The organism is Devosia sp. Root105 (assembly GCF_001424865.1).
GTDB lineage: Bacteria > Pseudomonadota > Alphaproteobacteria > Rhizobiales > Devosiaceae > Devosia_A.
Genome location: NZ_LMCR01000018.1, coordinates 1 through 112,442, shown reverse-complemented (window position 1 = coordinate 112,442; position 112,442 = coordinate 1). Strand labels below are relative to the sequence as shown.

The window sequence follows — 112,442 nt, the reverse complement described above, 5'->3', positions numbered from 1 at the left end:
CCCTCACCCCGGCCCTCTCCCCAGAGGGGCGAGGGGGCGATGTGGCACCACCCGACGCCTACTTTCCCACCACCAGCATCGGCCCATAGCCGCCGTGCCACGACACATCGTTCCGGCCGAGCTCCGGATCGTACAACCCCACGCCGCGTCCGCCATCGAGGAACAGCGCATTGTCGCAGCCGAGGCTGTCGCGGAACAGTCTCGCGAAATCGTGGAAGTTCACGCCGCCATCGCTGATGGCAAAGATCACCTCGCCTTCCCCACAGACGCCGACGCCGCTGCGCCGCGTGCGGTCGGTGGAGCCGGGGATCAGGGCAGGGTGGAGTTCGCCTGCTATCACCAGCATTGGCCCTGACTGCGTGGCGAGCCGCGGCTCGGGGGCGGCGGCGAGATAGTCTTCGGTGGTCGTGATCGTCGCCGTGTCGCCGGTGACGAAGAACACGCCATTGGGCTTTTTGTAGAAGTTGGGGATGGGTTTCGTCCCCGGCGCCGCCTCGTTGGTGTTCAGCTTCACCAGCTTCTCACCCGCCTCGACATAGAGGCCGATGGGGCGGAACTCGGTGTCGTACATGCCGGCATTGATGGCGAACTGCAGCGTGCGGCCGGTGGCCGCCAGCGCCGTGGCCAGCGCGTCGAAGCGGCGATAGGGCTGCTCGTCGGCATCGCGCCAGTGCAGCTCCAGCTCGGCGGGCGCGGCGTGGCACACGGTGTAGCGCGCGCCCTCGAACTCGGTGGCCGCGCAGCGCGCCTCGCCCGGGGCAGCGTGCGCGAGCGGAGCACCGAGCAAAGAGGCTAAGGCGAATGCGGCAAGGGAGAGTGAATCACGCGGGGTCATCGGCGGACTGTCGCGGCGAGCAGCGCCACACGCAAGCGCAACACGCCTATTTGGGGATGGCGTTACCGCGCCCGCTCCTTTCCTATGCCTCGAAAAACTCGAGGAGATTCGTGATGTCCCTGTTGCCCGACCACAAACTCAATGATGGCACGACGCTTCCGGCGGTCGGGCTCGGCACCTATGCGCTGCGTGGCATTCCTGGGGCCGAGGGCATGGCGGAAGCGCTGCGCGAGGGCTATCGGCTGCTCGATTCCGCGGTCAATTACGAGAACGAGGGCGCCGTCGGCAAAGCGGTGCGGATGTCCGGGGTGCCGCGCGAGGAAATCCGCGTCACCTCAAAACTCCCCGGCCGGCACCACAAGAAGCCGAATGTCACCTGGGCGATCGAGGAATCGCTGTTGCGCAGCGGCCTCGACTATCTCGATCTCTACCTGATCCACTGGCCCAACCCGAGCCAACAGCTGTTCGTCGAGGCCTGGGAGGGGATGATCGAAGCGCGCGAGCGCGGCCTCGTCCGCTCAATTGGCGTGTCGAACTTTCTCCCTGATTATCTCGACCAGATGATCGAGAAGACCGGCGTTGCCCCGAGCGTCAACCAGATCGAGCTGCACCCCTATTTCAACCAGCCCGAGCAGCGCGCCGCCGACAAGCAGCGCGGCATCCTCACCCAGGCCTGGACGCCGATCGGCAAGGGCACGGGCCTCCTTGCCGAGCCGGCGGTGGTGGCGGCTGCCACCAAGCACAGCCGCACCCCGGCGCAGGTGGTGCTGCGCTGGCACCTGCAGCTTGGCGTGCTGCCGATCCCCAAGTCCGCCACCCCGTCGCGCCGCCGCGAGAACCTCGAGCTGGGCGGCTTTGAGCTCGACAATGCCGACATGGCCGCGATCAACGCGCTGGCCCGTCCCGATGGAAGGCTGTTTGACGGCGATCCGCGCACGCATGAGGAGTTCTGAGGGGCGTAAGTCGAACTCGCCCCACACTACTTTGAGTATGATGCGATTTGTGCAGTGTTCACCCCGATCGGGAAGTGATTAGCTCAGCGCTATTGCTGCCGCACGGTCGCGGCTGGGGCTAACCCCGGGGACATCGATGAACTGGCTGGTCAAACATCTGACGGCGGTGCTGTTTGTCTTCAGTGGTTCGGCCGCGGCCCTCGCGGCGCCGGCCGGCTCGGCGGTGGGGGTCGATCCCGCGGCGGAAATCAATTCCACCGGCGGGCTCCGCACCCTGGTGGTCGGCGAGGATGTATTCCTCGGCGACCTGATCCGCACCAGTTCGGGCGGCTCGGCGCAGATCCTGTTCGCGGATGGCACCAAGCTGGTGGTCGGGCCCGGCTCGACCCTCAAGATCGAGGATTACCTGCTGCGCGCCGATGGTTCGGCCGGCAAGATGGTGATCGGGGCGCTGGCCGGCACCTTCCGCTTCGCCACTGGCGACGCCGCCAAGGACCGCTACAGCATCAAGACCCCGAGCGGCACCATCGGCATTCGAGGCACCGAGTTCGACCTGGTGGTCGACGGCCCGAAATCGACGCGCGTGCTGATGTATTCGGGCAGCACCGAACTCTGCACCAAGGCCGGGGTATGCTCGGAGATTTCCGAGACCTGCGAGTTGGGCGAGATGACGCGCGATGGCGCCAGTTCGCTTGGGCTTTCCAACGCCCTCGACCGTGCCGCGCGTAAGGAGCTGCGCGGCCTGTTCGTCTATGGCGCCACGCAGCAGCCGCTGGCCGGCGCCTTCCGCATGAAGCAGGCGGCAAGCTGCCTGCTCTCGCCGTTGCCGTTTAGCCCCGGTTTCTTCAACAGCCTCGATCGGCAGACGCCGGCCGGAAAGCCGATGCAGGTGGTTGCCGGCAGCGCCGGCGCGCCGGCCCCCGATGGTGCGGTGCAGCCGACGCCGACCACGCCGACGCCGACCACACCGACCACGCCGCCGTCCTCGGGCGGCGGGGGCGAGTGCGCCGGCAACAGCGGCCACAACCCGGGCAACTCGCAGAACTGCAGCCACTAGGGCGCGTCGCTCCAGCCGGCTCGCCAGCCTATCGCGGGGTTTCCAGCCGCTCGGCGGATTTGCGCGCCCGCGCCTCCTTCATCGCGTCCTTGTAGCGGCCTTCGTCGGGCAGCTCGTGGTAGGTGATGTGGAACAGGGCAGTGTTGGGCCCGGTGACCGGGAACATCTCGTTGGATTCGGTCGAGCTCACCACCAGCATGGCGTCCATCAGGGCGCGGTCATAGCCGAGGCTGGCGAGATACCAGGCAGCTGCCGCGACGCCTTCGTCGGGGATGGCGATGGTCACCATCGAAGTGCGGTAGAACGGCATGTGCAGCGACACTACGCCGTTGGCATAGAGCTTCTCGCCGCCCAGCCACAGGAAGGCACAGGCCGAGTAGCAGAGGCTGCCCGAGGCATAGGTCTCGAGCCGGTGCTCGCGCGCCCAGGCGCCGGCATCGATGGCGGTCATGAAGTCGCCGCCGGGGCTATGCAGATAGAGCCCATCCACCTCGCCGTCGGCCGCCGCGAACACCTCGCGGATGCGTGCGAAATCGCCCGCCTCGATGCTGCCATCGACGATGATGGTGCGCAGCTCCGGGCTCAAGGAGATATTGGCTGCCTGCGCCGGCACTGCCGACGCGATGGCCATAGCCGCTGCTGCACATGCCACCAGCTGCACGATCCCCAGCATCGCCGCCTCCCGAAACCGGCTTAACAGCCGTTGCCTCCAATATGGTCTACGGCAGTAATTCTGCGAACAGGCAGTCGTTCGGGCGTGCAGGTGGCGGAAACGACGCTAGTTCATCGGCCGATACTGTGCAATCGGGGGCGTCATCTGATCCGGTGAGGGGCGTGTTGCCACGACGTTTCCCACCCACCGGTGTCATCCCAGCGAAAGCTGGGACCCAATTCGCAGCCCGTACCAGCGGATAGCGGACGAGGGCAAAAGCCCGCGCCGCGGGGTCCCAGTTTTCGCTGGGATGACATCGAGTTGGGGGCCGAATTCAGAGGGTCAATGCCGGTCTCGGTACAGGGCTATGACGCGCCAGTCGTTAAGCCTTCGCCGGCCGCGATCTCTTCGGCGAAATGACACGCCGCCTGGCGGGTCGGGGTGACGCTGCGCAGTTGCGGCACCTGCACTTTGCAGATGTCGCGGGCGAAGCGGCAGCGCGGGTGGAAGTGGCAGCCGGTCGGCGGGTTCAAGGGGCTCGGAATCTCGCCCTCTAGGCGCTTGCGGGCGTGGCGCTTGCTCGGGTGGGAGACGGGCACCGAGCCGAGCAGCGCCTGGGAATAGGGGTGCATCGGCAGGGCGTAGAACTCGCGCTTGGGCGCCATTTCGACGATGCGGCCCAGATACATGATGGCCATGGTGTCGGCGATGTGGCGAACCACGGCGAGGTCATGGCCGATGAACAGGTAGCTCAACCCCAGCTCGTCCTGCAGATCCTGCAAGAGGTTGATGACCTGCGCCTGCACCGACACATCGAGCGCCGAGACCGCCTCGTCGCAGACGATCAGCTGCGGCTTCGAGGCGATGGCGCGGGCGATGCCGATGCGCTGGCGCTGCCCGCCGGAAAACTCGTGCGGGAAGCGGGTCAGGTGCCGGCGCGACAGGCCGACCTTGTCGAGCAGCTCGCCGGCATAGTTGGTCAGTTTGGCGCTGGGTTTTTCGCCCTGGGCGTAGAGCGGCTCGAGGATCAGCTCCTCCACCCGGTGGCGCGGGTTGAGCGAGGCCTGCGGGTCCTGGAAGATGATCTGCATGGAGCTGCGCAGCTGGCGCAGCTCTTCCCTGGGCATCGTGGCGAGGTCACGGCCGTTGAAGCGCACCGTGCCGGCTGTCGGCTCGATCAGTTGCAGGATAAGCCGGCCGGTGGTGGATTTGCCGCAGCCGCTCTCGCCCACGAGGCCGAGCGTCTGGCGGCTGCCGAGTTCGAACGACACCGATTGCACGGCCCGCAGGGTCTGTCTGGGGGCTAGCCAGTTGTCGCCGGCAACCGGAAACTCCTTGGAGAGGCCGTCGACCGAGAGCAAAGGAGTGGTCATCGCGCGCCCTCCGCAACGAGGCCCGGCGCGAGGATGCAGGCGGCGCTCTGGGCCGGGGAGATTGGGAGCAGCGGCGGTTGCATGTCGAGGCAGGCGGGGATCGCCTGGGGGCAGCGCGGCGCAAAGAGGCACCCGGGCGGCAGTTCGGCGGGGTTGGGCATGGCGCCGGCGATGGTGCGGAGCCGGTGCGCTTCGCCATCGAGCTCGGGCGTGCTGCCGAGCAGGCCGCTGGTATAGGGGTGCTGCGGCCGATCGAAGAGATCGAAGATAGTCGCCTCCTCGACGATGCGGCTCGCGTACATCACCACGACGCGGTCGGCGACCTCGGCCATGACGCCCATATTGTGGGTGATCAGCAGGATGGCGGTGCCGAAATCCTGCCGCAGCTGGTTGAGCAGGTCGAGCAACTGCGCCTGGATGGTGACGTCCAGGGCGGTGGTCGGCTCATCGGCGATGAGCAGTTTTGGCGACGACGACAGGGCGATGGCGATCATAACGCGCTGCCTGAGGCCGCCCGAGAGCTGATGCGGATAATCCTGCAGCCGGCGGCGCGGTGCTGGCACCCCAACTTTCTCGAGCAGTTCGGTGGCGCGGTCCCACGCTGCCTTCCTGCTCATCGGGTCATGCACGCGGACCGCCTCGGTGATCTGGTCGCCGATGGTGAAGACGGGATTGAGCGAGGTCATCGGCTCCTGGAAGATGATGCCGATGTCGCGGCCGCGGATTTTTCTGAGCTCACGGCGCGACAGGGTCAGGAGGTCGCGGCCCTCGAAGTGAATCGAGCCGGTGACCTTGGCGGTCGGCGGCAGAAGGCCCATCACCGCGAGCGCGCTGACGCTCTTGCCCGAGCCGCTTTCGCCCACCACGCCGACCAGCTCACCGGGATGGACGTCGAAGCTCGCCTCGCGCACCGCGGTGAAGCGGGTGTTGAACGACACCGTGAGGTCACGGACGCTGAGCAGGGGAGCGGCGGTCATTGTTCTACTTTCATCCGCGGGTCGAGCACGTCGCGCAGGCCGTCACCCAGGAGGTTAAGGCCAAGCACGGTGATGGCGATGGCGAGGCCGGGGATGACGGTCAGCCAGGCTGCCTCGCGCAGATAGGTGCGGCCTTCGGCGATCAAGACGCCCCAACTGGGGACGGTGGGTGGCGCGCTGAGGCCGAGAAAGCTCAGCACCGCTTCCGACAGCACGGCATAGGCGAAGACGAAGCTCAGCTGCACGATGAGCGGCGCCATGCAGTTGGGCATGATGTGGTGCCAGAGGATGCGCCCGTCGCGGGCGCCGGCGGCGCGCGCCGCCTGCACGTAGTCGAGTTCGCGGGCAACAAGGATGGAGGCGCGGACGACACGGGCGGTGCGCGGGATATAGACCACGGCGAGGGCAATGATGGCCGTTGCCGCCGAGGGCCCGAGCGCCGCCGCGATGCCGATGGCGAGCAGCACGGCGGGAAAGGCCATCAGCGCATCGGCGATGCGCATTAAGAGGTCATCGAGGCGGCGATAGTAGCCGGCGATGGCGCCGAGAAACACGCCGAATACAGCGTTGAGGATCACCACGGCAAAGCCGATGCCGAGGCTCAACCGGGCGCCGTTGAGCACGCGGCTGAGCATGTCCCGGCCGAGATTGTCGGTGCCGAACAGGTAGAGCTCGGAGGGCGGCTTGAAGCGGTTGCGGACCGACAGGGCATTGGGATCGACGCTGGTGATCAACGGCGCTGCGAGGGTGAAGAGGCAGATGCCGCCGAACAGGATGGCGCCGAGCAGGAACGACCGGTTGGCGCTGAGGCGCTTAACCCAGTGGCGGGCCGAATCCAGCGCAAGCGACAGCCGCGACGGCTCGTTGACGAGGTCGGTCATCTTAGCGCCCCCTGACCCGGATGCGGGGATCGAGGCTGGTGTAGAGCAGGTCGATCACGATGTTGAGCAAGAGCAGGGCCGTGGTGACGAACAGCAGCCCGCCCTGGATCATCGGGTAGTCGCGGTTTGCGATGGCGCTGCCGAGCAGCGAGCCGATCCCCGGCACGCCGAAAATGGTTTCGATGACGATCGAGCCCGAGAGCAGCACCGAAAGCACCAGGCCGATCATGGTGACGATCGGCATCATCACATTGGCCAGCGCATGCCGGCCGACGACGATCCACTCGGGCAGGCCCTTGGCGCGGGCGGTGCGGATATAGTCCTGGTTGAGCACTTCGAGCATGGTGGAGCGGGTGATGCGGGTCAGTAGCCCGGCCTGCATCAGGGCAAGCGCCACGGCGGGGAGGGTGGCCGTGCGCAGCCAGCCGATGGGATCCTTGGTGAACGGCACATAACCGCCGGTGGGCAACCAGCCCAGGTGCACCGAGAACAGCACGATCATCACCAGCGCCAGCCAGAAGTTGGGCAGCGACACGCCGAGCAGCGCGAACAAAGTCGCGGCCTGGTCGATCCAGCGATTGTGGTTGAGCGCCGCCAGCATGCCGGTGCTGAGCCCGATCAGGATGGTGAGCACCAGCGAGTAGATGGCGATGCCGATGGTGATGGGCGAGCGGGCGAGCAGCGCATCGACCACCGGGATGCCGAGGGTCAGCGAGCGGCCGAGATCGCCCTGGAACAGGTGGGCATAGAAAGTGAGGATCTGGATGTGCAGCGGCTGGTCGAGCCCGAGGTTCTGCCGGATCTGCGCGAGCTCTTCCGGCGTCGCCGACGGCCCGCCGATCACCACCGCCGCATCGCCCGGGATCAGGTAGATGATGCCGAAGGCGATCAGGCTGACGAGGATGAGGATCGGGATCGCCTGGAGCAGGCGGGAGATGATGTAGCCGAACATCGTGCAGGCCCTCTAGGTAGTCGCGTGGTGAGGCACGGGCCTCTCCGAAATCCTCCCCCGCGGGGCGGGGGAGGGGATGAGGCCAGGGCCTCACCCCGGGGGGAACCAGCGAAGCTGGTGGAGGGGGCGGCCAAACCATCAGTACGTTCTGCTCCCCCCCTCCACCACCCTTCGGGTGGTCCCCCTCCCCCGCCACGCGGGGGAGGATCAGAGCGGAGAGGCCGGCGGCTCTGCCCCGTCACATCATTTTTCGAGCCAGACGTTCGACACCCGCGTGTTGTAGAAGGGCTTAAACCCCTTCACGTTCGACCGCGTGCCCTGGACGTTCGACATCACGCCGAACGGAATGGCGAGCACGTGCTCGAACACCGTCTTCTGCGCATCGGCGAAGGCGGCGGCCCGCTCTTCGATGGTGGCGCCACCCTGCACGCGCTGGAACGCGGCGTTGTAGTCGGGATCACCGGCCGGGTCCTGCGGCTTATAGATGTTGGCGGGGGCCGCGAGGTTGCGCAGCGTCGTCGCGCCGCCCTGGGCGGCCGAGCCGGTCCAGTGGGTGAAGAAGAAGTTCCACCCGGTGGTTTCCTTCTCGCTGGTGGCGAGCGCCGTCGGCCAGTCGAACACCTTGAGTTCGGCGTTGAAGCCGGCCGCCTGCAGCTGCGCCTGCATCACCAGGGCAGTGTTGTACATGGTGGTGATCTGCTGGGTGGTCAGCAGTACGATCGGCTCGTTGTTGTAGCCGGCCTCGGCCAGCAGCGCCTTGGCCTTGTCGGCATTGGTCTGGTTGTAGAGCTCGCCGCCCGCTTCAGAGAAATAGGCCGTACCGGGGAATTGCAGGCTGGGGTTGAGCTTGTAGACGCCGTCGGTCGACGCCTCCATGATCTCATCCATGTTGAGCGCGGCCAGCATGGCCTGGCGTACCTTGATATTGTCGGTCGGCGGCGCCGACCAGTTCGGGTAGCCGATATTGAGGCCGTAGGCTTCGAGCGTCAGCAGCTCGACGCCTTCGACCGCTGCGAGGCGCTCCATCGAAATCGCCGGCACCGATTCGACGATGTGGACTTCACCGGTTTCGAGCGCTGCCATGCGGGCGGCGGTTTCGGTGAGCATGCGGAAGGTCACGGTATCGACGCAGGCCTGCTTGTAGCCGGCAAAGCCGCTGAGACCGGAGAGCGTGGTGCCCGGGGTGTAGTCGGCATAGCGGTCGAGCCGCACATGGCTGTCGGGCACGAACTCGCCGAGCTTGAACGGCCCGGTGCCGATGACATCGATCTGCCCCGCGGCCTTGGTCGCCTCTTCCGCCGGCATGATGACGACGGGAGCGGTCGAGGATGAGAGGTTCTCGAGGAAGTTCGGCTGCGGCGCCTTGAGCGTGATGACGAAGGTGGCGTCATCGGGGGCCGACCAGCCGGCCACGGCCTCGAGGATCGAGCGGCTGACGCCGACGGTCTTGTAGCGGTCGAACGAGGCGAGCACGTCGGCCGAGGTCATCGGCTTGCCGTTGTGGAACTTCACCCCCTGGCGCAGCTTGAAGGTGTAGCTCAGCCCGTCGGCGCTGGGCTCGATCGAGTCAGCGAGGTCGGGCACCGGCCGCATGTTCTCGTCGCGGATGATCAGCGCCTCGAAGATATTCATGGCGATGTTGCGCGTCGCCGACGAGGTCGCCGTTTGCTGGTCGAGCGTGCCGGCGGCGGCTTCGAGCCCCACCACCAGATCGCCGCCCTGCTGCGGGCAGCTGAACCGGTCCTGAGCCACCGCGCCGAAACTGGCGAGAAGGCCCAGCGTCACTGCCGAGCTGAAAAGAAGATGCTTCCTGTTACCCATTATCAGTCCCTCCTGAAAATAGACGTGTGTCGACGCCAAGGACCGGCCCCCCTCGAAGGGGCGGAACGCGCATCGCCCCAACGACTTGCGTTTCCGATCCTCGTCTGTATCGTGGTCGACATGTATCGTTAAAGGTATTCAGTCAGCTTCACGCCGGATCGTCAAGAGGGTGTGGGAATTTTCGTCGGGAGGGGCGGGCAGGGGCCTTGAGCCCAGCCGGTCTCACGGCGCCTGAGGGAGGAAATGCGAAATGAAGATAACCGAGGTCGAGACGCTCTATACCGAGGAGTTCTCGAACGTCATCTGGGTGCGGGTGCATACCGATGCGGGGATAACCGGGCTGGGCGAGACGTTCTTCGGGCCGGGGTCGGTGACCGCGCATGTACACGAAGTGCTGGCGCATAAGCTGCTCGGCCGCGACCCCCTGGCGATCGAGCCGATCAACCGCGAGATGGTCTATGCGGCGCTGGGGTTCTCGTCGTCGGGCGCCGAGATGCGCGCCGCGTCGGCGGTCGACATCGCGCTGTGGGATCTCTTCGGCAAGGTATGCAACCTGCCGGTGCATCAGATGCTGGGCGGGCTGAGCCACCAGCGGCTGCGCATCTACAATACCTGCGCCAACCCTCGCTACGCGCAGGCGCGCAACTTCCGGCCGGTGGATAACTGGGCCTCGGGGCAGGGCGATGCCCGCTATGCCGATCTCGACGGCTTCATGCATCGGGCCGGCGAGCTGGCGGAGGACCTCCTGGCGTCGGGGATCACGGCGATGAAGATCTGGCCGTTCGATCCACCGGCCATGGAGAATGACGGGCGCTACATCACCACCGACCAGTTGAAGCTGGCGCTCGCGCCGTTCGAGAAGATCCGGAAGGCGGTGGGCGATCGCATCGAGATCATGGTGGAGCTGCATAGCCTGTGGAACCTGCCGACCGCCAAGCAGATCGCACGGGCCCTGGAACCGTTTCAGCCGACCTGGTTCGAGGACCCGATCCGCATGAACTCGCCGCAGGCGCTGGCGGAGTTCGCCCGCTCGACCCCGATATCGGTCTGCGCCAGCGAAGTGCTGGCGACGCGCTTTCCCTACAAGGACCTGCTCGATCGCGACGCGACGCATGTGGTGATGGTCGATATCGGCTGGTGCGGCGGGCTGACTGAGGCGCGGAAGATCGCCGCGCTGGCCGACACCTATCACCGGCCGTTCGCAGCACATGACTGCGTCGGCCCGGTGGCGTTCGCTGCGGGAGTGCATGCCTCGTTCAGCCAACCCAACACGCTGATCCAGGAGAGCGTGCGGGCCTATTACAATGGCTGGTACAAGGACCTGGTGACGGCGACGCCACGCATCGAAGGCGGCTATGTGTACCCGATGGAGGGGCCGGGACTGGGGACGGAGTTGAGGCCGGAGGTGTTCGAGCGCGGGGATCTGGTGCGGCGGGTGTCGCGGGTTTAGGGGCGGGGACAGTGATCCTCCCCCGCGTGGCGGTGGAGGGGGACCAGCGAAGCTGGTGGAGGGGGGAGCAAGAGTCGACTGTGAGTTTGGCCGCCCCCTCCACCACCCTTCGGGCGGTCCCCCCGCGGTGAGGGCCTCCGGCCCTCATCCGCTAGGCCACGCGGGGGAGGATAAGGGAGAGCCGTCAGGCGTTGGCGGCAATCAGATCCGCGAGCACCTGGCGCTCGCTGGCGTCGAGCTCGGTGAGTGGGGTGCGCACCTTGCCGGCCGAGCGACCGACCAGGTCGGCGCCGGCCTTGATCATCGACACGGCATAGCCGCGCTTCCTGTCACGTAACTCAATCAGCGGCAGGTAAAAGCTCTTCATCAAGCCGTCGACCACCTGTGTGTCGCGCTGCCGCACGGCGTTGTAGAAGCGCAGCGCCAGCTCGGGCACGAAGTTGAAGACGGCCGAGGAATAGGTGGTGACGCCCATCTCGAGATAGGGCTGGGCGAAGACTTCGGCGGTCGGCAGGCCGCCGATATGGACGACGCGGTCGCCGAGCCGGTGCGCGACGCGCTGCATCAGCTGCAGGTCGCCGATGCCATCCTTGTAGCCGATGAAGTTCGGGCAGGCCTCGGCCAGTTTTTCGAGCCCGGCCGGCGACAGCCGGGTGTTGTCGCGGGCGTAGTAGATGACGCCCAGCCCGACGGCGTCGCAGATCGCCTGCATATGGGCGACGACGCCCTGTTCCTCGGCGAACATCAGGTAATGCGGCAGCACCAGGATGCCGGCGGCGCCGGCTTTTTCGGCGCGCTTCGCCAGATCGACCGCCATGCGGGTGCCATAGCCGACGCCGGCCAGCACCGGCACGTCGGCGGCGCTGTTCTCGACCGCGGTGCGGATCACCGCGTCATACTCGTCATAGCCGATGGAGAAGAACTCGCCGGTGCCGCCCGCCGCGAACAGCCCGGCCGCGCCATAGGACGAGAGCCATTGCAGGCGCCTGGCATAGGAGGCGGCGTCGAACTCGCCGTCGTCGCCGAAATCGGTCACCGGGAAGGACAGGAGCCCGGAACCGATCTTCGATTTGATCTCGTCAAAAGTCACCAGGCGTCTCCCAGGGCAGAAAATTAGTACTATTTCTTGGTGCTAGCACCGGCAAAACCCCGCTGTCAACGCAACGAAAGCCGCATCAAGCACGACTCGCAGCAAAGTAGTATGATTTATCGTTTGACAGTGCATTTGCAGTCATACCACATTGCCCCGCCGACGCTGAAGGGGAACGCTCCCGGCGTCCGGATGCACTTTCGAGGGGAGGGTGAATTGAAGCATTTCCTGATGCCTGCACTGGCCGGGGTATCGATGCTGGCCTTGGCCGGCGCCGCACTGGCCGTCGATTACAAACAGGCGCCGATGCTGGATGCTGCCGTCGCCGACGGCAGCTTACCGCCGGTGGCCGAACGCGTTGGCGCCGCGCCGCGCGTCATCACGCCGGTCAGCGAAGTCGGTCAGTATGGCGGCACGTTCCGCGGCGGCATGGTGGGCGGCAATGACCGCAACATGCTGTTCACCTATTTCGGCTACGAGCCGCTGCTCGCCTGGGACGCCGAGTGGACCGGCGAGATCCAGCCCAACATCGCCAGCGCCTACAGCGTCAGCGAAGACAGCAAGTCCTTCACCTTCACGCTGCGCGAGGGGATGAAGTGGTCGGACGGCACGCCGTTCACCGCCGATGACGTGGCGTTCTTCGTTCAGGACATATTGCCGGACGAGAAGCTGTTCCCGACCAAGCCGGGCTGGCTGACCGTCGAGGGCGAGCTGCCGACCATCGCCGTCGCCTCGCCCACCGAGTTCACCCTGTCGTGGAGCAAGCCGAATGGCCTGTTCATCCTCAACGCCGCCAGCGTCTATGGTGTGCAGCTGACGCTGCTGAGCAAGGCCTATTGCAGCCAGTTCCTGCCCAAGTACAACCCTGAGGCCGATGCCAACGCCAAGGCGGCCGGCGTCGCCGACTGGTCCGAGCAGATGGTCAACATGTGCGGCGTCGGCATCGAGAACATCCAGCGCTGGCGCAACCCGGATCGCCCGACGATCGAGGCCTGGCGCATCACCGAGCCCTATGTGGCGGGCGCCACCCGCGTGGCGCTCGAGCGCAACCCGTTCTACTGGAAGGTTGATACATCAGGGAACCAGCTGCCCTATATCGACGGGCTCTCGATGTCGGTGAATGCCGAAGCACAGACGCTGCTGCTCAGCGTCCTCGCCGGCGAGATCGACTACGAAGTCCGCCACACCGCCAACACCACCAACCTGCCGGTGCTGTCGGAAGGCCAGGAGGCCGGCAATTTCCGCATCAGCCCGCGCGAGTCCCGGGTCGGCAACTCGCTCGCCATCTCGGTCAACCTCAACTCGCATGACGCGGTGAAGGCGCCGATCTTTGCGAACAAGGATTTCCGCATCGCGCTGTCCTATGCGCTCGACCGCCAGGCGATCATCGATACGGTCTATCTGGGGCAGGGCACGCCGCGCCAGGTGGCGCCGCTCGAAGGCACGGCATTCTACAACGAGAAGCTGGCCACCCAGTATCTCGAGTACAATGCCGACGAAGCCAACCGGCTGCTCGACTCCATCGGCCTCGACAAGCGCGGCAGCAACGGCCTGCGCCTCGCGCCCGACGGCAGCCCGCTGGTGGTCAACGTCGCCGCGGTGACGGCGCTGGGCAACACCGCTGATGTCGCCGAGCTGCTGGTGCAGTACTGGCAGGCAGTGGGTGTCGATGCGCGCTTCACGGCGATGGATCGCACCCGCTTTTACGAGGAAAAGACCGCCAGCCAGCACGATATCGTGGTGTGGGGCGCCACCTCGGGCGGCATCGACGTCTATATCGATCCGCGCGACTACTTCCCGTTCTCGACGGAATCGAACTTCGCCGTCGACTGGTCCAAGTTCTACATCAAGGATGGCGGGGTCGAGCCGCCCGACTATGTCAAGCAGCAGTGGGCGCTGTACGACCAGATCAAGGGCACCTCGAACGCCGACGAACAGGCCAAGCTCCTGAGCCAGCTGCTCGATATCAGCGCCGAGCAGTTCTACCAGATCGGCATCGGCACCGCGATCCAGGGCTTCGCGGTGGTGTCGAACAAGCTGGGCAACGTGCCCGACGATACCCCGACCGGCTGGATCCATCCGGACCCGGGTACGCTGAACACCGAGCAGTTCTACTTCAAGCAGTAGTTCTCCCCAGAGCATCTCAAGGCACGATCCGGCGGGCGCTGTCCGCCGGATCGTCCAACCCCCGGGCCGGTTCATGCTCCTTTACATCCTCAAGCGAATAGCCGGCATGATCCCGGCGATGGTGGCGATCTCGATCCTGGCGTTCACCGTCATCCAGCTGCCGCCGGGCGACTATGTCTCGACCTATGCGGCACAGATCGCGCAGGCCGGGGAGACGGTCGACAGCGCCATGCTCAATAGCCTGCGCGAGCGCTATGGGCTGGGTGAGAATGTCGTGGTGCAATACTTCAAATGGATCGGCGGCATCGTCACCCGCGGCGATTTCGGCGACAGTTTCGAGTGGAACCAGCCGGTCACCGAACTGATCTGGGGCCGCATGGGAATGACGGCGCTGATCTCGGTGCTGACGCTCATCCTGATGTGGGCGTTCTCGCTGCCGATCGGCATCTACTCGGCGGTGCGGCAATATTCGATCACCGATTACGTGGCCACCGCCTTTGCCTTTCTCGCCATGGCGACGCCGAATTTCCTCCTCGCCATCGTGCTGCTCTATGCCTCGACCATGTGGTTCGGCGTCTCGGTGGGCGGGCTGTTCTCGCCGGCCTTCGAGAATGCGCCGCTGTCGCTGGCCAAGGTGTGGGATTTCATCACCCATGCCTGGATCCCGATCTTCGTGCTTGGCACCGCCGGCACGGCTTCGCTGATCCGGGTGATGCGCGCTAACCTCCTCGATGAGCTGCACAAGCCCTATGTCGAAGCGGCGCGTTCCAAGGGGATGCCCGAGGGGCGGCTGATCCTCACCTATCCGGTGCGGGTGGCGCTGAACCCGTTCATTTCCACCGTCGGCTGGGTGCTGCCGGCGCTGATCTCGGGCGAACTGGTGGTGTCCACTGTCCTGAACCTCCCCACCGCCGGGCCGCTGCTGCTGCAGGCGTTGAAGAGCCAGGACATGTATCTGGCCGGCGCCTTTATCCTGTTGAGCGGCGGGCTGGTGCTGATCGGCACGCTGGTCTCCGACATCCTGCTCGCCATCTCCGACCCCAGGATCCGGCTGTCATGAGCGCCCCCACCGAAACTACCGATATCGAGGCCGGGCTGCTCGACCAGCAGCTCACTCCCGGGCGCCTGCAGGCCGCCGGGCAGTGGACGCTGTTCTGGCACAAGTTCAAGAAGCACAAGCTCGCCGTGCTGTCGCTGGTGATCGTCGGGCTGATCTATTTCGTGGCTTTGTTCGCCGAGTTCCTGGCGCCGCAGGATCCGGCCAAGTTCGATCCGCGCTTCACCTATGTACCGCCACAGGCGATCGGCTGGTTCGTCGACGATGGCGCCGGCGGCTCGCGGTTCCAGCCGCATGTCACCGGCTTCGACATCAAGGTCGACGCCAAGAGTTTTAGGCGCATCTTCACCCCCAAGCCGAGCGAGATCATCCCGATCGGGCTGTTCGTCAAAGGCCAGAGCTACAAGATGTGGGGGCTGTTCGATGCCGATATCCACCTGATCGGGCCGCTCGAAAAGAACAAGCCGTTCTTCCTCGCCGGCGGCGACCGGCTCGGCCGGGACCTGCTCAGCCGCACCATCCACGGCACCCGCATTTCGATGTCGATCGGGCTGGTCGGGGTCAGCCTGTCGCTGATCATCGGCATGATCCTGGGCGGGATTTCCGGCTATCGCGGCGGCCTCGTCGATCGGGTGATCCAGCGGGTCATCGAGTTCATCCGCTCGGTGCCGACCATTCCGCTGTGGCTCGGGCTCGCCGCCGCGATGCCGAAGGACTGGCCACCGCTGCAGGTCTATTTCTCGATCCTCGTCATCCTGTCGCTGATCGGCTGGACCGAGATCGCCCGCGTGGTGCGCGGGCGCTTCCTCAGCCTCAGGAGTGAGGATTTCGTCATCGCAGCGCGGCTCGATGGGGTGAGCGAGTTCCGGCTGATCATGCGCCACATGATGCCGAGCCTTTATTCGCACATCATCGCCGCGGTCACCCTCGCCATCCCGCACATGATCCTCGCCGAAACCGCGCTCAGCTTCCTCGGCCTCGGGCTGCAGCCGCCGATCGTCAGCTGGGGCGTGCTGCTGCAGGACACGCAGAACCTTCGCGCCATCACCCAGGCGCCCTGGCTGTTCGTCCCCGGCATCTGCGTGGTGGTGGCAGTGCTGTCGCTCAACTTCCTCGGAGACGGCGTCCGCGACGCTGCTGATCCCTATGCCAAGTAACGCCGCGCCCAACGCCAAACCGGTTCTCACGGTCAAGAACCTCGCCGTCGAGTTCCCGGTGCACAAATCGGTGGTGCATGCGGTGCGCGGCGTCAGCTTCACCCTGTCGCGCGGCGAGACGCTCTGCCTCGTGGGCGAAAGCGGCTCGGGCAAGAGCGTCACCGCCCGCGCCATCTTGCAGCTCGTCGCCTCGCCTGGGCGGATCACGGCGGGGGAAATCCTGCTCGATACTGGCAGCGGCGAGCTCGATATCGTCAAGCTCGGGGCGCTCGGGCGCGGCATTCGCGAGGTGCGCGGCCGGCGTATCGCGATGATCTTCCAGGAGCCGATGTCGAGCCTGTCGCCGGTGCACACCATCGGCCACCAGATCGTCGAGACCATTCTGCTGCACGAAAAGATCAGCAAGGAGGAAGCGCGGAAGCGGGCCGCCGCTCTGCTCGACCGGGTGCGCATCCCCAACCCCGAGGCGGCGCTCGACCGCTATTCATTCGAGTTCTCCGGTGGCATGCGGCAGCGCGCCATGATCGCCATGGCTCTCTCGTGCAACCCGGAAATCCTGATCGCCGACGAGCCGACCACGGCGCTCGATGTCACCACCCAGGCCGAGATCCTGTCGCTGCTGCGCGAGCTGCAGCGCGATCGCGGCATGGCGGTGCTGTTCATCACCCATGACATGGGCGTGGTGGCGCAGATCGCCGACCGCGTCATGGTGATGTTCAAGGGCGAGATGGTCGAGCAGGCCGATGTGTTCGACCTGTTCGAGCGGCCGCAGCAGCCTTACACCAAGGCGCTGCTCGGCTCGGTGCTGAAGCTCGAAACGCCGGCGCCGCGGCCGCCACGCCCGGCCGAGGAATCGCCGATTGCCGAGATCAGCGACCTGTCGCTGCATTTCCCGCTCAATGTCGGCATGCTGGGGAAACCCGCCGCCTATCTCAAGGCGATCGATGGGGTCAGCCTCACCATCAACAAGGGCGAAACCGTCGGGGTGGTGGGCGAGAGCGGCTCGGGCAAGACCACGCTGGGCCGCACGCTCTTGCGCATCTACACGCCGACCGGCGGGCAGGTGAACTATTGGCGCGGCGACGGGGTGGAAGTCGACATCGCGCGGCTATCGAAGCGTGAGATGAAATCGCTCTACAGCGAAGTGCGCATGGTGTTCCAGGATCCGCATTCCTCGCTCAACCCGCGCATGACCGTCTACCAGATCATCTCGGAGCCGCTCCGCACCAACACGGCGATGAGCGAGCGCGAGATGCGCGATCGGGTGGCGGAGCTCTTGATGCGCGTCGGGCTGCCGGCCGATGGCGGCGAGCGCTATCCGCACGCCTTTTCCGGCGGGCAGCGGCAGCGCATCTCGATCGCCCGCGCCATTGCGCTCAGGCCGCGGCTGATCATCGCCGACGAACCGACTTCGGCGCTCGATGTGTCGCTGCGCCACCAGGTGCTCGACCTGATGCGCGGGCTGCAGGACGAATATGGCCTGTCCTACCTGTTCATCAGCCACGATATCTCGGTGATCCGCTACTTCTGCGACCGCGTCGCGGTGATGAAGAACGGCAAGATCGTCGAGATCGGCGACGTGCAGCAGATTTGCGAGCGGCCCGAGCATCCCTATACTCAGACCCTGATCCGCGCCGTCCCCCGTCCCGATCCGCGCCTGCGGCTTTCGGCTCCCGCCTGAGGAAGATCATGCCGCAAATCCTGTTGACGGGCGCCGCCGGCAGGCTCGGCACCCACTTCCGGTCGAGATTTGCCGAAGCGGGGAGGGCGGTGCTGGCGACCGACATCACGGCGCCGGCCGACGGTGGGCCGGTGGTGCTCGCCGACCTCGCCGACCGCGCGGCGATCGACGACCTGATGCGGCAGGACATCTCCGCCGTGGTGCACCTGGGCGGCATGGCGAACGAAAAGCCGTGGCAGGCGATCCTCGATGCCAATATCGCCGGCACCTACAATATCTTCGAAAGTGCCCGCAAAGCCGGGGTGAAGCGGGTGATCTACGCCTCGTCCTACCATGTGCTGGGCATGCACGAGGTCGCCGCTGCGCCGCTCGACCGGCATGCCGAAGTGCGCCCGGATACGCTCTATGCGGTGAGCAAGCTGTTCGGCGAGAACCTCAGCCGGCTCTACCACGACAAGTTCGGCATCGGCTGCCTCAACATCAGGATCTGCGCCGCCAACAACCCGGGCTCGCAGCGCGACATCAAGATCTGGTGCGACCGCGACGACCTGTGGCGCCTGGTGCTCGCCGGGCTCGATGCACCCGAGCTCGGCTACCGTACGGTGTTCGGCATCTCCGATAATGCGGGGGCTTGGTACGTCAACGCGCCGGACCAGACACTGGGGTGGAAGCCGGAGCATGGGTCGGGGGAACTGCCAGTGCCGGCGGGCGGCTGGCCGGCGCCGGACCCTGAGGTGGCGGTGCTGCAGGGCGGCGGTTTTGCGGTGCGGGGGCATTTTGAGGATTAGCACGGCCGGTGTGCTTGGCGCCAAGCGCGCCGTCGTCGCCTAACCCCTAACCGGCCCGCCCGCTTCCTTCACCATTTCCACCAGCCGCTTGAACACATTGCCGCTCTGGCGGATGCCGTCGTGTTCGTATTCGTTGGTGACCCAGTGCTGCAGGTTCCCGACCGCCGCGGCGGTTTCGAGCGATAGGCCTGCATCGACATAGAGATCGTCGTAATAGACCACCGCACTCACCGGCACCTGGTTGGCGGTGAGGCGCTTCAGGTCGTAGAGCTCGGAGTAGCTCTGGCGCGCCGCCAGGGTTTCGACGCCGGCCTTGAACGGGCGGAGCGAGCGGATTTCCTCGAACATCCACGGGAACATCATCTCGCCGGTGAACAGCAGCGGGCGGGCGGCGGGGTCGAACTCGGGGTGATCGGCGCGGACCCGCTCGGCAGCCCAGTTGGTGGCGCCGGCGCCGTGGCCGTAAATGCTCTCCTGCAGCGCGGCAAACAGCGGGCCGCTGTCATAGCTGGTGAGGCTCATGACGCTGAACAGGAAATGGTCGGATAGCCGATCCGGGGTGGAGAAGGCTTCGTCGATCAGCCAGTGGACGTTCTCGTGGCCGGGCGCCATGCCAAGATCGATGCCGATGGTCTGCAGCCGCTTGACGGTGAGCCGGTCGCCATCGGGCAGGCGGACGTCATTGCTGTCGATGAAATCGGCAATGGCGGCAACGCGGGCGACGTCATCGGGATAGCGCTTGTAGTAGAGCCGGCTCTTGCCTGCCGCGCGCGGATAGGTGCGGCGGTAGACCTCGTCGGCATTGGGCACGAGGCTCGCGAGGCCGCCGGCGACGTAGCAGGCGGCGAGCGCTTCGGGGTAGCGCGAGAGATAGGTGAGGGTGAGGAAGCCGCCATAGCTCTGGCCGAGCGATTCCCAGCGCTTCTTGGGAAACAGGGTTTTGCGGGCGTGCTCGAAATCGTCGACGATCGAGTCGGCGCGGAAATGGCTGAGGTAGTCGGCGGCGGCGTCCCCAGTGGCAAAGCCCGCCATGGCGGCGGCCTCGATGCGGGTGGAGCGGCCGGTGCCGCGCTGATCAGGCAGGATCACCCGATGCGTCTTCAGCGCCTCGGCCAGCCATGACGGGCTGCCCTTGGTCGGACGCGGCGACTTGCCGCCCGGGCCGCCCTGCAGGAACACCAATAGCGGCAGGTCGTCATGGCGTTTGGTGGGGTCGACCACCTCGCGCAGAAACAGCTCGATGGTTTGGCCCTCAGGTTTGCTCCAGTCGAGCGGCACCGGCAGCAGGTGGTCGCGGATCAGCATGCCGGGGATGGTGTATTCGGCGACGGGCATTCTTGTCTCCTTGGGAACTCGTGGCCGGACCAAACCACCGGCCGTCATCCCGGCGAAGGCCGGGACCCAGTGCTCGGACGGTTGGCAAACACCGCCCCATCCGGTCCGTCACAGCAAGGTCGAAGGGATCGCGCTTGGGGATGAGCCTGAGCACTGGGTCCCGACTTTCGTCGGGATGACGGCCGGTGGGTGGTTGCATGCATCGAGGAAGCGTTCCAGATCTGAAAATCCCTACCGCACGCGCGGATCGAGCAGCACATAGGCGATGTCGACGATGATGTTGGCGACGACGATGAACAGGCCGCCGAGCAGCACCACGCCGATGATGATTGGCCGGTCCTGGTTGGCGACGGCCTGCACCGCGAGGGCGCCGACGCCTTGCAGGCCATAGACCTGTTCGATGACGATGGCGCCGCCGAGCAGCAGTGCGATATCGGCGCCGAGCTGGGTGGCGAGCGGGGTGAGGGTGGCGCGCATGCCGTGCTTCCAGACGACCTTGCGCTCCGAGAGGCCCTTGGCGCGGGCGGTGCGGATGTAATCCTCGCCCATCACTTCGAGCATCTGGCCGCGGGTGAGCCGCGCATAGACCGCGGCGGTGGTGAGCGCCAGCGTGGTCCAGGGCAGGATCAGATGCCAGGCCCAGATCGCCGGGTTGGGCAGGAACGGCTTGAAGCCGCCGGCCGGGAACAGCATGAAGCCCGATTGCCGGGGCAGGAAATAGAACAGGTAAAGCGACATCATGCCGAGGACGAAAGTCGGGAAGCTGAGGCCGATGAGGATGAAGCCCTGGCCGAGCCGATCGCGCACCCCACCGGGATGACGCGCCGACATGATGCCGATGGGGATGCCGACGGCGAGCCAGACCAGGACGCCGCCGACCACCAGCGACAGGGTGGCGGGCAGCCGGTTGAAGATCAGTTTCGCGACGGGCTGCTGGTTGCGGTAGGAAAAGCCGAGATCGCCGGTCACGGCCTTGCCGAGAAAGCTCAGATATTGCTCGTGGATCGGCCTGTTAAGGCCGAGATTGGTGCGGATCTGGATCAGCTGCGTCTCGGTCGCCTTGTCGCCCGCCACCATGCGGGCCGGATCGCCCGGGGCGACGAAGAACAGGAAGAACACGAACATGCTGAGTGTCAAAAGGATCAGCGCGCCGAACAGCACCCGGCCGAAGAGATAGCGGATCATTTCGGTTTCCTCCGCACCGGCCGGCCGCGCGGATCGAGCGCATCGCGCAGCCCATCGCCGAGGATGTTGAAGGCGAGCGTGGTGAACAGCAGCGCGAGGCCTGGGATCAGTACCAGCCAGGACGCGACGAGGTAGAGCGAGTTGCCGGCGGCGTCGGCCAGCATGCCGCCCCAGCTCGGTGCCGGCGGCACGATGCCCATGCCGAGAAAGCTCAGCGTCGCCTCGAAGACGATGGAGCCCGGGATCATCATGGTGGTGTAGACGATGATCGGCACGCTGAGGTTGGGCAGGATGTCGATGAACATGATCGACAGCGGCCCGGCGCCGAGCGAGCGGCTGGCTTCGACGAATTCCTGCCGGCGCAGCGACATCACCTGGCCGCGGATGACGCGGCCCATGGTGGTCCAGCTGAAGAACACGATGACCCCGATCGAAAGCGACAGGCTGGGGCCGAACACCGAGACCAGCGCCAGGGCGCAGAGCAGGAACGGCACGCTCATCACCAGGTCCATGGCGCGGCTCAGCACGGTATCGACCCAGCCGCCGAAATAGCCGGCGACCATGCCGACGCTGATGCCGATCAACGCCGCGACGACCGCCGCGAGGACGCCGACGGTGAGCGAGACCTGCGCGCCATAGGCGAGGCGGACGAGGACATCGCGGCCCAGATGATCGGTGCCGAACAGGAACTCGGCATTGGGCGCCACCGGCAGGCCCATCTCGGAGAGGCCGGTATCGCGATATTGCTCGATGGCGGAGTGGCCGGTGAGCGCCGAAATCCATGGCGCCGAGAGGGCGAAGATCACAACCAGCACGATGAAGATCAGCGCGGCGATGATGGCTGGGTCGCGCCCGAGCCGGCGCAGCGTCAGCGCCAGCGAGCCGCGCTGTACGACGGGTATGGCAGCTCCGGCGCTCATGCGGCCTCCACGACATTGGAGGAGACCAGCGTGCGGCCGGCAGCGGGGTGGCGGGGCGGGGTGGTGACGGAGGCCGCGAGCAGCGTCTGGGTATAGGGGTGCTGCGGCACGCGGTAGAGCGTTTCGGCCTCGGCGAGTTCGACGATCTGGCCGGCCTGCATCACCGCGATGCGGTCGCAGACATGCCGGACCACGGCGAGATCGTGCGAGATGAACAGGTAAGTGAGGTCGAGGTCGCGCTGCAGCGAACGCATCAGGTTCAGCACCTGCGCCTGGATCGACACATCGAGCGCCGAGACCGGCTCGTCATAGATGATCAGCGAGGGGTTGAGAGCGAGGGCGCGGGCAATGCCGATGCGCTGGCGCTGGCCGCCGGAGAATTCCGAGGGAAAGCGGTTGTAGTGCTCGGGGTTGAGACCGACGAGCTCCATCAGCCGCTGCACTTCGCGCTTCCGCTCAGCGCCGCTGGCGAGGCCGTGGATGCGATAGGGATCGCCGATAATGGCGCCGACGCGGCGGCGGGGGTTGAGCGCGCCGAAGGGGTTCTGGAACACCAGTTGCACCTCGCGCCGCATCGCCTGCCAGGCGCGACCATCGAGGCTGCCGAGGTCGCGGCCGAGCAGCGAAACCTTGCCATGGGTCATGGGGATCAGCCCGGCCAGCACGCGGGCGAAGGTGGATTTGCCGCAGCCGCTTTCGCCGACGAGACCGAGGGTTTCGCCACGGTGCAGTTCGAGATCGATGCCCTTCAGCACCTCGAAACCGGCGCCGGGATTGAACAGGCTGCCGCCGCCATAGGTCAGGCGGACGCCCTCGGCTTTGACGACAATCTCGTCGGCGGCCGGGGCTTTGGCGACGGCCGCGACGCTGGCGGCGGCATCGGCGGGCGGGCCTTCGAGCCAGCAGAGCGACTGCAAGCCGTCGCTGAAGACGCGGAGCGGTGGCGCTTCGGTGGTGCAGCGGGGCAAGGCGCTGGCGCAGCGCGGCGCGAACACGCAACCCCTGGGGGTTTCGAGCAGGCTGGGCGGGCGGCCGGGGATCGGCACCAGCTCGGCGCCCGCCTCGTAATTGGCGGGCGAGGAGGCGAGCAGCCCCGATGTGTAGGGGTGGGCCGGGGCGGCGAAGAGCGGGGCGCTCGGCCCCAGCTCCATGCGGCGTCCGGCATACATCACCATCACGTGGTCGGCGATGCTGGAGAGGAGCCCGAGATCGTGGGTGATCATCACCACGGTGGTGCCGCGCTCGCGCCGCATCTCGTCGAGCAGCGCGACGATCTGCGCCTGCACCGTGACATCGAGGGCGGTGGTGGGTTCGTCCGCGATGACCAGCGGCGGGTTGAGGATCAGCGCCATGGCGATCATCACGCGCTGGCGCATGCCACCGGAGAACTGGTGCGGGAAACTGTCGAAACGGCGATCCGCTTCGCTGATGCCGACGCGGGCGAGGAGGTCGACGGCGCGGCGGCGCGCCACGGCTTTATCCACCTTCTCGTGGGCGTGGATCATCTCGGTGATCTGGCTGCCGACGGTGTAATAGGGGTGCAGGCTCGACATCGGATCCTGAAAGATCATGCCGATGCGCGAGCCGCGGATCGATTGCAATTCGGCGGGCTTCAGGCCCAGGAGATTGCGGCCCTCGAACAGCACTTCGCCGGTGACGGTGGCGTTGGGCAGGAGGCCGAGAATGGCCTGGGTCAATACGCTCTTGCCCGACCCGGACTCGCCGGCGATGCCGAACAGTTCGCCGGCTTCGAGCGCGAAGGAGACGTCGCGCACCGCGTGGATCACGCCGTCTTCAGTGGGAATATCGACGCTCAGATGCCGCGCTTCGAGAACTGCCACGCAACCACTCCAGACTGGGCACCGGCGCCTCGCAAGCGCTGGTGCGGTATTCGATTAGGCTGAACCGGCTGCACGGCTGACTCGGCCCTTGACCTGCCCACGGGTGTCATCCCTGCGAAAGCAGGGACCCATTTCCCCGCTCGCGCGGGCTGCGAGTTGGATCCCAGCTTTCGCTGGGATGACAGCCGGTGGTGGGGTGATCACGGTGGGTCCACTCGACCACGAGCCCCAGAAATACGCTTGTGATCGCCGAAATCGTACTTCCCCTCACCGCGAGGAGAGGGGAAGTACGGGCGTTCGAACCAGCCCCAGCCTATTGCTGCAGCCAGACGTTGGTCCAGTCGCCCTGGACGCCGATCGAGTAGGGCTGGAAGTTCTGCACCGCCGCACCGTGGTAGAGCACGATCAGGTTGGCGATCAGCGGCACCACCGGTGCATCGGCCATCACCAGCTCATCGACCTGGGCCCAGAGCGCGCCGACTTCTTCGGGCGTCGTGGCGTTGATCGCCTGCTGGCCAAGCTCGTTGGCCTTGTCGTTGTTGTAGTCGGTGTAGTTATAGGTCTGGTGCGTGCCGTCATAGCTGAACTGCGGCTGGAACACTGAGCGCGCCGAGCCGCCGGCCCAATCCGGAGTCCAGCCGACCGGCGCGATATCCCAGGTGCCTTCCTGGGTGTTCACCGGGTTGGTCATGAACTTCGAATAGTAGTCGGCCGGAGCCACCGGGGTCAGCTCGAGGGTGATGCCGGCCTTGGCCATCGAGGCCTGGATGGTCTGCGCCACCGCCGGCTCGTTGCCCTTGTTGCGGAACGGCATTTTCAAGGTGATGCCATTGGGGAAGCCGGCTTCGGCAAGCAGCGCCTTGGCCTTTTCCGGGTCACCCTTGGCCTCAGGCGAGGGGTAGAGGTCGAACTCGTGGTAGCCGAGCACGCCGAGGCCGAAAATGCCGTTGACGGGCTTGGCGATCGACGGCCCGCCCATCTGCTGGACGATGGCGGCCTTGTCGACGGCGTAGTTCAGCGCCTGGCGTACCTTCAGGTCCTTGAGCGCGCCGTTATTGTTGCCCGAAACGGTGTTGATGAAGATGAAGTTGGTGTTGCCCGACGACACCGTCATCAGCTTTTCGTCGCCCTGGGCGGTCAGCATCGAGAGGATGGCCGGCGGGATGGTGACATCATAAGTCATGTCGCCATCGCCCGATTGCAGCTGCTGCATGATGGCGTCGACGGTGAGCCCGAAGGTGATGTCGATCTGGTCGACATAGGCCTTGCGCAGCGGATCGCTGTCGGCGGTCCAGGCCGGGTTGCGCACCAGCTGCAGCGAGGAATCCGGCGTGTAGGCGCCGGGAGTGTAGGGGCCGCTGGCGATGAAGTTGCTGCGGTAATCCGGACCATCGGGCAGGTAGTCGAGCACTTCGATCGGCGCCGGGGCGGAGGTCGCGAGCGACAGCATGTAGATGAAATCGCCGGCGCGCTGCGTCAGCTTGATCACCACGGTCTCATCATCCGGCGTCTCGATGCCGGTGATGTCGTTGCCCTCGATATAGGCCTTCATCGCTTCGACGGTCGGCTCGACCTTGGAAAAGCCATCGCAGAACTCGGCCATGCCGGCGACGAGGCTCGAATAATAGGTCAGCGCCGCCGAGCCGAGCGCCGGGTTGCACATGCGCTTGAAGCCGCGCTCGAGGTCGGCCGAGGTGATCTGGCGGGCGCCCGAGGGGGCGTTCCACTGCGCGCCCTGACGGATCTTGAAGGTGTAGGTGAGCCCGTCATCGGTCGGCTGCGGGACTTCTGTCGCGAGATCGCCCTTGGGGGTGATGCGCACCGTCTCGTCGGTCGAGGCTTCGTAGGAGATCAGCTGGCGCGATACGGCGCGCAGGAAATTGTTGGTGGTGACCAGAGCCGCGGAAGTCGGGTCGAAATGGTCGAGATCCTCGGTGCCGAGGATGCGCAGGGTGCCGCCGGGCTGGGCGTCCTGCGCGAAGCTGGGCAGGGCCGACAGGGCCGTTGCGACGAGGCCGGCGAGCGCCAGCCGGGGCAGCAGTTTGAGGCGTTTCGGGGTGGTATGCGCCATGGGTTCCCTCCTGATGTGGGCGAGCGGCCGCAATGCGCAGCCTCTCCCGTGCTGGGGATAGTCGACAGCCTGTACGCAGCTTGTCAATAGCAATGTCGACAACTTGCCGACAGATACTTTTCATCCTATGAGAGCTACAAGGCCGGACGCTGTGATGCGTCCTGAACGACGAGTGCGGCCGTTGCCCGCGAGACAAGGACCAGACGATGCAGAAGAGCGATTTCCGCGGCGTATTCCCGGCGATCACCACCAAGATGACGGCTGAGCAGGAGGTCGACCTCAAGGCGGTTCGCGAAGACGTCGCCTATCAGATCGAATCCGGCGTCGACGGCGTCATCGTCTGCGGTTCGCTGGGTGAAGCCAGTAGCCTGACGCGCGAGGAAAAGCTCGCTATCGCCAAGGCGGCAATCGCGGAAGCCGCGGGCCGCAAGCCCATCCTCCTCACCATTGCCGAGGATTCGACCCGGGCCGGCGCGGCGCTCGCCGCGGAAGCCGAGGCGATCGGTATCGAGGGGCTGATGGTGCTGCCGGCGATGCGCTATCTCGCCGACGATCGCGAAGTGGTGGCGCATTACCGCGCCATCGCCGCCGCCTCCGGCCTGCCGATCATCATCTACAACAACCCGATCGCCTACGGCATCAACGTCACCGAGGCGATGCTGAAGGAAATGGCGGACGAGCCGAAATTCGTCGCCATCAAGGAATCGACTGGCGACACCCGCCGCATCAACGAGACGCTGCGGGCGCTGGGTGATCGCTATCAGCTGCTGACCGGGGTCGACGACCTGGCGCTCGAAAGCCTGATCCTCGGCTGTTCTGGCTGGATCGCCGGGCTGGTGGTGGCTTTCCCGCGCGAGACGGTGGCCATCTACAAGCTGGCGGCAGAGGGGCGGATCCCCGAGGCGATGGAGATCTATCGCTGGTTCCTGCCGCTGCTCAGCATGGATATCGGGCCGAAATTCGTCCAGAACATCAAGCTGGTCGAGGCCATTGTCCGCGGCACCTCGCCGGTGACCCGGGCGCCGCGGCTGCCGCTGGTCGGTGCTGAGGAAGCACGAGTGCGCGCCATCACCGAGGCCGGGCTGAAGAGCCGGCCGGATCTCTCCAAGTACGGCTTCTGAGATGAACCGGCTCGAAGCGCTCCGGACCCATCTCGGAGCTCTTGGTATCGACGGGGTGATCGTGCCGCGCTTCGATGCCCACCAGGGTGAATATTGCGCGCCGCATGATGAGCGGCTGCGCCATCTCACCGGCTTCACCGGCTCGGCGGGCATCGCGCTGGTCACTGCCGAGGCGGCGGTGATCTTCGTCGATGGCCGCTACCAGGTGCAGGTGCGCCAGGAAGTCGATCTCGAGGCGTTCGAGATCTCGCACTTTTATGATTTTCCGCTGGAGCGCTGGCTCGGCGAAAAGCTGCCGCGCAACCGCCGGATCGGTTTCAACCCGATGCTGATCCCGTCGGACCTGCATCAGCGGCTGGTGGCGGCGATGCAGCAGGCCGGCGGCGAACTGGTGCCGCTCGAGGCCGATCCGATCGACGCGATCTGGCCGGATCAGCCGGAGCCACCGACCGGGCGGATCAGCAGTTTTGCCAATGCCGGCGAAGCGGCTCAGTCGAAGCGCCGCCGGATCGGGGCGCGGCTGGCTGAGCTGGGGGCGGATTTCCTGGTTGAGACGCAGCCCGACAATATCGCCTGGCTGCTCAATGTGCGGGGCAGCGATGTCAAATACACGCCGCTGCCGCAGTCGTTCCTCTTGCTCGACAAGAGCGGGGATACCGAGTGGTTTGTCGATGAGCGAAAGCTCCCCAATGATCGCGAGGCCTATGAGCTCGAAGCGGTAACGACGCGTTCGCCGGCCGACCTGCTCGCCGGCATCGCGGGGCGCGCGGGCGGCAAGCGGGCGCTGGTCGATCCGCGTTTCGCCTCGGTGGCGGCGGCGCTGGCGGTGACCGGGGCAGGGGGCACGGTGCTGTCGGAAACGAGCCCGATCACCATTGCCAAGGCGATCAAGAACAGCACCGAACTCCAGGGCTTCCGCGCGTCGCATGTCAGCGATGGCGTGGCGCTCACTGAGTTCCTGAGCTGGCTCGCCGACAACGTCGCGCTCCGCGAGGCGGCCGGCAAGCCGATCACCGAACTCGAAGCCGAGGACAAGCTGCTGGAGTTCCGCTCGCGGGGCGAGGGTTTCGTCGAGCCGAGCTTCCGCTCGATCTCGGCTTCGGCGGCCAACGCGGCGATGTGCCACTACGCGTCGAGCGAAGCGACCAATGCCGCCCTGACGACCAGCGGCGTCTACCTGATCGATTCCGGCGGGCAGTACTTGACCGGCACCACCGACGTCACCCGCACCACGGCCTTCGCCCCGGTCTCCGACGAGGTGCGTCGCACCTATACCGCGGTGCTCAAGGGCTTTGTGGCGCTGATGACGGCGCAGTTCCCGGTGACGGCTAGGGGGCATCACCTCGATGCGCTGGCGCGGCGGCCGCTCTGGGATCTCGGGCTCGACTACGACCACGGCACCGGGCACGGGGTCGGGCACTTCCTCTCGGTGCACGAACACCCGCAGCGCTTCGGCAAGGTGGTGAACAATTATGAGTTCGCCCCCGGCGTGATCATGACCATCGAGCCCGGCTATTACCGCGAAGGCGAGTTCGGGCTCAGGGTCGAAAACCAGGTGGAGACGGTCGCCGCGGCACCGGGGTTCCTGCGGTTCGAGACGCTGACCCTGGCGCCGATAGACCTGTCACTGGCGGATCTCAGTGCGCTGACCCGCGAGGAGGTGACGTGGATCGACGGCTACCACGCGCGGGTGCGTGAGGCGCTGGCGGAGAAGCTGTCGCCGTCGGCACGGGCGTGGCTCGAGCGGATGACGGGGGCGATCTCGGTGGGTAATTGAAGCGCACCAGAATGGGGGTTGGGCACCATCCCCGACCTCCCACCGGCTGTCATCCCAGCGAAAGCTGGGACCCATCCATCAGCTGGCGCGGGCTGCGAGTTGGGTCCCAGCTTTCGCTGGGATGACACCGTGGTTGTGGCGCTGATCAGTGAACACCTAACTATTGAAACCAGGCATCCCAATGTCCGCCCCCTCCAATCCACGCCTCGATCGCTACACTCCCGTTGACCACGCCAAGGTCGATTTCACTGGCGGGTTCTGGGAGAGCTGGAGCGAGACGGTGCGTAAGGTCACCGTGCCGACGCAGCATCAGCGGCTTGACGAGGAGGGCTTCCTCGAGGTGCTCAACTTCCACCTGCCGCCGGCGCCGCTGGTTCGCCCGATCCAGCCGAGCGGGCTTTCCATGCAGCACTTCTTCGACAGCGATTTCGGCAAGTGGATCGAGGCGGCGAGCTACACGCTGAAGGCCCACCCCAACCCGGAGCTGGAAGAGAAAGTCGACGAGATCGTCGAGCAGCTGGCCAAGGGGCAACTGGCGGATGGCTATCTCAATTCGTGGTTCATCCGGCGCGAGCCGGAGAAGCGCTGGACCAACCTCCGCGACCTGCACGAGATGTATTCGATGGGCCACCTGCTCGAGGGGGCCGTCGCCTATTTCGAGGCGACCGGCAAGCGGCGCTTTCTGGAGGTGATGAGCCGTGCCGTCGACCACATCATCGACACCTTCGGGCCCGAGCCGGGGAAACTGCGCGGCTATGATGCGCATGAAGAGATCGAGGTTGCGCTGATCAAGCTGCATCGCATCACCGGCGACCAGCGGCACCTCGACCTCGCGACATTCTTCGTCAACGAGCGCGGCCAGCAGCCGGCCTACTACGACGAGGAGGCGCGGCGGCGCGGCAAGGACCCCAGGGATTACATCTTCAAGGATTACTCCTACAGCCAGGCCCATATGCCGGTGCGCCAGCAGACCCAGGTGGTGGGCCATGCGGTGCGCGCCATGTACCTGTTCTCGGCGATGGCCGACGTCGCCGCCGAAACCGGCGATCTCAGTCTGTACGCTGCCGCCGACCGGCTGTTCGACAACCTGACCGGGCGGCAGCTCTATGTCACCGGCGGGTTGGGGCCGGCGCATGCCAATGAGGGGTTCACCCGGGAGTATGACCTGCCCAACGTCACCGCCTATGCCGAGACCTGCGCGGCGGTGGCGCTGGCGTTCTGGGGCCATCGCATGGCGCAGATCGAGCTCGACGGGCGCTTCACCGACCATGTCGAGCTGGTGCTGTTCAACGGCGCGCTGTCGGGGATCTCGCGCGATGGCGAGCACTATTTCTACGAGAATGTGCTCGAGAGCCACGGCGATAACAGGCGCTGGAAGTGGCACTATTGCCCGTGCTGCCCGACCAATATCGCCCGGCTGATCGCCTCGCTCGGCAGCTATTTCTATACCACGAAGCCCGACGAGCTCGCGGTGCACCTCTATGGCGCCAACACCGCCGAGGCGGTGCTGGGCGATACCGTGGTCAAGCTCAGCCAGGAGACGCGCTATCCCTGGGATGGCGACATCCGGCTCGGCATTTCGCCGGCGACGCCGAAGCGCTTTGCGCTCAGGCTGCGGGTGCCGGGCTGGTGCGGCGAGGCGAAGCTCAGCGTCAACGGCGCCTTCGTGCCGCTTGAGGTGACCAAGGGCTATGCCACCATCGAACGCGAGTGGCGGGCCGGCGACGAGGTGCGGATCGGTTTCGCCATGCCGGTCGAGCGGCTCTACGCCAACCCCGAAGTCACCGAAGATGCCGGGCGGGTGGCGCTGAAGCGCGGGCCGGTGGTCTATTGCCTCGAAGAGGTCGATAACGGCTTTGCGCCGCAGCGGCTGCGGCTGGCGCCGGGGGCGGCGATCGAGACGGCGTTCGATCCCGACCTGCTCGGCGGCGCGGTGACGCTCAGCGGCGGCGCCGTGAAGGCTGGTGATGCCGGCTGGGGTGGGGCGCTCTATCGCAACGCGCCTTCGACGCTGGAGCCGACGCGCTTTACGGCGATCCCCTATCACCTCTGGGCCAATCGCCAGGCGGGCGGCATGCTGGTGTGGCTGCTCGAGGCCTAGCTCCCCTCCCCTCAAGGGGGAGGGGAGCAGAACAGGCATAGCCGGAAGCAGCCGTTGCAATCGCCGGTGGAACCGGCTTTCTAGCGCCGAGAGCAGGCTGAATGCAGGAGAATCGTCGTGGCTGCTATGCGCGGGGCGACAAAGAAGGGCAAGACGGCGCCGGATGGCAGCGAGCCGGTGCGGGTGCGCGGGCAGGGGGCGCAGACCGTCTATGAGAAGCTGCGCCAGTCGATCCTCGACCTGACGCTGGAGCCGGGCGCGCCGCTGGACGAGGTGGGGCTTTCCGAGCAGTTCGAGATGTCGCGCACCCCGATCCGCGAGGCGCTGGTACGGCTCTCGGCCGAGGGGTTGGTGACGACGCTGCCCAACCGCAGCACCATCGTCTCGTCGATCGATTTCGTGCAGCTGCCGATCTATTTCGAGGCGCTGACGCTGATGTACCGGGTGACGACGCGCGGCGCCGCAGTGCACCGGCGCGACAGCGATATGGTGACGATCCGGAAGCTCCAGGCCGCCTATGCCGACGCGGTGGCGCAGCGCGATGCGCTGAAGATGATCCAGTCCAACCGCGATTTCCACGTGGCGATCGCCGCCGCCGGCGGCAACAGCTATTTCACCGGGCTGTTCACCCGGCTGCTCGACGAAGGGCGGCGGATTTTGCGGCTCTACTACCAGAGCTTCGATGACACCCTGCCGCGCCAGTATGTCGATGAGCACGAGGCGATGGTGGCGGCGGTGGCGGCCGGGGATGCAGAGCTGGCGGACAAGCTCGCCGCCGGCCACGCGGCGCAGATCGTGCGGCAGATCCAGAGCTACATCGCGCGGGACACGACCTCGCATATCAGTTTGGCTTCGTAGGGGCACAAGACTATCAGTCGGCGCGCCCTCTCCCGTTTACGGGGGAGGGGGGACCAGCCGAAAGGCTGGTGGGAGGGGGGTGCCGCAGGCTCTGGCGCCTGCCCGGTCCGCTTACGATCAGTGCGTGGGGCACCCCCCCCCCCCCCCCGCCCTCCCCCGCAGGCGGGAGAGGGCACGCCGACTGCGCGGTCGGCGTTACCCCTCCGCCAGCGGCAGCAGCATCGAGAATCTTGCGCCGCCCGTGGGGGACTCCGTGACCGCCACCCGGCCTTTGTGGCGCTGGACGATGGAGGCGACGAGGTTGAGGCCGAGGCCGGCACCGGTGGCGAGCGGCTTGATGCGGTAGAACGGCTCGAAGATGCGTTCGCGGTCGGCTGGGGCGATGCCGGGGCCATCGTCCATCACCGAGACGGTGCCGTTGGGGCTGACCTCGACGACGATCTGGCCGTGATTGGCGGCATGGACGATGGCGTTCTGCACCACATTGGCGAGGGCGCGGGTGAGGCTGCCTTCGTCGCCGCGGATCATCACCGGGTGATCCGGGGCGTTGAGCCCCAGTTCATAGCCGGCGTTGAGGGCGAGCGGCGCGAGATCGCTGACCACGGTGCCGGCGAGTTCGACCAGGTCGAGCGGCTCCATCGTGGTTTCGCCCAGGTCCATGCGCTGCAGGTCGAGCAGCTGGTCGGCGAGGCTCGAGAGGCGGGCGACATCCATCAGCAGCCGGGCCTTTTCGGGGAAGGGCTCGGCGGTCTCAAGCCGGGTCTGCAGGATGGCGATGGGGGTGCGGAGTTCATGCGCCGAGTCGGCGAGGAAGCGCTCGCGCTGCGCATAGGCCTTGTCGAGCCGGGCAAGGCCACCATTGACGGCGTCGACCAGGGCGCGGACCTCCTGCGGCACATTCTCGGTGGGCAGCTGCGTGCCGCGGGCATCGATATCGATCAGTTCGGCCTGCTCGGCGGCCTGCTTCAAACCGCGCAGCTCGCGGCGGATCACCTTGGGGATGATGATGGTCGTGGCAATGCTGGTGATGGCGAGGAGGGCCAGGCTGAACAGGGCCCAGAAGCCGGCAACGAATGACACCACGCCGATGGTCCGCCCACCGCCCGAGACCACCATGACGTCGCCGATCTGGCTCTGGTGCTTTTCGAGCTGCAAGCCATCGGCCTGCGAGCCGGCGCGCGGGCGGACGTCGACCGAGGCGAATTGCCAGAGCTCGCCGTGCAGCTCCTCGTAGTAGATCGGCATCTTGCCATAGGAAACCTCGGTGCCTGCCTCGGTCGCGGCAACGAACCAGACCGCCGGCCTGTCGGCGATCAGTTGCTTCAGCTTGGAGGTCATCTCGATTTCGGCGCCACCGCCGGCGGCCGGGCGGATCGCCTCGGCGAAGGTCGCGGAATTGCCTGGGTCGAGCGGCGGCGCATCGATGAAGCGGAGCGCCGGGTAGATGCCGAGCGGGAACACCACCAGCGCGAAGAACAGCAGCAGGGCTACGGCCTGCACCTGGATCATGCGGCGGGTGAGGCGGCGTTCGAGCCGGACGATTTTGGGTTTGCGGGTCATGACTGCCTGAGGAGGTAACCGACGCCACGCACCGGATGGATTTCTACGGTGCTGCCGGCTTCGGCGAGCTTGCGCCTGAGGCGCGAGATGTGGGCTTCGAGCGAGTTGGACTGGATCTCGTCGTCCGAACCGTAGACGTCTTCCTCGAGCACGGCGCGGCGCACGGTGCGGCCGGACCGGCGCATCAGGCTTTCGAGCACCAGGTATTCGCGGCGCGGCAGATCGACCTTCTCGCCATTAACGAACACGTCGCCGTGGTTGAGGTCGAGCGACAGGTTGCCCATCGCCAACGGCGCGGTTTCCACCTGGCTGGGCCGTCGCAGTACGGCCCGGAGCCGCGCCACCAGCTCGTCGACGACGAAGGGTTTGGCGAGGTAATCGTCGGCGCCGAGGTTCAGGCCTTCGATACGGTGGTGGGCGCCGCCCATGGCCGAGAGCACGACGATCGGGGTGTGCGGGCGGCGCTTGCGGATATGGGCGATGAGCGAGGCGCCGTCGCCATCGCCGAGCTGCCGATCGAGGATCACCAGGTCATGCGCCACCGTCTCGATCGCCTCGATGGCGAACTCGATCGAGGGCACGTGGTCGGTGACGAAATCGTGCTTCTCCAGCGCCGCGCGCAGCAGCGCCGCCATGTCGGGCTCGTCTTCAACCAGCAATAGCCGCATCGGCACCTCCTTCGTCGTCATCGCCGATCAAGCTTGCCGAAAGCTTGCGCCGCCCGAGGCGGCCCGCGCAACCGACCCATGCGCGCTGCGCCGGGGCCACGCAAGGTTCATGCAAGCTTGGCGGCAGACAAGCCATCGCTCGCAATGCCCCGGGGTCTCCCAGGGCGGCGAGACGTTTGGACCCATTACCCTGAGGACTGCGCCATGGACGAGCCCGCAATCCAGCCCGCCGCGAAACCCGAGTGGGCGCTGAGCCGGCGCGAACTGAAAAAGCGGGCGCTGCTGGCGGCCGGCATCCAGCCGGCGCGCTTCCCGTGGATGTGGGCCGGCGCTGCCGTGGTAGTGGTCGGCCTCGCAGTGTTCGTGCTGCCGCAGTTGTTCGCCCCGCAGGCCTCGACCCCGACCGAAACCGCCGCAACCGCGCCGGATGTGGTGAAGCGGCTGCTGACCATCGACGTCGCCACGGCCCAGCCGGCGACGCTGTCGGAAACGCTCAAAGCAACGGGCTCGCTGATGCCGCAGCGTTCCATTGCCATCGCCTCGCAGGTCAATGGCACGCTTAAGAGCGTAGACGCGCGGATCGGCGACCAGGTGAAATCAGGCGATGTGCTGGCGACGGTCGATGTCGAAACCTCGCAGATCCAGCTGAGCCAGCAGCGCAGCACTGCCGCGGCGACCCGGGCCCAGCTGGCGCAGGCCGAGAACCAGCTCGAGCGCACCCTGCGCCTCGCCGATAGCGGCCTTACCCCCAGCGCCACTGTGGAATCCGAGAAAGCCTCGATCGAAGCGCTGAAGGCCAACCTCGCAGCGCTCGAGGCGCAGGTCGCCGGCGCCGAGCTGGTGATCCGCAACGCCACCATCACCGCGCCGTTCGACGGCATCGTCGCAGCGCGCTCGATCGAGCCGGGCCAGTTGATCACATCAGGGGCGGCGCTGTTCGATCTCGTCGATCTCGCGATGATGGAAATGACCGCCTATGTGCCGGTGAGCGCCAGCCCGAAGCTGTCACCGGGGCAAGGGGTATCCCTTACGGTCGAGGGACTGCCCGGCCAGAGTTTTGCCGCCACCGTCGAGGGCGTCAGCCCGGTCGCGGCCAAAGGCACCCGCACCGTGCCGGTGCTGATCTCGGTGCCCAACCCCGAAGGCAAGCTGCGTGGTGGCATGTTCGCCTCGGGCAGCATCGTCATCGAAGAAACGCAGGGGGCGTTTGCCGTGCCCGACGCGGCTTTGCGCGAGGATGACGAGGGGACGCATATCCTCAGGATTGCCGATGGGGCGCTGGTGCGCCAGCCGGTCGAGATTGCGCGCAAGTGGGCGTCGAGCCGGATGACCGAGCTCGCCTCGGGCCTCGTGGCCGGCGAGAGCTATGTCTCCGGCCAGCTCGATGATCTGAAGCCCGGCATGCGCGTCACCGTGGTGGAGAACTGAGCCATGTTCCTCACCAAGATCAGCGTCCGCCACCCGGTTTTCGCCACCATGGTCATGGTGGCGCTGCTGGTGTTCGGCCTCTACTCCTACTCGCGCCTCTCCATCGAGCAGATGCCCAATATCGACCTGCCGGTCGTCGCGGTGGTGGTCAACTATCCCGGCGCCTCGGCGCAATCGGTCGAAAACGACATCATCAAGCCGATCGAAGACGCGGTGAACTCGATCAGCGGCATCGATACGCTGCAATCGATCGCGCAGCAGAACGCTGCGATGATCATCATGATGTTCGACATGGAGGTGAGCTCGGTCGACGCGGTGCAGGAGGTGCGCGACAAGATCGCCGGCATCGAAGCGAACCTGCCCGATAATGCCGACAAGCCGCGGGTGCTGCGGTTCGACCCCAACGCCATGCCGATCATGTCGCTGGCCATCCGCTCCGACAAGCTCAGCTCGCGCGAGCTGACGCAGCTGGCCGATGACGTGGTGGTCAACCGGCTGCGCAATATCCCGGGCGTCGGCAGCGCCGATCTGGTCGGCGGGGTGCCGGCGCAGCTCGACGTGCTGGTCGATCCGGACCGGCTCGACGGCTTCGGCGTCAGCATGTCCGAGGTGATCTCGGCGATCCGGCAGAACAATCTCGACCTGCCGGCCGGCACCATCACCGAGGGCGCGGTGTCGCGCGCCATCCAGCTCGAAGGCCGGCTCGAGGATGTCGAGGATTTCCGTAACATCATCGTGTCGCGCACCGGCGGCCAGGCCGTGCGGCTCGGCGATGTGGCGACCATCACCCAGGGGCAGGGCGACGAGGAAAGTCTCGCCTTCATCAATGGCGAGCGGGCGCTGGCGATCAACATCATCAAAGTGCAGGGCGCCAACACCGTTGGCGTGGCCAAGGCCGTGCACCAGGAGCTCGAGCGGCTTCAGGAGCGCGAGCTGCCCGAGAGCGTCAGCATCGACGTGGTGGCCGACAATGCCGTGCCGGTGGAGCAGTCGTTCCACACGGTGCAGAACATGATCGTCGAGGGCGCGGGGCTCGCCGTGCTGATCGTCTTCCTGTTCCTCAACTCGTGGCGTTCGACCGTCATCACCGCGCTGACGCTGCCGATCTCGATCATCGGCACGATGACGGTGCTGTTTGCGCTCGGCTTCACGCTCAACATGATGACGCTGATGGCGCTGTCGCTGTCGGTGGGCATCCTGATCGACGACGCGATCGTGGTGCGCGAGAACATCATGCGGCACCTGCATATGGGCAAGAACCATGTGCAGGCGGCGCTCGACGGCACCAACGAGATCGGTCTCGCGGTGCTGGCGACGACGCTGTCGATCGTCGCGGTGTTCCTCCCCGTCGCCTTCATGGACGGCATCATGGGGCGGTTCTTCCTGCAGTTCGGCGTCACCGTCTCGGTGGCGGTGCTGATCTCGCTGTTCGTCGCCTTCACGCTCGACCCGATGATGTCGTCGGTGTGGCACGACCCGGATTCCGAGCCGGGCGCCAAGCGCGGTCCGCTCGGCCGGGCGGTGGCGAAGTTCGACCATTTCTTCGAGTGGTGCGCCGGCGGCTATCGGGCGCTGCTGCGCTGGTGCCTGCGGCACCGGATGACGACGCTTGGTACGGCCGTAGTGCTGTTCTTCGCCAGTTTCGCTTTGGTGCCGCTGGTCGGCTTCGAGGTGACGCCGGCCACCGATAACAGCGAGTTCCAGGTCGAAGTGGAGACGCCGCAGGGCTCCTCGCTCGACTATACCGGCCAGAAGGTCCGGCAGGTGGAAGCGCTGCTGCGCACGTTGCCCGAAGTGAAGCGCACCTATGCCACCGTCGCCGGCGGGCAGGGCGTATCGAGCAACAATGCCGGCACCGTCGTCGTCACCATGGTGCCGCCGGGCGAACGCCAGCTGATGCCGCATGAAATGACCGGGCCAGTTCGAGATCTTCTCGCTCAGGTGCCCGGGGTGAAGACCATTGTCGGCGTCTCGAGCGGTTTTGGCAGCCTGAGCAAGCCGATCCAGGTCACCGCCTATGGCGACAGTTTTGCGGTGCTCGGCGACCTCACCGACCAGTTGGCGGCAAAGCTCGCCCAGATCCCCGGCCTCACCGATATCGAAACTTCGCTCGATGCGGCGCAGCCGATCGTCGGCATCCGGGTTAACCGCGAGCTCGCCAGCGAAGCCGGCATCTCGCTGCAGCAAGTGGGTGCGGTGCTGCAGCCGATGCTCAGTGGCGAAGAGGTCAGCGAATGGACCTCGCCGGCGGAAGAAACCTACAAGCTGGTGGTGCGGCTGCCGGAAGGCGAGCGCAACAGCGTCGAGCTGCTCTCCAACCTGCCGATCAGCCGCAATGACAGCGCGGTGATCCGGCTCGGCGACATCGCCGAGATCGAGACCTCGACCGGCCCGGCCGAGATCAACCGGCAGGACCTGTCGCGGCAGGTGACGGTCGACGCCAATATCAGCGGCGCCAATATCGGCGAGCTGATGCCGCAGATCCAGGCGGCGATCGATGCGATCGAAATGCCGGCGGGTTACCGCATGTCGATGGGCGGCGATGCCGAGCAGCTGGGCGATATCGGCTCCTCTGCCGGCTCGGCGCTGCTCCTGGCAGTGGTGTTCATCTACCTGGTGCTGGCCAGCCAGTTCGGCAGTTTCGTCCAGCCCATTGCCATCATGATGGCGCTGCCGCTGTCGCTGATCGGCGTCCTGGTCGGGCTGCTGATCGGCGGCTCGACGCTCAACATGATGTCGATGATCGGCTTCATCATGCTGATGGGCCTGGTGGTGAAGAACGCCATCCTGCTCGTCGACAATGCCAACCAGCACGTGCGCGAGGGCTGGAACCTCTATGACGCGCTGGTCGAAGCCGGGGGCACCCGCTTCCGCCCGATCATCATGACGACGCTCGCCATGGTGTTCGGCATGCTGCCCTTGGCGCTGAGCCTCCACGAAGGCTCGAGCCAGAACGCGCCGATGGCCCATGCGGTGATCGGCGGGCTGATCAGCTCGACGCTGCTGACGCTGGTCGTCGTTCCCGTGATGCTGACCTACACCGACTCGTTGAGCGGACTGGTCAAGCGTGTGCTGCGTCGGCGCGAGCCGGCGCAGCATCATCCAACGCCTGCGGCGGCTGAGCTCGCCCCGCACTGATCCGATAACCCAAGGACTGATCATGATCACCGCACCGGCTTTGCAGGCGCGCGCCGCGCGCCTGCCCCGACTGCTCGTTGCCGTCGGCATCGCGGCGCTCCTGGCGGGCTGTTCCTCGCTCGCCTACCAGAAACCGCAGATGGCGGTGGCAGCCGCGTTTAGCGCCTCGTCTAACGCTAGAGTTTCCGTCGACAACAGCAACAAGGCGTGGTGGACGGCGTTCCGCGACCAGCGGCTGAGTCGGCTGATCGACCGCGGGCTCAGCCAGAACCTCTCGATCGCCCAGGCGGTGGAGCGGATCAACGAGGCCAATGCCGGCATGATCGCCGTCGGCGCCACCGTGCTGCCCTCGGCCTCGGGCAGCGTCGCCGGGCGCGAAAGCGGCGGCTCGGGGGCATCGAGTTCGTCGGTCACCTATGGCGCGACCGCCTCGTGGATGCTCGATCTGTTCGGGCAGTATGCCAATTCGAGGAAGGCCGCCGAGGCCGGTCTTGATCAGGCCTACCTCTCGGCCGACACGGCGCGGCTGACCTTCCTGTCGGAACTCACCAACGCCTATATCGACCTGCGCTACTATCAGGAATCGCTGGCGCTCACCCGCTCGAGCCTCGCCACCCGCCAGCAGACGCTGGAGCTGACGCAGTCGTTGCTCAACAACGGCGCCGGCTCGCAGCTCGACGTGCTGCAGGCGCAGAGCGCGCTCGATGCCGCCTCGCTGCAGCTGCCGAGCCAGGAGCTAGGGTTCGTGCGCAGCCTCAACCGGCTGGCGACGCTCACTGCGCAATCAACGGGCGCGATCGAGAAAGACCTGATCAAGGGCGCGCCGCAGCCCTGGCCGCGGGCCAAGGTCAATGCCGGCGTTCCGGCCGACCTGATCCGGCAGCGGCCGGACATCCAGGCGGCCGAGCGGGCGCTGCTGGCGGCGACCGCCAATGCCGGGATCGCCGAGGCGCAGCTGTATCCGTCGATCACGCTCAGCGGCAATATTCAGCTGGCGGCGCTGGCCGGCGGCAACACCACCAGCTGGGGGTTCGGGCCGACGCTCAGCCTGCCGTTCCTCGATGGCGGGCGGGCCAAGGCCAACCACCAGGCGGCGTTGTCGAAAGTGAACCAGGCTTATCTCAGCTGGCAGAGCGCGGTGCGCGGCGCCATCGAGGAGACCGAAAACGCGCTGGCCGCGGTGCGTCGCGACGGCCGCAGCATCGATGCCGCGACCAAGGTGTCGGACAGCGCGCAGCGGCAGCTCGAATTGGCGCGGAAGAGCTACCAGGAAGGGCAGGGGCAGATACTCGACGTGCTCAACGCCGAACGCAACCTGTTCGACGCCAAGGCCCAGCTGGCAACGTCGACGCGGCAATATGCGAGCAACTATGTGGCGCTGAACGTGGCGATCGGTGGGGGGATCGGGGCGTTGCCGGCCAAATAAGGTGGTCACCGGTATGGGCAGTCGGCGTACCCTTTACGGGGGAGGGGGATGAGGGCCGGAGGCCCTCACCGCGGGGGGACCACGCGAAAGCGTGGTGGGAGGGGGGTGCCCCACGCACTGATCGTAAGCGGACTGGGCAGAGGCCAGAGTTTGTGTGAGCAAGCGGGAAGATCGCTGACACTATTGTCCGGATACATCGCTGACAGTTTTCACGGTGTTGGGGGCTGGTCGAGCTGGTCCGAACCTGGCTGGTGGGGGGGGGGTGCCCCACGCACTGATCGTAAGCGGACTGGGCAGAGGCCAGAGTTTGTGTGAGCAAGCGGGAAGATCGCTGACACTATTGTCCGGATACATCGCTGACAGTTTTCACGGTGTTGGGGGCTGGTCGAGCTGGTCCGAACCTTGAGAGTTTCTGGGTGTAGCGGTCGATGAGGACGAGGGGCACGTTGGCGAAGCGGACCAACCAGTGTCCGTCGTCACGCTCGGTGATGCCGACGGCCTCACCAATGAGGGCCTCGGAGATGAAGATCATTCCGCCACGCCACCTGACCTCGCCGCTCGCTCGTACCCGGCGAACCTGCTCGTGCGGCCCATAGGAGGGATCCTCAAGTCGCTCGCAGAACGGGCGCGGGGAGTCGCTGTAGAGCTCGGCCGGCGGTCTCTGGTCGAGCGCCTCATGGGGGCGCTCGAAGTTGTACTCGTGCCGGAAGGCCTCGAACCGGCGCTGTTGCTGGGCTGCCGTATCGGCCGGTGGATCGCAGGTCTCAGCCTTCAGGGTGCCGTGCATACGTTCGTGCCGGCCGTTCTGTTGCGGCTTGCCCGGATAGATCCGTTCCAGGTCGATCCCCATCTTGACCCAGCGCGCCGATAGCCGGGTCAGTCCGCCTGCGCCGGTAGAAGCGAAGGGTGAACCGTTGTCGGAACGCATGGCCTTGGGCAGACCGTGCTCGCGGAACAATCGATCGGTGACCTTGCTGACCGCCTCGGTGACAGGCTCGATGATCTCAAGCCCCAACAGGTATCGACTACGGGCATCGCTCACCGTCAGGGGATCGCAGCGCGTGCCGTCGGATGTGCGGATCCAGCCCTTGAAGTCGATGCACCAGGCGTCGTTGGCAGCTGCCACTTGGGCAAAGGGCTGCTCGATCGTCAGCGCTCGCCGGCGTCGGCGACGCGGCTGGCTCAGTCCCTCGCGACGCAGCAGATCGGCAACCGTGCTCGGCGCCGGCCACGGCCAGTCCGGATGCTCACGGCTCAGTATCGCCAGCAGCTTCTTGGGTCCCCAATAGGGCTTGCGCAGCCGAGCCTCGATCAGTTCAACCACCACATCGGCCGGCGTCGCTCGGCCATGATGGTGCGGTGCCCGCGAGCGCTCCTCAAGCCCACCGGCGCCTTCCTCAGCAAAGCGCCGCTGCCACTTGTAACCGGTCTGTCGGCTGATGCCGTAGCGCTCGCAAAGAACGCTCATCGGCTCATCGCCAACAAGGCAGTCCGCCACGAACTGCACCTTCGCATCCATCACTGACGTCGCTTCCCACGGCATCGACAGGTCCTCCTGTCAGCCATGTATCCGGACTAAACTGTCAGCGATCTATCCGGATCGGACCGCGGATCGGACCGTGGCACCCCCCTCCCACCAGCCTTTCGGCTGGTCCCCCCTCCCCCGTAAACGGGAGAGGGTGCGCCGACTGCACGTTCCTCGGCTACTCCTCCGGCATCCCCGCCTCCACCCAGCGGACGAACAGCGCGATCTGCTCCTCTGCCAGCGGGTAGCTCAAGAACGGCATGCGCGGGGTGCTGATGCCCTTCAGCCGGCGGATCAGTTCGCTGCCTTCGGGGTCGCCCGGCAGCAGCACCGGGCCATCCTTGCTGCCGGCGATCGCCAGGGCGTAGCTGTCGAGGCGCAGGCCTTTCCCGGCGCCCTGGGCGGAATGGCACATCACGCAGTGCTTGGTGACGATGGGGTTGATATCTGCCCAGGTCGGCGGCTGGCCCACGGCTTCTGCTGCCGCTGCCGCCTGGCTGAAGCAGATCAGGAGTAGAGAGACAAAAGTCCGCTGCATGGTGGCGACCAAAGTCAGTGTTCGAACGAGGCGGTGAAATCATCCTGGCGCATAATCACTAGCACATCCTCAGTCACAGCGCGCGAAGTGCATCGCATGGTTGCGAAATGGTCTTGGTAAATACGTGTCATCGCTGATGAATCTGGCATCAGCTGTTACTGGATACGCTTGTTAGCGGCGTGATATGCTGCCTTCCTCGCAGCCGCCGGCCGCCCGCCTGCGGCGTCTCGCGTGGGAGGAAGAACATGAGAAGACTGGTTCTGCTTGCACTGGCTGCTTCGTTCTGCCCGATGGTTGCGTCGGCCGCCGATGTCAGCCTCGACGACATGCGCAAGGCCGTGGACAAGTACAAGGATGTGAACGTGGCGCTGGCGGATGGTTACATCCTGCCCGAAAATCACTGCGTGTCGGCCGCCAATTCGGGGTTGCCGCCGGAACTCGGCGCCATGGGGCTCCACTACATTCACCCGGGCCAGCTCGAGATCACTGGCACCGCCCCCAAGGTCGACGGCAAGAGCACCTATACCGACTGGATGAAGCCCTCGGTGCTGATCTATGAGCCGCAGGCCGATGGCACGCTCGAACTGGTGGCGGTGGAGAACCTGGTGTTCCAGGCGGCCTGGGATGCGTCGGGCAAGACCGAGGAACTGGTGCTCAACGGGCGCGCCTGGGACCACATGGCCGACGACCCGGCGACCGCCGGCGACGAGGCGCATGGTTTCATGCCGCATTACGACCAGCATGTCTGGCTCTACCGCACCAACCCGGCAGGCGACCTGATGCCGTTCAACCCGGCGGTGACCTGCGACCACGCTGAACACAAGATGTGATGGTGGTCTAGGCGCGGAAATCGGCAGTCGGGACTCCCTCTCCCGTTTACGGGGGAGGGGGACCACGCGAAAGCGTGGTGGGAGGGGGGGGCCCCACGCATTGATCGTAAGCGGACGGGGCACAGGCCAGAGTCTGCGGCACCCCCCTCCCACCAGCCTTTCGGCTGGTCCCCCTTCCCCCGCAGGCGGGAGAGGGTCGCCGACTGCGCCGCTGGTGCTAAATCGAAGCCGAAGTCTCAGCCCGTTCGGCAAACTGCCGGCGCGCCGTCGCAATACGGTCGCGGTTGTTCAGCGCGATCGAGCCCAGCCGTTTGACCCCGCCGACCAGTTCCTCGCCCAGCTCGGTGAGCTCGTATTCGACCCGCGGCGGGATGGTGGCGAAGGCGGTGCGCTCGACGAAGCCGTCGCGCTCCAGTTCCCTGAGCGTCGCCGCCAGCTGCTTCTGGGCCACGCCGCCGACATCGCGGGCGATTTCGCCGAAGCGCAGCCGGCCGGTTTCCAGCGCCACCAGCACCGGCACGGTCCAGCGCGCGCCGGTCAGGTCGAACACTTCGCGGACGATGGTTGCGTCTGGCTTGGTCATTTTCGGCACCTCGATTCACGACCGAAGTACCTTGCATCGGCAAGCTTGCGACAGGCTTGCAGTCAGTCCTTTGCCTCGCCGGAAGGGGGCGTTCCGTCCCTCGCTTCCTCAATCCTATCGCGGAACAGCGTCGCCCGCGCCAGGAGCATGAGCGTTACCGGCGTGGTGACGGTGACGAACAGGAAGATCACCAGTTCGTGGATCACCAGGCGTTGTTCCGTCACCGTGAAGAAGATCGTTGAAGCCAGGAGGATCAGGCCGCCGCCCATGCTGGTGCCCATGGTGGGGGCGTGGATGCGACGGTAGAAATCGGGGAAGCGGACGAGGCCCAGGCATCCGGCCATGGTGAGCCCGGCGCCGACGACGACGCAAACCGAGACGAGGATAGCAAGCCAGAGCGGCAGCGCGTCGATCATTCGATCACCTCGCCGCGCATCAGGAATTTGGCCAGCGCCACCGTGCCGACAAAGCCGAGCAGGCCGATCAGCATGGCGAGCTCGAAATAGATCGTAGAGCCGGTGCGGATACCGAGCGTCACCAGCAGCAGCAGGCCGACGACATAGAGCGCATCGAGCGCCAGGATCCGATCCTGGGCACGGGGGCCGCGCACCATGCGGTAGAGCGTTGCCAGCATGCCGACGCCCAGCATCAGCTGGGCGGCGAGGAGGCTCCAGTCGAGGATCATCTGGCTCATTGAAAAATCTCCAGCAACAGCCGCTCGTAGCGGTGCCTGACGGTGGCGATCCATTCGTCCTTGTCGGCGAGGTCGAGCACGTGGATCAGCACGGTGTTGTGCTCGCCGTCATATTCGAGCCAGGCGCTGCCCGGCGTCGCGGTGAGGAGGCAGGCCAGCACCGCCAGCCCGAACTGGTTGGTCAGCTGCAATTCCATCTTGATGAAGCCCGCCGAGGGTTCAGCCCTCGGGTTGATGAGGATCAGCAGCACCGCGATGTTGGAGCGGATGATGTCGATGCCGGCCACCGCCACCAGCTGCAGCAGGCTGGTGAGGCGCCGGAAACGCACGCGCCCGGGCAGGATGGCGCTGGCGGCGAGCGCGGCGGCAACAGCAACGGCGCCACCGAGCAGGATCTGGCCCAAGCCGATCGATTGCTGCAGCACCAGCCACATCAGCAGCAGCAGCGCGGCGAGAACCGGATAGGGGAGCAGGCGCTTCATGGCGCAGTCCCCATGGGCAGCACCACATCCATGTAGCCCTGCGGCGAGTGGATGAATGCCGCCGTCTCGGCGAAGAACGCCATCGCCGGCCCGGCGGCCAGCGCCAGCAGCACGCAGAGCGCCAGGAGCGCGACGATCGGGACGATTTCGGCAGTACGGACCCGCGGGACGTCGCTGTCGGGCAGCGAGGTCCAGAAGATGTTGATGCCGTTGCGCACCATCGCCACCAGCACCAGGAACCCCGAGCCGATCAGCGCCGCGACGAACCACCAGGTGGCGGCAGTCGGGCCGGCGCCGAGCGCTGCCGAGATCATGGCGAATTTCGAGACGAACCCGGAGAGCGGCGGCAAGCCGGCCATGATCAGCGCAGCAATGGCGAAGCACCAGCTGACCAGCGTCGCGGCGCCGGGCAGGGTGCGGCTGACCTCGTCGCTGTCATCGGGCGCCTCTTCCTCGTCGCCGTAGATTTCGAGCGACACGGCCAGCACCTGGGCTTCGGCCGGCAGGATCTGGTCGATCACATCCTTGAGCAGGAACAACGCCCCGGCCGCGAGGGTGGCGGCCACCACATAATAGAGCGCCCCGCTGGTCACCCCTGGCGCGTTGTAGCCGACGGCGAGGAGGAGCGTGCCGGCCGAAACCAGGATCAGGTAGCTCGCCAGCCGGTCGAGCGCCTTGCTGGAGAGCGCGCCGATGCTGCCATAGGCGATGGTCGCCAGCCCCAGCACCAGCAGCACGTTCTGCCCGAACGCCAGTTCCGGGCCCGAGGCGTTGGCGAAGACCAGGGTCCAGAGCCTGAGGATGGCGTAGAACCCCACCTTGGTCATCACCGCGAACAGGGCCGCGACGGGTGGCGCCGCCGAAGAATAGGTGCGCGGCAGCCAGAAATGCAGCGGCCAGGAGCCGGCCTTGATCAGGAAGGCGACCCCCAGCACCGCAGCGCCGGCATCGAACAGCCCGCGATCATCGGGGGCGATCAGCGGCACGGCGCGGCCGATATCGGCCATGTTGAGCGTGCCGGTGGTGGCGTAGATCAGCGCCACGCCGATGAGGAACAGGAACGAGGCGACGAGGTTGATGGCGATATAGTGCAGCGCCGCCTTCACCTGGTTGCGGCCACCGCCATGCAGCGTCAGCCCGTAGGAGGCGGCGAGCAGCAGTTCGAAGAAGACGAACAGGTTGAACAGGTCGCCAGTCAAGAAGGCGCCGTTGAGCCCCATGGTCAGGGCATGGAACAGCGGGAAGAAGTTGCTGCCGCGGCTGTGCCAGCGCGCCGAGGCATAGAGGAGGGCCGCGAGCGACAGGATCGAGGTGACCAGCACCATCACCGCCGCCAGCCGGTCGGCGACCAAGACGATGCCGAACGGCACCGGCCAGTTGCCGAGCGGGTAGACTGCTGCGAGGTTCCCATCCGATCGCGCCAGCACCACCAGCAAGAGGATCGAAACCAGCAGCAGCACGACGCTGAAGGCGATGTTGAGCCGCACCCGGCTGACGGGCCTGAGGTTGCCCAGCAGCAGGTTGGCGATCACCGCCGCCATCGGCACGAGGATGGCCAGGATGGCGATGTGGTTGAGCTCGGCCATCAGTCGAGCTTCCCATCGACATGGTCATTGCCGGTCAAGCCGCGGGCGGCGAGCAGCACCACGAGGAACAAAGCCGTCATGGCAAAGCCGATGACAATGGCGGTGAGCACCAGCGCCTGCGGCACCGGATCGACATAGTCGGCCGGGTTGGCGTTGGCGCCATCGAGGATCGGCGCCGCATCCATGCGCAGCCGGCCCATGGCGAGGATGAACAGGTTCACCGCGTAGGAGATCAGCGACAACCCGATGATTACCTGGAAGGTGCGGGGGCGGAGGATCAAATAGACCCCGGAGGCAGCAAGCACACCGATGGCGGCGGCAAGGATCAGTTCCATTTTGCCAGCCCCTCGCGTTCCCTGGGTTTGGCCGATCCGGCAGGCTTGGGCCGGCGGATCGACTGGTGCGCCAGCGCGATCAGCATCAGCACGGTGGCGCCGACCACCAGGGCAAAGACGCCCAGGTCGAACAGCAGGGCGGTCGCCAGCGGGATTTTGCCGATCAGCGGGATCTCGGCATAGGCGAAGGCCGAGGTGAGGAACGGCGCGCCGAGCGCCATCGCCCCGAGCCCGGTCAGCATGGCGAGCCCGAGCCCCCAGCCGATCCACAATACCGGCAGGACGCGCAGCCGCTCTTCGACCCAGCGGGTGCCGTGCGCCATGTATTGCAGGATGAAAGCCAGCGACATGATGATGCCGGCGATGAAGCCGCCGCCCGGCAGGTCGTGGCCGCGCAGCAGCATGTAGATGGCAATCAGGATCACCACCGGGAACAGCCAGCTCATGATCAACGAGGGGATGCGCAGGAAATCGTCGGCGACGCGCTGGCCGTCGGCGCTGCCATCGAGCAGGCGCTGCTGCTCGGGCCGCTCGGCGCTGTCGACGGCTGGCCGGAAGCGGCGCAACAGGCCGAACACGGTGAGCGCCACGACGCCCAGCACGGTGATCTCGCCCATGGTGTCGAAGCCGCGGAAATCCACCAGCATGACGTTCACCACGTTGGTGCCGCCGCCCTCCTTGTAGGCGTTGGCGAGGAAGAATTCCGAGATCCCCAGCGGGGCGCTGCGGGTCATCACGGCGTAGCTCAAGAGGGCGGCGCCCAGCCCGACCAGCAGCGCGAGGCCGACGTCGCGCAGGCGCCTGAGCCGCATCTTCAGCGTCAGGTCTTCCGGCACCGGCAGGCGCTTGGGCAGCCAGCGGAGGCCCAAGAGGATCAGCACCGTGGTGGCGATTTCGGCGAGCAGCTGGGTGAGGGCCAGATCGGGCGCCGACAGCCAGGCGAAGGTGATGCAGGTGGCGAGCCCGGCGCCGCCCATCAGGATCATTGCCGCGAGCCGGTGGAACTTGGCCTGCTGTGCGGCGGCGATGGCGCTGATGCCGCCCACGAGCCAGACGAGGCCGAGCACCGGATCGAAGCTTTCCGGCAGCGGCAGGTTGCCCATGCGGGCCCAGCCGGCCGCGACGCCCGCGGCGAGCGCCAGGAGCACCACGATGAAGATCTGCGGCTGCAGCCGTTGCGTGCCGAACAGCTCGATGAAGCTGCGCGCCCATTTGTTGGTGGCGTTCAGCAGCAGGCGCTCGAAGATACGCTGGCCGCGGAAGCGGGTGAAGAAGGGCAGTCCGTCGACATCGCGGAAGCGCCGGTAATAGGGCACGTAGATCACCACGCCGCCGAGCATGGCGAGGAGGCTCATCAGCAGTGGCCAGTTGAAGCCGTGCCAGACCGAGAGGCTGTAATAGGGCGTGTCGGGCCCGAGCACCGACTGCACTGCCGCGGCGAGGAACGGCCCGATGGTGATGCCGGGGATGATGCCGACGGCGAGGCAGACCACCACCAGGAGTTCCATCGGCCGCCGCATCAAGGCCGGCGGTTCGTGCGGCACCCGGTCGAGTTCGGTTGGCGGTGGCCCGAAGAACACGCCATGCACGAACTTGATCGAGTAGGCGACGCTCAGCATGCCGGCAATGGTCGCGCCGATCGGCAGCGAATAGTTGACGAAGATGTCGGGGTGGAACTCCGCCGTCTCGGTGAAGAACATTTCCTTGGAGAGAAAGCCGTTGAGCAGCGGCACCCCGGCCATGGCGCCGCTGGCGATGATGGCGAAGGTGGCGGTGAACGGCATGAACCGCCACAGGCCGCTGAGCTTTCGCACGTCGCGGGTGCCGGTTTCGTGGTCGATGATGCCCACCACCATGAACAGCGAGGCCTTGAAGGTGGCGTGGTTGGCGATGTGGAAGATCGCCGCGACGGCAGCGAGCGGCGTCCCCATGCCGAGCAGCGTGGTGATGAGGCCGAGGTGACTGATGGTCGAATAGGCGAGGAGGCCCTTGAGGTCGCGCTGGAACAAGGCCGCGGCAGCCCCGAAGATCAGCGTCGCGAGCCCGGTATAGGTGACGATGGCGAACCAGAGCTCGGAATCCGACATCACCGGCCAGAAGCGGGTGAGGAGGAACACGCCGGCCTTCACCATAGTGGCCGAGTGGAGATAGGCCGAGACCGGGGTCGGCGCCGTCATGGCGTTGGGCAGCCAGAACTGGAACGGGAACTGCGCGCTCTTGGTGAAGGCGGCGAGCAGGAACAGGATCAGCGTCACCGGGTAGAGCGGGCTATCGACCAGCGTGCTGCCCGAAGCCAGCACATCGTCGAGCTCGTAGCTACCGACGATATGGCCGATGAGCAGCATGGCGACGAACAGCGCCAGCCCACCCATGCCGGTAACGATCAGCGCCATGCGGGCGCCATCGCGCGCATCGCCGCGGTGGTACCAGTAGCCGATGAGCAGGAACGAGACGAAGCTGGTCAGCTCCCAGAACACCGCGAGCTGGATGATGTTGCCGGAGAGCACGAGCCCCAGCATCGCCCCCATGAAGGCGAGCAGCAGCGCATAAAAGCGCGCCACCGGATCCTTGGGCGACATGTAGTAGCGCGCATAGAGCACGACGAGCAGGCCGATCAGCGTGATCAGCACGCAGAACAGCCAGGCGAGGCCATCCATGCGCAGCGTCAGGTTGAGCCCGAGCTGCGGGATCCACTCGATGCGGTAGATCAGCGCGTCGCCCGCGGAAACCTGCGGGAACAGCAGCAGGGTGACGAGGAAGAGCAGGGCCGCGACGCCGCCGGTGACGTACACCGCTCCCGAGGCTAATCGACCCTGCAGCGCATAGGCGAGGACGCATGCCAGAAATGGCAAGGCACACAATGTTCCCAATGCGACGTCAGGCGAAAATCCCGGCAGCGTCCCGTCCCCAGCTCAGTGTGTGCATCGGGTATAGGTGGCGTCGAGGCGGTTGGAAAGTGCCCCATTTGTCGGTGCGGCAGCTTGTCCGATTTAATGACTGGTGACGCTCTCGCAGCAGGGCACAAGCCATCCCACCCACCGGTGTCATCCCGGCGAAAGCTGGGACCCATCTACCCACTTGCGCTGCGGCGAGTTGGGTCCCAGCTTTCGCTGGGATGACACCGAGTTTGGGGTAGCTTTCGGTGAACAACACATACTTTGTGTACCTGCTCGCTTCACGGCGCAACGGGACGCTCTACACCGGTGTGACCAGCGACCTGATGGGCCGCGTCGCGCAACATCGCGAACATGTCGTTCCTGGATTCACCAGCAAGTATGGCGTCACCCGGCTCGTGTGGTTCGAGGCACACGAATCGATCGAGGCGGCGATTACGCGAGAAAAGCAGATCAAGACGTGGCAGCGCGCCTGGAAGATCGAGCTGTTCCGCGACCTGAACCCGAACTGGGATGATCTATTTCCGGCATTGGGCAAAGGCATCTGGTAGGCACTGAGCTACCCCCACCCACCGGCTGTCATCCCAGCGAAAGCTGGGACCCATCTACCCACTTGCGCTGCGGCGAGCTGGGTCCCAGCTTTCGCTGGGATGACACCGAGTTTGATGAGGCTGCAGTGGTTCGCTGACGAGTTGCCGCGACGTCTGCAGCATTGCGCCTCGCTCCCTAAAACGCCCCGAACAGCGCCTTCTGCGCGATGCGGAGCGCAGAGATCGCGTCGTGGTCTTCCTGGGCCTTGCGCAGCGCCTTCAGATCCAGCGCTTCCAGCCCGCGGTCTACCGCCTTGAGGAAGTCGATGGCGTGGTCGGCGGTCTGGACGCTGTCTTCGCGGAAGGGGAACTGGTCGAGTTGCCAGACGCCGTCCCACTTGTTCTTGCGCAGGACATGGAAGAACTCGAACAGCTCGATCGGGTGGAGGCTGCCGGCCACCAGGTCGTCGTCCCAGGAGCGGTAGTTGTCGTTGACGTCCATGCCGAACAGCCGGCCGTAATCGATGGCCATCTGGGCCGAATCCGCCGCGGATTCGCCGCCGAAAATGGCGTGGCCGAAATCGAGCAGGATGCCGACATTGGGCAGGCCAATCTTCTCGATGCCGAGCAGCGTCCGCGCCAGCGAGTCAAAGCTCATATGCACGCGCGGTTCGCGCGGCTTGTATTCGATGACGAATTTGAGGTCCGGGTTCTCGCTGGCGAGGCGGCCGACGCCATCGAGCGAGTTCTTCCACAGCGTGCCGTGGTCGACCTGGAACGGGTAATCCCAGCCGTCCTGGCCGGGCCAGAGCTTGACGTATTCGGCGCCGAAGGCTCGCACCACGCCGGCGGCTTCGGTGATCAGTTCGTGGGCGCGCTGGCGGATGCCGGGGTCGGGGTTGGTGAAGGCCCCCTTCCTGAACTCGCGGGTGTAGATCTCGGGGGTGATGCCGATGACGCCAAGCTTGTTGCGGTCGAGCGCCGTCTTGATCTCAGCGTTGCTGAATTCGCCGCCGAAGAACGGGTAGTTGATGTCGACGACGCTCAGGTCGCGCACCTTGCCGGCGAGGTCGATGGCCTCGATGACGTTGCGCGGCTCGCCATAGCCGTCGGTCGCATAGCGGTCGACATAGGTGGCAAAGTGCCAGATGCCGGCTCCGAAGCGCAGCTTGCTCATCTTGTTGTTCTCCCTCGTTTGTTGCTCCGCCCGGGGCGGTTGGTTCAGGTGATGGGGTCGCGCTGCAGCACGCGGCCGACGCCGCTCAGCCAGCCCGAGAGCGCGGCATTGCGCTGCGCTGCGGACATTTGCGGGGTGAATTGGCGTTGCGCCTTGGTGGCCCGTGTGGTGTTGCGGCCGAGGCCCGTCGCGGCGAGCAGCGCGGCGCCGGCGGCGCTGACTTCGGGCAGCTCGCCGCGCAGCACCGGGCGGCCGAGCAGGTCGGCCTGGAACTGCATCAGCATGTCGTTGCGCGCCGCGCCGCCATCGGCGGAGAGCCGGGCCAGCGGCTGGCCGAGGTCGGTTTCCATGGCGGTGAAGACGTCGCTGACCTGGAAGGCGATGGCCTCGACGGCGGCGCGCGCCAGGTGCGCCGGGGTGGTGCCGAGCGCCAGGCCCGAGATGCTGCCGCGGGCCTCCGGATCCCAGTAGGGGGCGCCGAGCCCGACCAGAGCCGGAACGAAGATCACGCCATTGCTGTCGGGCACCGTGGCGGCCAGTGCGGCGACGGCGGCGGGGTCGGTGATGCCGAGCAGGCTTCCTATGAAGGCGACGGCCTGGCCGGAGACCGAGATATTGCCCTCGAGCGCATAGGCGACGCCGGCACTGGTGCTCCAGGCGATGGTCGAGGAGAGGCCGCTGCGGCTCACGATGCGCCCTGTGGTCAGGGTCATCAGCGACGAGCCGGTGCCGTAGGTCGCCTTCACCGTGCCCGGCTCGCGCACGCCGTGGCCGAACAAAGCCGCATGCGAGTCGCCGATCATGGCGTGGATGGGAGTACCGGCGGCGAGGGCGGAGACGCCGTTGGCCACGGTGCCGAAGGCGCTGTCCGAGGGGCGGACTTTTGGCAGGAGCTCAAGCGGCACGTTGAAGATGCGGCCGAGCTCGGCGTCCCAGGCCAGCGCCTCGGTGTTGAACAGCTGGGTGCGCGAGGCGTTGGAATGGTCGGTGGCGTGCTCGCCTCCGGTCAGGTTCCAGAGCAGCCAGGCGTCGATGGTGCCGGCGCGCAAACTCCCGGCTGTGGCAGCCTCGCGAGCGCCGGAGACATGGTCGAGGATCCAGGCAAGCTTGGCTGCCGGGAACAACGGATCGATGCCGAGCCCGGTGCGGGCTTCGATCAGCTCGCCATGCCCGGCGGCGCGGATGGCGGCGCAGGCGGGGGCTGAGCGGCGGCACTGCCAGAGGATGGCCGGAGCGATGGGCGCGCCGGTGCGGCTGTCCCACACCACGATGGTTTCGCGCTGGTTGGAAATCGCCAGCGCGTCCAGATCCGGCCCGACCTTGGCCACTACCTCGGCGATCACGTGCGCGACGCTCTGCCAGATGTCGGTCGCCGATTGCTCGGCCCAGCCGGGCTGTGGATAGCTGACCGCCATCGGCACCGAGGCACTGGCAACCACCCGCCCCTCGGCGTCGAACGCCAGAGCTTTGGTGTTGGTGGTGCCCTGGTCGATGGCGAGGATCAGCCCGTTGCTCATTTGCGGGCGAGGAGCTGGCGCGCCGCGTCGGCGATGCCGGCGGCGTTCAGATGGAAATGCTCGAGCAGCCAGTCGGCCGAACCGGTAGGCAGGAACCCGGGGAAGCCGAGGATGCGCATCGGCACCGGATCGTGCGTCGCCAAGACTTCGGCCACCGCACCGCCGAGGCCGCCGCGCACCGAGTGCTCTTCGACGGTGACGACGGCGCCGGTCTTTGCCGCTTCGAGAATGGTTGCCTCGTCGAGCGGATTGACCGTCGACATGTTGATGACCCGCGCGGCGATGCCGTCGGCGGCGAGGGCTTCGGCCGCGGCCAGCGCCCGGTGCACCATCACGCCATTGGCGATGATGGCGAGATCGTTGCCGTCGCGCAGGGTTTCGGCCTTGCCGATCTCGAAGCGCGCGTTACTGCGCGGCAGGTCGGGCACCGGCATGCGGCTCACCCGGATGAACACCGGGCCATCGAGCGCCGCCGCGGCGCGGATCGCCTGCTCGGTTTCCCAGGGGTCGGAGGGGACGATCAGCGTCAGGTTGTTGAGCAGCCGCAGCCAGGCCATATCCTCGATGGAATGGTGGGTCGGGCCGAGCTCGCCATAGGCGACACCGCTCGATTGGCCGATCAGCTTCACGTTGACATTGGTGTAGGCGATATCGGCCTTGATCTGCTCCATCGCCCGGGCGGTGAGAAAGCACGCGGCGGCGGAAACGAAGGGGATCTTGCCGCCATTGGCGAGGCCGGCGCCCACTGCCACGACGGTCTGTTCGGCGATGCCGACATTGACCATGCGCTCGGGCCAGCGCTTCCGGAAATTGACCAGCTTGGACGAGCCGACGCTGTCGCTCACCACGGTGACGATACGCGGATCGGCTTCGGCCAGTGCCTCGACGGTTTTCGAGAAGGTGTCGCGGCAATCGTGCCAGCCGGCAGGGGCAGGGGCGGCGGCGCTCATCAGGCGAGTTCCCGCATGGCTTGCTCGTACTGGTCCTTGTTGGGCACGCCGTGGTGCCAGGCGACGTTGTCGTGCATGAAGCTGACGCCCTTGCCCTTGAATGTGTTGGCGATGACGCAGAGCGGCTTGCCGCGGCCTTTAGGCGACTTACTCAGCACCTCGTAGAGGGCGCGGTGATCGTGCCCGTCTACCACCTCGACATGCCAGCCAAAGGCGCGCCACTTGTCGTCGAGCGGGTCGAGGCTGGCGGTTTCCTCGGTGCGCGCCCCCTGTTGCAGCCGGTTGCGGTCGATGATCAGCGTCAGGTTCTCGAGCTTGCGGTGACCGGCGGTGAGCGCTGCTTCCCAGTTGCTGCCTTCCTGCAACTCACCGTCGCCGGTGAGCACGAAAGTGCGGAAATCGGCATTGTCGATCTGGCCGGCAATGGCGATGCCGACGCTGACCGGCAGGCCATGACCGAGCGGGCCGGTATTGGTCTCCACGCCTGGCAGGTAGTTGCGGTTGGGGTGGCCGTTGAGCAGCGACAGCGGCTGCATATAGGTGCTGAGCTCCGCCTCGGGAAAGAACCCGGCGGCAGCCAGCACGGCGTAGAAGGCGCCGGTGCAGTGGCCCTTGCTCATCACGAAACGATCTCGCGCCGGGTTGCGTGGATCGGCGGGGTCGTGGCGCAGCACGCCGAAATACAGCGTCGCCAGCACGTCGGCGGCGCTGAAATCGCCACCGGGGTGACCCAGTTGCGCCTCGTAGACCATCTGGAAACTGCGCCGGCGGATCCACAGCGCCTTGTCGCGGATGAGCGCGACCGGATCGTTGCGAAGTTCGGCGGAAGCCGGGAACGTCAAAACTGCCTCCTCCAGCATTCGGGGTAGGCCGGCTTGCTGCCGCTGCCTCCCATGCATCTTGCTGCGACAACTAACCGATTGTTTGCCGCTCGTCACTATCGAAAATTTGCGAATGATTTCGTTTGGCATATAGTCGCTAGATATCCGAAGTGTGCGGGTTGCGGAAAACCCAGCCGCCACGGTAATTTGCCAGAGGTCAGCAGAGGCGCGCCTGAGAGATGAACGAGCAGAAGAGCATGCGCCGGCAGGACCGCAAGGCCGGCGGCGGCGTCGATGCCGGCACGCTGAGCGGGCTGTTGGCCGAGCCGCGGCGGCGCAAGATTCTCGAGTGGCTGCAGGAAGAGGGCAGCGCCCGGGTGCGCGACCTCTCAGCTGCGTTCGAAGTCAGCGAAGCGACGATCCGGCAGGATCTCGAGCGGCTGGAGGCCGACGGCTATATCACCAGGGAGCATGGCGGCGCGTTCCTCAAGACACTGCCCCGGCAGGTCGAGACGCTGAGCCTGCAACACCTTGAGAACATGGACAAAAAGCGCAGGATCGGGGTGCGGGCCGCATCGCTGGTCGGTGATGGCGAGACGATCATCCTCGATGCCGGCTCGACCACCACCGAGGTCGCGCATGGCCTCTTGCAGCGGCGCGAGCTGACGGTGATCACCAATGCGCTCAACATCGCGCTGATCCTCGGCGCGGTGCCGGGCTTTGCCGTGCATATGCCGGGCGGCCAGTTCAAGGCGCCGACCCTGTCGCTGAGCGGCGACAAGTCGGTGGAGTATTTCCGCGATATCCTCGCCGGCAAACTGTTCCTCGCCACCGCCGGCGTGTCGCTCGAGGCGGGACTCACCTATCCGAGCTTTGCCGACCTGCAGCTCAAGCAGGCGATGATCAAGGCGGCGCAGCACGTCTACCTGGTGGCGGATTCGACCAAGATCAACCGCACTTCGTTCACGCGGCTTGGCACTTTGGACGTGATTCACTCGTTTATCACCGATGACGGGATCCGCGATGAGGATGCCCGCGAGTTCGAGCGACGCGGCATCGAGCTGATCGTCGCTCGCTGAAATAACTTAAACCTGCCAGTCCCTTAGTCTCGCTGCTCCAGCGCCAGCCGTTAGGGCAGGGCGCTGTCACGTGCTGTTGAACCGGCCCGGATCAGCGCCGCTTGCTGGCGATCTCGACGAAAAACGGCATTGACTTGCCTCTGATACCTCCGTAATCCTCATTAATCGCAAACAAAGCGAAACAGACAGAACTCGTCTGTTTGCGATGTGCCTGGGGTGCGGTGCACCTGAGGCGCAGGTATGCGCCAGATGGCGGCAGGTATGCGCCAGATGGCGCAGGGGAGCAGGTGAGGAGCCCTTCGATTACGGCGACTGATGTCCAGGCGGCTTGCAGCCGGCTGACGGGCACGGCTGTGCGATGGCCGACCACCGCGAGGTTCAAAATCCCGGATGCGACTGCCGAGACCCGGCGGCGATCGGGGCACAAGAGGAGGACACGGACAATGGTACGGCTTGGCCGATACGTGCTGGCCCCGCTGGCGGGGCTGTTGCTGGCAGGCGCCAGCTACGCGCAGGAAATGACCGATGTGGGCACGCCCCGCAACGAGACGCTGATCGTGCAGACCTTCGACGGCAAATCGGCCAACCCCGATGTGCAGAACCCGCTCAACCAGTATGCGATCTGGCGCGGCTTCCGCGAGCTGGGCTGGAGCTTTCTGTGGGAGATGGATACGGCGACCGGCCAGTCCTACCCCGAGCTCGCTGCCGGCCCGGTGGAAGTGCTCAACCCCGAGCACACCAAGTTCCGCATCAAGATCCGCCCCGGCGTGTTCTGGAGCGACGGGGTGGAGTTCACCGTCGACGACCTGATCTACACGCTCGATACGTCCTTCAAGTACAAGGACAAGCTGACCTTCGTCGCCCGCACCACCAATTACGTGAAAGAGGGCAGCTGGTCCAAGGTCGACAACTACACCATGGATATCGAGACTGCGAACCCGGCCTATGATTTCCAGACCGTGCTCGGCGTCTATACCTGGGGCTCGCTGTTCGTGCCGGTGCCCAAGCACATCTTCGAAGGGCAGGGCGACAATGTCGTCACCTTCAAGAACACCAATGCGGTGACGCTCGGGCCCTACAAGATCAAGGAGTTCGACCCCAACGGCTTCTGGCAGCTGTGGGAGTTGCGTGACGATTGGCAGCGCTCGGGCTGGGGGAACCTCGGCACGCCGAAGCCGAAATACGTGCTCTACAAGGATTTCGGCGCCGAAGAGACGCGCACCCTGGCGTTCGTCCAGAACCAGTATGACGTCGACACTTTCATGAGCCCGGATTCGATTGCCGCCGCCAAGGCGCGCAACCCGGCGATCGAGACGTTCTCGCCGACGCTGCCGTACCACGACATGAATGACGCCTGTGCCTACGGCGTCTATTTCAACCAGCAGAAGTCACCCTATGACCTGCCCGAAGTGCGCTGGGCGCTGGCCCTGACGACCAACCTGCAGCAGGTCGGCATCAGCGCCGTCAGCGGGCAGTTCAAGGCCGCGGCCCTGCCGTTCGCCGACACGCCGATCACCGACCCGGTCTACTACCAGCCGATGCTGGAGTTCCTCAACGGGCTGACCATCTCGGATGGCTACAAGCCGTTCGATGCCGGCTTCGGCGACGGGATGGTGGCGGCGCTCAAGGCGCAGGGCACCCCCGAGGCGGACCTGCCGACCGGCGATGCGGTCAAGCAGGGCTTTGGCCAGGGCTGGTGGAAGTACGACCCGGCGGAAGCTGAAAAGCTGCTCGGCTCGGTCGGCATCAAGAAGGGCGCGGACGGCTTTTACACCAAGCCCGACGGCTCGCCGTGGACGCTCGATTTCGTCATCCCGGCCGACTGGAACAAGGTGATGCAGCGCACCGGCTTCTCGATCGCCGACAGCTGGAAGAAGGCGGGGTTCAACGTCACCGCCCGCCAAGCCGACAATGGCGAGTTCACCACGGTGCAGAACACCAACGCCAAGCTCGACCTGATGGTCAACTGGAACATGACCTGCACCTACAACTCCAACTGGTTCAACAGCTGGAACTCGTTCAGCGACACGTTCGTCAAGCCGGTCGACTCCAACGAGCCGCTGCAGGGCAACTTCATCCGTGTCACCGACCCGGAGATCTTCAAGCTGGTGCAGGATAGCAAGGTGCTCGAGATCGGCTCGGAGCCGTTCGTCGCCAACGGCATCGAGATCGCCAAGAAGCTGACCAGCGGCATGCAGTTCATCAACCTGATGAACATCCCGACGACGATCCCGACCAACAACACCTACTGGAAGAACTATCCCAAGCAATCGAACTTCTACGCGGCGCCCTACACCTGGTGGTCGTCGTTCAAGAAGACGATCGTCAACATCGAACCGACCGGCAAGTAGCCGCTGGTCGATGGTGGGGCGGCTTTCCTCCCGGCCGCCCCATTCCCTTTTCTCGTTCTCGGAGCAGGTGGGCCAATGGGTGTCCTGCAATACGTGGCCAAGCGTGTTGGCCTCTATTTCGCGGTCCTGTTCATCGGGCTGACGATCACCTTCCTGTTGCCGCGACTGATGCCGGCCAACCCGATCGACGGCTATATCGGCCAGATCCAGGCACGGGCCAGCGGCGCGCTCACCGCCGATGACATCATCCAGCTGCGCGCCAATCTCGAGCAGCTCTACGGGCTGAAGGGCGACCTGTTCAGCCAGTACCTGAGCTATCTCGAGCGGGTGGTGCTGCACTTCGATTTCGGGCCGAGCTTCACCTATTACCCGCAGCCGGTCAGCCAGATGATCTTCAACGCGCTGCCCTGGACGCTGGGGCTGCTGCTGATCTCGACCTTCATCGCCTGGCTGCTCGGCAACATGGTCGGGCTGGTGGCGGGGTACTTCCACACCAAGAAGGCGGCGACCATCCTCGAAGTGGTCGGGATCCTGCTCTACCCGATCCCCTATTACATCCTCGCGGTCAGCGTGATCCTGCTGCTCGCCTACATCTTCCCGATCTTCCCGCTGTCGCCGACCTTCCCGGTCGGGCAGATGACGCCGCAGAAATTCGGCATGGTGATCTACAACTCGCTGCTGCCGGCGCTGACGCTGGTGCTGGCCGGGTTCGGCTGGAACATCCTCAGTATGAAGGCCTTAGCGGTGGCGACCACCGAGGAGCCTTACGTCACCTATGCGCGGCTGAAGGGCGCCTCGAACTGGACCCGCATGGTGCGCTACGTGTTCCGCAACGCCATGCTGCCGCAGGTGACGGCGCTGGCGCTGTCGCTGGGCACGGTGTTCAACGGCGCGCTGCTCACCGAGATGCTGTTCTCCTATCCGGGCGTCGGGCTGATCATGCGCACCGCGGCGAGCGGCGGCGATTACAACGTGCTGTACGGCGCCATCGCCATCTCGATCATCGCCGTCGCCACGGCCGGCCTCGTCATCGACCTCATCTACCCCCTCCTCGACCCGCGGATCCGCCACAAATGACGACCGAGAGCCCCTCGGCGGCGGGTGCCGCCGCCATTCCCGCCGCCCCGACAGCTAAGCGCCGCGACAGCTTGCTGTGGCTGCTCAACGCGCGGCTCGCCATTGGGCTGAGCCTCGTCAGCATCTTCATCGTCGGCAGTATCGTGTTGCCGTTCTTTGCGCCCGCCGATCCGTCGCTGCAGGCGACGTATTTGAAGAACATGCCGATGTCCTGGGAGCACCTGCTCGGCACCAATGCCATCGGGCAGGACATTTTCTGGTTCCTGGTGTTCGCCATCCGCAACTCGCTGATCCTCGGCGTCTTGGTCGGCGTCGGCGTCACCATCATCTCGACCGCGGTCGGGCTCAGCGCCGGCTATATCGGCGGCAATTACGAGCGCGTGGTGATGCTGGTGGTCGACAGCTTCATCACCATCCCGCTGCTGCCGATCCTGATCATCCTCGGCGCAGTGATCCGCGGCAACAGCTCGTTCCTCACGGTCGGCGCGATCATCGTAGTGTTCGGCTGGGCCTGGGGCGCCCGCACCATCCGCTCGATGGCGCTGTCGCTGCGCGAACGCGAGTTCATCAACATGGCGCGGTTTTCGGGCGCCAACACCTTCAACATCCTCACGAGGGAAATCTTCCCGTACGTGTCGGCCTACATGGTGGTGGGGTTCATCAACACCATCCTCTTTGCCGTGAACACCGAGGCGACGCTGGCGGTGATCGGGCTCAGTAAGGTCGAGGTGCCGACGCTCGGCTCGATCATCTTCTGGGCGCTCAACTACAACGCGCTGTTCACCGGCAATTACCCCTGGCTGGTGGCGCCGATCGTCGCCTCGATCCTGCTCTTTCTCGGGTTGTTCCTGACCTCGACCGGCTTCAACGCCGCATTCGCCAACAAGCGGGGTGTTGCATGATCAAGCTCAACGATCTCAAGATCAGCTACCGCATCGGCAACCGGGTGATCGAAGCGGTCAACGGCGTGACGCTGACCATTCCTGACGGCTCGATCGTCGGCATTGCCGGGGAATCCGGCTGCGGCAAGTCCACGCTGATGAAGGCGATCTATGGCGATATCCAATCGCCGATGTCGCTCAGTGGCGGCAGCATCGAATATGGCATGAAGGGCGCTGACGGGCTGCCGGTGACCACTGAGACGATCCGCCGGGAGTGGTTCAAGTCGATCTCCTACATTCCGCAGAGCTCGATGAACTCGCTGAACCCGGTGATCCGCATCCGCGACCAATTCACCGATTTCCCCGGCACCGACAGCAACAAGAAGCGGGTGCTGGAGCGGGCCCGGGCCTATATCGGCAAGCTCGGCTTGCCGGCCGAAGCGATGGAGTCCTACCCGCATCAGCTGTCGGGCGGCATGCGGCAGCGGGTGATGATCGCGCTCGCCACCTTCTTCCAGCCCGAGCTGATCATCGCGGACGAACCGACCACGGCGCTCGACGTGGTGGTGCAGAAGGAAATCCTGCTGCTCCTGATGGAAGTGCAGGAGCTGATGGGCAACACCATCCTCGTCGTCTCGCACGACATGGGCGTCCACTACCAGGTCACCCACAAGATGCTGATCATGTATGCCGGCCGGGTGGTCGAGTATGGCGACACCGAAAGCGTCTTCGCCGACCCGCAGCACCCCTACACCAAGATGCTGATCGACTCGCTGCCCACTATTGGCGACGACAGCATGCGCGGCGTGCTGGCCAGCATGGCCGGGGCAGGGGGTGACCGGGCCTATCGGGTGGAACCGGAGCTGATCGAGGTGAAGCCCGGGCATTTCATGGCGCGACCCAGCCAGATTGTGGGGGCAGCGGCATGACCGTGATCCTGAAGACCGAAGCCCTGAACAAGGTCTACCGGCAGGGCGGCCTGGTGCGCTCGCGGCAGGTCAGGGCGCTGAACGACGTCAACATCAACGTCGAGAGCGACAAGCCGGTGGTGATCGCGGTGGTCGGGGAATCCGGCAGCGGCAAGACCACGCTGGCCAAAACCCTGCTGCGGCTCGAAACCCCGAGCTCGGGCCGGGCCATCGTCTATGACACGGTGGTGACCGGCAAAGGCACCACGCTTTCGAAGCAGCAGTTTCTCGGGCTGGTGCAGCCGATCTTCCAGAACCCGTTCGAGGCGTTCAGCCGCTATCGGCCGGTCGATGCGTACCTGCATGAGACGGCGCGGCGCGTCGGCGGCATGGACGGCGCCCAGGCGGAGGCGGCGGTGGCCGCGGCTCTCTCGAGCGTCGGGCTCAAATACGGCGAGGTGCGCGGCAAGTACACCAACCAGTTCTCGGGCGGCGAGCTGCAGCGCATCTCGGTGGCGCGAGCGCTGATCCCGCAGCCCAAGCTGATCGTCGCGGACGAGCCGGTGTCGATGATCGACGCGTCGCGGCGGATGATCATCATCAACCTGTTCAAGCAGCTGCGCGACGAGGCTGGCCGGAGCTTTCTCTACATCACCCACGACCTCGCCACCGCCTACTACATCTCGGACTACGTGGCGGTGATGAACAAGGGCGTGGTGGTGGAGTTCGGCCCGGCGCGCCAGGTGATGGGCGACCCGCAGCACGACTACACCAAGCTGCTGCTGAGCTCGATCCCGACAACGAAAAGCCGCTGGCGGCCGCGGCAGGTGGCGGCGTGAGTTTTTGTCCACCGGCCTCTCCTTAATCCTCCCCCGCGTGGCGGGGGAGGGGAACCAGCGAAGCTGGTGGAGGGGGGAGCCAAACTAACCGGCGACTCTTACTGCCCCCTCCACCGCCTTCGGCGGTCCCCCTCCTCCCCGCCCCGCGGGGGAGGATCAAGGAGAGGCCGGCGCCCACCACATTGAGTTTCAAGGGAATTTTTAGAGATGACCACGACCCCCGCCTCGCTATGGGCCACCTATGAGCTGAGCTTCACCGGCCCCTCCACTGGCAACCCCTTCCTCGAGATCCAGCTCACCGCCATCTTCCGGCAGGGCGAGCGCGAGGTGCGGGTCAACGGGTTCTATGACGGCGACGGCGTCTACAAGCTGCGCTTCCTGCCCGACACCACGGGGACGTGGACGTACGAAACCCGCAGCAATGCGCCGGCGCTCGACAACATCAGCGGCAGCTTCGAAGTGGGGCCGGCGCTGCCCAACCACCATGGCCCGGTGCGCGTCGCCAACCGGCACCATTTCCGCTACGCCGATGGCACGCGCTACACCAATATCGGCACCACCGCCTATGTGTGGAACCTGCAGGGCGACGTGCTGGAGGAGGAGACGCTCGCGAGCCTCGCCAAGGCGCCCTTCACCAAGATCCGCATGTGCGTGTTCCCCAAGCACTATCGCTACAATGAGAACGAGCCGGAGCGGTATCCGTTCAAGCTGGTGACTGCGGGCAAAAGCAAGTGGGACGGCAGCTTTGCCGGGGCCGACAAGTATGGCTGGAAGTTCGATTTCACGCAGTTCGAGCCGGCCTATTTCCAGCATCTCGAACAGCGCATCAAGCAGCTGGCAGAGATTGGGGTCGAAGCCGATCTGATCGTCTTCCACCCCTATGACCGCTGGGGTTTTTCGCGCATGTCGCCGGCCGAGGATGACCGGTACCTGCGCTACCTTACCGCGCGGCTCGCGGCGTTCCCCAATGTGTGGTGGTCGATGGCCAACGAATACGACCTGATGCCGCAAAAGACCCCGCAGGACTGGGATCGCTTCATCAACATCACCGCCGATAACGACCCCTTTGGGCACCTGCTATCGGTGCATAACTGCTTCAAGTTCTACGACCACAACCACCCGCGTATCACCCACGCTTCGATCCAGCGCTCGAGTGCCAACATGTCGGCGGTGTGGCGCGAGAAATACGGCAAGCCGGTGTCGATCGACGAGTGCTGCTACGAGGGCACCATCGCCGAGCTCTGGGGCAATATCAGTGGCCAGAAGATGGTGCGCCGGTTCTGGGATGGTGTGGTCAATGGCGGCTATGTCACCCATGGCGAGACCTTCAACAATGAGACCAACACCATCTGGTGGGCCAAGGGCGGCAAGCTGATCGGCGACAGTGTGGAACGCATCGCCTTCCTTCGCCGCATCATGGAGGAGGGGCCCGAGGAGGGGCTCGATCCGATCAAATCCACCGGCGCCTATCGCATCGCGATGCAAGGCGGGCTCGACAATGTGGTGCTGCAGCAGCTGTTCGTGCCACCGGCAGGCGAAGAGGGCTGGGCCCCGGCCATGGCCTGGTGGCCGACTGCCGGGCAGCCGCACCGCTATTACCTGAGCTACCTGGGCGAGAACCAGCCGAGCGAGGCGACAGTCGCGGTGCCGCCGGACGAGCAGTACAGCGCCACGCTGATCGACACCTGGAACATGACCGAGACGCTGCTCGCGCCGAGCGTCAAGCGTGGCGACGTGCTGCATTTCGAGCCCAAACCCTATCTGGCGCTGCTGTTCAAGCGCATCGACTGAGGATCTCTCCATGACCGCCAAGTACGATATTTTCGAAGCGAGCTTTGCCGGCCCGGCCAGCGGCAACCCCTATCTCGAGGTGAGCTTCGACGCAGTGTTCGCACAGCATGCGCGCGAAGTGCGGGTGCCGGGCTTCTACGATGGCGACGGCACCTATCGGGTGCGCTTCATGCCCGACCATGAAGGCGAATGGACCTTCCGCACCCGGTCGAAGACTGCGGCGCTCGACGGCAAGACCGGCAGCTTCACCGTCACCGCGGCACGTCCCGGCCAGCACGGGCCGGTGGCCGTCAAAAACAAGTTCCACTTCGCCCATGCCGACGGCAGCCCCTACGTGCCGTTCGGCACCACCTGCTATGCCTGGACGCACCAGCCGCTCGCCATGCAGGCCGAAACGCTGGAGACGCTCGGCAAGGCGAAGTTCAACAAGATCCGCATGGGGGTGTTCCCCAAGGATTATCCGTTCAACACCAACGAGCCGCTACAGGACGTCTATCTTCCGGGCGCCGACGGCAAGCTCGATTTCGATCGGCCCAACCCGAAAGCGTTCCAGCACTTCGAGCAGCAGGTCGGCAAATTGCGCGACATGGGGATCGAGGCGGACCTGATCATCTTCCACCCCTATGACCGCTGGGGCTATTCGAACATGTCGGCGGAGCAGGATTTCCGCTACGTCGCTTATCTCGCGGCCCGGCTCGGCGCCTATTCCAACGTCTGGTGGGCGCTCGCCAATGAGTATGATTTCCTGCTCGACACCAAGCCGGTGGCGCAGTGGGACCGCTATTTCCACATCCTCGAAGAGAACGACCCCTACGGGCACCTGAAGTCGATCCACAACGGCGACCAGTCAATGAATTTCGACCATCGCAAGGCCTGGGTCAGCCACGTCTGCATCCAGAACTGGGACGTGAAGCGCACGCCGGAATGGCGCGAGCAGTATGGCAAGCCCGTGGTCAACGACGAGCCGGAATATGAGGGAAATATCTGGCCGAGCTGGGGCAATATCACCGCCCAGGAGCTCACCCACCGGTTCTGGACCACGGTGATGCGCGGCGGCTATGCCGGGCATGGCGAGACCTATGCCGACCCGGACGACCTGATCTGGTGGGCCAAGGGCGGCAAGCTCCATGGCGAAGCCTGGAAGCGCATCGGCTTCCTCCGCGCCATCGTCGAGGAGGATGCGACGGACGGGCTGACGCCGATGGGCCACAATGCCTCCTGGCCGTGGAGCCGCATCTCCGGGGCCCGCGACGGCAAGGTCAGCTACATCTATTTCGGCGAGCACCAGCCGAACCAGTGGACGACCGGGCTGCCCAAGGAAGACGGGAACTTTGAGGTCGACCTGATCGACACCTGGGCAATGACGGTGACGCCGGCCAAGCGGATTGCCGCGCTGGTGCCGCATCCGACGCGGCATGGCGAGGTGGTGCGGGGTGGCAAGGCCGATGCGGCTTTCGGGGTGGAACTGCCAAGCCGGCCGTACCTGGCGCTCAGGGTGCGGCAGCTGGACTAGGGGGGCACTGGTGAGCGGCCGTTGGTCGGGTTGACCCACCGCCGTCTCCCCACCCGCGATGTCATCCCAGCGAAAGCTGGGACCCATTTCACCGCCTGCGCCAGCTGCTAGTTGGGTCCCAGCTTTCGCTGGGATGACAGCCGGTGGTTGGGGCCAGGTCGAGCAAACCCTTAGCCCGGCACCGGCGCGTTTGCCGCCAGCAACCCTTGCGCCTTCAGGTCCGACCAGAACGCGGCCGGGATCTGCACCGCCAGCGCCGCGACATTCGCCTGCACCTCCGACGCCTTCGCCGCCCCAGGGATCACCGAGACCACTGCCGGATGGGCTAACGGGAACTGCAGGGCTGCGACCGGCATGCTGACATTGTGCGCCGCGCACACCGCCTCGATGCCGCGGACTTTCGCCTGCACCTCGGGCGGGGCTTTGCCATAGGCGTACATGGCGCCGGCGCCTGAGCCGGTGACGAGGATGCCGGAGGCGAAGGGGGCGCCGATGATGACGCTGATGCCGCGATCGAGGCAGCGCTGCATCGAGCTATCGAGCACGCCCTGGTCGAGCAGGGTATAGGGCATGGCGACGATGGCGAAATCGACGTCGATGGCACTCAGCATCTCGTCGAGATTGCCGGGCACGTTGTTGCCGACGCCGATCGCCTTGATGTCGCCGGCGGCCTTCAGCTCCTCTAACGCCTTGAGCCCGCCGCCATCGGTCAGTTGCTTCAGGTACCCGGTCACCAGTTCGGGGGTGTGGAACATGGTGTCGAGGTCGTGGATGACCAGGCAATCCACGGTGTTGAGCGCCAGCCGCTGCAGTACCTGCTCGTAGGCCCGCATCACCCCATCATGGGTGTAGTTGAACTCCACCTCGAAGGGCAGGCCGCCGGCCCAGGGGGCGGTGCTGAAGGTCGCGGGTTCGGCCGGGCGGTGGAGGATGCGGCCGACCTTGCTGTTGACGATGAACTCGTTGCGCGGCCGCGTGCGGAGGAACCCGCCGAGCCGATGCTCGGAGAGGCCGCGGCCATACCAGGGCGCGGTGTCGTAAAAGCGGACGCCGGCATCCCAGGCGGCGGCGAGAGTCGCCTGCGACTCCGTCTCGTCCAGTCTGGCGTAGAGCTCGCCCAGATGCGCGGCGCCGAAACCGAACACCGGCAGCTCCAGCGCAGTGCGCCCGACGCGGCGACGGGTTGAGACGGTGACAGTCACGATGGTGAACCTCCCCCAAGGCACTTCGCTGGCTTTTTGGCAAAGCTGTCAGACAACAGGGGGTTGGGCAAGCGGGGGGCTGCGGGTTGTCACTGGTCGCGCCGCACCGCCCCCTCGCCCCTCTGGGGAGAGGGCGGCGGATGGGGCCGGAGGCCTCATCCGTGGGGTGAGGGGCGCCAAGCGCCCGACAATCAGGACAGGTAGAGGGGGCACTCGTTCTGCCGGTGTGCTTGGCTCCCTCACCCCGACCCTCTCCCCAGAGGGGCGAGGGGACGCACTTTGCGACGCCCGTGCGCCCAAGGAAGTCACGGGGTCCTTAGGTACTCCTAGGCCGACACCGCCGACGTCGCGTTCCTTGCCGCCATCGAGGCCGCCACGGTTGCGACCGTGTTGTCGTCGACCGGGAGGCCAATGGCCCGCAGCGCCAGCACCACCGCGCCGACCGAGCCGTCGCCGGCGATGCGGACATCCGGCGTGTGGCCGGCGGCGCGCATCACTTCGGAGACGGCGGCGGGCAGCGTCAGGAGGTGCGGAGCGATGCCGCCGCCGAGTGCTACGGGGCCGGGCATCGCGGGATCGAAGATCATCTTGAAGTCGGCGAGGAGGTAGGCCTCGGACTGTGCCAGGAGCGCCGCCGCAACGGGGTCGGTGCGGTTGGCGATGACCAGTGGGGCGAAGCGGGCCAGTTCGATCGGGCGGAGCTTGTAGATCGCGTCGACAAATTGCTGCAGGCAGAGCTGCCGGCCGCTGAAGGCTTTCTCGTCGGAATAGGCAATGCCGAAGGCGCCGAGCAGCGCGGCTGTCAGCACGGTCTTTGGGCCGCGGCCTTCGAGGTCCGCGGTGACCGCGATCGCTGCGTGATGTCCGAGCCAGTAGCCCGAGCCGAGATCGCCGAGCAGGTAGCCGGCGGCGTCGACCACCGCTTCGATACTGCCATTGCGCACCCGCACCGCACCGGCGCCGGTGCCGGCGACGATGCAATAGCCGTCGGGTGCGGCGGTGACCGAGGCGAGCATCGCCTCGAGGTCGCCGGCGAAAACCAGCGGGCCAGTGAGGCCATTTTCACGGAAGGCAGCTTCAAGCCGATCCTGCGAGACATGGGCGCGGGGGCCAGCCAGCGCCAGCAGCGCCAGCTCGATATCGAGCTGGCCGCCGGCATCGGCGACGGCGGCCTCGACCGCCGAAATAATGGCGGAAGCCGCCTGTTCCGGGCTGTTGGAGGCCGGGTTGCCGCCGCGATTGCGGCCTTGGCCGAGACAGCGGCCGGCATGGTCGACCAGAGTGGCACGCGATGTGGAACCGCCCACATCGATGGCGAGCAACGCCTTGTTCATCGCGTTATCGACCCGCTTGCCTTCGTGAAAATTGCTGGATAAGAATTGTTTTCATCCGCACAGCGGCCTTCTTGAGAGTGATTTTCAGGGCATGGGCTCCTAACATAGATGACCGCCATCGCAAAGACGTTCAGCGTTCTGGACCGGATCAGGACTTACCAGTCCCAGATGCCGGCTACGATGGCGAAAATCGCAGCGGTCCTCATTGACGATCCCAAGGCGCCGCTGAACCTGTCGATCACCGATCTCGCCGAGCGGGCCGGGACCTCGGCCGCCAGCGTCACCCGGTTCTGCCGGATGATCGGCTATGGCGGCTATTCGCAGCTGCGCGTCGGGATCGCCGAGGATGTCGGCCGCGGTGGCGCCAAGGCGGCGTGGATCGGCGAAATCGGCCGTTCCTTCGGGCCCGATGACTCGCCGGACGAGATCCGCAATGCGCTGCTCAACACCCATGTGCTGAGCCTCCAGACCACGGCGGGGCTGCTCGATATGCCCACCGCGATCCGGGTGGCGCAGGCGATCGTCAAGGCGCGGCAGCTCGATGTCTATGGCGTCGGCGGCAGCGCGCTCACGGCGCTCGAGACCGAGGCGCGGCTCTATCGCATCGGCGTCAATGTCCATACCTGGGCCGAGGTGCATAACGGGCTGACCAGCGCCGCCATACTCGATGACCGGTGCGTTGCCATCGGCATCTCCAATACCGGCCGCACCGACGAAACCATCCAGATGCTGACCGTCGCCAAGGCGTCGGGCGCCCATACCGTGGCGATCACCGGCAACCCGGATTCGCCGCTGGCTCGCCTCGCCCATGATGTGCTGATCGCCGCCTCGCCCGATGGCTACCTGCAGCCGGCGGACCTGTCGGCCCGGCACTGCCAGCTGTTCGTGGTGGATTTGCTTTACCTGTTGATTGCGCAATCGAATTTCGACCGCACGACGCGCTTCCTCGCCGCCTCCGGCGCCGCGGTAGCGCCACGCCGCCGCCCGATGCGGGGTGGCTTGCCTAACACTGCCGCGCGCCGCGCGGCGGCCCAGACCTAACGGAACCGAGTGATTATGACCGACCTGACTACGCAGTTTCATACCGAAGTTTCGACCCGCCTCGCTAAGCTCGCGGGCCCGAACCAGGCGATCGACGACACCATCGCGCTGGTGGCCGACGCCGTGGCGGCCGGCGGCGTGGTGCAGGCCTTCGGCACCGGTCACTCGGAAGCCTTCGCCATGGAAATCGCCGGCCGCGCCGGTGGGCTGATCGCCGCCAACCGCATCCCGCTGCGCGCTTTGGTGCTGCGCGGCGGCAAGGACCTGTCGATCCTCGGCGGCGCCGCGCTGGAGCGCGACCCGAATGTCGCGGAAAACCTCTTGTCGCTGTACGAGCTCGACAAGAACGACGTGTTCATCATCGCCTCGAACTCGGGCGTCAACGGCTCGATCGTCGGGCTGGCGCTCGCCGCCAAGGCGCGCGGCCACAAGGTGGTGGCGGTGACCAGCTTCGACCACACCAGCAAAGTCACGCCCAAGCATCCGAGCGGCAAGCGTTTGATGGAAGTGGCAGATATCGCCATCGACAACCTGGCGCCCTTCGGCGACAGTACGCTGCAACTGGAGGGTGGCATGGGCGTAGGCGCAGTCTCCTCGCTCACCGCAGCATTCATTGCTCAGCGCATCACCATCGGCGTCGCTGAAGCGCTGCTCAAGCGCGGCAAGACGCCGCCGCTCTACATCTCGGCAAATATCCCCGGGGGCGACGAACACAATCGTGCTCTCGAAGATCTTTACGGCACGCGCATCCGTGGGGAGTCCTGAGGGACTACGGAGGCGTTTGGCGTGGGGCCTAACGACTAAATACTTGGAGAAGGGAAGGAACTAAATGTTCAAAAAGACCATTGACCGCCGCGCATTCCTGCGCGGCACGACGGCCCTCGTGGCAGTCGCGCCGTTTGGCGGCCTGCTCGGCTCGACCAGCGCTTTCGCGCAGGACGCGGCCAATCCGTTTGGTGTCGCCGACGGTTCGACCGTTGACGCCGTCATCTTCAACGGCGGTTACGGCATCGACTATGTCGAGTTCGCCGCCAACCTCGTGCAGAAGAACCACCCGACCGTCACCGTCAAGGTGTCGCCGTCGACCCAGATTGCCCAGGAATTGCAGCCGCGTTTCCTCGGCGGCAACCCGCCGGATCTGATCGACAACTCGGGTGCGCAGGCCATCGGCTTTGCGGCCATCATCGACCAGCTCGAAGACATGAACTCGGTGCTCGACGCGCCGAGCCTCGAAGGCACCAAGATCCGCGACACCCTGGTGGGTGGCGTCGAGAAGCCGGGCACCTTCGGCGACAAGTTCATCGCGCTGAACTACGTGATGACCGTCTACGGTATCTGGTACTCGGCCTCGCTGTTCGAGGCCAATGGCTGGACGCCGCCGACCACCTGGGCGGAAGCCATTGAGCTCGGCAAGGTTGCCAAGGAAAAGGGCCTTTACCTGTTCGGTTGGGGCAAGGAAGCGGCGACCTACTACCGCACCACTGCGGTCGCCTCGGCGATCAAGGCGGGCGGCGACGAAGTGCGTCTGGCTGTCGACAACTTCACCCCGGGCTTCTGGTCGCATCCGGCGTTCCAGGCCGTCTTCACCGCGCTGCACGAGATCATCTCGGGCGGCATGATGAAGCCGGGTGGCGCGGGCACCCAGTTCACTGCTGCTCAGGCGCAGTGGTCGAACGACCAGTCGTTCCTGCTCTACCCGTCGGGCTCGTGGATCGAGAACGAAATGAAGCCGGCCACCAAGGCGGACTTCAAGATGACCGGCATGCCGGAACTGTCGATCGACGCCAACGACAAGCTGCCGAAGACGGCTCTGCACGCTACGGCGGGCGAACCGTTCATCATCCCGGCGGGCGCGCTGAACCTTGCCGGTGGCAAGGAACTGCTCCGCACGATGCTCTCGAAGGAAGCCGCGACGAACTTCGCCAAGACGAAGCTCGCCCCGACCATCGTCAAGGACACCGTGCCGGCCGACGGTTTCGGTTCGACCGCTCTGGTCTCCCAGAGCAAGCTGCTGGCCGACGCCGGCAACGACGTCTTCACCTGGAACTCGTTCGACCTCTACGGCACGAACCAGGACGAACTCGTCGTCTGGAACAGCTTCCTCGATGGCAAGCTTGACGTCGCCGCCTTCACTGCCGCTCTCGAGGCGATCACCAGCGCCGTTTACAACGACGCCTCCGTCACGAAAGTCGAAGTGAAGTAATGGACAGCACGATGGCGAGGGCACCGGCCACGACAACCCGTCGGTGGAAACTACCAAGCCTCGAGGGCTCCAGCTTCGCGCTGGTGTTTTTGGGGCTCCCCCTGGCGATCTACGTGATCTTCGTGATCTCGCCATTCGTGCAAGCCTTCTATTACTCAATGACCGATTGGTCAGGCTTTTCGAAGAAGATGAACTTCGTTGGCCTGGCCAATTATGTCACCCTGCTGACCGATCCGGTTTTCACCAAGGCCGTTTACAACTCCATCGTCCTGGTGGTGGTGCTGCCGCCGCTGGTGATCATCCTCTCGGTAACTCTGGCAACGCTGGTGACCATTGGCGGGGTGACCCGCGGTGAGATCCAGGGGCTCAAGCATTCCGGTATCTACCGGGTGATCTCGTTCTTCCCCTACACCGTGCCGGCGATCGTCATCGGCATCCTGTGGGCGCAGATGTACGACCCCTCGAGCGGGTTGCTGAACGGCATTCTGACCGCCCTGGGGTTCGATTTCTTCAAGTCCTTCGCCTGGCTCGGCGACGAGCGCACCGCCATGGGCGCCTCGATCTTCGTCATCGCCTGGTCGATGGTCGGCTTCTACATGGTGCTGTTCATCGCAGCGATCAAAGGCATCCCGGCCGAGGTCTACGAGGCGGCGCGCGTCGATGGTGCCGGCCGCTTCCGCACGGCGATCTCGATCACCGTGCCGATGATCCGCGACAATATCCGCACCGCTTACGTCTATCTCGGCATCCTGGCGCTCGACGCTTTCGTCTATATGCAGGCGTTGAACCCGTCGGGCGGCCCGGCCAACTCCACCGTGGTGATTTCGCAGCACCTGCTGAATACCGCCTTCAAGAAGGGCAAATTTGGCTACGCGACCTCGATGGGCGCTACGCTGGCGATCATCACGCTGATCTTTGCCGCGCTGGTGTTCTTCGTGTTCTGGTGGACCGGTCGTCCGCCCAAGTCGAAGCCGGCCGCCATTGTCGCGGCGCCCGCCATTCGCGCGGCCGCGGTCGCAACGCCGACCAAGCCGGTGGCGCAGTTCGAGCATCCGGTGGCGAGAAAGACCATCTGGACCGACAAGACCGTCGCCACGATTTCGCACATCGCGCTCATCGCCTGGGTGGTGATCATCTGCGCGCCCTTGCTCTGGGTGCTGATGAGCTCGTTCAAGACGACGCAGCAGATTTTCGCCTCGCCATTCACGCTGCCCACCAGCTTCAACTTCGACAACTACGTGTCGGCGTGGACCTCGGCGTCGATCGGCACCTATTTCTTCAACACGGTGATCGTTGTCGGCTTCGCGCTGGCCATCGTCATGCTGCTGGGCTCGATGTGCGCCTATTACCTGGCGCGCTACGAGTTCCGGGGCAGCAAGATCATCTACTACCTGATGCTGGCCGGGCTGACCTTCCCGATCTTCCTCGCCGTGGTGCCGCTGTTCCAGACGCTGCGCGGCTTCGGGTTGCTAAACACCTTCCCCGGCCTGATCATCACCTATGTGGCGTTCGCGCTGCCGTTCACGGTGTTTTTCCTCTACGCCTTCTTCCGCACCCTGCCGCAGGAGATCGCCGAGGCGGCGATGATCGACGGCGCCGGCCCGTGGCGCATCTTCTTCACCATCATGCTGCCGATGGCGAAGCCCGGCATCGCCTCGGTGGCGATCTTCAACTTCCTCGGGCTGTGGAACCAGTTCCTGCTGCCGATCGCGCTCAACACCAACACCGCCAATTACGTGCTGAGCCAGGGCATGGCGTCATTCGCCTCGCAGGCGGGCTATGCAGTGAACTTCGGCGCGCTGTTCGCCGCCGTGGTGATCACGGTGCTGCCGGTGCTCGTCACCTACATCATCTTCCAGCGCCAGCTGCAGGGCTCGGTGCAGACGGGGATGTTGAAGTAGGGGCGGGGTCGCATAATCGAAGCGAAGGGGCATCCTCAGGGGTGCCCTTTTGTTTTGGGGGCGCGCTGAGCGACAGTCAGGATTCCAAGGCCGGGCTCGCTACCACACGACGGTTTTGTTGGATCTTCGCCGGCGGTGCCCCTATCGCCCCCTCGCCCCTCTGGGGAGAGGGCGGCAGCGAGGCCGAAGGCCTTGCTGCGGGGTGAGGGGCGCCAAGCACGGGGGACGAGCGGGTGCTCGGCATCATTGGCACGATAGGTCGGTGTGCTTAGCTAGCCCTCTCCCTGACCCTCTCCCCAGAGGGGAGAGGGGACGCTCGTTGCACCACCGGTGGCCGTCCTTACCGCCCACCCATCCCCGCGTTCAGCGCGATCGAGTTGTAGATCAGCTTCTGCAGCAAAATCGCCAGCACGATGCCGGGGAGCATCGAGAGGGCGGCGCCGGCCATGATGTAGTTCCACTGCGTGCCCTGCTGGGTCTGGAAGTGGGTGAGGCCGACGGGCAGGGTGGCGTTTTCCTGGCCGGTCATGACGATCAGCGGCCAGAGGAAGTTGTTCCACTGGGCGATGAAGGTGAAGAGCGACAGGAGCCCGATGGCCGGCATCGACAGCGGCACGATGATGCTGATGAGGATGCGGAGCCGCGAGGCGCCGTCGATCAGCGCCGCTTCCTCGAGCGAGTCGGGGATCGAGAGGAAGAACTGGCGCAACAGGAACGCGCCGAAGGTGCCGAAGGCCACCGGCAGGATGACGCCCTGGAAGGTGTTGACCATGCCCAGGCTGTTGACGATCAGGAACAGCGGGATGATCAGCATGATCGAGGGCACCATGAGGGTGCCGACGTAACCCAGCAGCAGGGTGTCGCGGCCGGGGAATTTCAGCCGGGCGAAGGCATAGCCGGCGAGGCACGAGACCACCACGGTGATCACCGTGACGCTGCCGGCGACGACCATCGAGTTGAGAAAGAAGCGGCCGAAGGGCAGCTCCGACCAGGTCTTGGCGAAATTATCCCATTGGAACTCCTGCGGCAGGATGCGCACCGGGATGGCCAGCACCTCGGCATTCGAGCGCACCGCGTTCGACACCATCCAGAAGAACGGGAACAGGAACAGCAGCGCCACGAGGATCAGCGCGCCGTGGTTGAGGATATCGAGCGCCAGAGTGAGGCGCCGGGACCGGACCTTAGTTGTCATAGTGCACCCACTTGCGCTGCAGCCAGAATTGCAGGGCAGTCAGCGCCATGATCAGCGCGAACATCACCCAGGCGATGGAAGAGGCGTAGCCCATCTGGAAATTCTGGAAGCCGCGCTGGTAGATGGCGTAGCCCAGCGTGGCGGTGGCGTTGCCGGGGCCGCCGCGGGTCATCACATAGATCTGGTCGAACACCTGCAGCGAGGTGATGGCGGTCATCACCGTGCCGAAGAACAGGGTGGGCGAAATCAGCGGCAGGCGGATTTTCCAGAAGCGATCCCAGGCGCTGGCGCCATCGATCTTGGCCGCCTCGAGATAGCTCGGCGGCACCATGTCGAGCGCCGCGTTGAACAGCACGGTGTTGTAGCCGACATTGGCCCAGAGCGAGACGATGATCACCGCCTGCATGGCGAGCGTCTGGTCGGTCAACAGGTTCGGCACGCCCAGCGACAGCGACTTCATGATGAAATCGAAGAAGCCGCCCGGCGCGAAGATCAGCATCCAGACGATGGCGACGGCGATTCCGGGTGTAAATGTGGGGAGGAAAAACACCACCCGGAACCACCGTTGCCCTCGCTTGAGGCTGGCGATCCAGGTCGCGAGCCCCACCGAGATGATGATGTTCAGCACCAGATATTCGACGGTGAAGAACATCGTGTTGCGTAAGACGGTCCAGAACTGCGGGTCGGCAGTGAACAGCCGGACGTAGTTCTGGATGCCGACAAAGGCGGGTTTGCCGAGCAGCTTCCAGTTGGTGAAGCTCAGCGCCAGGGAGGCGATGATCGGCAGCACCAGAAAGAGCAGTACCCCCAACAGACTGGGCAGCAGGAAGAAGAAGGCCGTGCGGCCCTCGCGTCGCCCGCTGCGCCTTCGCGGGCGGGCGGCCGGGGCGCTGGTTGCGACCGCGGTATCCTGGATAAATGTCATGGGCACCTCCTCCCTCGCAGCGCCTGTGACGGCGCCATTGCAGTAGGTACGCCCGGCCGGATTCGGGGCCGGCCGGGCGCCGGGACTTACGGCAGCTGGCTCTGGATATCGGCCAGCACCGCGTCCGTGGTGTTGTCGCCGTTGAGCGCCAGCGGGAGATACTGGGTGAGCAGGTTCTCGAACTCGTTCCAGCTTTCATTGAGGCGGAACGGGGTCGAGTGGTCGAAGGAGTATTGCAGCGTCTCGCGGGCGCCGGCGATATCCTTGGCGGCCACGTCGTACCAGAACTTCTGCTCGGCGAGGCGGCCGGGCAGGGCACGGCCGGCCGAAGCGAGGATTTCCGCGGCCCTGGGACCGGTCAGCACCTTCAGCGCCTTGAACGCCTCATCCTTATGCTGGCTGGCGGCCGAGATGCCCCAGCCCGAGCCGGCGGTGATGTAGCGGGACGGGCCTTCGCCGCGCGGCAGCGGGGCGACGCCGACCTTGAAGCCGACCGAGGCCTGGGTGGTCAGCAGCGACCAGGGGCCATCGATCACCATGGCGGCGTTGCCGGCGGCAAAGCGCCCGCTGCCGGTCTGGGCGCCGGCGCCCGAGGCAAAGACCGGCGAGGCCTTGGCGACCGCCACGAGGTCGACGAGCTTACCCACCGCGGCGGCATAGCCGGGGTTGGTCAGGTCGAAAGCGTTGGCATCGTTGAAATACTCGGCGCCCAAAGCCACCGGCTGGGCGACGAAATCGAAGGCTTGCACGGCGTAGCCGTAATTGTCGCCGCTGGTCAGCTTTTCGGCGGCTGCCTTGAAGTCGTCGAAAGTCCAGTCGGGCTTGGGTTCGGCAATGCCGGCCTCGGCGAACTTGTCGCGGTTATAGAACATCAGCCACGGGCCGACGTCATAGGGCAGGGCGTATTGCACGCCATCCTGCGACAGGCCGCTAATGATCGAGGATTCGAACGCCGACTTGTCGAAATTGTCCGCCGCGATGAACGGATCGAGCGGCTCGAGCACGCCATAGAAGCTCGGCATGCGCATCGACTGCATGGCGACGAGGTCGGCGATCTGGCCGGACGAGGCCAGCACCGGCAGGCGGGTCCAGTAATCGGTCCAGCCGGAGAATTGCGGCGTCACCTTGATGTTGGGGTATTCGGCCGTCACCAGGTCGGCGAGGCTCTGGAACAGCGGGGTATCCTTCTCGTCACCCCACATCTGCCAGGTCAGGTTCACCTGCTCCTGGGCAAAGCTGGCGGTGGACAGGATGGCGGTGCCGGCAAGCGCCAGGGCAGCCAGTTGATGCGTGAACTTCACGATGTGTCTCCTCAATCACAGGTATTCGTTGGGTCTTCGGTAGTTTTTTGGTCGTTGTTCCGGAGTCCTCGGCTCCGGCGTCACCACGGCCGGTCAGGCCGCGATCAGCACCTCCAGATCGGCGATCATGGAAATGAGCTCGGTGCGCTGGCGGTGGAAGGCGTCGGGGTCGCGCCCCGGCTCCAGGATCGCCGCCATGCGGGAGGTGAAATCGGGCGGCAGCAGCGGCAGCTCTGCCGCCATCGGCAGGTTCCAGCCATCGCCCGGGTAATAGGCGCGGTTGAGCGCGAACACGACCTGCAGGATCGCGTTGCTGAGTTTGCCGGTGATGCCGACAAGGAACACCAGGTCGCGCCGGTCGACCTTGCTCTCATAGTGATAGTCGGCAGCCCAGTAGTTCAGGATCTCGCGGTACTGCTTGAGCACCGAGTTACGCAGCGGCTCCGGGTAGCAGGCGAGCTGGTCCTTCCAGCCGGCGAGCCGGCCTTCCGGATCGCTGACGATCTGCTGGCTCGAAAGATCGGTCGGCAGGTGGTAGCCCCAGATGGTCCACTCGAAGCTCTTGGGGATGGCGGTGCCGCCGAGCCAGGCGCCGAGATCGCTCTCGACGCCGGTGTAGCTGCGCATCCAGACCCCATCCATGCGGACGCCCTGCGACTGCCACTCGGCCATGGCCGCCTCGAAGCGGTTCCATTGCCCGGTCTGCTTCAGGTCTTGCCGGTAGGCATGGGCGTAGACGCGGAAGTCGTAGTCCGACTGCCGGTCCGACCGGCCCTTGCCGCGCGACCCGGCGAGCGCAACCGCGCCGGCGCCGTCCTCGGCAAGGTCGGCGATGAGCGGAGCCATCGCCGCGATCAGTTCGGCCTCGGGGGCCATCGCGTCAGCCAATGCTACCGGCAAGATCGTCAATCCTTGAGGATCAGCTCGACCACCGGGGTCACCACATCGGGCTTCAGCACCGGCAGTTCGAGCGTCAGCATGCCGTCGCCGACTGCGACGCCGATGTTGGAATCGACCTCGGCATCGGGGTCGAGCCAGTGGATCTCGCTCGCATCGTGCAGGAACTGGGCATATTTCACCTTGCGCCCCAGCCCCGGGATATGGACGTGGCGGAACGGCCAGGTCTGGAGGTGGAGGTACAGCCGGTTGCCCTTCTGGGTGAAGCGGGTGCCGGCCGGCGCCTGGTATTCGGACGGCCCGGCGCCATAGATCGCGCGGCCGTTGACATGCAGCCACTCGCCATAGGTTTCGAGCGCGGTGACGGCGCGCTTGTCGAAGGTGCCGCGGGCCGTGGGCCCGACATTCATCAACAGGTTGCCGCCGAGCGCCACGGTATCGATCAGGATGTTGATCAGCTGGCCGGCATCCTTCCAAGTGTTCTCGTCGCGGTGGTAGCCCCACGAACCCGAGAAGGTGTGGCAGACTTCCCAGCGCACCGGCTTGCCGTTGATGGTGGGCGCGACGCGCGGCGTATACTGCTCCGGCGTGGCGAGATCCTTGGGGAAGTTGCCGTCGGTGGGCAGGTCCAGCCGGTCGCCGACGATGATGTTGGGCTGCAGCTCGCGCACCAGCCCGATCAGCTCCTCGGACTGCCAGTCGGCACGGCCCTTGCCGGGCATGCCCTTGTACTCGCGCTTGGGGTAGCTGAAGTCGAACCAGATCACCGAGATCTCGCCGAACCCGGTGAGCAGCTCGCGCACCTGGTTATGCATGTACTCGGCGTACTTTTTGACATCGCGGCTCTTGTTCATCTCCAGCGCATCGGGGTGGTTGCGCAGCGGATGGATGCCGTCGATCGGGAATTCCGGATGGTGCCAGTCGATCAGCGAATAGTAGAAGCCGACCTTCAGCCCTTCGGCGCGGAACGCCTCAACATAGGGCTTCAACAGGTCCTTGCCGTAGGGGGTGTTGGTCGCCTTGTAGTCGGTGAACTTGCTATCCCACAGGCAGAAGCCTTCGTGGTGCTTGGCGGTCAGCACCACATATTTCATCCCGGCCTCGCGCGCCCGGCGCGCCCACTCCTTGGGGTCGTACAGGTCGGGGTCGAAGTTCTCGAAATACTTGGCGTAGGTTTCCGGCGCGATTTCCTCGCGGTGCTGCACCCATTCATGGCGCGCGGCGAGGGCGTAAAGCCCGAAGTGAATGAACATGCCGAAGCGGTCATTGCTGAACCAGGCCTTGCCCGCCGACGAGTCGAGGCCACCGCTGACGGTGAGTGCGCTATCCAATCTATCCTCCTTGGTCCGGTTATCGAACCGGTTCGATTTTTATCCTGATGTCGACTGCGCAATGAGTCAAGGCGGAATCTGGAACAGGGCAGTTCGGTGGATTTCAGTTGCGTGAAGCCCTGCAACTGCTAGGTATTGCAACAGAATTGTCCGCCGAGCGTCTCACCAACCAAGCTCCCACTCCGGATAGAAGCGGTTCGAGAACCAACTGATGGCCACCATTCGTGACGTTGCGAGGCTCGCCGAAGTCTCGGTCTCGACCGTGTCGCTGGCGCTCAGCAATCCGGGCCGGGTGAGCCAGAAAACGCTGGAGCGGATCCGCACGGCGGTGGCGGCGGTGGGCTATGTCGCCGACCCCTTGGCGCAGAGTCTCGCGCGTGGACGGTCGAAGATGATCGGGCTCGTCGTCGGCAATGTCGGTAACCCGTTCTTCGGCGATATCCGTCGCGAGCTCGAGAACTATGCGCTCGAGCACGAGCATTTCGTCCTCATCACTGACTCCTCCGGCAAGCCGGGGCGCGAGCAGGCGCTGGTCGAGCACCTGATCGGGCTGAAGATCGCCGGCCTCGCCCTGGCGCCATCGAGCTTCGGGCCGGACTATGTGCGCTTCGTCGAGAGCATCAAGGTGCCGATGGTCTGCTTCGACCAGAAGGTCGCCGGCATCGAGCGGGACTTCGTCGGCTCCGACAATTATCTCGCCGGCGCCATGCTGACCGAACACCTCTTACAGCTCGGGCACCGGCGTATCGCCTTCATCGCCGGGCCGCAGCACATGCACACGGCGTCGGAACGCTATCGCGGTTTCGTCGAGACCATGGCCAGCGCCGGCGTGGAGGTGAACCCCAACTATGTGGTCGATGGCCAGTTCACCCGCTCGGCCGGCTACGAGGCGGCGATGCGGCTGCTGATCCAGCCGGAGCGCCCCACCGCCATCCTCGGCGCCAATAACGCAGTGGCGCTGGCGGCGCTGCAGGCGATGCAGGAGCTGGGCTTCAATTGCCCGGGCGATATCTCGCTGTGCATGATCGACGACGTGCAGTGGAGCAACGTCATCACCCCGCGCATCACCATGGTGGTGCAGGATACGCTGAAGCTGGGCGGCATCATCGCAAGGCGGCTGCTGCAGAGGATCACGACGCCGGAGGCGGCGGCGGAGCCACCACAGGATTTCGTGCTGAGCCCGAAGTTCGTGCCGGGGAATTCTTGTCGGCGGGTTTGAGCACCGGCTGGGCCACTAGCGCCCCCTCGCCCCTCTGGGGAGAGGGCGGCGATGTGGGCCGAAGGCCCGCATCGCGGGGTGAGGGGCGCCAAGCGCGCTGGCTGAACGATGGTCTCCTTCCCTTCTCCCCTCAGGGGAGAAGGTGGCCGAAGGCCGGTTGAGGGGTGAGGCGGTGCCACTCGCGCTCACTCGGCTACCGCGGTGTGCTTGGCGCCCCTCACCCTGACCCTCTCCCCCCGGAGGCGCTATCGCGCCCCGAGGAGGGGCGAGGGGACGTACGTGGCACCGCCGTTGCTACACACCTGCCCCCACATTCCGATAAGCCGCCGGCGCCACGCCGTGGTGGCGCTTGAACGCCCGGCTGAACGCTGCCTCCGAACTGTAGCCCACCTCGGCCGCAATACGTGAAAGCGGCTGTTTGCCCTGCAAGAGCCGCCGTCCGGCGAGCGTCATGCGCCAGGCGGTGAGGTAGCTGAGCGGTGGTTCGCCCACCCGTTCGGCGAAACGGCGCGAGAAGGTGGCGCGGGAGAGGCCGGCGGAGCTGGCCATCTCCTCGACGGTCCAGGGCTCGGCGGGCGTGGCGTGGATGGCCTGGAACACCCGCGCCAGTTGCGGGTCGTTCATCGCCACCAGCCAGCCGGGGGAGTGGCCGGCCTGTTCGGCGGCCCGGCGCAGCACGTAGATCATCAGTCCGGCGGTGAGGCTTTCGATCAGCGTCTCGTTGCCTTCGAAGGTGCATTCGAGTTCTGCGCTGAGCAGCGCCACCAGCCCGGCAATCCCCGGGTCGTCGGCGATCTCGGCGCCGCTCAGATGGATGAAGGGCGGGATGGCGAACACCCCGGTCTGGCGCCGCGTCGTGTCAGCCCTGAGCGTGCCGCAGAAGATCACCGCGTCGGGCTCGCGCCCGCTGAGCTCGAAGCTCCGCCTGGCAAATTCGGCAACGGGCTCGGCGAGGCCGTCCTTCCGGTCGGTGACGTCGTGCGCTTCGCCATTGGCGATGACGACGAGGTCGCCCTGTTCCAGCCGCACCACCGGGGTGCTCGGGCGGCGGAGCCAGGCGCTGCCCTTTTTCACCAGGTGGAAGGCGATCGTCGCGCCGGGGTCGAGAGTGAAGCCCCAGCGCCCCACCACGGCGCTGCGCACCAGGGTGAGCTGGGGCCGGGAATACATCCGCATCCATTGGTCGAGCACGGTCATGCGGTGACAGATAATGCGAGATGAGACGATCGGCAATGGAATTGCACGACATGAGCATGGATCGGCTCACCGGGCTGACCACATGTGGCTGATAACAACTGGAGCAACGCCCATGTCCTCGACCATTCTCGTCACCGCCGCCAACGGCACCGTCGGCAAGCACCTGGTGCCGCGCCTTCTGGCGCTCGGCCATCGCGTCCGCGCTGCCTCGCGCCGCGGCGGGGCCAGCCTCGGTGAAGCCACCCGGCTCGATTTCGAAGCGCCGGAGAGCTTTGCGGGGGCTCTGGCGGGTGTCGACGCGATCTACCTCGTGGTGCCCACCGGCCCGCACCATCCGCTGCACATGCTCGGCGGTTTCGTCGACGCGGCTGCGGCAGCGGGCATCAAGATCGTGCTGCAGTCGGCCATCGGCGTCGATGCCGACGAGGCGATCCCGTTCCGCCAGCTGGAGCGGAAGATCGAGGCGTCGGGCACGCCCTATGTGCTGCTCAGGCCGAACTGGTTCTTCGACAATTTCCACACCTATTGGCTGAAGGATGTGCGCGAGCGCGGCCTGATCCAGCTGCCGGCCGGCGAGACGCGGACCAGCTTCGTCGATGCGCGGGACATTGCCGACGTCGCAGCGGCGGCGCTGACCCGGCCGGATTTCGACGGCGAGGCGCTCACCCTCACCGGGGCCGAGAGCCTCACCTATGCCGACGCGGCTTCGGTGCTCTCGGCAGTGAGCGGCAAGCCGATCCGCTACGAGCCGATCGAGGTCAGCCAGTTCATCGCCTCGGCTGAGCGCAGCGGGCTGACGCGCGAATATGCCGAGCACCTGGCGCCGATCTTTTATCCGGTGACGCAGGGCTGGGTGGCAGCGGATTCGGGCGATGTTTCGCGGGTCACCGGCCGCGCGGCGCGGCGGCTGGTGGATTATGTCGCGGATAACGCGGCGCGGTTTGTGTGACGAGCACGGGCGGTGGTGCGAGTGCCTTCTCCCCTTGTGGGAGAAGGTGGCCGAAGGCCGGATGAGGGGTCTCTCTCCGCGCACTCCGGTCGCTCGTCGCTTACGCTCCGATCGCGCTACACTTCGTTGCGCGGACCCCTCATCCGCCCTTCGGGCACCTCCGGGCGAGGGCTACGCCCTCGTCCCGCGACCACAAGGGGAGAAGGCCGCCCCCCTGCCGCCGGTGAGCATCAAGCCGGCCGGATCAGCGCTTCGCTGCCGATCGGAGTGAAGCCCAAACTGAGGAACGCCCGGAGCGAGCGCGCGTTGCCCGGCGAAACCGCGGCGAACAGCAGTTCGCCTTCGGGGACGAGGCCGACGGCCTCCTTGATCAGCGAGGTGCCGAAGCCGAGATTGTGGGTGCCGGCTTCGACGCTCAGTTCGCGCCGCCCGGCGAGGCCGGCGCCGATGGTGATGAGGCCGCGCTCGTCGCCATAGACCCGGACATCGGAGCGATACTGCCGGGCATATTGTACCCGTGGGTGATCGTCGGCATCGGTGCGGAGCGGCAGGCTCGAAGTGCCGGTGCCGCGGGTGTAGAGCATCGCGTCGATGACGCCGATGAAGCCGTTTGGTCCGGCCAGCCAGCGCAGGAAATCCGGCGCCATCGAGGCGCCAAAACCATCGGGCCCTTGCTGCAGCACCTCATCGGCCGAGCGCGCGGTGGCGACGACGGCGTGGCCGGTGAAGGCGACCGAGCATTCCCAGCCGCCGGCCAGCGGCGGCAGCACGGTGACGCCACCATCGACAGCGGGGAAGCGCCCTTCGGCGGCGTTGGTCAACAGGTCGAGCAGGGGGTGGTGCATCGCGTAAGCTGTTCTATCGGGGTCGGAAGTCTGCGATACAGGCGCTCGCCATGAAAGTCACTCCGCCCCTTACCGCCCCGAACGACATCGCCGATTTCATCGCCCTGCGCCGGCGGCTGCATGCCGCGCCGGAGCTGAGCCGCGAGGAATTCGCCACCAGCGCGCTGGTCGCCGAACTGCTCACCGGCTGGGGCTATGAGGTGGCGACCGGCATTGGCGGCGCCGGCGTGGTGGCAACGCTCAGGGCCGGGGCAGGGGAGCGCATAATCGGGCTCCGCGCCGATATGGACGCGCTGCCGATCGCCGAAGCGACCGGCCTCGACTATGCCAGCCAGAAGCCCGGCGTGATGCATGCTTGCGGGCATGACGGGCACACCACCATCCTCCTCGCCGCGGCGAAGCACCTGGCCGAGACGCGCAACTTCTCCGGCACGGTACGGCTGATCTTCCAGCCGGCCGAGGAAGTCGGCGGCGCGGTCGAGATGATCGAGGACGGGCTGTTCGAGCGCTTCCCGGTCGATGCGCTGTTCGGCATGCATAACTGGCCGGGGGTGCCGGAGGGTGAGTTCCGCTTCATCGACGGGCCGGCCATGGCGGCGGTCGACTGGATCATCATCACCATCAAGGGCAAGGGCGGGCACGGCGCCATGCCGCACGAGGCGGTCGACCCGATCGTCGCCGCCTCGTCGCTGGTGCTGGCGCTGCAATCGATCGTTTCGCGCAACATCGACCCCCTGGAAACGGCGGTGATCACCGTCGGGATGCTGCATGGCGGCTCGATGCCTAATGTGATCCCCGACAGCGTCGAGCTGCAGCTCAACACCCGCGCCTTCACCGAGGCGGTGCGTGACCGGATCCGCGAGCGGATCAAGCTCCTGGCCGAAGCGCAGGCAGCGAGTTTTGGCGCGGTGGCTGAGGTGGTCCACCCGCCGGGCTTTCCGGCGCTGTTCAACCATCACGACGAGACGGCGTTCGCCCGGCAGACGGCGATCCGGCATTTCGGCGAGGGCAAGGTCGGAGCGCTGAAGCCGCTGCTGGTGAGCGAGGATTTCGCCTTCATGCTGCAGAAGCAGAAGGGGAGCTACCTGTTCGTCGGGAATGGTGCGAGCGCGGATCTGCACAGCCCGCGGTACGATTTCAACGACGCGATCATTGCGCCGGCGGCGAAGTATTGGGTGGCGCTGGTGGAGGATTATCTGGCGGCGAATGGGTAGGCGCTGAGGCCGGCAATCGGCCGCCCTCCCCCGCAAGCGGGAGAGGGTGCGCCGACTGCCAGGCTCAGCGCTAGGCCGTCGCCTCCAGCCGTCCCGCAGCAATGATCCGCTCCAGGAACTTCTGCGTCCGCGGGTTTTCCGGCTTTGAGAACAGCTGGTGCGGGTTGCCTTGTTCGACGATGCGGCCGCCGTCGAGGAAGCAGACGCGGTCGGCGACGTCGCGGGCGAAGCCCATTTCGTGGGTGACGATGACCATGGTCATGCCGCTGGTCTTCAAGTCGCGGATGATCTTCAGCACTTCGCCGATCAGTTCGGGGTCGAGCGCCGCCGTCACCTCGTCGAGCAGCAGCACGTCGGGTTCGGTGGCGAGCGAGCGGACGATGGCGACGCGCTGCTGCTGGCCGCCCGAGAGCTGCTCGGGATAGGCCTTGGCATATTGGCCGAGGCCGAACAGTTCGAGCAGTTTCAGCCCGGCCGCCTCGGCTTCGCGGCGATCGCGGCCATGCACGCGGATCGGCGCCAGCGTGATGTTTTCGAGCACGCTCATATGCGGGAAGAGGTTATAGGCCTGAAAGACAATGCCGACGCGCTTGTAGAGCCCGGTGCGGCCAAAGCTCTCGTCGTAGATATCGACGCCGTCGAGCCTGACGGTGCCTTCGTCGAACTCGGTGAGCCCGTTGATGCAGCGGAGCAGCGTCGATTTGCCGGAGCCGGAGGCGCCGATCAGGCACACCACTTCGTGCGGTGCGATCGAGAGATCCACCGCGTCCAGCACCTGGCGTTCGCCATAGAATTTGGTGAGCTGTTCGATCTCGATGCGGTTCATTTGGCACCTTGCAGGCGGCGCTGGCGGTCGCGGCGCTGCAGGTGATCGGTCAGGCGCGCCAGGGGGATGGTGGCGAGCAGGAACAGGATCGCGGCGACGACGAGCGAGGAATAGTTGAAGGTGCGGGCGGTGTAGATCTGCGCCTCGCGCACTGCATCGCGGACGCCGAGCACTGAGAGCAGGGCGACATCCTTCTGCAGCGCGACGACGAGGTTCAGCATGGCCGGTACCACATTGCGCAAGGCCTGCGGCAGGATGGCGTAGCGCAGGGTCTGCCACTGGCTGAGGCCGAGCGCCTTGGCCGCCATGCCCTGGCCCTCATGCACCGCCTCGATGCCGGAGCGATAGACCTCGGTGGCATAGGCCGAATAGCTCAGGATCAGCGCCACGCCGCCCCAGAACAGCCCTTCCTTGGGCAGGCCGGGGAGGTTCAACGCCGGAATGCCGAAGCCGAACAGCAGCACCAGCAGCAGCGCCGGCAGGCCGCGGAACAGATCGACATAGACGATGGCGAAGACGCGTAAGGGGGCGAACCAGGGGCCGCTCATGGCGCGGAAGATCGCCAGCACCAGCGCCCAGATGCCGATGCAGACGAGGCTGATCAGCCAGATCTGCAAGGAAACGAGGAAGCCGCGGGCAACGCCCGGCGCTGCTTCAATCATGGCGTCGACGGAAAAGAACTGGCTCTGGATGCGTGGCCATTGCTCGGCCGTACCGACGAACCAGGCGATGGCGCCGAACACCAGGACGACGCTGGCCAAACTAATAAGGACCGGCGCGAGCCGGTCCTTGAGAGCGATCTGCCGGCGTCCTTTGCCGGGTCGTCGTGTCATTGCGTGATCTCGGGAATGCTCGGATCGGCGATCAGGTACTTCTTGGCCAACTCGTCGATGGTGCCCTTGGACTTGAGCGCAGCGAGGCCTTCGTTGATCCACGGCACGATCGGGTTCTCGTAGGCGAAGAGCAGGCCGAGGCCCTCGTCCTTGGGGTCCTTGGGCAGGATCGCGGTGATCTTGGCCTCAGGCACCTGACAGCACGTGGCATAGAGCGCCGTCGGCAGCGCCGCGACGGTGGCGTCGATCTGGCCACCCTGCAGCGCCTGGAACACGCCCGCCTGGTCGTCGAACACGGCGGCATCGGCAATGCCGAGCACGTTGGTCACGTAGTCGAAATCGGTGGTGCCGACGGCAACGCCCCATTTGGCCGCCTTCAGGTCGGCGAAGCTCTTGGCGCCGGCGACGGCCGAGGCCGGGAGCGCGATCACGGCCTTGTCGGACTGGTAGTAGACATCGGAGAAGGTGGCGACCTTGGCGCGATCCGGGGTGACCGAGATCTGCTGGATCGAGAAATCATAGGCCTTCGGGCCGGGTGCGATGGCACCGTCGAAGGTCACGTCGACCCAGACCACGTCATCCTTGCTGAAGCCCAGTTCGGCGGCGAGCGCGTAAACCAGCGCCGCTTCAAAGCCTTCGCCGGCTTCCGGATTGTTGTCGAGCACCCATGGTGGATAGCTCGGCTCGGAGGTCGAGACGGTGAGCTTGCCGGGCGTGAACAGCCGCGGATCGTTGGGAGTCTTTTCCTGCGCCAGCACCGGCGTGACGACCATCGCCATCAGAGCCAGCAGCGCAATTGTCAGAACATTGTGCTTTTGAGCCATCTTCACTCTCGTGTTTTCGCCCGGCGGCAAGCTGAAATGCCCCGTCCACCAAGCCCCGCGGGGGAATTTACCGACAATCCGGCGCGACGCCAGCCATAGAATTGCAGAGATTCGGAATGGCGGGAAAGTTCATTGCATTTGCAATGAGTTGCGGGGAATGGGGGCTCCCCTCCCCCTTGAGGGGCGGGGCGGGGGGTGGGGGTCCATCGGTGATCACAGAACCACCCCCACCCCCAACCCCTCCCCTCAAGGGGGAGGGGACCGGGTAGAGCCCGGCAATGCCGCCGATCAGCAGCGTTGCGGCCATGCCGCCGGCCGGTACCCAGAGGGGGATGTCGACCGGCCAGCCCATGACGTGGGCGTAGCCGATGGTGACCAGCGCGCCGATCAGGTCGCCGCTGCCGCCGCCAAGGAGCGCCAGGAGCAGCGCTTCGCCAAAAAACTGCATGCGGATATGGCCGCGGGTCGCGCCCTGCGAGCGGCGGAGGCCGATCTCTGAGCGCCGCTCGAGAACCGAGATCACCATGGTGTTGGCGACACCGATGCCGCCGACCAGGAGCGCCACGGCGCCGAGCCCGAGCAGGAGGCCGGTGAAGGCGACGTCGGCTGCGGCTTCAGCGGCCAGTGCGTCGGAGGGGCGGGAGATGTCGACCTCGTTGGGCGCCTCGGGATTGGCGGTGGGGGCGAGGATGCTGCGGACGGTTTCCACCGCATCGGGGGCGGTGCGGAGATAGAGCGTGGTGATATCGCCCTCGAAATCGAGGTAGCGCTCGCCGGCGGGCCAGCCGATCAGCGCCGAGAGATCGAGCATCGGCACCAGCGAGACCGGTGCGAGGATGCCGACCACGGTGAACCAGCGGCCGCCGAGCCACACCTGTTGGCCGATCAGCCCGCGGCCGATGCCGAGCCGGGCGGCAGCGCGGGCGCCGAGCACCACGGTGGGGTAGTTGGCGGTGGCTTCGTTGAGCCAGGAGCCGACGGCGACCTCCGCGCTCAGGGTTTCGAGCAGGTTCAGCCTCGCGGCGTAGACGGCGAGGCCGCCCGACTGGCTCGCGGGGATGCGGTTGCTGCGATAGATCCTGGCGTCGGCCAATACGCCGATGGCGCTCACCATCTCGACCTCGGCAATGCGGCCGAGCATGGCGATGGATTCGGGCGGCATGGTCGCGGCTTCGCCGAACATCGACTTGCCCGGCCCGGCGCTGAGGAGGTTCGTGCCGAGCTCGGAGAGCAGCTGGTTGAGCTGGGCGCGGCTCGAGGTGGAAATGCCGACCACTGCGATCATCGCGGCAATGCCGATGGCGATGCCGAGCGCCGAGAGGATGACGCGCAGCGGCCGGGCCTTGAGGCCATAGGCGGCAAGCCGCACCACGTCGATGGCGAGGAGTTTTGCCGGTTGCAGGGTGCTCATCGGGGGCTCCGCCTGGTGTCTTCGACCAGTTGCCCGTCGCGCATGGCGGCCTGCCGGTCGAAGCGGGCGGCGAGGTCGCGATCATGGGTGATCACCACCACGGCGGTGCCGGCGCGGTGGAGGCCGAGCAGCAACTGCACCACGCCTTCGCCCGAGGTGCTGTCGAGGGCGCCGGTCGGCTCGTCGGCGAGCAGCAGCAGCGGCCGCCGTGCCAAGGCGCGAGCAATGGCGGTGCGCTGCTTTTCGCCGCCCGAGAGCTGATGCGGGCGGTGGTCGAGCCGGTGGGCAAGCCCGACCTCGCACAGCGCCGCTTCGGCGCGCTCGCGCCGTTCGCGCAATCCGGTGCCGGTGTAGAGCAGGCCATCGGCGACATTGTTGAGCGCCGAGACGCCGGGCGACAGGTGGAAATGCTGGAACACGAAGCCGATGTGGCGGGCCCGCAGCGCCGAGAGCTGGCTGTCCTTGAGGTTCTCGACCGCCAGCCCGTCGATTTCGACAGTGCCGGCGCTGGCGCGATCGAGCGTGCCGATGATGTTGAGCATGGTGGATTTGCCCGAGCCGGAGGGGCCGACAATGGCGACGAGCTCGCCGCGCCCGATCTCGAGGCTGACATCGCGCAGCGCCAGCACGCCGCCGGCAAAGCCGCGCGACACGTTCCTCAGGGAAACGATGGTTGCCGTCATCCGGGCACGCTGACCCGCTCGCCCTCTGCAATGCCGTCGCCGCTGACCTCGACCCGCCCGGCGGCGAACAGGCCGGTATCGACGGGGGCGAGCCTCGTGCCGCCATCATCGACGAGCTCGACGGCAAAGCCGCCTTCCGGCCGGGCCAGTAGCGCCGTGATCGGCACCGAGAGTACGTTGTTGCGGCGCTCGCTGACGAAATCCACGTCGACCGAGGCGACTTCCAGCCCGTCGAGGGCGGCCTGGTCGGCGATCCCCACGGTCACCTCGATATTGCCGTCGGTCACCACCGAGCCGACCTCGGAGATCGTGCCGGCCACCTTGCGATCATCAGGCAGGGTGACGGTGACGGGGCGGCCGACCGCGGCAAGCGCCTGGTCGGCGACGGCGAGCGGCACGGTCACCAGCTTGGTGATGTCGGAATAATCGAGGATCGAGCTGCGGTCGGCTGAGGCGGCGAGCAGGGTTTCGCCGACACTGGCATCGTGCGCGGCGACATGCACCGGCCCCTCTGCAATCACCACTTGGCCGAGACTGACAATGCCGGTGACGGCGAGGCCGGAGACGCGTTGCCAGCTGCGCACCTGTTGGCCGAGCGGGCCGGCATAGCCGAGGGCGGCGAGATTGTCGGCCAGTTGCGCGACATCGGCAGTGTCGTCGGCCCGGGCGACGAGCGCCGCGTGGGTATCGCGCAGCGCGTCGCGTTTCACTGTGGCATCGGCAATGGCGACGCGGGCTGCGACGGCATCGAGTTTTGCCGCGGCGAGGTCCTTATCGAGGGTGCGGATGGCGGCGGCCGCGGCGGCGCGGGCCTTGGCGAGCTCGGCTTCGGCGGCCGCGATTTCGGCGCTGGGCGCCAGTTCGGCGGCCGAGAGTTCGGTGACCCGCGCCAGCTTCGCCGCAGCGACCGCGACGGCGCCGCTTAGTTCAATGAACTCGGGGAGGGCAGGGGCGCTGGCGCTGGCGTCGGCGAGCCGGGCGGCGAGATCGGTGCTGCGTGCTTCGGCATCGGCGAGGCGCTGGGTTTCGAGCGCCACCGTCAGGTCGGCGGCGGCCACGGCGGCTTCGCTCTGTTCGAGCTCGACCCAGACGGGAACGTCCGTATCGGCATCGAAGCGGAGCGTGCGGTGTTGCGGCACGGTGCCGTAGAACAGGATGGCCGGCTGGCCATCGAGCCCGTAGAGCGCTTCGCCACGCTCGATGGTGGCGCCCACCGGCGCCAGCGCGGTGACCATTGCCGAGGCGCCGGCGAGGCTCGGGCGCAAGGCCGTGAGCTCGCTATAGCCGAGCGTGCCGGTGACGGTCTTACTGTCGACCAGCTCGCCCCGGGTGATCTCGGCCGTTGCGATGGGGGCGGCGCTCGGTGCAGCCGATGGAGGCGCCGGCTGCAGCAGCACAAAGCCCGCGATCGCGACGGCCCCGGCGGCAATAGCAAGCGCGCCGCCGGAGAGCATGGTGCGGAGGTGGATCATCCGCCGATCATGATCCGGGCGCCACCGCTCAGCTCGCGGCAGGCATCCATGGCGGCACGGAGCTTTGGATCATCCGGTCCGGCGCCGATCTTGCCGGCATCGAAGCCGCCATCGGCGCTCGGATCGGGGAAGTTCGGCAGCCCGTGCTCGCGCACGCATTGCGCCAGCTTCAGCAGGCCCTCGAGTTGCTCAGGGGTGACGCCTTCGCCGCGCATCCCCTCGGGGGCGAGATCGTGGCAGGCGGCCGAGGCTTTTTCGAAACGGGCGGCGCTGCCAGGGGTGATGAGGAAGCGCATACCCTCGCCCGGCGTCGGATCGGGAAACTCGGCATAGCCGTTGTCGCGCATGCACTGGGCATAGGCGAGGGCGGCATCGTCGTTGTCGGCGGGGGCCTGGGCGAAGGAGGGTAGCGGGGCGACCAGCAGCAGGGCGGCGGTGAGGAGGGGGAGGAAAGTCTGGGTGAGCATCGTCATGTCTCCGTCGTTTGCACTTGGGAGCGACGGGATACGAGATGCGGTATTAGGCGGGTGTTAGGTGAGTACAGAGCTGGCCAAGGACTCGATGCCCACCTCCCCCTGGACGGGGGAGGCAAGCGGAGCTTGGGAGCGAAGCGACCTAGCGGAGCTCGGAGGGGGTGTGGGAAGGCACGGTGCTTGGCGGCTTCAGCGAGCATCGAGCGCGTGGCACACCCCACCCCATCCCTCCCCGTCAAGGGGAGGGTGTTCGGCCGGTGTTTGTGGCCCCCCTCCCACCAGCCTTTCGGCTGGTCCCCCCTCCCCCGCAAGCGGGAGAGGGTGCGCCGACTGCACGTTCAGTTAGCGGCCGAAGCCGCCGGAAACCGCACCCGTACCAGCAGCCCACCGCCCTCGCGTGGGCTCGCTTCAACCTCGCCGCCATGCGTGTGGGCGACGGAGCGGACGATGGAGAGGCCGAGGCCGGCGCCGCGGGTGATGGGGCCGCGGGTGGCGCCGGCGAGGCGTTCGGTGGCGGCGAGGCGGCGGAACGGTTCGAACAGGCTGGGGATCTCGTAGGCCGGCACGAAGGGGCCGGTGTTTTCGACCACCAGTTCGACGCCGTTGCCGCTCAGCGCAGTGTGGACGCTCACCCAGCCGTTCTCGGCAACATTGTACTGGATGGCGTTCTCGATGAGGTTCTGGATCAGCCGCTCGAGCAGGAAGGCGTCGCCCATCACGGTGCCGGGGACGAAGGCGGCGCCGAGCCGCACGCCGGCCCGTTCGGCGATCGGGGTGAGCTCAGTGACGATGTGTCCGGCGATTTCGCCCAGTTCGACGGTATGGAACTCGGCGGCGCGCTGCTCGCCGCTGGCGAGGGTCAAAAGCCCATCGGTCAGCTTCTCGTGGCGCTGGTTGACGGCGAGGAGCGTGGTGCCAAGCTGGCGCAGCTTGTCGTCGGGGCCGGCTTCGAGCAGCGCCACCTCGATCAGCGTGCGGGTGATGGTGAGCGGGGTGCGCAGCTCATGGCTGGCATTGGCGACGAAGCGGCGCTGGCTGTCGAAGGAGCGGTCGAGCCGCTCCAGCATGGCGTCGAGCGTATCGGCGAGATCCTTGATCTCATCCCTGGGGCCATCAAGCGCGATGCGTTCATGGAGGCTCCGGTCGGCGACGCGGCGGGCCGTGGCGGTGATGTCGCGTAAGGGTTGCAGCGCCTGGCCGGCCACCAGCCAGCCGATCACCCCGGCAATGATGGTGAGGATGCCGACGAGGATGAACGACACCATCAGCATGGTGTCGAGCGTGTTGACCCGCGCCTGTCGCACCATGACGCTGATGCGCCCGGCCTCGTCCATCAGCTCGCGCGGCGGCAGCTCGCCCGGGGCGCCCAACTGGCCTTGGGCCATCGGCGCGTCGTCGGTCACCAGGCGGATGCTGAACTGCCGGTCGAGCACCACGCCGAGATAGAGATAAATGGCGACGATCAGCGCCACGCCGGCAACGAAGAAGGCGCCGGCGTAGAGCAGGCTCAGCCGGGTACGGATGGTCCAGGGGAAGCCGAGGAATTTCAGGAGCCGCGTCATCTGAGCCGGTACCCCACGCCCTGGACGGTTTCGATCAATTGCGGCTCGCCCAGTTTCTTCCGCACATTCATCACGGTGAAACGCACCACGCCGGAGAACGGATCGATCTGTTCGTCCCAGGCTTTTTCGAGCAACTGCTCGGCCGAGACGACGCCGCCATCGGCGCGCAGCAGTTCCTCGAGAACGGCGAATTCCTTCTTCGACAGATCGATCGGTTTATCACCTCGAAGCACAATGCGGCGGTGGGGATCGAGCCGGAGGCCGGAGCGTTCGAGCACCGGCGGGATGGCCGGCCGGGCGCGGCGGGCCAGGGCCTGGACGCGGGCCACCAGCTCGGCGAAGGCAAAGGGCTTGGTCAGGTAGTCGTCGGCGCCGAGCCCGAGCCCGGCAACGCGCTGCGCCACGGCAGTGGCAGCGGTGAGCATCAGGATGCGGGTCGGGGACTGGGTCTCGACCAGCACGGCGCAGACCTCGTCGCCCGAGACGAGCGGGATATCGCGATCGAGCACCAGCACGTCGTAATCGTTGACCAGCGCCCGATCGAGCCCGGCTGCCCCGTCATAGGCCACATCCACCGCCATGGCATGGAGCCGCAGGCCCTCGGCGATCGAATCCGCCAGCTGCCGTTCGTCTTCGACCACTAAAACGCGCACCCGCTTACCCTCCAGCAAACCATGCTAAAGCTTTCACCGAACGGGTGAAACGCCAGAGCTCGCCGCTCTCGCTCTAGGCGACGCGGTGTTAGGGCGGCGTTAGGAAGCGACGGCTGGCGCCATAGCGGGTGGGGGCGTTGCGGAGACGATCGGGCCGTGCCACGCTCGCGCAATGCAAAGGGTGCGTGCCGCGGTAAGTCTGGGGCCAAACTGCCGGGGCAAGTTTCACTTGCAGCGCGTCTTCGGGGACGCCAGCCCAAGCGGGATCTTCGACTGGCAGATCACCCCTGCTGAAGCGATCCATCGCTATCTCGAACGGGACTTCGAAGGCATGTTCGAGCGGTCAGACCTGCAAATCCGTTCCGGCGTGGTGTGGAATGGACGGCACAACAGCTCCCATCAACACGAGTTTCCGCGAGGCCTCACCGAGGATCAGCTCGATGCGCATTACCCCGCGGCGCGGGCCCGGCACGACTACTTGTGCCGCAAAACCCGGGCATTGCTACGTCAACGGGGCCCGCTGCTGCTGGTGTTCAGCCGGCCGGTGCCGACCGAGGTGACCGACGGGCTGGTGCGCGGCGTTTCGCGGTACAATCCGCACCTCGCGTTTCACCTGCTTGCTGAACCGATCGAGGGCTCGATCGGTGACTGGACCGGCGACACCGAGGTCTGGAACGACCTGCTGTCACGCTTCTCCATCCATCCCTTTCATCGCTTCGTGGCCGAAGCGGCAGCGATCTGTCGCAAGAGTCTGCGCGGGCGGTCCGGTAACAGTGGGGCAGGTGTCGGCATTGCCGCAGCCGCGGAAGTGCGTGGCGGCGTGCGCAGTCGCAGACCGAGGCACTAGCCCTTTGTCGACCCGCCCGCCATGCCGTCGATGAAATGCCGCTGCAGCAGCAGGAACAGCATCAGGATCGGCAGCACGATGATCATGGCAGCGGCCATGATCTGCCCCCAGTCGCTGGTGTATTTGCCGCTCAGAAGGGTGAAGGAAACCACCGCCGTCATCTCGTTCTTGCTCTGCAGGAACGTCGAGGCGATGAGGAATTCGTTCCAGCAATAGAGCCCGATGATCAGCGCCACGGTGAGCAGCCCGGGCGAGACGATCGGCAGCATGACCTTCGAAAACACCTGCCAGGCGTTGGCGCCATCGAGATTGGCGGCTTCCTCGAGCTCCTTGGGGATGGCGATGAAGTAAGTGCGCAGCAGCATGATGGCGAAGGGGCTGAACATGGCGCAGTAGACGAAGGACACGGCGACGGGGTTGTTGATCAGCCCGAGCCGGGCGAAGCCGAAATAGAGCGGGAACAGGAACAACTGGATCGGCGCGGTGGTGGTGGCGAGGAAATAGGCGCTCACCGCCTTCCACGGCTTGATCTTCTGGCGCGCCAGCACATAGGCGGCGCCGGCCCCGGTGGTCAGCACCAATCCGATGGTCATCAGCGTGACCTTGGCGCTGTTGAGCATGGTTTCGCCGAGCCGCGCATCGGTCCAGGCGCGGGTGAAATTCGACCAGTTGAGCTCGGCCGGCCAGCTCAGCGGGCTGAGGATGATCTCGGGTGTCGTCTTGAAGGCGTTGAGCAGCATCAAGAGCAGGGGCCCAAGCGCGAACAGCGCGCCGAGCGCCAGGACGATGTAGGAGATAGTGCGCGACCAGCGGGTTCCGAGCATTTCAGTTCACCCTTTCCCGGGTCTGCAGCCGCACATAGGCGAAGGTGGCGGTGAGCCCGAACAGGGCGATGACCAGGGCGACGGCCGCGGCGCGGCCGAGATCGAACTCGAAGAAGGCGTTGCGATAGGCGAGGGTGGAGAGCACTTCGCTCGAATAGGCCGGGCCGCCCTGGGTGAGGATGTAGACGAAGTCGAACACCAGGAACGACCAGATCACCGTCATCACCATCATCAGCTTGATGGTGGGGGCGATGGCGGGAATCAGGATGTCGCGCATCAAGGCGAAGAAGCCGGCGCCATCGAGCCGGGCGGCTTCGACCATTTCCTCAGGCACCTGGCGGAGCGCGGCAAGGAAGATCACCGCGAGGAACCCCCACCAGTGCCAGAGGTCGACCACGGCGATGCCGTAAAGCGCCGAGTGGGTGGCGGCGAGGGGATCGGAGAGTTCGATGCCGAAGCGGGCGAGCAGGCCGAAGACGCCGGTATTGGGGTTGTAGATCATCCCCTGCCAGACCCGCGCGGTGATGGCGGTCGCCACCACCACGGGGATGAAATAGACGATCTGGAAGAAGGTGCGGCCGCGCTTGATGGTGAGCAGCAGCGTTGCCGCGACGAGCCCGATGGCGATCGGCACGGTGAGGAAAATCAGCGTCCACTTGAGGTTGTTGCCGAGCGCAATCCAGAACACCCGGTCGGCAAACATCGCCTGGAAATTGGCGAAGCCGACAAACACCGGAGCCGAAAAGCCATCCCAGGTGCAGAAAGCCAGAGCCACCGTCAGCAGCGCCGGGATCAGGATCAGCGCGACATTGATGGCAAGGGCAGGGAGGGCGAACAACCACATGGGCGGGGATTCCGGGACTCTCGGTTATCCTCCCCCGCGTGGCGGGGGAGGCGGATGAAGGCTTTAGGCCTTCACCGCGTGGGGACCGCCGAAGGCGGTGGAGGGGGAACTCAAAGCCGAGGGTCTTGCCGCCCCCTCCACCAGCTTCGCTGGTCCCCCTCCCCCGCCACGCGGGGGAGGATTAGCGGAGAGGCCGGTGCTCGGGCCCTATCAGCTCACGGCAGCGGCGGGACGCTGCCTTCGGCGAGCTCGGCGGCGAACAGCTCCTGCAAGCCGGTTAGGAACTTCTCCGGTGTGGCCGTGCCGAGCCAGAGTTCTTCGACGCCCGAGATGATGTACTGCTCGGATTTGGGCGGCCAGAAAGTCCAGGTGGTGTAGCCGTAATTGCCGCTGGCGAGGGCATCGGCGATCATCGTCGTCGCCTCCTGGTAGAGCGGGGTCACCTCACCCTTGAGCGTCACCTTGCTCAAGTCGGCGAGCGGCACGTTCCATTCGCCCTGCCATTGCGGGACGATCGCGCCGTAGAAATCGCCGCTGAACACATAGTCGATGACTTGGGCCGCGGTATCGGGGCTCGGCGAATGGGCGTTGATCGACAGGGTCGAGCCGATGCCGATCGGGAACAGCGGGTAGGGAACGCCCTCGGCCACCGGGATCGAGGTGAAGGCGGCCTTGGCGCCGGCCGGATCGAAATAATCCTTCACCCAGGAGAAGGCCCAGGTGCCCTGTGGCGCCATGCCGGTCTTGCCGGTGACCATGCCGGCAAAGGCATCGATGGTCGAGGTGGAGAAGTAGTCCTTGCCGTAATAGCCCTTGTCGTACCAGGCCTTGAACTTCTGCATGGCGTCGACGAAGACCGGGTCGGTCCACGCCCGCTTGCCGGCGAGAGCCTCGTGAATGGCGGTGGGTCCGACCAGCTGGTTGAGCGCCACGGTGAAGAACTGCTCGTTGGCGGGGCGGAAGCCGGCATTGCCGGCGACGAACGGGGTCATGCCCTCGGCCAGCATGGTATCGGCGAGGGTTTCCATCTCGGCGACGGTCTTGGGCGCCGTCCAACCCTTCTCTGCGAACAAATCGGCGTTGTAGAACAGGCCCATCGCCTCGTAGTTCTTGGGGATGGAGTAGAGCACGCCATCGACCTTGCCGAGTTCGAGGAACATCGGGATCAGCCGCTCGTTCCAGCCGTATTTGGCGGCATAATCATCGAGCTTCAGCAGCTGGCCGGCCTTGGCCATCGGCAGCGCCGTCGCCGGGCCGTTGGAATTGATGATGTCGGGGCCGCCGCCGGACATCAGCGCCAGGCGCTGCTGGTTCTCGATGGCGTTGCCGCGATACTCGAGGGCGAGGGTCGAACCGGGGTGGCTGGCATTGAAGCCCGCGACCAGGGTGTCGTCGAGCAGGCGCTGCTGCTCGGGGGTCAGCGCTTCGTACCACCACGAAGCCGATTGCGCCGCAGCGAGGCCGGGCGTCAGAAGGGTCATGGCCGCGACGGCCACACCCGAAAAGAGGCGTGAGAATTTTGTCATGAAGCGTTCCCTGATATGCCGGTGTCGGGGAGGCTCGCCTGCTGCACCCGTGAGGACGAGGTATCGCCTCTGGGACGAGCAGTCGAAGCGCGATCTACGATTGCATAGGGCAATGCGACGGCCTCCCCCGGCCCCTCCACATCGCCACGAACCCGGGCCAGCAGCCGTTCGCCAGCCAACTGGCCGAACAGCTCCTGCCCGAGCGATACCGTCGTCAGCGACGGATTGAGAACGTCGGTCATCGCCAGGTTATTGAACCCGGTGACCGACATGTCCTGAGGTAGCGACAGACCGCTGGTCTGGCAGGCGCGGATGGTGCCGCAGGCCAAGAGGTCGTCGGCGCACATGATGGCGGTGGGGCGGCCGCTGCCCTCGGCGAGCAGCTCTGCCGCGATGGCCGCGCCGCCATCGATCGAATAGCTCGGGGCGGTGACGACGCGCGGGGTGAGCCCCCCGGCGACGAGCGCCGCGCTGTAGCCGCCGATACGGGCGCGCTCCGGGCCGCCGGGCGACGCCATGAAGACGATGTCGCGATGGCCGAGCCCGATCAGCTGCGCCGTCAGGGCGGACGCCACCTGGTGGTTGTCGACATAGTAGTCGTCGACCGGCAGGGCGCCGCCGCGCTTGGGGGCGGATTCATAGCGCACGACGGGAATGTCGGCAGCGAGCGCTCCAGCGAGCTCGCGGATGGTGGCGACGAAGAACACTCCGACAATGCCGGCAACGCGCCGGTCGATGCAGAGTTCGATCATCCGCGCTTCCGCGGCGCCGGAGCCATCGGTGCTGAGCGCGATGACGTCGTAGCCTTGCGGTTCGACCACTTTCTGCACGGCGCGGATCAGCGGCGGATAGAACGGGTTGGAGAGATCGGGGACGATGCAGGCGATCATCATCGAGCGGTTGGTCTTCAGCGCCTGCGCCATGCGGTTGGGCACGTAGTTCAGCGCCTTGGCGCTGTCGCGAATGCGTTCCTGCACCTCTGGCCTAATGCCGGCGGCATCACCCGACAGCACCGACGATACCGCCGCCTGCGACACCCCGGCGTGGGTCGCGACATCCTTCTGCGTCGGTTTTCTGGTCGATTTCATCTTGAAACTCGGCTACTGATACGTATCAGTAAGCAGATGAGCTGTTTCCGTCAAGCCGGATGGCTTACGAGCTTCACACCCGTCTGCACCCGCCCGTTCGACCCTTCAGAGTATTGAGACCCCCATGACCCTCCCCACCGATACCCTCGAGCGGATCTATGCCGGCGTGCTCGGCAAGCTGATCGGCGTCTATCTCGGACGGCCGTTCGAGAACTGGACCTACCAGCGCATCCTCAAGGAGCTCGGCCCGATCACCTATTACGTGAACGAGCGGCTGGGGGCTGAACTGGTGGTGACCGACGATGACGTCTCGGGCACTTTCAGCTTCGTCCGGGCGCTCGAGGATTACGGCGCTTCACCGAACCTCAGCGCCGAGGACATTGGGCGGACCTGGCTCAACTACGTGGTCGAGAACCGCGCGGTGTTCTGGTGGGGCGGGGCGGGCAATTCGACCGAGCACACCGCCTGGCTGAACCTTGCTAAGGGCATTCCGGCGCCGCGCTCGGGCGCCATCGAAACCAATGGTAAGATCGTCGCCGAACAGATCGGGGCGCAGATCTTCATCGATGGCTGGGCACTGGTATCGCCGGGCAACCCGGCGCAGGCGGCAAAGCTCGCCCGCGCCGCCGGCAGCGTCAGCCATGATGGCGAAAGCGTCCATGCGGCGGTGCTGTGGGCGGCGATGGAGGCCGAGGCCTTTTTGAGCCGCGATGTCGAGCACCTGCTCGAAACCGGGTTGAGCTTCATTCCCGCGGACAGCCTGATCGCCAGGCTGGTTGCCGATATCCGCGGCTGGGTGCGGGCCAATGGCGATGACTGGCAGGCGACGCGCCGGCAGATCGAGGACACTTACGGCTACGACAAATATGCCGGGGTCTGCCACGTGGTGCCCAACCATGCGCTGATGATCATGGCGCTGCTGCACGCGCCCGACGATTTCAGCCGCGGCCAGATGATCGTCAACACCTCGGGCTGGGATACCGACTGCAATGCCGGGAACCTGGGGTGCCTGCAGGGCATCATGCTGGGGCTCGGCGGGTTCGACGGGGAGCAGGATTGGCGCGGTCCGGTGGCCGACCGGCTCTACCTCTCCACCGCCGATGGCGGGCGCGGCCTCACCGATGCGCCCAGCATCGCCTATTGGCTCGATGGCCTGGCGCGGCAGCTGGCGAAAGAGCCGGCGAGGCCGGCGCCCAAGGGCGGGGCGCAGTTCCACTTCGCGCTGCCGGGCGCGGTGCAGGGGTTCATGGCGGGCGGCACCGAGGGTAATGGCAGCGACATCGCCGTTTCCGGCACCGGCGAGGCGCTGGCGGTGGAACTGATCTCGGTGGCGCCGGGCCGCTCGGCCTATGTGGGGACGCCCGTGTTCATTCCGCCCGCGATGATCGGGCACAGCTGGTACGAAGTGCTGGCGAGCCCGCGGGTGTGGCCCGGGCAGACCATCGAAGCCAGCATTGCCGGCGATGCCGGGCTCAGCGGCACGGTGGAGGTGGCGCTGGCCGTGCGCCATTACGGGCAGGACGATGCGCTGGTGAGCGTCATCTCGCCGCAAAGCGTCACGGTGGAAGCCGGTCAATCGGCAAGGCTCAGCTGGCAGGTGCCGCAGTTCGACGGCAACCCGATCGCCGAAATCGGCCTCGTGATGTCGGTGCGCGACACCGCGACGGTGGGACGGGTGCTGGTCGACTGGCTGCGCTGGAGCGGCGAGCCGGAGCTGACGCTGCGCCGCCCGCATAACGAGGGCAATATGTGGCGCAGCGCCTGGATCAACGGCGCCAGTGTGTTCTCGAAGAACTTCCGCGAGTCGTTCCGGCTTTCCGCCAACCGCGGCGAGGGCATCATCCTCACCGGCACGCGCGACTGGCGCGATATCACGATCGAAGCGGAGCTGAACCTGCATCTCGGGAACTACGGCGCCCTGGTGTTTCGGGCGCAGGGGCTGCGGCAGTACTACGCCGCGAGGCTGACGCGTACCGGCAAGCTGCAGGTGGTCTGCCGCCGCGATGAGGTTGAGCAGGTACTGGCTGAAACGGCGCTGCCGGTGGTGTTCGAAACGGCGATCCCGCTGCGGGTGACGCTGGATGGGGCGAAGATCGTGGTGGATGCCGGGGGGGCGGTGCTGGAGGTTCGCGACGAGACTTATGCCGGCGGCATGATCGGGCTCGCGGTGTACGAGGGGGCGCTGTCGACGGACAAGGTGCATATCGGGCGGGTCCGGTAGGGGGTGCTATCGGGGCAGCCGATTGACCGTAGCTCTTGAATAAATGTAAGCGGATAGTTGACAGTACGTCGGCTGATGCTTACATACATCCGTGATCAAGAGCTTCAAAGGCAAGGGTCTCGCCGAGCTGTGGGCCAAAGGCACCTCAGCGAAGATCGACGCCAAGATGCACAAACGCATCCTGCGTCGTCTCGATGCTTTGGACGCGGCGGCCAAACCCGAAGACATGAACCTCCCAGGTTTCGACTTTCATGCCCTGAAGGGCTTTGATCCCACGCGATATACGGTCCACATCAATGGCCCGTGGTGCGTGACGTTCGCATTCGACGGAGCCGATGCGGTGGATGTCGAGTTCGAGCAGTATCACTGATGGATTGATGGAGGGCGCGGTTTGACCCCGCGCCGATGATGATGACTTACGCGGCTCTGCGTAATCCCGATCGCCAGCCCACCCACCCCGGCGAGTTGCTGCGCGAGGACGTGCTGCCGGCCGTTGGCAAGCCGAAGGCGGAGATCGCCCGGCTGCTCGGGATCTCTCGCCAGCAGCTCTACGACATTCTGGGCGAGAAGAAGCCGGTGTCGCCGGCGATGGCCGTTCGCCTCGGCAAGCTGTTCGGCAACGGTGCGACCCTGTGGGTCCGCATGCAGGGCGCCTATGACACCTGGCAGGCCGAGCGAGACGTAGACGTGAGCGGCATCCCGACGCTTGCGGTGGCCTGAGATTTGGGGGATGGCGGACCCTGCCAGTTTTGCACCGGCCGTGCCCTTATCGCCCCCTCGCCCCTTTGGGGAGAGGGCGGCGGATGAGGCCGACGGCTTCATCCGCGTGGTGAGGGGCGCCAAGCGCTGGGACAGGTGTTGAGCGGTGGCGGATAGGCCGGTGTGCTTGGCTACCCCTCACCCTGGCCCTCTCCCCAGAGGGGAGAGGGGACGATAGGGGCACCGTTCGTTCGCTACTTGCCCACCGCCCGCCTCGCCAGCTGCACCGCACCCTCCACCGGCGCGTCGCGCAACACATGCACCTTCAGCTGCTTATGTCGCCCCGTCACCGCCTGCTCGAATGCCGTGTAGAGCCGCGGCTGGTTGACGATGACGCTGCCGGCGACGACGACATCGGTGCCGGTGGCGCCGCGGGAGAGGAGCTGGTCGACGAGGGCGGCGAGGGCGTGGGCGCCTTCGGTAATGACGGACTGGGCCAGCGCCGAGCCAGCGTCGGCGGCGGCGAAGATGGCGGGGGCGTGGGGGGCCCAGTTGTCGACCGTCGGGTCGTCGTTGACGCGGCGGGTCAGCCGCTCGGCATCGGCGACGCCGAAGGCGGCGATCAGGTGGCCGAGGAGGCCATCGTCGACCTTGCCTTCATCGTTGGCGCGCAGCGCCGTGCGGGTGGCTTCGCGGACGAGGCCGGCAGCGCTGCCTTCATCGCCGATGATCCAGCCCCAGCCGCCCGAGGCGATAAACTCGCCCGCGGCATTGGTGCCGACGGCAATGGCGCCGGTGCCGGCGATGACGCCGATCCCGCGGGTGAAGCCGGCGGCGGCGACGATCAGCGAGGCGTCGTTGACGGCGGTGGTGCGGTAGCCGAGGGCTTGAAGCTCGCGCTCCAGCGTGCGGCCGGTTTCGGTGCGGTTGATGCCCTGGGCGCCGAAGGCGAGGGCGACGATCTCGGCTCCCTCGGGCGTGTGGCGCCTGACCCGTTCGGCGATCCAGATGGCGGCCTTGTCCTCGGGCTCGGCATCCCATTCGAGGCTCGGCTCGGTGACGTCGAGCACGCGCTTGCCCTCGAGATCCTCGAGGATCAGCTGGGTCTTGGTGCCGCCGATATCGAGCGCGGCGATCAGAGCGGTCATCTCAGGCGACCTTGGTGTCGGTGTGAAAGAAGACGAAGGCATCGGGGTCGACGCCGCGCAGCAGCGCCGTCTCGACCGCGAGGCTCTGCATCACGAGGGCCTCGAGAATGGCGCGCTGCGCCGGCGCCACCTGAGGCAGCCGGAGCACCGCGAGGTTCGGCTCTTCGGCCACCTCGAGCGTGGTGACCAGCAACGTATGGTGGCCGGCATGGGCGAGGGTATGCGCGAGAGCCGTCTCGCGCTCGTCGCCCATCAGGATGTGGGCGGTGCGGCCGGCCGATTCCATCGCGCCATGGAGGTATTGCCGCGACGACAGGCCAGTGGCCGGCAGGCGCGCCACTTCGCGCAGCAGGAGGGCGCCGACTTCGGCGGTGCCGGCCGAGGGTGCGGCGCCGGCATAATCGACCGCCACTGCGTCGCGCAGGGGGGTGGCGAGGGCGATGGCGCGGGTGGCGATCTCGCGCTCCAGCGCCCGGAATTTTGCCGGCAAGTCGGACCAGGTGGGGTCGATGGTGCCGCCATCCCAGGCTTCGGCGATCATGCCGAGGGCGGCGATGGTGGCGGTATAGCCGGTGGTCGAGGCATAGCTGTCGGGGAGCTTGCCCAGCGAAATGGTGGTCGCGGCGATCTCCGAGATCGGCGAGGGCGCGACATTGACCACCGCCAGCCGCAAATGCGGCTCGATGGTGCGGAGCACCGCGAGGGTTTCGGAGCTGCGGCCCGACTGCGAGACGCCGATGATCGGATGCGCCGACTGCGGAAAGGGCAGGGGATGCTCGCCGGCATTGAGTCGCCAGGCGTGGATGCCACGCGAGCGCAGCACCCAGACTGCGGCGGCCGAGGCGGCATAGCTCGCGCCAATGCCGAGAAAGATCGGGCCCGGGCCCTCGAGCGTTGCGGCCGCCTGGGCGGCGCGCACTTCGCCGGCAATGGCGGGCAGGGCACTTTCCAGCAAAGCTGCCTGCGAGGCGCGGGCCTCGGCCAGGGAGATATAGCCTTTAACCAATTTCGTCCGTCTCCTTGGCGACAGCGCGAAAAGCTTCGGCGTCGCGGGGCTGTCAGTATGCTGCGTTCAGCGCGTGCCGGGCTTTCGCGTGCGTGAGAATGAGGTGCGCAGCCGATAGCGATCGCCGACATAGCGCACGGTGGACGACAGCAACGGCCGGCCGGCGCTGTCGACGATGATCTGCCGCATCACCAGGATCGGGGTTTTGGGTTCGACCCCCAGGTGCTGTGCGAGCGTGGTGTCGGCCGCATGCGCTTCGATGGTGGTTTCGCCATGGGCCAGGTCGACGCCATTGGAAAGCAGTAGCTCGAACAGCGAGGCGGTGCGGAAATCGACGCCGGTGAGATCGGGCTTCAGCGTGGCGGCAAAGAACGAAGTATCGACCGCCACCGGCACCCCATCGAGCCGCCGGATGCGCTCGAGATGGAACAGCGGCGCGCCCGGCGCGATGGCCAGTTCCTCGGCCTCATCGAGCGTCGCCGGCGCCTCGCTGGCGCGCAGCACGTCGGAGGAGGGGACGAGCCCCAGCCGGGCGGCGGTTTCGCTGAACGACTCCAGCGTATTGGGAAATTCCTTGGGCACCTCCGCCGAGACATACCAGCCACGCCCATGCGAGGGCTTCAGCACGCCTTCCTCGACGAGGCTCTGCAGCGCCCGGCGCAGCGTCACCCGGCTGATCGACAGCTGGGCGAGGAGGTCGCGCTCCGCCGGCAGCCGACCGCCATTGGCGATCTTGCCGGTCGAAATCTGGTGCATGATCAGGTCCGCTGCCTGCCGCCATAGCGGATCGGGCGAATCCTGATCGAGCACCAACTGTTCCGCGCTGTCGCTCATTGGCTCAAGCCACCTTTTCCCATTGCCGCGATTTCATCGAGCGGTAGCACGCATCGATGATCCGGTTGACCACCACGCCATCCTCGAAGGTTTCGGACGGGGTAGTGCCGGCGGCGAAATGATCAATGAAATGCCGCATCTGCTGCGAGAAACCATAGGCCCGAGTCTCTTCGGGCACAGGATATACCCAGCCGGTCTCGGCATCGGCCTTCTCGACGGTGTAGCCCACCGGGTTTTCGATGAAACCCCAGACCGGGCCGACCGAGCTGTCGGTGACGATGCGGCCGGCCGAGCCGACCAGCTCGTGCCTCAGCTGCATGCCGCCGCGCTCGATCCATGAGGATTCGATGGTGGCGAGCTGGCCGCCCTCGAATTTCAACAGCGCAATCGCCGCGTCTTCGCCGGTGGTCTTGTCCTGGTGGGCCATGGTCGAACCCCAGGCCATCACCTCGGTGACCTTGTTGTCCTTGCCGAAGAAATGCCGCGCCGATTCGACGGTATGGCAGCCCATATCGAGCAGGGCGCCGCCACCGGCGGTTTCGGCATCCCAGAAATGCGGGGCGTGGGGGCCGGAATGGCCTTCGCGGGCGCGCATGGTGAGGAGCTCGCCGATGCCGCCGGCTTTGACCATCTCGTAGGCCTTGGCGACATTGGGCGAAAATACCGAGCTTTCGGCATAGCCATGCCAGACCCCGGCGGCATTGGCGATATCGAGGATCTGCTGCGCCTCGGCCTCGGTGCGGGCCAGCGGCTTGGTGCAGATGATGGCCTTCTTGTGCCGGGCGGCGATCTCCACTGCGGCGAGGTGGATCTCGTTGGGCAGGGCGATGATGACGATCTCGACGGCAGGGTCGGCGCAGAGCGCATCCATGGTGGCGTGCGCGGTGACCTTCCACTTCTTGGCGAAGGCGTCGGAGCGAGCCGGATTGCGCGAATAGCAGGCGACGAGCTCGGCGTTCCGCACGTCCAGCAGCGCATCCGCATATGACTCGGCAATGAAACCCGACCCCAGCAACCCAACCCCGATCATGCCCTGCTCCCTCCCGATTTGTTAGATACCTCATAGTACCAATCAGGCGTTCTGACCATACCTCATGCGCAGAAAAATGACCACTTGTACCATCTGGTATTGTGAGGTATCGATCCTGTGACAGAGGGGCAAGTCGCTCGGATTTGATCCATGCGGCGCCGGATACGGCGGCCGTGCGTCAGGGGAAGGGAGAACAATAATGCAGTCGAAACAGTGGGCCGCGACGGCCGGAGCCATGCTGGGCGTATCGCTCATCGCCATGAGCGGCGCCGCGGTGGCGCAGAGCGTGACGCTGACGCTGGGCAGCTGGCGCACCGAGGATCTGGCGGTGTGGCAGGACAAGGTGCTGCCGGCCTTCGAGGCGGCGCATCCCGACATCAATGTCGAGTTCGCGCCGGTCAATACCAACGAATACAACGCCGCGATGCAGTCGCAGATCGAAGGTGGGGCCGGTCCCGACCTGATCACCTGCCGGCCGTTCGACGTAAACAACGAGTGGATCGGCCGCGGCTATTTTACCAAGCTCGATGGCCTTGCCGGGCTCGAGAATTTCGACGCTACCGCCAAGGCGGCCTGGACCGTCGACGGCGCCACCTATTGCGTGCCGGTCGCCGCGGTGCTCGCCGGCTTCTACTACAACGTCGATATCTTCAAGGAGCTGGGCCTGACGGTGCCGACCACCGCAGCCGAGTTCACCGCGGTGCTGCAGGCGATCAAGGACAACGGCAAATACACGCCGCTCGCCGTCGGCTCGGCCGAGTCCTGGCAGCTCGCCTATAACGGGCTCTACAGCATCGGGCCGGCCTACTGGAAAGGCGAGGAAGGTCGTCTTGGCCTGATCGATGGCAGTCGGAAGCTCACCGACGCCGATCTCGTCTCGGCCATCGCCGCCTTCCAGGCCTGGAAGCCGTTCCTCCCCAGCGGGCAGGAGGCGCTGTCTTATTCCGACATGACGCAGCTCTTCACGCTGGGGAAGGCCGCGATCCTTCCCGATGGCTCGTGGAACATCAACCAGGTGACTTCGACCGGGCTCAATGTCGGGGTGTTCGGTCCGCCGGCAGTGGAAGCCGGTGGCCAGCGTTACCTCCAGGAAATGCCCGACATGGCGATCGGCATCAATGCCGCGAGCAAGAACCAGGAGGCGGCGAAGACCTTCCTGAGCTGGGTCGCCGGCCCAGAATTCCAGCAGATCTATGTCAACACCGCGCCGGGCTTCTTCGCCATGAGCAACCAGCCGGTGAAGTATGACAATGCGCTGGCCCAGGCCTTTGCGGATCTGAAGACCGGCGCGTTGCTGACGCCGCGCCTGGCGCTCGATCGGCTGAGCGCCGGCACGCCGCCGCTCGATGACGAAATCTGGCGCCTGTTGCAGGTGATGATGACCTCGGACATGACCCCCGAGGCCGTCGCCGCCGAACTGCAGGCGGGGCTCGCCTCGTGGTACTCGCCGCAGTCGGCGCAATAGCGCCAGATCTCGGCAGCGCGTGCCGCGCCCTCCCGGTCGGCACGCGCGTTTTCTTAGGTGGGAAATTCGCGATGTGCGCCTCTTGCCTTCTCCCCTTGTGGTCAGCGGACGAGGGCGAAGCCCTCGCCGCGAGGTGGCGCGCAGCGCCGGATGAGGGGTCCGCGCAACGAAGTGTAGCGCGCTCGGAGCGTGAGCGACGAGCGATTGGAGTGCGCGGAGAGAACCCCTCATCCGCCCCGCAGAGACGGCCTTTGGCCGTCTGCTGCTTGCGGGCACCTTCTCCCACAAGGGGAGAAGGCCCTCACTCCGCGGCCGGTGAACGGAACTGACCAATGACTGTTGTTTGCCCTGACTCCAGAGGAACGCTCGCGTGATACGTCCTGCAACGGCTCGCCGCAGCCTGTTGATCTTCGTGCTGCCGGCCCTCGCCATCTACCTGGGCTTTGCGGTGCTGCCGCTGCTCATCTCGATCTTCATGAGCCTGTTCGATACCGGCAAGTCGGGGACCGGTTTCATTGGCCTGGGCAACTACATTTACCTGTTCACCCAGCCGGTGGTCAGCGCCCGGTTCTGGAATGCGCTGTTCAACAATTTCAAGTATTTCGCCATTCATGTTGCCGTAGAGATTCCGATCGGGCTGCTGCTTGCGGCGCTCTTGACCGGCGGCACGCTGAGCCGCAGCGAGGGCATTTACCGCACGCTGCTGTTCATTCCGGCGACGCTGTCGGTGGTGATTGTCGGCTTCATCTGGCGGCTGATCATCAACCCGCTCTGGGGCCTCGTCGGCTTCCCGCTGCTCGGCAACCAGCTGACGGCGCTGCCCACCATCTCGCTGATGGGGGTCTGGCAATATGTCGGCATCCCGATGGTGTTCCTCTATTCGGCGCTGATCGCGGTGCCCAATGACGTGATCGAGGCGGCGCGCATCGATGGCGCCAGCCCCTGGCGGATCTTCTGGGGCATCAAGTTCCCGCTGATCCTGCCGCAGTTCGGGCTGATCGTGATCCTCACCTTCATCTGGACCTTTAACGGGTTCGACCTGGTGTTCGCGCTCAACGGCTCGGCGCCCGGCCCCAACTATTCGACCGATATCCTCGGCACGTTCTTTTACCGCACCTTTTTCGGCTCGAGCGGCCAGGTGGCCGATCTCGACCTCGGCGCCACCGTCGCCACCGTGATCTTCACCCTGATGCTCTGCGTCACCGCCGCCTATTTCTGGCTGGTGCAACGCCGGCTCAAAGCCCACGCGGCTTAGGAGGCGGCGATGACAACCGTGACCACCGAACTCGCCCACGAAAGCCGCCTCACCCGAGAACGCCGGCGCTGGAATGTCGAGCGCATCGCGGTGCACGCCGTGCTGCTGGCCTTCGTCGCGCTGGCGCTCGGGCCGATCCTCATCGTCATCCTCAATTCGCTGAAGACCACGCCGGCGATCTTCGGCGGGCCGTTCGCGCTGCCCACCGCCGAGACCTTCAGCCTGGCCGGCTATGAGCGGGTGCTGACCCGCGGCAACTTCCTCCTCAACTACCGCAACAGCCTGATCGTCACGCTGGTCTCGGTGGTGCTCACCGTCGGGCTCTCGACGCTGGCGGCGTTTGCGCTGGTCGAGTACCGGGTGCGCTTCGTGCCGCTGCTCGCCGGGCTGTTCATCGTCGGCGTCATGCTGCCGATCAGGCTCGGCACCATCCCGCTGATCCAGATCATGATCGGGCTGAGGCTGATGGATACGCTGTGGGCGCTGATCCTCGTCTACACGGCGATGAGCATCCCGCTCGGCGTCACGCTGATGATGACCTATTTCCGCACCGTGCCGGGCGAGCTCAAGGAAGCGGCGCGGGTCGATGGGGCCAGCGAGTTCCGCACGTTCTCGATCATCCTGCCGCTGGTGCGGCCGGGGCTCGCGGCGGTCGCCACCGTCACCATGCTGCCGATCTGGAACGACCTGTGGTTCCCGCTGATCCTCGCGCCCGGCAAGGCCAACCAGACGGTGACGCTGGGGGTGCAGCAGTTCGTCGGCCAGTTCCTCAACGACTATCCGGCGCTGCTCGCGGCGCTGACCCTGGGGGCGCTGCCGCTGGTCGTGCTCTTCACCGTCTTTTCCCGCCAGTTCATCCGCGGGCTCAGCGCCGGCTACGGCAAATGAGCCCGCATCCCTAGTTTCGAGACGAGGCGATTGCCATGACCCAAGTTCACGAAGGCCACCATCACGCCAATCACGCTGCGCCGTCGCACGGCGTTGCGGCGCTGCCGCCGCCGCGTTACCTGCAGGCGCTGGCGCCGCTCAGCCCCGCCGAGATCAATGCCGCAGTGGCGGTGATCAAGGCCGATGCCGAGCTCGGGCCCGGCGCGCTCTACGGTAATCTCGACCTGCGCGAGCCGACGCCCGACGAGTGGCGAGCCCACCTGAGCGGTACGCAGCTGAAGCGCGAGGCGCGGCTCAACATCTCGCACAAGGATCGCCCCGGAGTGTGGATGGTGATCGTCTCGCTCGAGACCAATGCGATCATCTCGCGCCGGCATTTCCCCACCGCCAAATCCGCCTTCCAGGTCGAGCAGCTGCTCGATGTCGAGCGGGTGGTGAAGGCCGATCCGCGCTTCATCGAGGCCTGCCGCAAACGTGGCATTACCGACATGACCGGAGTCTGCGTCGACAGCTGGTCGGGCGGCAATTTCGGCGATCAAGGCGAGGAGGGGCACATGGTCTCCTATGCCCATTGCTGGCTGCGGCTCTATGCCAACGAGAATTTCTACGCCCACCCGATCGACGGGCTGAACGTCGCCGTCGACGTCAAGACCGGCGAGGTGCTGCGCATCGACGATCATGGCGGCCCGCCGATCCCGATGACCGATATTCCCTATGACCCCGAGTTCATGCCGCCGGCGCGGACGCCGCTGAAGCCGCTGAATGTTATCCAGCCCGAGGGCACCAGCTTCACCCTCGATGGGCACGCCATCGCCTGGGACAAGTGGACGCTCGGCATCGGCTTTTCGCCGCGCGACGGCATCATCCTCCACGACATCCGCTATGCCGGCCGCCCGGTGGTGCGCCGCGCGGCGCTCGGCGAACTGGTGGTGCCCTATGGCTCGCCGGAGCGCGGGCACTATCGCAAGAACATCTTCGATATCGGCGAATATGGCTTCGGTAAGTTCAACCACTCGTTGAAGCTCGGCTGCGATTGCCTTGGCGCCATTCACTATCTCGATAGCCACTATTGCGGGCTCGATGGCGGGCTGATCACCATCGAGAAGGGCATCTGCATCCATGAGGAAGATACCGGAATCCTCTGGAAGCACTGGGATTTCCGCGCCGATCGCACCGAGCTCAGGCGCGGCCGGCGGCTGGTGATCTCCTGCGTCAACACGGTCGGCAATTACGAGTATGCGCAATACTGGTATCTCGACCAGGCAGGTGAGATCAGCTTCGAGGTGAAGGCCACCGGCATCGTCAACACCATGGCGTGTGAGCCGGGGCGCCCCAGCAAATATGTGAGCGAGATTGCGCCGGGCCTGACCGCGCCGATCCACCAGCACATCTTCTGCGCGCGGCTCGATATGGCACTCGATGGCGGCGGCAACAGCCTGGTCGAGGTCAACAGCTTTGCCGAGCCGGTGGGGCCGAACAATCCGCATGGCAATGGCTTCTTTGCCACCGAGACGGTGCTCAAAACCGAGCTCGAAGCCGGCCGCCGCGCCAGTGCCGAGACGCACCGCACCTGGAAGGTGATCAACCCCAATAAGCTCAACGCCGTGGGGAAGCCCGTCGGCTACCGGCTGCACGCCACCGATTGCGTCACGCCGTTCCTCGCCGAGAACGGGCCATCGGGCATGCGCTCCAACTTCGTGCGCAACCACGTGTGGGTGACGCCCTTCCACCCCGACGAGCGCTATCCGGCGGGCGAGTATGTCTGCAATTCCGACGGCTCGGATGGGCTGGCCGAAATCGTCAAGCAGAACCGGCCGGTGGAGAATACCGATATCGTGGTCTGGCATTGCTTCGGGCTGCATCACGTGGTGCGGCCGGAGGATTTCCCGGTGCAGCCCACCATGTCGGCCGGCTTTGCGCTGATGCCGTCGGGGTTCTTCAACCTGAACCCGTCCAACGACCTGCCGCGCGAAACCAATACGGCGAGCGTATTGGCCGATGGCAGCCTCGCCTGCCACTGCTGATGCCTCATCCGAGCCGCGCGCCCTGGTCCGCCTTCGCTGCCATCGCGGCGGCGACAGCGTTGGGCTGGGCCGGGCTCATGGCTCTCAGCGCCGGCGGGATCGAGGCGATCTGCGGCGGCAGCGGCCTGCCGCTGCTGCTGGGGGCGGCGCTGATGTGGGGGCTGATGGCAGCGACCATGATGCTGCCCTGCGCCATCCACGACATTGCCGCGGCGGCGCGGCAGGGCTGGCGCGTCGCGGCGAGACTGACCCTCGTCTGCGTCGCGCCGCCGACGCTGCTGGTCATCGGCCTCGGCATGGCGCTGACGCCGGCGGCGCTCGGCACCCCGATATTGCTGGCGATCGCCGGCAGCGCGCTGGTTGCCGAAGCCGCGCTGCCGGCTGGTCCCATGCGGCTGGGTGCGGCGGTGGCGATGGTGGCCTTGCAACTGATCGGCGGCATGGAGCTCGGCTGGATGGCGCTATGCGCCGTCTGGATGCTGGCGCTGGCTTTGGCACCGGCGCGGCGGCTCACCACCGCTGCAGCGGGCGCGGCGCTGCTCGGCCTCGCCATGTTCTGGAATTTGTGACGCCTCATTGGTGGGCGCCGAAATGAGGAGGAATGCATGCCGCTCAAGTCGATCAACCCGGCAACCGGCCACCTGATTGCCGAGTATCCCGCCGATACAGCCCAGCAGATCGAGCAGAAGCTCGCGGCGGCCTGGGAGGGCTGGCAGGCCTGGAGCCGCACGCCGTTAGCCACGCGCAGCGCGCTGCTGCTGCGGCTCGGCGACCTGCTCGAGCAGCGGGCCGACGACTACGCCAGGCTGATCACCAGCGAGATGGGCAAGCCCATCGGCGAGGCGAAGGCCGAGGTGCTGAAAGCGGCCTCGGGGGCCCGGCATTTCGCCGCCGAGGGCCCGGCCTATCTCGCCGACCAGCCGATCGCGGGCACGCCATCGCTGGTGCGCTACCAGCCGCTCGGCCCGATCTTCGGCATCATGCCGTGGAACCTGCCGTTCTGGCAGGTGCTGCGCTTCTTCATCCCGACGGCGCTGGCCGGCAATGTGGTGCTGGTCAAGCACGGCGAGACAGTGCAGGGGGCGGCCCGCGCCATCGAGCAGCTGGTGCGCGATGCCGGCGGTCCGGCCGGGCTCTACACCAACCTCGCCATCCCCAATGAGACGATTGCCGACGAGGCCCGGAAGATCGTGCTCGACGACCGGATTCGCGCCGTGACCCTCACCGGCTCGATCGGCGCCGGTCGCGCCGTGGCGGCCGCTGCCGGCTCGGTGGGAAAGAAAGTGGTGCTCGAACTCGGCGGCTCGGACGCCTTCATCGTCTTTGCCGATGCCGACCTCGACAAGGCGGTGCAGCTGGGCGTGGTGTCGCGTTACTCTAACAATGCGCAAAGCTGCATCGCCGCCAAGCGCTTCCTGGTCGAGCGCAGCGTGTTCGACGCCTATGTCTCGCGCTACGCCGCAGCCGCAAGCGCGCTGGCGATCGGGGATCCCACGGATCCCGGGACCAAGCTCGGGCCGATGGCGCGCGCCGACCTGGTTGATACCACCGAGCGGCAGGTGCGTGACGCGGTGGCGGCCGGGGGCAGGGTGGTGGCCGGCGGCAAGCGCCTGAACGGGCCGGGCAATTATTACGAGCCGACGGTGATCGTCGGCGCCGACCCGGATGCACCGATCATCCAGGAAGAGTTCTTCGGGCCGGTGGCGCTGCTGTTTCCGTTCGACAGCGAGGATGAGGCGGTGAGCCTCGCCAATGCCACCGAATATGGGCTGGGCGGCGCGGTATGGACCAGTGATGCCGTGCGGGCGCAACGGGTTGCCGACCGGCTGGAAGCCGGCGCGGTGTTCATCAACGATTTCGTCCGCTCCGACCCACGCGCGCCGTTCGGTGGGGTGAAGGGTTCCGGGTTTGGGCGGGAGCTCGGACCGCTCGGGGCGCGGGAGCTGACCAATGCGAAGCTGGTGTGGGGGAGTTAGGGGCTGCGCTGAGGTGGGCAGCCGGTATCCTCCCCCGCGGGGCGGGGGAGGGGGACCAGCGAAGCTGGTGGAGGGGGGACCAGCGAAGCTGGTGGAGG

Annotated in this window: 96 protein-coding genes; 42 read left to right on the top strand and 54 right to left on the bottom strand. The window is 66.0% G+C overall.

Annotated features, from left to right (window positions below; genetic code table 11):
• Window positions 1-58: 58 nt before the first annotated feature.
• Entirely contained in the window at window positions 59-835 is a 777-nt protein-coding gene (locus ASC68_RS20930; protein ID WP_055883589.1) for a phosphodiester glycosidase family protein, read from the bottom strand.
• Window positions 836-948: 113 nt separating this feature from the next.
• Here ASC68_RS20930 and ASC68_RS20925 point away from each other — a divergent pair, with 113 nt between their 5' ends.
• The gene (locus ASC68_RS20925; RefSeq protein ID WP_055883587.1) at window positions 949-1,788 is read left to right on the top strand and encodes an aldo/keto reductase; all 840 of its coding nucleotides are present in this window, start codon (window positions 949-951) and stop codon (window positions 1,786-1,788) included.
• Between the two features lie 136 nt (window positions 1,789-1,924).
• The gene (locus tag ASC68_RS20920) at window positions 1,925-2,845 is read left to right on the top strand and encodes a FecR family protein (protein ID WP_055883584.1); all 921 of its coding nucleotides are present in this window, start codon (window positions 1,925-1,927) and stop codon (window positions 2,843-2,845) included.
• 28 nt (window positions 2,846-2,873) lie between these two features.
• On the opposite strand, the gene ASC68_RS20915 is transcribed toward ASC68_RS20920, so the two are convergent.
• From ASC68_RS20915 to ASC68_RS20890, 6 genes are all read right to left on the bottom strand, one after another.
• Window positions 2,874-3,518, bottom strand: coding sequence for a hypothetical protein (locus ASC68_RS20915; RefSeq protein WP_055883581.1), 645 nt, complete (start codon window positions 3,516-3,518; stop codon window positions 2,874-2,876).
• Between the two features lie 344 nt (window positions 3,519-3,862).
• Window positions 3,863-4,870, bottom strand: coding sequence for an oligopeptide/dipeptide ABC transporter ATP-binding protein (locus tag ASC68_RS20910; RefSeq protein ID WP_055883578.1), 1,008 nt, complete (start codon window positions 4,868-4,870; stop codon window positions 3,863-3,865).
• Window positions 4,867-5,847 (bottom strand): ABC transporter ATP-binding protein, encoded by a 981-nt coding sequence (locus ASC68_RS20905; protein WP_055883577.1) that lies wholly within the window; start codon window positions 5,845-5,847, stop codon window positions 4,867-4,869. The genes ASC68_RS20910 and ASC68_RS20905 overlap by 4 nt, the downstream gene beginning before the upstream one ends.
• Window positions 5,844-6,728: an ABC transporter permease gene (locus ASC68_RS20900; protein ID WP_055883574.1), complete on the bottom strand. Its 885-nt coding sequence runs from the start codon at window positions 6,726-6,728 to the stop codon at window positions 5,844-5,846. Before ASC68_RS20900 ends, ASC68_RS20905 begins: the two co-directional genes overlap by 4 nt.
• 1 nt (window position 6,729) lies before the next feature.
• Window positions 6,730-7,680 (bottom strand): ABC transporter permease, encoded by a 951-nt coding sequence (locus tag ASC68_RS20895; protein ID WP_055883571.1) that lies wholly within the window; start codon window positions 7,678-7,680, stop codon window positions 6,730-6,732.
• Window positions 7,681-7,923: 243 nt separating this feature from the next.
• Entirely contained in the window at window positions 7,924-9,501 is a 1,578-nt protein-coding gene (locus ASC68_RS20890) for an ABC transporter substrate-binding protein (RefSeq protein ID WP_055883568.1), read from the bottom strand.
• 250 nt (window positions 9,502-9,751) lie between these two features.
• Here ASC68_RS20890 and ASC68_RS20885 point away from each other — a divergent pair, with 250 nt between their 5' ends.
• On the top strand, window positions 9,752-10,951 hold the full coding sequence (locus ASC68_RS20885) for a mandelate racemase/muconate lactonizing enzyme family protein (RefSeq protein ID WP_055883565.1): 1,200 nt from the start codon (window positions 9,752-9,754) through the stop codon (window positions 10,949-10,951).
• Between the two features lie 184 nt (window positions 10,952-11,135).
• On the opposite strand, the gene kdgD is transcribed toward ASC68_RS20885, so the two are convergent.
• On the bottom strand, window positions 11,136-12,041 hold the full coding sequence (gene kdgD / locus ASC68_RS20880) for a 5-dehydro-4-deoxyglucarate dehydratase (protein WP_055883560.1): 906 nt from the start codon (window positions 12,039-12,041) through the stop codon (window positions 11,136-11,138).
• 216 nt (window positions 12,042-12,257) lie between these two features.
• On the opposite strand from kdgD, the gene ASC68_RS20875 reads away from it, so the two are divergent.
• The 5 genes from ASC68_RS20875 (at window position 12,258) to ASC68_RS20855 (ending at window position 18,851) form a co-directional block, all read left to right on the top strand.
• Entirely contained in the window at window positions 12,258-14,168 is a 1,911-nt protein-coding gene (locus ASC68_RS20875; RefSeq protein WP_055883557.1) for an ABC transporter substrate-binding protein, read from the top strand.
• Window positions 14,169-14,241: 73 nt separating this feature from the next.
• Entirely contained in the window at window positions 14,242-15,228 is a 987-nt protein-coding gene (locus ASC68_RS20870; RefSeq protein WP_055883555.1) for an ABC transporter permease, read from the top strand.
• Window positions 15,225-16,382 (top strand): ABC transporter permease, encoded by a 1,158-nt coding sequence (locus ASC68_RS20865; protein WP_082528340.1) that lies wholly within the window; start codon window positions 15,225-15,227, stop codon window positions 16,380-16,382. The genes ASC68_RS20870 and ASC68_RS20865 overlap by 4 nt, the downstream gene beginning before the upstream one ends.
• Window positions 16,372-18,063 (top strand): ABC transporter ATP-binding protein, encoded by a 1,692-nt coding sequence (locus ASC68_RS20860; protein WP_055883552.1) that lies wholly within the window; start codon window positions 16,372-16,374, stop codon window positions 18,061-18,063. The genes ASC68_RS20865 and ASC68_RS20860 overlap by 11 nt, the downstream gene beginning before the upstream one ends.
• An 8-nt stretch (window positions 18,064-18,071) precedes the next feature.
• Complete coding sequence (locus tag ASC68_RS20855; RefSeq protein WP_055883549.1) at window positions 18,072-18,851, top strand: NAD(P)-dependent oxidoreductase; 780 nt, start codon at window positions 18,072-18,074, stop codon at window positions 18,849-18,851.
• 39 nt (window positions 18,852-18,890) lie between these two features.
• Here ASC68_RS20855 and ASC68_RS20850 read toward each other — a convergent pair whose 3' ends face one another.
• The 5 genes from ASC68_RS20850 to ASC68_RS20830 all read right to left on the bottom strand — a co-directional run bounded on the left by ASC68_RS20850 (window position 18,891) and on the right by ASC68_RS20830 (window position 26,203).
• The gene (locus tag ASC68_RS20850; protein WP_055883546.1) at window positions 18,891-20,186 is read right to left on the bottom strand and encodes an alpha/beta fold hydrolase; all 1,296 of its coding nucleotides are present in this window, start codon (window positions 20,184-20,186) and stop codon (window positions 18,891-18,893) included.
• 231 nt (window positions 20,187-20,417) lie between these two features.
• Complete coding sequence (locus tag ASC68_RS20845; RefSeq protein ID WP_055883543.1) at window positions 20,418-21,371, bottom strand: ABC transporter permease; 954 nt, start codon at window positions 21,369-21,371, stop codon at window positions 20,418-20,420.
• Window positions 21,368-22,291 (bottom strand): ABC transporter permease, encoded by a 924-nt coding sequence (locus ASC68_RS20840; protein ID WP_055883541.1) that lies wholly within the window; start codon window positions 22,289-22,291, stop codon window positions 21,368-21,370. Before ASC68_RS20840 ends, ASC68_RS20845 begins: the two co-directional genes overlap by 4 nt.
• On the bottom strand, window positions 22,288-24,132 hold the full coding sequence (locus tag ASC68_RS20835; RefSeq protein WP_082528339.1) for an ABC transporter ATP-binding protein: 1,845 nt from the start codon (window positions 24,130-24,132) through the stop codon (window positions 22,288-22,290). The genes ASC68_RS20840 and ASC68_RS20835 overlap by 4 nt, the downstream gene beginning before the upstream one ends.
• A 313-nt stretch (window positions 24,133-24,445) precedes the next feature.
• A complete protein-coding gene (locus ASC68_RS20830; RefSeq protein WP_082528338.1) occupies window positions 24,446-26,203 on the bottom strand; it encodes an ABC transporter substrate-binding protein in 1,758 nt (585 codons plus the stop codon).
• A 206-nt stretch (window positions 26,204-26,409) separates the two neighbouring features.
• Here ASC68_RS20830 and ASC68_RS20825 point away from each other — a divergent pair, with 206 nt between their 5' ends.
• From ASC68_RS20825 to ASC68_RS20810, 4 genes are all read left to right on the top strand, one after another.
• On the top strand, window positions 26,410-27,324 hold the full coding sequence (locus ASC68_RS20825) for a dihydrodipicolinate synthase family protein (RefSeq protein WP_055883538.1): 915 nt from the start codon (window positions 26,410-26,412) through the stop codon (window positions 27,322-27,324).
• Window position 27,325: 1 nt separating this feature from the next.
• Complete coding sequence (locus tag ASC68_RS20820; protein WP_055883535.1) at window positions 27,326-29,101, top strand: M24 family metallopeptidase; 1,776 nt, start codon at window positions 27,326-27,328, stop codon at window positions 29,099-29,101.
• Window positions 29,102-29,282: 181 nt separating this feature from the next.
• Window positions 29,283-31,202: a beta-L-arabinofuranosidase domain-containing protein gene (locus ASC68_RS20815; RefSeq protein WP_055883532.1), complete on the top strand. Its 1,920-nt coding sequence runs from the start codon at window positions 29,283-29,285 to the stop codon at window positions 31,200-31,202.
• A 126-nt stretch (window positions 31,203-31,328) separates the two neighbouring features.
• Window positions 31,329-32,060, top strand: coding sequence for a GntR family transcriptional regulator (locus ASC68_RS20810; protein ID WP_055883528.1), 732 nt, complete (start codon window positions 31,329-31,331; stop codon window positions 32,058-32,060).
• 195 nt (window positions 32,061-32,255) lie between these two features.
• Here ASC68_RS20810 and ASC68_RS20805 read toward each other — a convergent pair whose 3' ends face one another.
• Both ASC68_RS20805 and ASC68_RS20800 read right to left on the bottom strand, forming a co-directional pair.
• A complete protein-coding gene (locus tag ASC68_RS20805) occupies window positions 32,256-33,620 on the bottom strand; it encodes a HAMP domain-containing sensor histidine kinase (protein WP_055883525.1) in 1,365 nt (454 codons plus the stop codon).
• The gene (locus ASC68_RS20800; protein ID WP_055883522.1) at window positions 33,617-34,288 is read right to left on the bottom strand and encodes a response regulator transcription factor; all 672 of its coding nucleotides are present in this window, start codon (window positions 34,286-34,288) and stop codon (window positions 33,617-33,619) included. Before ASC68_RS20800 ends, ASC68_RS20805 begins: the two co-directional genes overlap by 4 nt.
• Window positions 34,289-34,492: 204 nt before the next feature.
• Between ASC68_RS20800 and ASC68_RS20795 the strand changes: the two genes are divergently transcribed.
• From ASC68_RS20795 to ASC68_RS20785, 3 genes are read left to right on the top strand one after another with little or no spacing between them, the layout of a single operon-like run.
• Window positions 34,493-35,716 (top strand): efflux RND transporter periplasmic adaptor subunit, encoded by a 1,224-nt coding sequence (locus ASC68_RS20795; protein ID WP_055883520.1) that lies wholly within the window; start codon window positions 34,493-34,495, stop codon window positions 35,714-35,716.
• Between the two features lie 3 nt (window positions 35,717-35,719).
• A complete protein-coding gene (locus ASC68_RS20790; RefSeq protein WP_055883518.1) occupies window positions 35,720-38,854 on the top strand; it encodes an efflux RND transporter permease subunit in 3,135 nt (1,044 codons plus the stop codon).
• Between the two features lie 22 nt (window positions 38,855-38,876).
• Complete coding sequence (locus ASC68_RS20785) at window positions 38,877-40,280, top strand: efflux transporter outer membrane subunit (RefSeq protein ID WP_156387397.1); 1,404 nt, start codon at window positions 38,877-38,879, stop codon at window positions 40,278-40,280.
• A 337-nt stretch (window positions 40,281-40,617) separates the two neighbouring features.
• On the opposite strand, the gene ASC68_RS20780 is transcribed toward ASC68_RS20785, so the two are convergent.
• Both ASC68_RS20780 and ASC68_RS20775 read right to left on the bottom strand, forming a co-directional pair.
• The gene (locus tag ASC68_RS20780) at window positions 40,618-41,823 is read right to left on the bottom strand and encodes an integrase core domain-containing protein (protein WP_055883514.1); all 1,206 of its coding nucleotides are present in this window, start codon (window positions 41,821-41,823) and stop codon (window positions 40,618-40,620) included.
• Window positions 41,824-41,983: 160 nt separating this feature from the next.
• Window positions 41,984-42,343, bottom strand: a complete 360-nt coding sequence (locus ASC68_RS20775) for a c-type cytochrome domain-containing protein (protein WP_156387396.1) — start codon at window positions 42,341-42,343, stop codon at window positions 41,984-41,986.
• Between the two features lie 245 nt (window positions 42,344-42,588).
• Between ASC68_RS20775 and ASC68_RS20770 the strand changes: the two genes are divergently transcribed.
• Window positions 42,589-43,173, top strand: coding sequence for a hypothetical protein (locus ASC68_RS20770; RefSeq protein WP_055883510.1), 585 nt, complete (start codon window positions 42,589-42,591; stop codon window positions 43,171-43,173).
• A 217-nt stretch (window positions 43,174-43,390) separates the two neighbouring features.
• Here ASC68_RS20770 and ASC68_RS20765 read toward each other — a convergent pair whose 3' ends face one another.
• The 7 genes from ASC68_RS20765 to ASC68_RS20735 all read right to left on the bottom strand — a co-directional run bounded on the left by ASC68_RS20765 (window position 43,391) and on the right by ASC68_RS20735 (window position 49,714).
• Entirely contained in the window at window positions 43,391-43,756 is a 366-nt protein-coding gene (locus ASC68_RS20765; RefSeq protein ID WP_055883506.1) for a helix-turn-helix domain-containing protein, read from the bottom strand.
• Window positions 43,757-43,818: 62 nt separating this feature from the next.
• Complete coding sequence (mnhG, locus tag ASC68_RS20760) at window positions 43,819-44,172, bottom strand: monovalent cation/H(+) antiporter subunit G (protein WP_055883504.1); 354 nt, start codon at window positions 44,170-44,172, stop codon at window positions 43,819-43,821.
• Window positions 44,169-44,450, bottom strand: coding sequence for a K+/H+ antiporter subunit F (locus ASC68_RS20755; protein ID WP_055883500.1), 282 nt, complete (start codon window positions 44,448-44,450; stop codon window positions 44,169-44,171). Before ASC68_RS20755 ends, mnhG begins: the two co-directional genes overlap by 4 nt.
• Window positions 44,447-44,932, bottom strand: coding sequence for a Na+/H+ antiporter subunit E (locus ASC68_RS20750; RefSeq protein ID WP_055883498.1), 486 nt, complete (start codon window positions 44,930-44,932; stop codon window positions 44,447-44,449). The genes ASC68_RS20755 and ASC68_RS20750 overlap by 4 nt, the downstream gene beginning before the upstream one ends.
• The gene (locus ASC68_RS20745) at window positions 44,929-46,518 is read right to left on the bottom strand and encodes a monovalent cation/H+ antiporter subunit D (protein WP_248310578.1); all 1,590 of its coding nucleotides are present in this window, start codon (window positions 46,516-46,518) and stop codon (window positions 44,929-44,931) included. Before ASC68_RS20745 ends, ASC68_RS20750 begins: the two co-directional genes overlap by 4 nt.
• Complete coding sequence (locus ASC68_RS20740) at window positions 46,518-46,853, bottom strand: Na+/H+ antiporter subunit C (RefSeq protein ID WP_055883493.1); 336 nt, start codon at window positions 46,851-46,853, stop codon at window positions 46,518-46,520. Before ASC68_RS20740 ends, ASC68_RS20745 begins: the two co-directional genes overlap by 1 nt.
• On the bottom strand, window positions 46,844-49,714 hold the full coding sequence (locus ASC68_RS20735; RefSeq protein WP_349236246.1) for a monovalent cation/H+ antiporter subunit A: 2,871 nt from the start codon (window positions 49,712-49,714) through the stop codon (window positions 46,844-46,846). The genes ASC68_RS20740 and ASC68_RS20735 overlap by 10 nt, the downstream gene beginning before the upstream one ends.
• A 281-nt stretch (window positions 49,715-49,995) precedes the next feature.
• On the opposite strand from ASC68_RS20735, the gene ASC68_RS20730 reads away from it, so the two are divergent.
• Window positions 49,996-50,298, top strand: coding sequence for a GIY-YIG nuclease family protein (locus ASC68_RS20730; protein ID WP_055883489.1), 303 nt, complete (start codon window positions 49,996-49,998; stop codon window positions 50,296-50,298).
• A 175-nt stretch (window positions 50,299-50,473) separates the two neighbouring features.
• On the opposite strand, the gene ASC68_RS20725 is transcribed toward ASC68_RS20730, so the two are convergent.
• Genes ASC68_RS20725 through ASC68_RS20710 form a run of 4 tightly spaced genes read right to left on the bottom strand, consistent with a single transcriptional unit; the run spans window position 50,474 to window position 54,673 of the window.
• Window positions 50,474-51,454 carry a TIM barrel protein gene (locus tag ASC68_RS20725; protein ID WP_055883486.1) on the bottom strand — a complete coding sequence of 327 codons (981 nt, stop codon included), beginning with the start codon at window positions 51,452-51,454 and terminating at the stop codon, window positions 50,474-50,476.
• Window positions 51,455-51,498: 44 nt separating this feature from the next.
• On the bottom strand, window positions 51,499-52,971 hold the full coding sequence (gene glpK / locus ASC68_RS20720) for a glycerol kinase GlpK (RefSeq protein ID WP_055883484.1): 1,473 nt from the start codon (window positions 52,969-52,971) through the stop codon (window positions 51,499-51,501).
• Window positions 52,968-53,921 carry a transketolase C-terminal domain-containing protein gene (locus ASC68_RS20715; RefSeq protein ID WP_055883482.1) on the bottom strand — a complete coding sequence of 318 codons (954 nt, stop codon included), beginning with the start codon at window positions 53,919-53,921 and terminating at the stop codon, window positions 52,968-52,970. Before ASC68_RS20715 ends, glpK begins: the two co-directional genes overlap by 4 nt.
• Entirely contained in the window at window positions 53,921-54,673 is a 753-nt protein-coding gene (locus ASC68_RS20710; protein ID WP_248310584.1) for a transketolase, read from the bottom strand. The genes ASC68_RS20715 and ASC68_RS20710 overlap by 1 nt, the downstream gene beginning before the upstream one ends.
• A 308-nt stretch (window positions 54,674-54,981) precedes the next feature.
• Here ASC68_RS20710 and ASC68_RS20705 point away from each other — a divergent pair, with 308 nt between their 5' ends.
• The 8 genes from ASC68_RS20705 to ASC68_RS20670 all read left to right on the top strand — a co-directional run bounded on the left by ASC68_RS20705 (window position 54,982) and on the right by ASC68_RS20670 (window position 65,181).
• Entirely contained in the window at window positions 54,982-55,821 is an 840-nt protein-coding gene (locus tag ASC68_RS20705) for a DeoR/GlpR family DNA-binding transcription regulator (RefSeq protein ID WP_248310577.1), read from the top strand.
• Between the two features lie 443 nt (window positions 55,822-56,264).
• Window positions 56,265-58,172, top strand: coding sequence for an ABC transporter substrate-binding protein (locus ASC68_RS20700; protein WP_055883477.1), 1,908 nt, complete (start codon window positions 56,265-56,267; stop codon window positions 58,170-58,172).
• A 75-nt stretch (window positions 58,173-58,247) separates the two neighbouring features.
• Window positions 58,248-59,249: an ABC transporter permease gene (locus tag ASC68_RS20695; RefSeq protein ID WP_055883475.1), complete on the top strand. Its 1,002-nt coding sequence runs from the start codon at window positions 58,248-58,250 to the stop codon at window positions 59,247-59,249.
• Window positions 59,246-60,151, top strand: a complete 906-nt coding sequence (locus ASC68_RS20690; RefSeq protein WP_055883473.1) for an ABC transporter permease — start codon at window positions 59,246-59,248, stop codon at window positions 60,149-60,151. The genes ASC68_RS20695 and ASC68_RS20690 overlap by 4 nt, the downstream gene beginning before the upstream one ends.
• Window positions 60,148-61,059 (top strand): ABC transporter ATP-binding protein, encoded by a 912-nt coding sequence (locus tag ASC68_RS20685; RefSeq protein WP_055883470.1) that lies wholly within the window; start codon window positions 60,148-60,150, stop codon window positions 61,057-61,059. Before ASC68_RS20690 ends, ASC68_RS20685 begins: the two co-directional genes overlap by 4 nt.
• Entirely contained in the window at window positions 61,056-61,877 is an 822-nt protein-coding gene (locus ASC68_RS20680) for an ABC transporter ATP-binding protein (protein WP_055883466.1), read from the top strand. The genes ASC68_RS20685 and ASC68_RS20680 overlap by 4 nt, the downstream gene beginning before the upstream one ends.
• Window positions 61,878-62,084: 207 nt before the next feature.
• Window positions 62,085-63,668: a DUF5060 domain-containing protein gene (locus tag ASC68_RS20675; RefSeq protein WP_055883464.1), complete on the top strand. Its 1,584-nt coding sequence runs from the start codon at window positions 62,085-62,087 to the stop codon at window positions 63,666-63,668.
• A gap of 10 nt (window positions 63,669-63,678) precedes the next feature.
• Window positions 63,679-65,181: a DUF5060 domain-containing protein gene (locus ASC68_RS20670; RefSeq protein ID WP_055883459.1), complete on the top strand. Its 1,503-nt coding sequence runs from the start codon at window positions 63,679-63,681 to the stop codon at window positions 65,179-65,181.
• A 170-nt stretch (window positions 65,182-65,351) separates the two neighbouring features.
• Here ASC68_RS20670 and ASC68_RS20665 read toward each other — a convergent pair whose 3' ends face one another.
• Together ASC68_RS20665 and ASC68_RS20660 are read right to left on the bottom strand one after the other, a co-directional pair.
• On the bottom strand, window positions 65,352-66,383 hold the full coding sequence (locus ASC68_RS20665; protein ID WP_055883456.1) for an aldo/keto reductase: 1,032 nt from the start codon (window positions 66,381-66,383) through the stop codon (window positions 65,352-65,354).
• 326 nt (window positions 66,384-66,709) lie between these two features.
• Window positions 66,710-67,717 carry a BadF/BadG/BcrA/BcrD ATPase family protein gene (locus tag ASC68_RS20660; RefSeq protein WP_055883453.1) on the bottom strand — a complete coding sequence of 336 codons (1,008 nt, stop codon included), beginning with the start codon at window positions 67,715-67,717 and terminating at the stop codon, window positions 66,710-66,712.
• A gap of 108 nt (window positions 67,718-67,825) precedes the next feature.
• Here ASC68_RS20660 and ASC68_RS20655 point away from each other — a divergent pair, with 108 nt between their 5' ends.
• From ASC68_RS20655 to ASC68_RS29010, 4 genes are all read left to right on the top strand, one after another.
• Window positions 67,826-68,758 (top strand): MurR/RpiR family transcriptional regulator, encoded by a 933-nt coding sequence (locus ASC68_RS20655; RefSeq protein ID WP_055883450.1) that lies wholly within the window; start codon window positions 67,826-67,828, stop codon window positions 68,756-68,758.
• Between the two features lie 15 nt (window positions 68,759-68,773).
• Entirely contained in the window at window positions 68,774-69,523 is a 750-nt protein-coding gene (locus ASC68_RS20650) for an SIS domain-containing protein (RefSeq protein WP_055883447.1), read from the top strand.
• Window positions 69,524-69,587: 64 nt separating this feature from the next.
• Window positions 69,588-70,961 (top strand): N-acetylglucosamine/diacetylchitobiose ABC transporter substrate-binding protein, encoded by a 1,374-nt coding sequence (ngcE, locus tag ASC68_RS20645; protein ID WP_055883445.1) that lies wholly within the window; start codon window positions 69,588-69,590, stop codon window positions 70,959-70,961.
• 11 nt (window positions 70,962-70,972) lie between these two features.
• Window positions 70,973-72,862: an ABC transporter permease subunit gene (locus ASC68_RS29010; protein ID WP_197421326.1), complete on the top strand. Its 1,890-nt coding sequence runs from the start codon at window positions 70,973-70,975 to the stop codon at window positions 72,860-72,862.
• A gap of 340 nt (window positions 72,863-73,202) precedes the next feature.
• On the opposite strand, the gene ASC68_RS20630 is transcribed toward ASC68_RS29010, so the two are convergent.
• The 5 genes from ASC68_RS20630 to ASC68_RS20610 all read right to left on the bottom strand — a co-directional run bounded on the left by ASC68_RS20630 (window position 73,203) and on the right by ASC68_RS20610 (window position 78,508).
• Window positions 73,203-74,054: a carbohydrate ABC transporter permease gene (locus tag ASC68_RS20630; protein WP_055883442.1), complete on the bottom strand. Its 852-nt coding sequence runs from the start codon at window positions 74,052-74,054 to the stop codon at window positions 73,203-73,205.
• Window positions 74,044-74,979 (bottom strand): sugar ABC transporter permease, encoded by a 936-nt coding sequence (locus ASC68_RS20625; RefSeq protein WP_055883439.1) that lies wholly within the window; start codon window positions 74,977-74,979, stop codon window positions 74,044-74,046. The genes ASC68_RS20630 and ASC68_RS20625 overlap by 11 nt, the downstream gene beginning before the upstream one ends.
• A gap of 86 nt (window positions 74,980-75,065) precedes the next feature.
• Entirely contained in the window at window positions 75,066-76,280 is a 1,215-nt protein-coding gene (locus ASC68_RS20620) for a sugar ABC transporter substrate-binding protein (protein WP_248310575.1), read from the bottom strand.
• A 93-nt stretch (window positions 76,281-76,373) separates the two neighbouring features.
• The gene (locus ASC68_RS20615) at window positions 76,374-77,180 is read right to left on the bottom strand and encodes a DUF4037 domain-containing protein (RefSeq protein WP_244488579.1); all 807 of its coding nucleotides are present in this window, start codon (window positions 77,178-77,180) and stop codon (window positions 76,374-76,376) included.
• A 5-nt stretch (window positions 77,181-77,185) separates the two neighbouring features.
• Window positions 77,186-78,508: an alpha-L-fucosidase gene (locus ASC68_RS20610; RefSeq protein ID WP_055883430.1), complete on the bottom strand. Its 1,323-nt coding sequence runs from the start codon at window positions 78,506-78,508 to the stop codon at window positions 77,186-77,188.
• A gap of 211 nt (window positions 78,509-78,719) precedes the next feature.
• Between ASC68_RS20610 and ASC68_RS20605 the strand changes: the two genes are divergently transcribed.
• Window positions 78,720-79,727: a LacI family DNA-binding transcriptional regulator gene (locus tag ASC68_RS20605; RefSeq protein ID WP_055883428.1), complete on the top strand. Its 1,008-nt coding sequence runs from the start codon at window positions 78,720-78,722 to the stop codon at window positions 79,725-79,727.
• 294 nt (window positions 79,728-80,021) lie between these two features.
• Here ASC68_RS20605 and ASC68_RS20600 read toward each other — a convergent pair whose 3' ends face one another.
• Window positions 80,022-80,924 carry an AraC family transcriptional regulator gene (locus ASC68_RS20600; RefSeq protein ID WP_055883425.1) on the bottom strand — a complete coding sequence of 301 codons (903 nt, stop codon included), beginning with the start codon at window positions 80,922-80,924 and terminating at the stop codon, window positions 80,022-80,024.
• A gap of 112 nt (window positions 80,925-81,036) precedes the next feature.
• Between ASC68_RS20600 and ASC68_RS20595 the strand changes: the two genes are divergently transcribed.
• Window positions 81,037-81,873, top strand: a complete 837-nt coding sequence (locus ASC68_RS20595) for an SDR family oxidoreductase (protein ID WP_055883423.1) — start codon at window positions 81,037-81,039, stop codon at window positions 81,871-81,873.
• A gap of 230 nt (window positions 81,874-82,103) precedes the next feature.
• Here ASC68_RS20595 and ASC68_RS20590 read toward each other — a convergent pair whose 3' ends face one another.
• Complete coding sequence (locus tag ASC68_RS20590; protein WP_055883418.1) at window positions 82,104-82,718, bottom strand: hypothetical protein; 615 nt, start codon at window positions 82,716-82,718, stop codon at window positions 82,104-82,106.
• A 50-nt stretch (window positions 82,719-82,768) separates the two neighbouring features.
• On the opposite strand from ASC68_RS20590, the gene ASC68_RS20585 reads away from it, so the two are divergent.
• Window positions 82,769-83,932 carry a M20 aminoacylase family protein gene (locus ASC68_RS20585; RefSeq protein ID WP_055883416.1) on the top strand — a complete coding sequence of 388 codons (1,164 nt, stop codon included), beginning with the start codon at window positions 82,769-82,771 and terminating at the stop codon, window positions 83,930-83,932.
• Window positions 83,933-84,002: 70 nt separating this feature from the next.
• Here ASC68_RS20585 and ASC68_RS20580 read toward each other — a convergent pair whose 3' ends face one another.
• The 9 genes from ASC68_RS20580 to ASC68_RS20540 form a co-directional block, all read right to left on the bottom strand.
• Window positions 84,003-84,758 (bottom strand): amino acid ABC transporter ATP-binding protein, encoded by a 756-nt coding sequence (locus ASC68_RS20580; RefSeq protein WP_055883413.1) that lies wholly within the window; start codon window positions 84,756-84,758, stop codon window positions 84,003-84,005.
• Window positions 84,755-85,591: an amino acid ABC transporter permease gene (locus tag ASC68_RS20575; RefSeq protein ID WP_055883410.1), complete on the bottom strand. Its 837-nt coding sequence runs from the start codon at window positions 85,589-85,591 to the stop codon at window positions 84,755-84,757. Before ASC68_RS20575 ends, ASC68_RS20580 begins: the two co-directional genes overlap by 4 nt.
• Entirely contained in the window at window positions 85,588-86,415 is an 828-nt protein-coding gene (locus ASC68_RS20570) for an ABC transporter substrate-binding protein (RefSeq protein ID WP_055883407.1), read from the bottom strand. Before ASC68_RS20570 ends, ASC68_RS20575 begins: the two co-directional genes overlap by 4 nt.
• Window positions 86,416-86,482: 67 nt before the next feature.
• The gene (locus tag ASC68_RS20565; RefSeq protein WP_082528335.1) at window positions 86,483-87,826 is read right to left on the bottom strand and encodes an ABC transporter permease; all 1,344 of its coding nucleotides are present in this window, start codon (window positions 87,824-87,826) and stop codon (window positions 86,483-86,485) included.
• Entirely contained in the window at window positions 87,823-88,509 is a 687-nt protein-coding gene (locus ASC68_RS20560; protein ID WP_055883404.1) for an ABC transporter ATP-binding protein, read from the bottom strand. The genes ASC68_RS20565 and ASC68_RS20560 overlap by 4 nt, the downstream gene beginning before the upstream one ends.
• Window positions 88,506-89,981: an efflux RND transporter periplasmic adaptor subunit gene (locus tag ASC68_RS20555; RefSeq protein WP_055883401.1), complete on the bottom strand. Its 1,476-nt coding sequence runs from the start codon at window positions 89,979-89,981 to the stop codon at window positions 88,506-88,508. Before ASC68_RS20555 ends, ASC68_RS20560 begins: the two co-directional genes overlap by 4 nt.
• Complete coding sequence (locus ASC68_RS20550) at window positions 89,978-90,448, bottom strand: hypothetical protein (RefSeq protein ID WP_055883398.1); 471 nt, start codon at window positions 90,446-90,448, stop codon at window positions 89,978-89,980. The genes ASC68_RS20555 and ASC68_RS20550 overlap by 4 nt, the downstream gene beginning before the upstream one ends.
• A gap of 344 nt (window positions 90,449-90,792) precedes the next feature.
• Window positions 90,793-92,016, bottom strand: a complete 1,224-nt coding sequence (locus ASC68_RS20545) for a HAMP domain-containing sensor histidine kinase (RefSeq protein ID WP_055883395.1) — start codon at window positions 92,014-92,016, stop codon at window positions 90,793-90,795.
• Window positions 92,013-92,669 carry a response regulator transcription factor gene (locus ASC68_RS20540; protein WP_055883393.1) on the bottom strand — a complete coding sequence of 219 codons (657 nt, stop codon included), beginning with the start codon at window positions 92,667-92,669 and terminating at the stop codon, window positions 92,013-92,015. Before ASC68_RS20540 ends, ASC68_RS20545 begins: the two co-directional genes overlap by 4 nt.
• Before the next feature lie 229 nt (window positions 92,670-92,898).
• Between ASC68_RS20540 and ASC68_RS20535 the strand changes: the two genes are divergently transcribed.
• Window positions 92,899-93,516 (top strand): hypothetical protein, encoded by a 618-nt coding sequence (locus tag ASC68_RS20535; RefSeq protein WP_055883390.1) that lies wholly within the window; start codon window positions 92,899-92,901, stop codon window positions 93,514-93,516.
• On the opposite strand, the gene ASC68_RS20530 is transcribed toward ASC68_RS20535, so the two are convergent.
• The 4 genes from ASC68_RS20530 to ASC68_RS20515 all read right to left on the bottom strand — a co-directional run bounded on the left by ASC68_RS20530 (window position 93,513) and on the right by ASC68_RS20515 (window position 97,798).
• Window positions 93,513-94,340, bottom strand: a complete 828-nt coding sequence (locus ASC68_RS20530; RefSeq protein ID WP_055883388.1) for a carbohydrate ABC transporter permease — start codon at window positions 94,338-94,340, stop codon at window positions 93,513-93,515. The two genes, ASC68_RS20535 and ASC68_RS20530, sit on opposite strands and share 4 nt — an antisense overlap.
• A gap of 1 nt (window position 94,341) precedes the next feature.
• Window positions 94,342-95,184, bottom strand: a complete 843-nt coding sequence (locus ASC68_RS20525; protein WP_055883386.1) for a sugar ABC transporter permease — start codon at window positions 95,182-95,184, stop codon at window positions 94,342-94,344.
• Window positions 95,185-95,399: 215 nt separating this feature from the next.
• Window positions 95,400-96,710 (bottom strand): extracellular solute-binding protein, encoded by a 1,311-nt coding sequence (locus ASC68_RS20520; protein WP_055883383.1) that lies wholly within the window; start codon window positions 96,708-96,710, stop codon window positions 95,400-95,402.
• A complete protein-coding gene (locus ASC68_RS20515) occupies window positions 96,707-97,798 on the bottom strand; it encodes a LacI family DNA-binding transcriptional regulator (RefSeq protein WP_055883380.1) in 1,092 nt (363 codons plus the stop codon). The genes ASC68_RS20520 and ASC68_RS20515 overlap by 4 nt, the downstream gene beginning before the upstream one ends.
• A 124-nt stretch (window positions 97,799-97,922) precedes the next feature.
• On the opposite strand from ASC68_RS20515, the gene ASC68_RS20510 reads away from it, so the two are divergent.
• From ASC68_RS20510 to ASC68_RS20500, 3 genes are all read left to right on the top strand, one after another.
• The gene (locus ASC68_RS20510; RefSeq protein ID WP_055883377.1) at window positions 97,923-100,019 is read left to right on the top strand and encodes an ADP-ribosylglycohydrolase family protein; all 2,097 of its coding nucleotides are present in this window, start codon (window positions 97,923-97,925) and stop codon (window positions 100,017-100,019) included.
• A gap of 91 nt (window positions 100,020-100,110) precedes the next feature.
• Window positions 100,111-100,389 (top strand): type II toxin-antitoxin system RelE/ParE family toxin, encoded by a 279-nt coding sequence (locus tag ASC68_RS20505; protein ID WP_055883374.1) that lies wholly within the window; start codon window positions 100,111-100,113, stop codon window positions 100,387-100,389.
• Window positions 100,390-100,427: 38 nt separating this feature from the next.
• Window positions 100,428-100,739, top strand: a complete 312-nt coding sequence (locus tag ASC68_RS20500; RefSeq protein ID WP_055884389.1) for a HigA family addiction module antitoxin — start codon at window positions 100,428-100,430, stop codon at window positions 100,737-100,739.
• Between the two features lie 233 nt (window positions 100,740-100,972).
• On the opposite strand, the gene ASC68_RS20495 is transcribed toward ASC68_RS20500, so the two are convergent.
• From ASC68_RS20495 to ASC68_RS20480, 4 genes are all read right to left on the bottom strand, one after another.
• Entirely contained in the window at window positions 100,973-101,866 is an 894-nt protein-coding gene (locus tag ASC68_RS20495) for a BadF/BadG/BcrA/BcrD ATPase family protein (protein WP_055883371.1), read from the bottom strand.
• Window position 101,867: 1 nt separating this feature from the next.
• Window positions 101,868-102,872, bottom strand: coding sequence for an SIS domain-containing protein (locus tag ASC68_RS20490; RefSeq protein ID WP_055883368.1), 1,005 nt, complete (start codon window positions 102,870-102,872; stop codon window positions 101,868-101,870).
• 66 nt (window positions 102,873-102,938) lie between these two features.
• Window positions 102,939-103,706, bottom strand: coding sequence for a GntR family transcriptional regulator (locus ASC68_RS20485; protein WP_055883366.1), 768 nt, complete (start codon window positions 103,704-103,706; stop codon window positions 102,939-102,941).
• Window positions 103,707-103,710: 4 nt separating this feature from the next.
• The gene (locus ASC68_RS20480) at window positions 103,711-104,736 is read right to left on the bottom strand and encodes a Gfo/Idh/MocA family oxidoreductase (protein ID WP_055883362.1); all 1,026 of its coding nucleotides are present in this window, start codon (window positions 104,734-104,736) and stop codon (window positions 103,711-103,713) included.
• A 199-nt stretch (window positions 104,737-104,935) separates the two neighbouring features.
• Here ASC68_RS20480 and ASC68_RS20475 point away from each other — a divergent pair, with 199 nt between their 5' ends.
• The 6 genes from ASC68_RS20475 (at window position 104,936) to ASC68_RS20450 (ending at window position 112,344) form a co-directional block, all read left to right on the top strand.
• The gene (locus ASC68_RS20475) at window positions 104,936-106,201 is read left to right on the top strand and encodes an ABC transporter substrate-binding protein (protein WP_055883360.1); all 1,266 of its coding nucleotides are present in this window, start codon (window positions 104,936-104,938) and stop codon (window positions 106,199-106,201) included.
• A 370-nt stretch (window positions 106,202-106,571) separates the two neighbouring features.
• Complete coding sequence (locus ASC68_RS20470; protein ID WP_055883357.1) at window positions 106,572-107,456, top strand: sugar ABC transporter permease; 885 nt, start codon at window positions 106,572-106,574, stop codon at window positions 107,454-107,456.
• A 9-nt stretch (window positions 107,457-107,465) separates the two neighbouring features.
• Window positions 107,466-108,344: a carbohydrate ABC transporter permease gene (locus ASC68_RS20465; protein WP_055883354.1), complete on the top strand. Its 879-nt coding sequence runs from the start codon at window positions 107,466-107,468 to the stop codon at window positions 108,342-108,344.
• A 35-nt stretch (window positions 108,345-108,379) separates the two neighbouring features.
• A complete protein-coding gene (locus ASC68_RS20460; RefSeq protein ID WP_082528334.1) occupies window positions 108,380-110,368 on the top strand; it encodes a primary-amine oxidase in 1,989 nt (662 codons plus the stop codon).
• A complete protein-coding gene (locus ASC68_RS20455) occupies window positions 110,368-110,937 on the top strand; it encodes a hypothetical protein (protein ID WP_156387395.1) in 570 nt (189 codons plus the stop codon). The genes ASC68_RS20460 and ASC68_RS20455 overlap by 1 nt, the downstream gene beginning before the upstream one ends.
• 36 nt (window positions 110,938-110,973) lie before the next feature.
• Entirely contained in the window at window positions 110,974-112,344 is a 1,371-nt protein-coding gene (locus ASC68_RS20450; RefSeq protein ID WP_055883349.1) for an aldehyde dehydrogenase family protein, read from the top strand.
• Window positions 112,345-112,442: the final 98 nt, after the last annotated feature.

What these genes read in the sequence shown, in the direction of transcription:
- ASC68_RS20930 (WP_055883589.1), bottom strand. Translation starts at nt 835, where the DNA reads ATGACCCCGCGTGATTCACTCTCCCTTGCCGCATTCGCCTTAGCCTCT.
- ASC68_RS20925 (WP_055883587.1), top strand. Translation starts at nt 949, where the DNA reads ATGTCCCTGTTGCCCGACCACAAACTCAATGATGGCACGACGCTTCCG.
- ASC68_RS20920 (WP_055883584.1), top strand. Translation starts at nt 1,925, where the DNA reads ATGAACTGGCTGGTCAAACATCTGACGGCGGTGCTGTTTGTCTTCAGT.
- ASC68_RS20915 (WP_055883581.1), bottom strand. Translation starts at nt 3,518, where the DNA reads ATGCTGGGGATCGTGCAGCTGGTGGCATGTGCAGCAGCGGCTATGGCC.
- ASC68_RS20910 (WP_055883578.1), bottom strand. Translation starts at nt 4,870, where the DNA reads ATGACCACTCCTTTGCTCTCGGTCGACGGCCTCTCCAAGGAGTTTCCG.
- ASC68_RS20905 (WP_055883577.1), bottom strand. Translation starts at nt 5,847, where the DNA reads ATGACCGCCGCTCCCCTGCTCAGCGTCCGTGACCTCACGGTGTCGTTC.
- ASC68_RS20900 (WP_055883574.1), bottom strand. Translation starts at nt 6,728, where the DNA reads ATGACCGACCTCGTCAACGAGCCGTCGCGGCTGTCGCTTGCGCTGGAT.
- ASC68_RS20895 (WP_055883571.1), bottom strand. Translation starts at nt 7,680, where the DNA reads ATGTTCGGCTACATCATCTCCCGCCTGCTCCAGGCGATCCCGATCCTC.
- ASC68_RS20890 (WP_055883568.1), bottom strand. Translation starts at nt 9,501, where the DNA reads ATGGGTAACAGGAAGCATCTTCTTTTCAGCTCGGCAGTGACGCTGGGC.
- ASC68_RS20885 (WP_055883565.1), top strand. Translation starts at nt 9,752, where the DNA reads ATGAAGATAACCGAGGTCGAGACGCTCTATACCGAGGAGTTCTCGAAC.
- ASC68_RS20870 (WP_055883555.1), top strand. Translation starts at nt 14,242, where the DNA reads ATGCTCCTTTACATCCTCAAGCGAATAGCCGGCATGATCCCGGCGATG.
- ASC68_RS20865 (WP_082528340.1), top strand. Translation starts at nt 15,225, where the DNA reads ATGAGCGCCCCCACCGAAACTACCGATATCGAGGCCGGGCTGCTCGAC.
- ASC68_RS20860 (WP_055883552.1), top strand. Translation starts at nt 16,372, where the DNA reads ATGCCAAGTAACGCCGCGCCCAACGCCAAACCGGTTCTCACGGTCAAG.
- ASC68_RS20855 (WP_055883549.1), top strand. Translation starts at nt 18,072, where the DNA reads ATGCCGCAAATCCTGTTGACGGGCGCCGCCGGCAGGCTCGGCACCCAC.
- ASC68_RS20850 (WP_055883546.1), bottom strand. Translation starts at nt 20,186, where the DNA reads ATGCCCGTCGCCGAATACACCATCCCCGGCATGCTGATCCGCGACCAC.
- ASC68_RS20845 (WP_055883543.1), bottom strand. Translation starts at nt 21,371, where the DNA reads ATGATCCGCTATCTCTTCGGCCGGGTGCTGTTCGGCGCGCTGATCCTT.
- ASC68_RS20840 (WP_055883541.1), bottom strand. Translation starts at nt 22,291, where the DNA reads ATGAGCGCCGGAGCTGCCATACCCGTCGTACAGCGCGGCTCGCTGGCG.
- ASC68_RS20830 (WP_082528338.1), bottom strand. Translation starts at nt 26,203, where the DNA reads ATGGCGCATACCACCCCGAAACGCCTCAAACTGCTGCCCCGGCTGGCG.
- ASC68_RS20825 (WP_055883538.1), top strand. Translation starts at nt 26,410, where the DNA reads ATGCAGAAGAGCGATTTCCGCGGCGTATTCCCGGCGATCACCACCAAG.
- ASC68_RS20820 (WP_055883535.1), top strand. Translation starts at nt 27,326, where the DNA reads ATGAACCGGCTCGAAGCGCTCCGGACCCATCTCGGAGCTCTTGGTATC.
- ASC68_RS20815 (WP_055883532.1), top strand. Translation starts at nt 29,283, where the DNA reads ATGTCCGCCCCCTCCAATCCACGCCTCGATCGCTACACTCCCGTTGAC.
- ASC68_RS20810 (WP_055883528.1), top strand. Translation starts at nt 31,329, where the DNA reads ATGCGCGGGGCGACAAAGAAGGGCAAGACGGCGCCGGATGGCAGCGAG.
- ASC68_RS20805 (WP_055883525.1), bottom strand. Translation starts at nt 33,620, where the DNA reads ATGACCCGCAAACCCAAAATCGTCCGGCTCGAACGCCGCCTCACCCGC.
- ASC68_RS20800 (WP_055883522.1), bottom strand. Translation starts at nt 34,288, where the DNA reads ATGCGGCTATTGCTGGTTGAAGACGAGCCCGACATGGCGGCGCTGCTG.
- ASC68_RS20795 (WP_055883520.1), top strand. Translation starts at nt 34,493, where the DNA reads ATGGACGAGCCCGCAATCCAGCCCGCCGCGAAACCCGAGTGGGCGCTG.
- ASC68_RS20790 (WP_055883518.1), top strand. Translation starts at nt 35,720, where the DNA reads ATGTTCCTCACCAAGATCAGCGTCCGCCACCCGGTTTTCGCCACCATG.
- ASC68_RS20785 (WP_156387397.1), top strand. Translation starts at nt 38,877, where the DNA reads ATGATCACCGCACCGGCTTTGCAGGCGCGCGCCGCGCGCCTGCCCCGA.
- ASC68_RS20780 (WP_055883514.1), bottom strand. Translation starts at nt 41,823, where the DNA reads ATGCCGTGGGAAGCGACGTCAGTGATGGATGCGAAGGTGCAGTTCGTG.
- ASC68_RS20775 (WP_156387396.1), bottom strand. Translation starts at nt 42,343, where the DNA reads ATGCAGCGGACTTTTGTCTCTCTACTCCTGATCTGCTTCAGCCAGGCG.
- ASC68_RS20770 (WP_055883510.1), top strand. Translation starts at nt 42,589, where the DNA reads ATGAGAAGACTGGTTCTGCTTGCACTGGCTGCTTCGTTCTGCCCGATG.
- ASC68_RS20765 (WP_055883506.1), bottom strand. Translation starts at nt 43,756, where the DNA reads ATGACCAAGCCAGACGCAACCATCGTCCGCGAAGTGTTCGACCTGACC.
- mnhG (WP_055883504.1), bottom strand. Translation starts at nt 44,172, where the DNA reads ATGATCGACGCGCTGCCGCTCTGGCTTGCTATCCTCGTCTCGGTTTGC.
- ASC68_RS20755 (WP_055883500.1), bottom strand. Translation starts at nt 44,450, where the DNA reads ATGAGCCAGATGATCCTCGACTGGAGCCTCCTCGCCGCCCAGCTGATG.
- ASC68_RS20750 (WP_055883498.1), bottom strand. Translation starts at nt 44,932, where the DNA reads ATGAAGCGCCTGCTCCCCTATCCGGTTCTCGCCGCGCTGCTGCTGCTG.
- ASC68_RS20745 (WP_248310578.1), bottom strand. Translation starts at nt 46,518, where the DNA reads ATGGCCGAGCTCAACCACATCGCCATCCTGGCCATCCTCGTGCCGATG.
- ASC68_RS20740 (WP_055883493.1), bottom strand. Translation starts at nt 46,853, where the DNA reads ATGGAACTGATCCTTGCCGCCGCCATCGGTGTGCTTGCTGCCTCCGGG.
- ASC68_RS20725 (WP_055883486.1), bottom strand. Translation starts at nt 51,454, where the DNA reads ATGAGCAAGCTGCGCTTCGGAGCCGGCATCTGGCACTTTGCCACCTAT.
- glpK (WP_055883484.1), bottom strand. Translation starts at nt 52,971, where the DNA reads ATGAGCAACGGGCTGATCCTCGCCATCGACCAGGGCACCACCAACACC.
- ASC68_RS20715 (WP_055883482.1), bottom strand. Translation starts at nt 53,921, where the DNA reads ATGAGCGCCGCCGCCCCTGCCCCTGCCGGCTGGCACGATTGCCGCGAC.
- ASC68_RS20710 (WP_248310584.1), bottom strand. Translation starts at nt 54,673, where the DNA reads ATGGTCTACGAGGCGCAACTGGGTCACCCCGGTGGCGATTTCAGCGCC.
- ASC68_RS20705 (WP_248310577.1), top strand. Translation starts at nt 54,982, where the DNA reads ATGAACGAGCAGAAGAGCATGCGCCGGCAGGACCGCAAGGCCGGCGGC.
- ASC68_RS20700 (WP_055883477.1), top strand. Translation starts at nt 56,265, where the DNA reads ATGGTACGGCTTGGCCGATACGTGCTGGCCCCGCTGGCGGGGCTGTTG.
- ASC68_RS20695 (WP_055883475.1), top strand. Translation starts at nt 58,248, where the DNA reads ATGGGTGTCCTGCAATACGTGGCCAAGCGTGTTGGCCTCTATTTCGCG.
- ASC68_RS20690 (WP_055883473.1), top strand. Translation starts at nt 59,246, where the DNA reads ATGACGACCGAGAGCCCCTCGGCGGCGGGTGCCGCCGCCATTCCCGCC.
- ASC68_RS20685 (WP_055883470.1), top strand. Translation starts at nt 60,148, where the DNA reads ATGATCAAGCTCAACGATCTCAAGATCAGCTACCGCATCGGCAACCGG.
- ASC68_RS20680 (WP_055883466.1), top strand. Translation starts at nt 61,056, where the DNA reads ATGACCGTGATCCTGAAGACCGAAGCCCTGAACAAGGTCTACCGGCAG.
- ASC68_RS20675 (WP_055883464.1), top strand. Translation starts at nt 62,085, where the DNA reads ATGACCACGACCCCCGCCTCGCTATGGGCCACCTATGAGCTGAGCTTC.
- ASC68_RS20670 (WP_055883459.1), top strand. Translation starts at nt 63,679, where the DNA reads ATGACCGCCAAGTACGATATTTTCGAAGCGAGCTTTGCCGGCCCGGCC.
- ASC68_RS20660 (WP_055883453.1), bottom strand. Translation starts at nt 67,717, where the DNA reads ATGAACAAGGCGTTGCTCGCCATCGATGTGGGCGGTTCCACATCGCGT.
- ASC68_RS20655 (WP_055883450.1), top strand. Translation starts at nt 67,826, where the DNA reads ATGACCGCCATCGCAAAGACGTTCAGCGTTCTGGACCGGATCAGGACT.
- ASC68_RS20650 (WP_055883447.1), top strand. Translation starts at nt 68,774, where the DNA reads ATGACCGACCTGACTACGCAGTTTCATACCGAAGTTTCGACCCGCCTC.
- ngcE (WP_055883445.1), top strand. Translation starts at nt 69,588, where the DNA reads ATGTTCAAAAAGACCATTGACCGCCGCGCATTCCTGCGCGGCACGACG.
- ASC68_RS29010 (WP_197421326.1), top strand. Translation starts at nt 70,973, where the DNA reads ATGGCGAGGGCACCGGCCACGACAACCCGTCGGTGGAAACTACCAAGC.
- ASC68_RS20630 (WP_055883442.1), bottom strand. Translation starts at nt 74,054, where the DNA reads ATGACAACTAAGGTCCGGTCCCGGCGCCTCACTCTGGCGCTCGATATC.
- ASC68_RS20625 (WP_055883439.1), bottom strand. Translation starts at nt 74,979, where the DNA reads ATGACATTTATCCAGGATACCGCGGTCGCAACCAGCGCCCCGGCCGCC.
- ASC68_RS20605 (WP_055883428.1), top strand. Translation starts at nt 78,720, where the DNA reads ATGGCCACCATTCGTGACGTTGCGAGGCTCGCCGAAGTCTCGGTCTCG.
- ASC68_RS20600 (WP_055883425.1), bottom strand. Translation starts at nt 80,924, where the DNA reads ATGACCGTGCTCGACCAATGGATGCGGATGTATTCCCGGCCCCAGCTC.
- ASC68_RS20595 (WP_055883423.1), top strand. Translation starts at nt 81,037, where the DNA reads ATGTCCTCGACCATTCTCGTCACCGCCGCCAACGGCACCGTCGGCAAG.
- ASC68_RS20590 (WP_055883418.1), bottom strand. Translation starts at nt 82,718, where the DNA reads ATGCACCACCCCCTGCTCGACCTGTTGACCAACGCCGCCGAAGGGCGC.
- ASC68_RS20585 (WP_055883416.1), top strand. Translation starts at nt 82,769, where the DNA reads ATGAAAGTCACTCCGCCCCTTACCGCCCCGAACGACATCGCCGATTTC.
- ASC68_RS20580 (WP_055883413.1), bottom strand. Translation starts at nt 84,758, where the DNA reads ATGAACCGCATCGAGATCGAACAGCTCACCAAATTCTATGGCGAACGC.
- ASC68_RS20575 (WP_055883410.1), bottom strand. Translation starts at nt 85,591, where the DNA reads ATGACACGACGACCCGGCAAAGGACGCCGGCAGATCGCTCTCAAGGAC.
- ASC68_RS20570 (WP_055883407.1), bottom strand. Translation starts at nt 86,415, where the DNA reads ATGGCTCAAAAGCACAATGTTCTGACAATTGCGCTGCTGGCTCTGATG.
- ASC68_RS20565 (WP_082528335.1), bottom strand. Translation starts at nt 87,826, where the DNA reads ATGAGCACCCTGCAACCGGCAAAACTCCTCGCCATCGACGTGGTGCGG.
- ASC68_RS20560 (WP_055883404.1), bottom strand. Translation starts at nt 88,509, where the DNA reads ATGACGGCAACCATCGTTTCCCTGAGGAACGTGTCGCGCGGCTTTGCC.
- ASC68_RS20555 (WP_055883401.1), bottom strand. Translation starts at nt 89,981, where the DNA reads ATGATCCACCTCCGCACCATGCTCTCCGGCGGCGCGCTTGCTATTGCC.
- ASC68_RS20550 (WP_055883398.1), bottom strand. Translation starts at nt 90,448, where the DNA reads ATGCTCACCCAGACTTTCCTCCCCCTCCTCACCGCCGCCCTGCTGCTG.
- ASC68_RS20545 (WP_055883395.1), bottom strand. Translation starts at nt 92,016, where the DNA reads ATGACGCGGCTCCTGAAATTCCTCGGCTTCCCCTGGACCATCCGTACC.
- ASC68_RS20530 (WP_055883388.1), bottom strand. Translation starts at nt 94,340, where the DNA reads ATGCTCGGAACCCGCTGGTCGCGCACTATCTCCTACATCGTCCTGGCG.
- ASC68_RS20525 (WP_055883386.1), bottom strand. Translation starts at nt 95,184, where the DNA reads ATGTGGTTGTTCGCCCTCCCTGCCCTTGCCATCAATGTCGCGCTGATC.
- ASC68_RS20520 (WP_055883383.1), bottom strand. Translation starts at nt 96,710, where the DNA reads ATGACAAAATTCTCACGCCTCTTTTCGGGTGTGGCCGTCGCGGCCATG.
- ASC68_RS20515 (WP_055883380.1), bottom strand. Translation starts at nt 97,798, where the DNA reads ATGAAATCGACCAGAAAACCGACGCAGAAGGATGTCGCGACCCACGCC.
- ASC68_RS20510 (WP_055883377.1), top strand. Translation starts at nt 97,923, where the DNA reads ATGACCCTCCCCACCGATACCCTCGAGCGGATCTATGCCGGCGTGCTC.
- ASC68_RS20500 (WP_055884389.1), top strand. Translation starts at nt 100,428, where the DNA reads ATGATGACTTACGCGGCTCTGCGTAATCCCGATCGCCAGCCCACCCAC.
- ASC68_RS20495 (WP_055883371.1), bottom strand. Translation starts at nt 101,866, where the DNA reads ATGACCGCTCTGATCGCCGCGCTCGATATCGGCGGCACCAAGACCCAG.
- ASC68_RS20485 (WP_055883366.1), bottom strand. Translation starts at nt 103,706, where the DNA reads ATGAGCGACAGCGCGGAACAGTTGGTGCTCGATCAGGATTCGCCCGAT.
- ASC68_RS20480 (WP_055883362.1), bottom strand. Translation starts at nt 104,736, where the DNA reads ATGATCGGGGTTGGGTTGCTGGGGTCGGGTTTCATTGCCGAGTCATAT.
- ASC68_RS20475 (WP_055883360.1), top strand. Translation starts at nt 104,936, where the DNA reads ATGCAGTCGAAACAGTGGGCCGCGACGGCCGGAGCCATGCTGGGCGTA.
- ASC68_RS20465 (WP_055883354.1), top strand. Translation starts at nt 107,466, where the DNA reads ATGACAACCGTGACCACCGAACTCGCCCACGAAAGCCGCCTCACCCGA.
- ASC68_RS20460 (WP_082528334.1), top strand. Translation starts at nt 108,380, where the DNA reads ATGACCCAAGTTCACGAAGGCCACCATCACGCCAATCACGCTGCGCCG.
- ASC68_RS20455 (WP_156387395.1), top strand. Translation starts at nt 110,368, where the DNA reads ATGCCTCATCCGAGCCGCGCGCCCTGGTCCGCCTTCGCTGCCATCGCG.
- ASC68_RS20450 (WP_055883349.1), top strand. Translation starts at nt 110,974, where the DNA reads ATGCCGCTCAAGTCGATCAACCCGGCAACCGGCCACCTGATTGCCGAG.